Genomic DNA, 96,591 nt, shown 5'->3' with positions numbered 1-96,591 from the left:
GTACGCGGTCGTCCGCGACAGCGTCTACGGCCTGGAGTCCTGCCTCGACGCGTCGACGGTCTTCCGCTTCTGGGAGATCAGCAAGGGCTGACACGGCCCCCGCAGGCACGACGACGCCCCCGCAGACACGACGACGAAGGTGGCCGCCCCCGCGAGGGGACGGCCACCTTCGTCGTGCTGTGCGCGCTTCGTTCCGTACCGGCTACTGCGCGCCGGGGCGCACCAGACCGCTCTCGTACGCGTACACCGCCGCCTGCACCCGGTCGCGCAGCCCCAGCTTCGTGAGCACATGGCCCACGTGGGTCTTCACGGTCGTCTCGCTCACGAAGAGGTCCGCGGCGATCTCCGCGTTCGACAGGCCGCGCGCCACCAGCTTCAGAACCTCGACCTCGCGGTCCGTGAGCGTGTGCAGGGTGTCCGGCACCGGCTCGTCGCCGGACGGCAGGTGCGCGGAGTACTTGTCGAGGAGGCGGCGAGTGATGCTCGGCGCGAGCATCGCCTCGCCCGCGGCGACCACCCGGATCGCCTGCACCAGTTCGTTGGCCGGGGCGTCCTTCAGGAGGAAGCCGCTGGCGCCGGCGCGCAGCGCCTCCACCACGTACTCGTCGAGGTCGAAGGTGGTCAGCACCAGCACCTTCGCCGGACCGTCCCGGCCGGGACCGGTGATCTGCCGGGTCGCCTCGACCCCGTCCATCCGCGGCATGCGGATGTCCATCAGGACCACGTCGGGCTGCAGCGCCCGCACCTGGTCGAGAGCCTGCAGGCCGTCTCCGGCCTCGCCGACGACCGCGATGTCCTGCTCGGCCTCCAGAATCATCCGGAAGCCGGTGCGCAACAGCGGCTGGTCGTCGACCAGTAGGACGCGGATCGCCACGTAACTCTCCTTCGCTAGGCCGGGCCCATTCTGCCCTGTTCACCCCCGGCCGACTCGGGCGCCCTCACCGGAAGCGGATACGGCGGGGGAGTCCCGCCGAATTCCGGGCAGACCGCCCGGTGATCGCACCAACCGCACAATTTGGTCGGTCGCGGCCGCCAGTTCCCCGTCTCCGTCGCCAGCTCGATCGCCTCCCACAGCGCGAGCAGCTTGCGCTCGACGCGCTCCAGGTCGCTCACCACCGGGTCGTACGTGACGACGTCACCGCTGCCCAGATAGACGAGCTGGAGGCGGCGCGGCACGACACCCTTCAGCCGCCACACCACCAGCGCGTAGAACTTCATCTGGAACAGCGCGCCCTCCGCGTACTCCGGACGCGGGGCCTTGCCCGTCTTGTAGTCGACGATGCGGACCTCGCCCGAAGGGGCCACGTCCACCCGGTCGATGATGCCGCGCAGCTTCAGCCCCGAGTCCAGCTCGGCCTGCACGAACAGCTCCCGCTCGGCGGGCTCGAGCCGCGTCGGGTCCTCCAGCGTGAACCAGCGCTCCACCAGCCGCTCGGCGTCCGACAGCCAGCGCGCCATGCGCTCGCCCTCCGGATCGTCCGCGAACAACTCCGTCAGCTCGGGCTTCGTCTCCCGCAGCCGGTCCCACTGACCCGGGATGAGCGACTTCGCGCGCGGCGCGGTGCGCTCGCTCGCCGGGGCGTCGAAGAGGCGCTCCAGGACCGCGTGCACCAGGGTGCCGCGGGTCGCCGCCTCACTCGGCTTCTCCGGCAGCTTGTCGATCACCCGGAACCGGTACAGCAACGGGCACTGCATGAAATCGCCCGCGCGCGAGGGTGACAGAGACGCCGGGCGCACGGCCGCCACGGCGCCGTCGGTGCTGGTTTCCATGAGGACAGACCCTACGACCCGACACTGACAACAGCCGCATACCATCGACGACAGACCCTCTCGCCCTGCATGATCGTGCGGGTGACCGCGCCAGACCGGGGCGAGGGACGCTTCGAACGAGGGGACATCGTGGACGAAAGCGGCGGGAGCGGCAGGCCGCAGTCCGACGGCGCCGAAAGCCTGCGGCCGCGCGACGCGGACGGCTCCCCGGAGCCGGCCCGTCCGGTCGGCACGGCCGACGAACCGGCGCACCCCGCCGGCCCGGCCCGGGAGCCGGAGCGCCCGGCGGACGCGCCCGACGGGCGGGACCGCCCGGCAGGCCCGGCCGAAGGACCAACACGGCCGCGGCAAGACAGCACGGACACCACACCCCCGGCCGAGCCGCCGAAGGAGCAGCACCCCCCGGCCGGCACCTCCCTCACCAAGGCACCACAGGACGCCCAGGACGACCAGGGCGCGCGGAATGCCCAGGACACCCGGGACACCCGGGACACTCAGGGCGAAGAGCCCGCCGAGCCCCGGCGCACCGGCGCCCACGGAGGCTCCACGGGCAAGAGCGGTCCCGTACCGCCCAAGGCCCAGAAGGGACCCGGCGGCGGACTCCTCATGGGCAGGCCGTTCGGCGTGCCCGTCTACGTGGCACCCAGCTGGTTCCTCGTCGCCGCCCTGATCACCTGGGTCTTCGGCGACCAGCTCGACCGCGTCCTGCCCGAACTCGGCGGCGCCCGCTACCTGGTCTCCCTCTTCTTCGCGGTCGCCTTCTACGCCTCCGTACTCGTCCACGAACTCGCCCACACGGTCGCGGCCCTCCGCTTCAAGCTGCCTGTACGCCGCATCCAGCTGCAGTTCTTCGGCGGCGTCTCCGAGATCGAGAAGGAGTCCGAGACCCCCGGCCGCGAATTCGTCCTCGCCTTCGTCGGCCCGCTCCTCTCCCTCGTCCTCGCCGGTGTCTTCTACGCGGGGATGCAGGCCGTCGACCCCGGCACCGTCCCGGGCGTCCTGCTCGCGGGGCTGATGATCTCCAACCTCATCGTCGCCGCCTTCAACCTCCTCCCGGGCCTGCCCCTGGACGGCGGCCGGATGCTGCGCGCCGTCGTCTGGAAGATCACCGGCAAGCCCATGAGCGGCACCGTCGCCGCCGCGTGGGTGGGCCGCGCCCTCGCCATCTCCGTGCTCGTCGGGCTGCCGCTGCTCAACCAGTCCGGCGCCCTCGGCGGCGACGCCCAGGACATCGGCGGCATGGACACCGTCACCGACGCCCTGCTCGCCGCGATCCTCGCCGCGATCATCTGGACCGGCGCCGGAAACAGCCTGCGCATGGCCCGCCTGCGCCAGCACCTGCCCGAACTGCGCGCCCGCACCCTGACCCGGCGCGCCGTCCCCGTCGAGGGCGAGACTCCGCTCTCCGAAGCGCTGCGCAGGGCCAACGACGCCGGGGCCCGCGCCCTCGTCGTCGTCGACCCCGACGGCGACCCCATGGCCGTCGTCCGCGAGGCGGCCATCGTCTCCGTGCCCCAGCACCGCCGCCCCTGGGTCGACGTCGGCGGCCTCGCCCAGGACATCACCGAAGGCATGCGCATCTCCGCCGAGCTCGCGGGCGAAGAGCTCCTCGACACGCTCCGGGCCACCCCGGCCACCGAGTACCTCGTCGTCGAGGAGTCCGGCGAGATCTACGGAGTGCTGTCCGCCGCGGACGTGGAGCGCGCCTTCGTCAAGGCCATGGCCCGCCCCACCTAGGCATCCGCCGGCCACCGCCACCGTGGTCGGCGGCCCGCGCGGCTGCCGGTAGGCTGGTCACATGTCCGAACCGACCGGTGCCGCCCGCCGTCGCGGGCCCTTCAAGGTCGGGGACCAGGTCCAGCTCACCGACCCCAAGGGACGCCACTACACGTTCACGCTCGAGGCCGGGAAGAATTTCCACACCCACAAGGGTTCCTTCCCCCACGACGAGCTGATCGGCGCTCCCGAGGGCAGTGTTGTCCGAACCACGGGAAACGTCGCCTACCTGGCGCTGCGACCCCTGCTCCCCGACTACGTCCTGTCCATGCCCCGCGGCGCCGCCGTGGTCTACCCCAAGGACGCGGGGCAGATCCTGGCCTTCGCCGACATCTTCCCCGGCGCCCGCGTCGTGGAGGCAGGCGTAGGCTCCGGCTCCCTCAGCAGCTTCCTGCTGCGGGCCATCGGCGACCAGGGAATGCTGCACTCCTACGAGCGCCGCGAGGACTTCGCCGAGATCGCCCAGCAGAACGTGGAGCGCTACTTCGGTGGCCCCCACCCCGCCTGGCAGCTCACCGTCGGCGACCTCCAGGACAACCTCAGCGACACCGAGGTCGACCGCGTCATTCTGGACATGCTCGCCCCCTGGGAATGCCTGGAGGTGGTCTCCAAGGCGCTCGTCCCCGGTGGCATCCTGTGCTGCTACGTCGCCACGACCACCCAGCTCGCGAGGACCGTCGAGTCCATCCGTGAGATCGGGGGCTTCAACGAGCCGACCGCCTGGGAATCGATGATCCGCAACTGGCACGTCGAAGGCCTCGCCGTACGCCCGGACCACCGGATGATCGGCCACACCGGCTTCCTGCTCACCGCCCGCCGCCTCGCGGACGGCGTCGAGCCCCCCATGCGCCGCCGCCGCCCCGCCAAGGGCGCGTACGGCGAGGACTACACCGGCCCCAACGCCGACGGCGGCACCCCGCGCTGACCCGCGCCACGGACCCCGCCCAATGAGCAGGCGCCGCCGCCGAGTTCCCTGACCGACCAGGGAACTCGGCGGCGGCGCCGTTTCGTTGACAGGGCACCAGCCCCGTACCGCAAGAGCCGCGAGAACCACGCGAACCACCGGACCCCGGTGTTCCACCTCACTGTGACGTATGGCACGATGCTGGCCACCTCCCCACCGGCACGCCCTCACAGGAGACACTTCCTCGTGCAGCACCCCGCCGTCCCGGAACTGGCGCACACCACCGCCCGCCCCATCCACTGGCTGGCCACCGCGGCCGCGCTCGCCGCCGTCGTCGCGGGCTCCGCGGTCCTCCAGCCCGACGCCGCGACCGCCGCCCAGACCGGCACCCAGACCCACTCCCGAGCCGCCGCGGGCGCCCCCGCCCCGGCACCCGACCCCGCCGCCGTCGACTTCCCGATCGACTGCGGACCCGTCCGGTCCGAAGTGAAGAAGAAAGCCACCGGCGACCTCGACGGCGACGGAAGGCCCGAGACCGTGGCCGTCGTGCACTGCAGAGCAGGCTCGGGGACCCCGCCCGACGGGGTCTATGTGATCACCAGGTCCGGGGCCGGCACACCGCGCGTCGTCGCGACGCTCGTCGACCCCAAGGAACGGCAGAACGTGAGCGACTTCGCCGTGCGTGACGGCGCGATCACCGCGACCCTGCTCGGCTACTCCTCACCCGACGTGCCCCGCTGCTGCCCCGACAAGCAGGACAAGGCCAAGTGGCGATGGAAGGACGGCACGTTCGAACGAGACGCCCCCGCCCGGGCCCGCAGCGTCTGACCCGCCGCGCGGCCCGCGCTCGGGCGCTCAGGCCGCGTCGGGACCGTAGACCTCGACCCTGTCCGAAACGCGACGCACATGAATGCAGTCGCCCGGACACTCCTTCGCCGAGTCCACGACGTCCGTGAGGAGCGGCAGCGGCACGGGCGTTGTCGCCCCGGGAGCCTGCAGCAGCTCGTCGTCGCCGCTCTTCACATAAGCCAGACCATCGATGTCCAGCTCGAAGACCTCGGGCGCGTACTGCGCACAGATGCCGTCCCCGGTACAGAGGTCCTGGTCGATCCAGACCTCCAGATCGTGGCCCTCACTGCCGGTCTCGGCCTCGTGCCGCACGGTCATCTCTCCTGCCGGTCGCTGCGCCGGGTGCCCCGACATTGCAGCAAGTCGGGCCAGCCCTGACGGGTGTTGAACACTTCGACGATACAACCGCCCGCTTTCCGATGTTGTTGGGTGGGTATTCACCTGGCGAGAGGGAGAGCGCAAGGGTGAAGATCGGACACACCCCCATCGTCTTTGTGATCTAGGGGTTTCAATCGACACCCACCCAGGTAGGGTCTGGAAGCGTCCAGCTCCCCTTGGAGGAGGTGAGGACCGTGGCAGCCCACGACGACGACATCAACCGCGGCATCCGGCCGGGGCGAGGGTCTGAAGACCCCGCCGGTCAGGTTGCCTATCTCGAGCAGGAAATCGCCGTCCTGCGACGCAAGCTCGCCGACTCTCCGCGTCATACGAGGATTCTCGAAGAGCGGATCGTCGAGCTGCAGACCAACCTGGCCGGCGTGTCCGCGCAGAACGAGCGGCTCGCCAACACGCTCCGCGAGGCCCGCGACCAGATCGTGGCCCTCAAAGAGGAGGTCGACCGGCTCGCACAGCCACCGGCCGGCTTCGGAGTCTTCCTCGTGGCGAACGAGGACGGCACGGCGGACATCTTCACCGGGGGCCGCAAGCTCCGGGTGAACGTCAGCCCGAGCGTGGAGCTCAAAGAGCTCAGGCGCGGCCAGGAAGTGATGCTCAACGAAGCGCTCAACGTGGTCGAGGCCATGGAGTACGAGAGCGTCGGAGACATCGTCACCCTCAAGGAGATCCTCGAGGACGGCGAGCGCGCCCTGGTGGTCGGACACACCGACGAAGAGAGAGTGGTACGGCTCGCCGAACCCCTCCTCGACGTCACCATCAGGCCCGGCGACGCACTCCTGCTCGAACCACGCTCCGGCTACGTATACGAAGTGGTTCCCAAGAGTGAGGTCGAAGAGCTCGTCCTCGAAGAGGTCCCGGACATCGGCTACGAACAGATCGGCGGCCTGGGCAACCAGATCGAACTGATCCGTGACGCGGTCGAACTGCCCTACCTCTACCCGGACCTCTTCAGGGAGCACGAACTGCGGCCGCCCAAGGGCGTCCTGCTGTACGGGCCCCCCGGCTGCGGCAAGACGCTCATCGCGAAGGCCGTCGCCAACTCCCTCGCCAAGAAGGTCGCCGAGGTGACCGGACAGGCGGCGGGGAAGAGCTACTTCCTCAACATCAAGGGACCCGAACTCCTCAACAAGTACGTCGGCGAGACCGAGCGGCACATCCGCCTGGTCTTCCAGCGTGCCCGCGAGAAGGCGAGCGAGGGCACCCCCGTCATCGTCTTCTTCGACGAGATGGAGTCCCTCTTCCGCACCCGCGGATCCGGCGTCAGCTCGGACGTGGAGAACACCATCGTCCCCCAGCTGCTCGCCGAGATCGACGGCGTGGAAGGCCTGGAGAACGTCATCGTCATCGGCGCCTCCAACCGTGAGGACATGATCGACCCCGCGATCCTGCGGCCGGGACGACTCGACGTGAAGATCAAGATCGAGCGCCCGGACGCCCAGGCGGCGAAGGACATCTTCGCCAAGTACCTCACCGAGCGGCTCCCGCTGCACGCGGACGACCTCGCCGAACACAGCGCCGACCGGCGCAGCACCGTGGACGGCATGATCCAGTCCGTCGTCGAGCAGATGTACGCGGAGTCCGAGGAGAACCGCTTCCTCGAGGTGACGTACGCGAACGGGGACAAGGAAGTCCTGTACTTCAAGGACTTCAATTCCGGCGCCATGATCGAGAACATCGTGGGCCGCGCCAAGAAGATGGCCATCAAGGCCTTCCTCGAGGCGAACCAGAAGGGCCTCCGGGTCGCTCACCTCCTCCAGGCTTGCATCGACGAGTTCAAGGAGAACGAGGACCTGCCCAACACCACCAACCCGGACGACTGGGCCAGGATCTCCGGAAAGAAGGGCGAACGGATCGTGTACATCCGCACCCTTGTCACCGGAAAGCAGGGCGCGGACACCGGACGCTCCATCGACACGGTGGCCAACACCGGTCAATACCTGTAGAACACAGGGCGGCTGCGGGTGTCCTTCACGGGTACCCGCAGCCGTCTGTTTTTCAATGACAGCAATGATCTCCCCACCAGCGCAAAGGCGTTCTAGGCTCTTCGGTACCGCCGAGTCGCGCAGTGCGGGGACGGGCACCGCACACGCACCGGAGAACCAGCGGTACTTGAGCGCCGTTCCCGAAGGGGAGCGCCGCCGGGCAAGGAGGGCCGCATGACCGTACGGCGAGTAATGGGCATCGAGACGGAGTACGGCATCTCCGTCCCCGGCCATCCCAACGCCAATGCCATGCTCACCTCGTCCCAGATCGTCAACGCCTATGCCGCGGCGATGCACCGGGCGCGACGCGCCCGCTGGGACTTCGAGGAGGAGAACCCGCTGCGGGACGCGCGGGGTTTCGACCTCGCCCGCGAGGCTGCCGACTCCAGCCAGCTGACCGACGAGGACATCGGCCTCGCCAACGTCATCCTGACCAACGGCGCACGCCTGTACGTCGACCACGCGCACCCCGAGTACAGCTCCCCGGAGATCACCAACCCCCGGGACGCCGTCCTCTGGGACAAGGCCGGCGAACGCATCATGGCCGAGGCCGCCGACCGCGCGGCCCAGCTCCCCGGCGCTCAGCCGATCCACCTCTACAAGAACAACACCGACAACAAGGGCGCCTCGTACGGCACGCACGAGAACTACCTGATGAAGCGGGACACCCCCTTCTCCGACATCGTGCGGCACCTCACCCCGTTCTTCGTCTCCCGCCAGGTCGTCACCGGCGCCGGACGCGTCGGCATCGGCCAGGACGGCCACGAACACGGCTTCCAGCTCAGCCAGCGCGCCGACTATTTCGAGGTCGAGGTCGGCCTGGAGACCACGCTCAAGCGGCCCATCATCAACACCCGGGACGAGCCGCACTCCGACGCCGAGAAGTACCGCAGGCTGCACGTCATCATCGGCGACGCGAACCTCTCGGAGATCTCCACCTACCTGAAGCTCGGCACCACCTCGCTCGTCCTCGCGATGATCGAGGACGGCTTCATCGCGGTCGACCTCGCGGTGGACCAGCCGGTGCGCACGCTCCACCAGGTCTCGCACGACCCGACGCTCAAGCATCTCGTCACGCTCCGTAGCGGCCGCTCGCTCACCGCGGTGCAGCTCCAGATGGAGTACTTCGAGCTGGCCCGCAAGTACGTGGAGGAGCGGTACGGCTCCGACGCCGACGAGCAGACCAAGGACGTGCTGGCCCGCTGGGAGGACGTCCTCGGCCGCCTGGAGAGCGATCCGATGAGCCTCTCCGGAGAGCTCGACTGGGTCGCCAAGCGGGAGCTCATGGAGGGCTACCGCCGCCGCGACAGCCTCGACTGGGACGCCGCCAGGCTCCATCTGGTCGACCTTCAGTACGCCGACGTGCGCGCCGAGAAGGGCCTGTACAACCGGCTGGTGGCCCGGGGCAAGATGAAGCGGCTCCTCGACGAGACGGACGTCGTGCGGGCCACCACCAAGCCGCCCGAGGACACCCGCGCGTACTTCCGCGGCCGCTGCCTCGAGCAGTACGCGGACGACGTGGCCGCGGCGTCCTGGGACTCGGTCATCTTCGACCTCCCGGGCCGTGACTCTCTGCAACGGGTGCCCACGCTGGAGCCCCTGCGCGGCACGAGGAACCACGTGAAGGAACTCCTGGACCGCTGTCGCACGGCAGAGGATCTGGTTCGGGTGCTCTCCGGCGGCTGAAAGGTCATCGCCAGGGGAATCACGTAGGTGGGTCCCGCACGTTGCACCAACTGCGGGGCCGATGCCGGACCCGGAGCGTAGGGTCTGATCAAGAACGTCTAACCGAGCGAGCGGGGTGAGGTAGATGGCGACCAAGGACACCGGCGGCGGACAGCAGAAGGCGACGCGTCCCACCGAGGAGACCGAGGAGCAGACGCAGGACGCACAGGCTTCCGAGGACCTCAAGGAGCGTCAGGAGAAGCTGAGCGACGACGTGGACTCGGTTCTTGACGAGATCGACGATGTCCTCGAGGAGAACGCAGAGGATTTCGTGCGGTCCTTCGTGCAGAAGGGTGGGCAGTAAGCCCGCTTCGCCTTCGAATCAAAGGTTCGCAAGGGGTGCTGAGGGTCGAGCCGCTGAGGGGCGCCCGGGCCGCCTCAGCACCCCCGCGATCCTTGTGGATCACTGCCAAGGGACAGGTAAAGTCCGTGGCGTACTGTGCTTCAACTGCAATTCGGCCATCGGCAAGTTGGGAGACGATCCCGACGCTGTTCGTCGGGCTGCCGCCTACCTGGAAGGAACCTCGTGGAAGCCAATACTCGTGGCACAGGGCGTCTACCAGCTGCCTTCCTGACGCCCGGTTCGTCGTCCTTCATGGACTTCCTGTCCGAGCATCAGCCTGAGATTCTGCCCGGCAACCGCCAACTGCCGCCCACCCAGGGCGTCGTCGAGGCGCCGCACGGCACGACCATCGTGGCCGTGACGTTCCCCGGCGGCGTCGTCCTCGCCGGCGACCGGCGGGCGACGATGGGCAATGTGATCGCGCAGCGCGACATCGAGAAGGTGTTCCCGGCCGACGAGTACTCGGCGGTCGGCATCGCGGGTACGGCCGGTCTGGCCGTGGAGATGGTCAAGCTCTTCCAGCTGGAGCTGGAGCACTTCGAGAAGGTGGAGGGCGCCACGCTCTCCCTGGAGGGCAAGGCGAACCGCCTCTCCACGATGATCCGGGGCAATCTCGGCATGGCGATGCAGGGCCTCGCCGTGGTTCCGCTCTTCGCGGGGTACGACGTGGACCGCGAGAAGGGCCGCATCTTCTCGTACGACGTCACGGGCGGGCGTTCGGAGGAGCACGGCTTCGCGGCGACCGGTTCGGGTTCGGTCTTCGCGCGCGGGGCGATGAAGAAGCTCTACCACGACGGTCTGACGGAGGACCAGGCGACGACCCTGGTCATCCAGGCGTTGTACGACGCGGCCGACGACGACTCGGCGACCGGTGGCCCGGACATGGCCCGCCGGATCTTCCCCATCGTCACCGTCATCTCCGACGAGGGCTTCCGGCGACTGACGGACGACGAGTCCGCCGCGATCGCGCGCTCGATCCTGGAGAAGCGGCTGGAACAGCCTGATGGCCCCCGAGCCGCGTTGCTCTGATCGCTCCGAATTCGCCACTGACTGAAGTTTTTTGACAGAAAGGGACGGATCCGGTGTCGACGCCGTTCTATGTCTCACCCCAGCAGGCCATGGCCGACCGGGCGGAATACGCCCGGAAGGGCATCGCCCGGGGGCGCAGCCTTGTCGTGATGCAGTATGCCGACGGCATTGTGTTCGTCGGCGAGAACCCGTCCCGCGCGCTGCACAAGTTCAGCGAGATCTACGACCGGATCGGCTTCGCGGCCGCCGGCAAGTACAACGAGTACGAGAATCTGCGGATCGGCGGGGTCCGCTATGCCGACCTGCGGGGATACACCTACGACCGCGACGACGTGACGGCCCGTGGGCTCGCCAACGTCTACGCGCAGACTCTCGGCACGATCTTCTCCAGCAATGCCGAGAAGCCGTACGAGGTCGAGCTGGTCGTGGCCGAGGTCGGCACCACGCCGGACGGCGATCAGATCTATCGCCTGCCGCATGACGGATCGATCGTGGACGAGCACGGTTCGGTCGCGGTCGGAGGCAATGCGGAGCAGATCAGTACGTATCTCGATCAGCGTCATCAGGACGGCATGACGCTGGCAGAGGCGCTCAAGCTCGCGGTGCAGGCGCTGTCCCGCGACACGAACGGCAGCGAGCGGGAGATCCCCGCGGAGCGGCTGGAGGTGGCGGTCCTCGACCGGACGCGGCCCCAGCAGCGGAAGTTCAAGCGGATCGTGGGGCGCCAGCTGTCGCGGCTGCTCGACGAAGGCGGCGCGACGGACGCGGCCACGGACACGGAGCCGGATACGGACGCGGACGGCGGGGCCGCGCCGACGTCCGGCGGCGACGTCGAGTAGGAGTTCCAGAGTTCCGCTTCGGTGCGGTGAGCGCCCCGTGTCCCGGCCCGACGGCCGGGGCGCGGGGCGCTCCCGTGTGCCTGGGGTCAGCGGGCGGCGGGGCCCGTGGAGCCGCGGACGGTCAGCTGGACGGGGAGTGGCGTGGCGTCGGGTGAGCGGCCCGCCAGGACGGCGATCAGGGACTCCATGCCGCGCTCCCCGAAGCGTACGGCCGGCAGGCGGACGGTGGTCAGTTCCGGTTCCACGGCGGTCGCCAGGGTCAGGTCGTCGAAGCCGGTGACCGAGACGTCCTCGGGGATGCGCAGGCCGAGCCGCCGTGCCGCCTTGCAGGCGCCCGCGGAGAGGAAGTCGTCGTCGCAGACGACGGCGGTGGGGCGGGGGCCCGGGGTGGAGAGGGCGGCTTCGGCGACGGCGCGGGCGCCTTCGACGTCGAGGGGTGCGGCGACGCGGCGTACGGCGGTGTCCGTGCCGCGCAGGGCCCGGGCGAGGGCTTCGGCGCGTACGTCGAAGGTCCAGGAGTCGACGTCCGCCGCCAGGTGCAGGAAGTCGCGGTGGCCGAGGGCCAGGAGGTGTTCGGTCACCTGGCGCATGCCGTCGGCGAGGTCGAGGTTGACGGTGGCGGCGCCGAGGCTGCCGGCCGGGTCGCTGTCGAGCATCACGAGGGGCAGGTCGTCGCCGCGGATGGTGGCGAGGGCGTCGGAGGCCATGGAGGAGGCGAGTACGCCGTCCAGTGAGGCGCGGGCCGAGGCGAAGGGGTCGCGGGCGGGGCCGATGCCGTCGGGGGAGGGGTAGAGGACGACGCCGAAGCCGTGCCGGGCGGCGATGCGGGCGACTCCGGTGTAGACGTGGGCGAAGAACTCGTTGGTGAGTTCGGGGACGACGAGCAGGGCCGTCCTGGTCCTGCCGAGGCGCAGGTTGCGGGCGGCCAGGTTGGGGCGGTACCCGATCTCGCGTGCCGCCGTGCGGACGCGTTCGGCGGTCGGTTCGGCGACGCGGCCGCGCCACTTGTCGCCGAGGACGAGGGAGACGGTGGCCTGCGAGACCCCGGCGGCGCGTGCGACGTCGCGGCTCGTGGGGCGGGGGCCCACGTCGTCCTGGTGTGGCCCGGCCACGGTTACCTCCCTGATCGTGTCCGCGGTGGAAGACGCGGTGGACCCGCGGACGACGCTCATGGTACGTATGACGCTCGACGTTATACGTAAAACCTCGGGCGGTGTCGCCCGGTGGAGAGGCGGGGACATGGCGGGCGGATACGCGGAGATCCTGCGGACCAGATACGCGACGCGACTCCTTGCGGGGACGCTGGTGGGCAGGCTGCCGAACGCCACGGCGGCCATCGCCATCGTGCTGTTCATCCGGGCCGAGGGCGGGACGTACAGCCTGGCGGGCGGCCTCGCCGCGGTCTACGGCGTCGCGAACGCCGTGGGGCAGCCGCTCCTCGGGCGCCTCGTCGACCTGCACGGCCAGCCGCGCGTCCAGCTGCCCGCGGCGCTGCTGTCCGCCGTGGGCATGGCCGCCTTCGCCTTCACCGGCCCCGACCGGCTCGCGTCCGCCTATGGAGCGGTCGGGGTCGCCGGACTCTTCACGCCGCCCCTGGAGGGCGGCCTGCGCGCGCTGTGGCCGAGCGTTCTGGGCAAGGAGGAGCAGGTGCACACGGCGTACGCCATGGACGCCATCGCCCAGGAAGTCATGTTCACCGTCGGGCCGTTGCTCGTCACGGGCTGCGTCGCCCTCTGGTCGGAGCAGGCCGCGCTGCTCGTCGTCAACGCCGTCGGCGTGCTGGGGGCGCTCTCCGTGGTGGTGTCCCAGCCCTCGCGCGCGTGGCGCTCGGCGCCCCGGGAGGCGCACTGGCTCGGGGCCCTGCGCTCACCCGGACTCCTCGCGCTGCTCGGCGCGTTCCTCTTCATCGGCATGGCGCTGGGCTCGATCACCGTGGCAGGGGTGTCGTACGCGGACGGCCACGGGGGCGACGCGGTCTACGGCTGGCTGATGGCGGCGCTCGGTCTCGGCGCGCTCGTCGGCGGCTCCGTGTACGGGGCGCGGCAGTGGAGCGGCGTGCCGGAGCGGCGGCTGACGGTGCTCGTGGGGCTGCTCGCCCTCTGCTACGTGCCGTTGACGCTGACGCCCGGCGCGCTCGCGATGACGGGGCTCACCGCGGTCGCCGGTGTGTTCCTGGCGCCCGCGCTCGCGTGCGCGTTCATCATCGTGGACCGGCACGCTCCGCGCGGCACGGTCACGGAGGCGTTCTCGTGGCTGGTGACCACGTTCACGGTGGGCGCCTCGCTCGGGACCGCGGCCGCGGGTCCGGTCGTGGAGTGGGGCGGCACGGAGTGGGGTTTCGCGGTTCCCGGGCTCGCGGGCGCGGGGGCCCTGCTGGTTTTGCTGGCCACGGCGCGGGTACTGGTCGCGGGCGACGATTCCGGGGTCGTTGCGGGTTCATCGGAAAATGATCGAAACGGTGCCGTCGAACCCGGTTTCAGTGCCGGGCATCAGGCGTAATGTTCAGTCATGGACCGCCGCATTTTCGGGCTGGAGAACGAGTACGGCGTCACATGCACGTTCAGGGGACAGCGCCGCCTGTCGCCTGACGAGGTGGCGCGCTACCTCTTCCGCCGTGTCGTGTCATGGGGCCGCAGCAGCAACGTCTTTCTGCGGAACGGCGCCCGCCTCTATCTTGACGTGGGATCACATCCGGAATATGCGACACCCGAATGTGACAACGTGACCGAGCTGGTCACCCACGACAAAGCCGGCGAGCGCATTCTGGAAGGCCTGCTCGTCGACGCCGAACGCCGCCTGCACGAGGAGGGAATCGCGGGCGACGTCTACCTCTTCAAGAACAACACCGACTCGGCGGGAAACTCCTACGGGTGCCATGAGAACTATCTGGTGGCCCGTCACGGAGAGTTCTCCCGACTCGCGGACATTCTCATTCCGTTCCTCGTCACCCGTCAGCTGCTGTGCGGCGCGGGCAAGGTGCTGCAGACTCCGCGCGGCGCCGTGTACTGCGTCAGTCAGCGCGCGGAGCACATCTGGGAGGGGGTCTCCTCCGCGACGACCCGCTCCCGGCCGATCATCAACACCCGCGACGAACCGCATGCGGACGCCGAGCGGTACCGCAGGCTCCACGTCATCGTGGGTGACTCGAACATGTCCGAGACGACCATGCTCCTCAAGGTCGGCGCCACCGACCTCGTGCTGCGCATGATCGAGGCGGGCACCGTGATGCGCGACCTCACCCTGGAGAACCCGATCAGGGCCATCCGCGAGGTCAGCCACGACATCACGGGCCGCCGCAAGGTGCGCCTCGCCAGTGGCCGCGAGGCGTCGGCCCTCGAAGTGCAGCGCGAGTACTACGAGAAGGCGGTGGACTTCGTCGACCGCCGCGGCATCCGCACCGGCACCGTCGAGCAGGTCCTCGAACTGTGGGGCCGCACCCTCGACGCGATCGAGTCGGAGGACCTCGACCGGATCGGCACCGAGATCGACTGGGTCATGAAGTACAAGCTCATCGAGCGGTACCGGGCCAAGCACAACATGACCATGTCGCACCCGCGGGTCGCGCAGATAGACCTCGCGTACCACGACATCCACCGTCGGCGAGGGCTCTACTACCTCCTGGAGAAGAAGGGGCAAGCCGCCCGTATCTGCAACGACTTGAAGATCTTCGAGGGCAAGTCGGTGCCGCCGCAGACCACCCGGGCGCGGCTGCGCGGCGACTTCATCCGGCGGGCCCAGGAGCAGCGCCGGGACTTCACGGTCGACTGGGTCCACCTCAAGCTCAACGACCAGGCACAGCGCACGGTGTTGTGCAAGGACCCCTTCCGGTCCGTGGACGACCGGGTGGAGAAGCTCATCGCCGGCATGTGATCCGAGTGAATCGAGTGACGTTGCGGGAACGCAACGCGGGCGCCGCACGTTCCTCGTGCGGCGCCCTTCTCACGCCGTAGAGTTGCGCGCACGCCAACCCACAAGATCGACCGATACGAGGCCCCCACCGTGCGCCGACGCTCTCTCCTCCTTGCCGTCCCGGCCGGCCTGCTGACGCTGGCAGGCTGTGGCGACGACAAGGCCGACAAGGCCAAGCCCAGCGACAGCCCGACCAACTCCGCGTCGGCGCCGCCGACCGCGAAGATCGTGGACGGTCCGCTGCCCGAGATCACGAAGGGCACGAAGTTCGGCGAGAAGCCGACCGTCGCCAAGGGTTCGGGCAAGCCGTCCTCCGACCTCGCGGTCAAGACCCTGATCGAGGGCAAGGGCAAGGAGGTCGTCAAGGGCGACTACCTGCAGGCCAATTACCTCGGTCAGATCTGGGCGACGGGCAAGGTCTTCGACAACTCCTACGACCGCGGCAACCCCACGGTCTTCCCGATCGGCACCGGCCAGGTCATCCCGGGCTGGGACCAGGCCCTGGTCGGCAAGAAGCTGGACAGCCGCGTGGAGCTCGCCATCCCCCCGAAGATGGGGTACGGCAAGGAGGGCAACAAGCAGGCGGGCATCAAGGGCTCGGACACCCTCGTCTTCGTCGTCGACCTGGTGGGTACGTTCACAGCCAAGAGCTCGGCGAAGGGCAAGGAGGTGGCGCAGTCCAACAAGGACCTGCCGAAGGTCGGTACGAACACCGACGGCAAGGCCCCCTCCATCGACGTCCCCAAGTCCAAGGCGCCCAAGAAGCTCGTCGCGTCGTACATCCTCGAGGGCGACGGTGACGAGGTGAAGGAGACCGACAGCCTCCTGTGCCAGTACGAGGGCGTGCTCTGGGACGGCAAGGAGTTCGACTCCTCGTACAAGCGCAAGCAGCTCGCCTCGTTCCAGCTGGCGCAGGTCGTCAAGGGCTGGGCGCAGGGTCTGACCGGCAAGAAGGTCGGCAGCCGCGTCCTCATCGTCATCCCGCCGGAGCTGGGGTACGGCGATCAGCCCCCGCAGGGCAGCCCCATCAAGAAGGACTCCACGCTGGTCTTCACCGTGGACATCCTTGCGAAGATGTGACGCCTCGGAGATGCAAGACTGTCCGAGCTGACCTTTCGTATCAAAGCAGGAGCATTTTTCGTGAGCATCGACAAGCCCGAGGTCGACTTCCCGGTCGGCGAGCCGCCGGCCGAACTGCAGATCAAGGACATCTGGGAGGGTGACGGCCCGGTCGCCAAGGCGGGCGACTTCGTCAAGGTCCACTACGTGGGCGTCGCCTTCAGCTCCGGCGAGGAGTTCGACGCCAGCTGGAACCGCGGCAACCCGCTGGAGTTCCAGCTGGGCGCCGGCCAGGTCATCTCCGGCTGGGACCAGGGCGTGCAGGGCATGAAGGTCGGTGGCCGGCGCGAGCTGACCATCCCGGCCCACCTCGCGTACGGCGACCGCGGCGCCGGTGGCGGCCGCATCGCGCCGGGCGAGACGCTGATCTTCGTCTGCGACCTGGTCTCCGTCTGAGGACGTCCATGACCTGACGCGTCCACCGAGGGCTCATGCTTGTGCGGCATGGGCCCTCGGTCGTGTCCGGCACGGGCCCTCGGCTTTGCCACGACACCCCGGGGCGGTACGGTCATCGGTCGGAAGCATTGTGTGTTGTATGGCCGAGAAAGGGCGTCGATGGCCATTGCCAAGGCCGAGCGGCTGATGAATCTGGCGCTGTGCCTGCTCGGGACCCGGCGGCCGCTCAGCAAGCGCGAGCTGCGCGATTCCATCGAGGCTTACGTCGAGGCCTTCGGGCCGGGGGGCCGGGCGGCAGCGGGGCCGGGCGGCAGGGCCGCGGGCGCCGACGACTCCTTCAACCGGATGTTCGAGCGCGACAAGGACGATCTGCGCGAGCTCGGCCTGGTCATCGAGACCGTGGAGAACCTCGACGGCGAGGTCGGCTACCTGGCCCGCCGCGACAGCAACCGCCTGCCGCCCATCACGATAGACGCCGAGGAGGCCGCGGCCCTCGGCCTGGCCGCCAAGGTCTGGCAGCAGGCCCGCCTCGCGGGCGCCGCCAGCGGCGCCCTGCAGAAGCTGCGCGCCGCGGGGCTGCCCGAGGACGCCGACCCGTACGGGGCCCACAGTGCCCTGGAGCCGCGGATCCCCGCGCACGAGGCGGCCTTCGAGCCGCTGATGCTCGCCTGCCGCGACCGCCGCCCCATCGTCTTCGACTACCGCAAGGCGACCGCCGCCCGCCCCGAGGAGCGCCACGTCGAGCCCTGGGCGCTCGAGTGCTGGCGCGGCCACTGGTACCTCGCGGGCTGGGACCGCGACCGGGGCGCCGAGCGCGTCTTCAGGCTCTCGCGGATCACCGGCAAGGTGCGCGCCCGCGCGGGAAAGTACACCGCCGACGTCCCGGACGTCGTCACGGTCCGCGAGACCGTCGCGGGCTGGGCGGGGGAGATCGCCGACCGCACCGCCCTGATCCGGCTGCGCACCGGCGCCGGCTACCCGCTGCGGGCCAAGGCCGTCGCGCAGCGCGAACTGGGCGACGGGTGGGACGAGTTGGAGATTCCGTACGGCCACGGGCTCGATGCCTGGCTGGTGGAGTTCGGGCCCGACGTGGTGGTCCTGGAGCCCGCCGAGCTGCGGGCCGACGTCGTGGACCGGCTGCGCGCCGTGGCCAAGGGCTGAGGGGGAGCGGACAGAGCATGGCCTCGAACGCCATCGACCAGACGCGGCGGATGCTGTCGCTGGTGACCTATCTGCGCGAGCGCCCCGGCGCCCACGTCGAGGACGTCGCCCGCGCCTTCGGCATCACTCCCGACGAGCTGATCTCCGACCTCGACGTACTGCCGATGTGCGGGACCAGCTTCCGCGGCGGTGACCTCCTGGACATCGACACCGACGGCGACCGCATCTGGTGGCACAACCCCGACGACGTGGCGGCCCCGCTGCGCCTGGCCGCCGACGAGGCGACCGCGCTGCTCGTCGCCGCCCGTGCCGTGGCCACGCTGCCGGGCCTGCGCGAGAGCGACCGGCTCGCCCTGCTGCGCGCCACCGCGAAGCTGGAGACCGCGGCCGGCGAGGCGGCGGGCGCCAGCTCCCGCCTCTCGGTCACCTTCGAATCGGAGGGCGGCGTCTTCGCCGACGTCGACCGGGCCATCTCCGAGCGGCGCCGCCTCTGGATCCGCTACTACTCGCCCGCGCGCGACGAGGTCACCGAGCGCGAGATCGACCCCATCCGTCTGGTGAGCGTCGGCCACACCTACGTGGAGGCGTGGTGCCGCCGCTCCGAGGCGCGGCGCACCTTCCGCCTGGACCGGGTCGCCGAGATCAGGATCCTGGACGAGCCGTCCGCGCCGCCCGAGGTCGAACTGCGCGACCTCTCCGAAGGGCTCGTGCAGCCCGCCGCCGAGGACCCCGAGGTCGTCGTCGAGACCGGCCCCGGTGGCCGCTGGGTCGCTGAGTACTACCCCCACGACAGCGCCGAAGAGCTGCCCGACGGCGGCCTGCGGATCACGCTGCGCACCCCCGAGCCCGCCTCGCTGCGCCGTCTCGCGCTGCGGCTCGGCGGAGAGGGGCGGATCGTCTCCCCGGTCCAGCTCGCCGACAGCGCGCGGCAGGCGGCTCGCGAGGCCCTCGAGGCGTACGAGAGGGACTACGACAGTCAGGAGCAAGGGCGTTGAGCACACCGACCATGTCCGGATTGCCGGGAGTGCCGGCGCAGCGGCCCGCGCCGGTCTTCTTCACGGCGTCCTGCCCCGACTGCCGGGCCCGCTTCGAGCTCTCGGCGGGCGCGCTGCGCCTGGCGATCGGCGCCAGCGCGCGCACCACCTTCTACTCCTTCACCTGCCCCGAGTGCGGTGCCGCGGTGCGCAAGCCCGCGGGCGAGCGCATCGTCGAACTGCTCACCGGTGGCGGGGTGCGGACGCTGCGCCTGCACTCGACCGTCTAGGCTCGGCGCATGTTCTGGGCGATGCTCGCGATCGCGGCGGGCTTCTTGGGCCTCGCCGTCCTCGGCGTACTGGCGATCAAGGTCTTTGTGGAGGCGCAGCGCCTCGCACATCAAGTGACCGACACCACACGGAAGATCAACCGGGCGGCGGAGGACCTGGAGAGGGCCGCGGCCACCGTGGCCCGTGCGGGACGAGAGGCTCTTTAGCGTCCGCGACCTGTCAACTCCCGGAGGTGGACGGGTACGCTGCGAATGCGGCCCGGGATCGAGGCGGGGGCCGTACTCGGAGTATGCGCGGGGATTGCCGAGCGTTTACCCCGGGGGGTTACGATCGCTGACAGCGCGGGAGATCGGATGAATGTCCGGTCTGCCGGGCACCAGACTCCTGTCGCCTCGGTGAAGAAGGTATACAGCTATGGGTAGGCTCGGCCCCACCGAGATCGTCCTCATCCTCGTCGTCATCGTCCTGCTGTTCGGAGCCAAGAAGCTGCCGGACATGGCACGCTCGCTCGGCAAGTCGGCCCGCATCCTCAAGAGCGAGGCCAAGGCCATGAAGTCCGACAGCAAGGACGACGCCGCCGCTCCGGCCGACCCGCCGAGCGACCCGGCCGTCCAGAAGCGCACGATCCAGGCCGCCCCCGGCGATGTGACCAGCTCGCGCCCGGTCACCGAGCCGACCGACCGTACGACGCAGCGCTGATCCAAGGCCGGCGACGGTCGGCCTGCCGCACGAGATGAGGACGTGGGTTGCTCAAGTCTGCCCGCAAGAAGGAGAAGGACCCCGAGGGGCGGATGTCCCTCGCGGAGCACCTTCGCGAGCTCCGCAACCGGCTCGCCAAGGGGCTCCTCGCGATCACCATCGTGTCGATCGTGGCAGCGTTCTACAGCCAGGAGCTGATGGAGTTCCTGGCTGATCCCGTGCCGCGCTGCAAGCCCGGCATGGAGGTGACCGGCGGTCACTGCGCGAAGGTGACGTTCAACGACCTGCTGTCGCCCTTCACGACCACGGTGAAGGTCAGCCTCATGGTCGGCATCATCGTGTCCAGCCCGGTCTGGCTGTACCAGCTGTGGGCGTTCGTCGCGCCCGGTCTGCACAAGCACGAGCGGAAGTACACCTACTGGTTCGTCGGTGCCGCCGTGCCGCTCTTCTTCGCGGGAGCCTGGCTGGCCTACACGATCCTCCCGGTCAGCATGCGCGTCCTGCTCGGCATCACGCCGGACGGGGCCGAGAACCTGCTGCCGATGGACACGATCCTGGACTTCACCGTCCGGATGGTCCTCGTCTTCGGTGCGTCCTTCGAGCTTCCCCTGCTCCTGGTGATGCTCAACATGACCGGCATGGTGACCGGCCGCCGCATGATGACCTGGTGGCGCGGCGTGGTCATGGGCGTCTTCATCTTCGGCGCGGTGGCGACTCCGACCACCGACCCCGTCGGCATGATCGCTCTCGCGGGTCCGATCGTCGTCCTGTACTTCATCGCGGTCGGCTTCTCGCTCCTGAACGACAAGCGCCGTCGTCGCAACGACCCCGACGCCGAGCTCGACGACGACGAGGCGTCCGACATCGACCTCACGCCCGGCGCCGTCGACGACGTCGAACCGGTGCGTCCGCCCCGTGCGCTGCCCGAGCAGGCGGGCACCGGACGGACCGATCATCGCGTGAACGGTTTCGACGACGTCACCTGACCTTGTAGGGTCCGGCCGTGACCAGCGAGATCACCCTCTTCGTCAATCCCACCGCGGGCCGCGGCCGGGGCGCTCACGCAGCGCAGCCGGCCGCCTCCGCGTTGCGGGCCCGTGGCTTCTCCGTACGCACCGTCATCGGCGAGGACGCCCCGGACGCGCTGCGCCGGGCCCGCCAGGCCGTCGGCGCCGGAACCGGGGCGCTGATAGCCGTCGGCGGCGACGGCATGGCCAGCCTCGCGCTGCAGGCCGTCGCGGGGACCCGTACCCCGCTCGGCGTGATCGCGGTGGGGACCGGCAACGACTTCGCGCGGGCCCTGGGCCTGCCGGTGCGCGAGCCCGCCGCCGCCGGAGAGGTGGTGGCCGAGGCGCTCAAGGGGGAGCGCACGCGCGACGTCGACCTGGGGAAGGTCGGCGGGACGTGGTTCGGAACCGTGCTCGCCTCGGGCTTCGACTCGCGGGTCAACGACCGGGGCAACCGGATGCGGTGGCCCACGGGGCGCTTCAAGTACGACCTCGCGATGGTCGCCGAGCTCGCGGCCTTCGAGCCCATCCCGTACCGCGTCACGCTGGACGGCGGTGACGTCCACGAGGTCGAGGCCACGCTCGTCGCGGTCGGCAACGGAACCTCGTACGGCGGCGGGATGCGGATCTGCGCGGGGGCCGACATGAGCGACGGACTGTTCGACGTCACCGTGGTGGGGAACTGCAGCCGCACGACGCTGCTCAAGGTCTTCCCACGGGTCTACAGGGGCACGCACCTCGATCATCCGAAGGTCACCGTGCACCGCGCCGCGCGGGTCGAGCTGGCCGCGCCCGGCATCACCGGATACGCCGACGGGGAGCCGCTGGGCGCGCTGCCGCTGACCGCGCGGTGCGTGCCGGGGGCGGTGCGCGTACTGACGGCCTGAGGGCGCAGCCGTGCGCCCCCGGTCCAATAATGATCGTCCGTTGTCAGCGGTGGCCGGTAGTCTCGAAAGCACGATGACAGAGGACCTCTCACCGGCCGAGCGGTACGCGGCGGCGCGCAAGCGCGCTGTCGAGCAGGCCACCGCACTCGCGTCCTTCCGCGAGATGTACGAATTCGGCCTCGACCCCTTCCAGATCGAGGCCTGCCAGGCCCTTGAGGCAGGCAAGGGCGTGCTCGTGGCCGCCCCCACGGGCTCGGGCAAGACGATCGTCGGCGAGTTCGCCGTGCACCTGGCCCTCGGCCAGGGCAAGAAGTGTTTCTACACCACGCCCATCAAGGCGCTCTCCAACCAGAAGTACGCCGACCTCGCCAAGCGGTACGGCGCGGACAAGGTCGGCCTGCTCACCGGCGACAACAGTGTGAACAGCGATGCCCCGGTGGTCGTCATGACCACCGAGGTCCTGCGGAACATGCTGTACTCGGGCTCCCAGTCGCTGCTGAACCTCGGCTATGTGGTCATGGACGAGGTGCACTACCTCTCCGACCGCTTCCGCGGCGCCGTCTGGGAGGAAGTGATCATCCATCTGCAGGAGTCGGTCACGCTGGTGTCCCTCTCGGCCACCGTGTCGAACGCAGAGGAGTTCGGCGACTGGCTCGACACCGTCCGCGGCGACACCGAGGTGATCGTCTCCGAGCACCGGCCCGTGCCGCTCTTCCAGCACGTGCTCGCCGGGCGCCGGATGTACGACCTCTTCGAGGAGGGCGAGGGCCACAAGAAGGCGGTCAACCCCGACCTCACGCGCATGGCGCGGCTGGAGGCCAGCCGTTCGTACAACCCGCGCGACCGCCGCAAGGGCAAGATGGTCCGCGAGGCCGACCGCGAGCGGGAGCGCCGCCAGCGGTCGAGGATCTGGACGCCGGGCCGCCCCGAGGTCATCGAGCGCCTGGACGCCGAAGGGCTGCTCCCCGCCATCACGTTCATCTTCAGCCGCGCGGCCTGCGAGGCCGCCGTGCAGCAGTGTCTCTACGCGGGCCTGCGGCTGAACGACGACGCGGCGCGGATGACGGTCCGCGAGATCGTCGAGGAGCGCACGGCGTCGATCCCGGACGAGGACCTCCACGTCCTCGGTTACTACGAGTGGCTGGAGGGCCTGGAGCGTGGCATCGCGGCGCACCACGCGGGCATGCTGCCCACCTTCAAGGAGGTCGTCGAGGAGCTGTTCGTGCGCGGCCTCGTCAAGGCCGTGTTCGCCACCGAGACCCTCGCCCTGGGCATCAACATGCCCGCGCGCAGTGTGGTGTTGGAGAAGCTCGTCAAGTGGAACGGCGAGCAGCACGCCGACATCACCCCGGGCGAGTACACGCAGTTGACCGGCCGTGCCGGGCGCCGGGGCATCGATGTGGAGGGCCATGCGGTGGTCCTCTGGCAGCGCGCCATGAGCCCCGAGCACCTGGCCGGCCTGGCCGGTACGCGCACGTATCCGCTGCGCTCCAGCTTCAAACCGTCGTACAACATGGCGGTGAACCTGGTCGAGCAGTTCGGCCGGCACCGCTCGCGCGAGCTCCTGGAGACGTCCTTCGCGCAGTTCCAGGCCGACAAGTCGGTCGTCGGGATCTCCCGGCAGGTGCAGAAGAACGAGGAGGGCCTGGAGGGCTACAAGGACTCCATGACCTGCCACCTCGGCGACTTCGAGGAGTACGCGCGGCTGCGCCGCGATCTCAAGGACCGCGAGACCGAGCTGGCCAAGCAGGGCGCGGCCCAGCGCAGGGTCGCCGCCGCCGCGGCCCTGGAGAAGCTGAAGCCGGGCGACATCATCCACGTCCCGACGGGGAAGTTCGCGGGCCTGGCGCTCGTCCTGGACCCGGGCATTCCGGCCGGGCGGGCCAACGGCCATCGCGGTTTCGACCAGGTGGACGGGCCCCGGCCGCTCGTCCTCACCGCCGAACGGCAGGTCAAGCGGCTGGCGTCGATGGACTTCCCGGTGCCCGTCGAGGCCGTGGAGCGGATGCGCATCCCGAAGTCGTTCAACGCCCGCTCGCCGCAGTCGCGCCGTGATCTGGCGTCCGCGCTGCGCACCAAGGCCGGGCACATCGTGCCCGACCGGCAGCGCAAGGGGCGGGCGGCGGCCGCCGACGACCAGGAGATCGCACGGCTGCGCGCGGAGCTGCGCGCGCACCCCTGCCACGGCTGCGACGAGCGGGAGGACCACGCGCGCTGGGCCGAGCGGTACCACCGCCTCAAGCGCGACACCTCGCAGCTGGAGCGCCGCATCGAGGGGCGGACGAACACCATCGCCCGGACCTTCGACCGCATCGTCGCCCTGCTCACCGAGCTCGACTACCTGCGCGCCGACGAGGTCACCGAGCACGGCAAGCGGCTCGCCCGGTTGTACGGGGAGCTGGACCTGCTGGCCAGCGAGTGCCTGCGGGCCGGGGTGTGGGAAGGGCTGAGCCCGGCCGAACTGGCCGCCTGCGTGTCGGCGCTGGTCTACGAGGCGCGGGTCGGGGACGACGCCCTCGCACCCAAGCTGCCGTCCGGGGCCGCGAAGGCGGCGCTCGCCGAGATGGTGCGGATCTGGGGCCGTCTCGACGGCCTGGAGGAAGATTTCAAGATCAGCCAGACGGAGGGCGTCGGGCAGCGCGAGCCGGACCTCGGCTTCGCCTGGGCGGCGTACATGTGGGCCAACGACAAGGGCCTCGACGAGGTCCTGCGCGAGGCGGAGATGCCCGCCGGTGACTTCGTGCGCTGGTGCAAGCAGGTCATCGACGTGCTCGGGCAGATCGCCGCGGCGGCCCCGCGCGAGGGCAGCACGGTCGCGAAGAACGCCCGCAAGGCCGTCGACCAGCTGCTCCGGGGCGTCGTGGCGTACAGCTCGGTGGGCTGAGCCAGGGCCTCTGTCGCGCGCACGGGCGCGTTCCTCGACCAACTGGGTCGTGGGGCGCGCCCGTTCGGCGTTTTTCCGGGGGTTCGACGCATCACTCCATGTGTTCGAATGATCGCCGCGCGTGCAAAAGGGGAGAGTGTATGCCCGTCGGCCGGGGCTCTGCAGGGGGTTGCCGAATATGACACGGCGGTGATTTCGGCGGACTAAGCTCGCCCGAAGCGCGGCGAGTTGAACGAGTTGCGACAGATTCGCGCGCTTGTTCCCAAAACTTTCGATCGTTCGGTTTGTCACCCCCCGCACCTGTACCGACATCCCCCACAGACGTCATTTCCCCCAAGACGAGTGTTCAGAGGGCATACATGGTGAGTGTTCAATCGCCTCCCGGTGGCCGAGAAGTCCCTTACGCGCGTGTGTTGTTGCTGCCCGCCATGCTGATGGCGGCGGCGACCGGAGCCGCCGTCGCCTCGGTGACGGAACCCGCCAGGCCCGCCGTCGGCTGGTGCGGCGCCGTCGCGACCCTCATGGTCATCGCGGTCGGCGCCGAAGCGGTGCGCCGCGGCCGGACCATCCGGGGGCAGCGCGCGCAGCACGCACAGCGCCTCGCCCTCCTCGAGCGGCGCATCGCCGCCCACGACGACGACACCGCGCGCCTGGGCCGGGAGATCCTGCCCGCGGCGCTCTGGCGGCTGCGCCAGGGCGAAGCGCCCGTCGAAGTGATCCGCAACGTCGTGGACAAGGACGAGGCCTACAGCGAACTCCCCGCCTCGCAGCGTGAGTTGCTCCGCTCCGTCCTCGAAACCCTGGACCGCGAGGAAGCCATGCGCGAGTCCGCGCAGCGCGCCTTCGTCAACATCGCCCGGCGCGTCCAGTCGATCGTCCACCAACAGGCGGCGGAACTGCGCGACATGGAGGAGTTCCACGGGCGCAACCCCGAGGTCTTCGACGACCTGCTGCGCATCGACCACGGCACCGCCCTGATCGGCCGGCTCGCCGACTCCATCGCGGTGCTCGGCGGCGCCCGTCCCGGCCGCCAGTGGCCCAAGCCCGTACCGCTGTTCAGCGTGTTGCGCGGCGCGATGTCCCGCATCCTGGACTACCCGCGCGTGGAACTGCACTCGATCGCCAAGGTCGCGATCCACGGCACCTCCGTCGAGCCGCTCATCCACGCCTGCGCCGAACTCCTCGACAACGCCACCCGGTACTCGCCCCCGCAGACCAAGGTGCACGTCACCGCCGTCGAGGTGCAGACCGGCATCGCCGTCGAGATCGAGGACGGCGGCGTCAGCCTCAGCGAGGAGGCGCGGGCCCGCGCCGAGCGCATGCTGGAGCAGGCGCAGGCGGGCATCGACCTCAACGACCTCGGTGAGACGCCCCGGCTCGGCATGGCCGTCGTCGGCCGCCTCTCGCAGATGTACAACCTCCAGGTCTCCCTGCGGCAGTCCGCCTACGGCGGGGTCCGCGCGGTCCTCATCGTTCCGCGCGAGATGATCACCACCGAGCCCGCGCCCGGCCTCGCCCACGGCATCGGCGCCTCCGCCGTGCCGCGCGTGGACAACGGCGGCCGTCTCATCGAGGAACCCGCCCGCAACATCCGCCGCAAGAAGCCGCGTGTCGTCACCGCGGGTCCGCCCCTGCGCTCCCCGCTCACCGCGACCATGGAGGACGACGTCCCCGAGGTCACCGAGTGGACGCCGGGCGGCCTGCCGCAGCGCCGCAGCCGCGTCAAGATCTCCCTCAGCGAGCGGTACGCCCAGGAGGCGGAGGCCCAGCGGATCGCCGAGGCCCACGCCGCCGCGACCGCGTCGCCCCCGGTGCCCGCCCCGAAGCGGGAGGAGCCCGAACCGGGCCTGTGGATCGAGGCGTTCATGAAGGGCGTCAAGGGCGAGGACCCGGCGGGAAGCGATCCGGTGCCACCGCCCGGAGCTCCCGGCGTCCCCGGAGCTCCCGGATCCTTCGGTTCCCACACCTCCGCCGCATCCGCCGCGGAGGGGGCCGCCCCCGAGGAGCCCCACCCCCCACAGGGACCCACCCGCAACAGCCACGGCAGCGCCGACGAGAGGGACTGGCAGTGATCCAGCAACGCGCCAACTTCGACTGGATGCTGAAGGAGCTCGCCGACGGGGTACCACAGACCCGGCAGATCGTGGTGCTCTCCGCCGACGGCCTGCGCATCGCGCGCTACGGCGGCGACCCGGACGCGGCCGACCGCATCGCCGCGGCCTGCGCGGGACTGCAGAGCCTGGCCGCCGCCGTCGCCACCGAGATCCCGCACAGCGACGGCGGCATGAAGATGGTCATCATCGAGATCAACGGAGGCTACTTCTACCTGATGGCAGCGGGCGCGGGCGCCTATCTCGCCGTGCTCGCCGACGAGACCGTCGACGCGGGCCTCATCGGCACCCGCATGCGCGACCTCGTCGTACGCATCGGGGCGCATCTGACGAGCCCGCCCCGGCGCGACGGGCAGGCCGTATGACTCCTCCGCAAGACTCCCCCCGCGGTTCACAAGAGGGCGACGTCCCGCCCCAGCGCGGCGCGCCCCCCCAGCGGGAGCGCCGCAGCCCCGAGAACCCGGAGCGGCTCTACATCCTCACGGGCGAGGGCTCCGAGCGGGCACCGCTCGACCTCGTCACCCTGGTCGTCGCGCAGGGCGAGGCGTCTCCCACGGCCCAGCCGGAGCACTCGGCGGTCCTGCGGCTGTGCACGACGCCGCTCTCCGTCGCCGAGCTCTCCGCCTACATGGCGCTGCCGTTCAGCGTCGTGACGGTCGTCCTGACGGAGTTACTCACGGCCGAGCTCGTCCAGGCGCGCGCCCCCATCGTCCGCTCCGCGCTCCCCGACCGATCCCTCCTCGAAGCGGTGATGCATGGACTTCAAAAGCTCTGACACGATCACCGGCCCGCGCCGCGAGGACGTCCTGCCGCACACGGCCTCGGCCGCCGTGAAGGTCGTGATCGTGGGCGGGTTCGGTGTCGGCAAGACGACGATGGTCGGCTCGGTCAGCGAGATCCGCCCGCTGACCACCGAGGAGACGATGACCCAGGCGGGCATCGGGGTCGATGACAACTACGGCTCGGAGTCCAAGACGGCCACCACCGTGGCGATGGACTTCGGGCGGATCAGCATCTCCGATGAGCTCGTCCTCTACCTGTTCGGCACCCCAGGCCAGGAGCGCTTCTGGTTCCTGTGGAACGGCCTCTTCGAAGGCGCGCTCGGCGCGGTCGTCCTCATCGACACCCGCCGCCTGGAAGTCAGCTTCGACGTGATCGGCCGCCTGGAGGAGCGCGGCGTGCCGTTCGTCGTCGCCGTCAACGACTTCCCGGACGCGCCCCACCACCCCGTCGAGACCCTGCGCAGGGCCCTCGACCTGGAACCCGCGGTGCCGATCATGGCGTGCGACGCCCGCCGCAGGGAGTCCAGCCGGGACGTCCTCATGACCCTGATGCGCTACCTGCACTCCCTGACGGTGACGCGCGTCTGACCGCGCCCGTACCCCCGTATCCAGCAACCCGGAACCCCTCAGCGAATCCCGGAGCGACGACCGTGACGACTCCTCCCTCCCCTTCCCTGCCCGGCACCGAAGGACCCGCCGCCGCGCCTCCCGGCTGCCCCGCCCACGGCCTCGGCCCCGGTGGCCTGCGCCGCCTCTACGGCCCCGAGGCGGACACCGATCTGGCGGGCCTGTACGAGAAGCTGCGCTCCGAACACGGCGCGGTCGCGCCCGTACTGATCCACAACGACGTGCCGATCTGGGCGGTGCTCGGCCACAGCGAGAACCTGCACATGGTCCGCACCCCCTCCCAGTACACCCGCGACTCGCGCCGCTGGCGGGCCGTGCAGGACGGCAGCGCGGGCCTGGACCACCCGCTCGCGCCCGTCTTCACCTGGCAGCCGATGTGCAGCTTCGTCGAGGGCGACGAGCACCAGCGGCTGCGCGGCGCCGTCACCGGCGCCATGTCGGGCATCGACCACCGCGGCATCCGTCGCTACATCAACCGCTATACGAACCACCTCCTCAACGACATCTGTCAGGAGGGCCGCGCCGATCTCGTCAGCCAGTTCGCCGAGCACCTGCCGATGATGGTGATGTGCCACGTCCTCGGCATGCCGGAGGAGTACAACGAGCGGATGGTGCAGTCAGCCCGCGACATGATCAAGGGCACCGAGACCGCCATCGCCAGCAACGCGTACGTCATGGAGGTCCTGATGGGCCTCGTGGCGCGGCGGCGTGCCAACCCCGAGGAGGACTTCACCAGCAGCCTCATCGCGCACCCGGCGCAGCTCACCGACGACGAGGTGGGCGCGCACCTGCGCCTGGTCCTCATCGCCGCGTACGAGGCCACCGCCAACCTCATCGCCAACGTCCTGCGCATGGTCCTGACCGACCCGCGCTTCCGCGCACAGCTCAGCGGCGGCCAGATGACGGTTCCCGAAGCGGTCGAGCAGTCGCTGTGGGACGAACCGCCGTTCAGCGCGATGGTCGGCTACTTCGCCAAGCAGGACACCCAGCTCGGCGGTCAGCGGATCCGCGCGGGCGACGGTCTGATCCTGGGCATCGCGCCGGGCAACGTGGACCCGGTGGTGCGCCCCGACCTCGCCGCCAACATGCAGGGCAACCGCTCGCACCTGGCGTTCAGCGGCGGACCGCACGAGTGTCCCGGCCAGGACATCGGCCGCGCCATCGCGGACACCGGCGTCGACGCGCTCCTGATGCGCCTGCCGGACGTCGAACTCTCCGTGGACGAGCGGGAGTTGCGCTGGACGTCGTCGATCCTCTCGCGGCACCTGGTGGCGCTGCCCGTCAAGTTCGCGCCGCGCCCGCCGCAGGACGTCATGGCGCGTCCCTCGGCGCAGGTGCCGACGCCGCGCAGGGACTGGCAGGTCTCCTCCCCGCCGCCGCGCCGGCCGGAGCCCGCGGCCCCGGCCCCGCAGTCGTCGGCCGCCCCCGCGGCGCCCGAGGCCGTCGTCCGGCCCAAGGGGGTCTGGCAGCGCTTCCTCGTCTGGTGGCGCGGCTACTGACCGCTACCGCGCCCACGCGTCGTACGCGGCCCAGGCCGTCAGTGTCCTGCCGCTGACGAAGCGGTGGGCGACGCCCGTGACCGGATCCGTGAACTCCAGGACGCGCGCGAGGAGTTGCAGGGGCCGCCGGAAGTCGTCCGGCGCCACGGGTCCGGTCACCACCGGGTAGACCGGGTCGCCGAGGATCGGCAGCCCGAGCGCGTTCATGTGGACGCGGAGCTGGTGGGTGCGGCCGGTGTGCGGGGTGAGCCGGTAGCGCCCGAGCCCGCCCCGGTGCCCGACGAGTTCGATCCGGCTCTCGCTGTTCGGCTCGGCGCCCTCCACCTCGTACGCCGCGATGACCCCGCGGACCTTCTCGATGTGGCTGCGCACGGTCCGCGGGAGCGGTACGTCCGGGTCGTACGGGGCCACCGCCTCGTACTCCTTGTGTACGAGGCGGTCGCGGAACAGGGACTGGTACGCGCCGCGTTCCTCGGGCCGCACGGTGCACAGGAGCAGTCCGGCGGTCAGCCGGTCCAGGCGGTGCGCGGCGCCGAGCGACGGGATGCCGAGCTCCGTGCGCAGCCGGGCGAGGGCGGTCTGCGTCACGTGGCTGCCGCGCGGCATGGTCGCGAGGAAGTGCGGCTTGTCCACGACGACGATGTGCTCGTCGCGGTGGACGACGTCGAGGGCGAACGGCACGGTGACCTCCGCCGGGAGGTCACGGTGGAACCACACGAAGGCGCCGGGGACGTAGGCCGCGTCCGGCGCCACCGGCGCCCCGTCCTCGCCGACGATCCTGCCCTCGCGCAACATCGCGTCGATGGTTCCGGGCCCGGCCGCGAGCCGCTCCACCAGGTGGTCGCGCACGGTCGGCCACGCCCCGTCGAGGGGCAGCCTGACCCGGACGGGGTCGACGCCGTCGCGCTGGGGGAGCGGGGCGGGCGGGATGCGGGGCTTGCGTCTCATCAGGGGGTCAGCGTAAGGGGCGGCGCAGGTCACGGGGGCGCGGGGCGGCGGCGGAGTGTTCGCGGGCGGCGCGGGGCGGGCCGGTGTGCGGGGCGCGCGGGGGCCGGGCCCGCGGACTCGTGTGCGCCCCGGAAAACCACTGCCGCCGGCCGCGTTCCCGCTGGCACGATGCGCCCATGCCCTTCAAGATCTCTGACATCGTCGCGGCCGGTGCCCTCGCCCGCCGTGCGCAGCCGACGCTGCCCGCCCCCGGCGGCCTGGTCCTGCGCCCCTGGACCGCCGCCGACGCACCCGCCGTGTACGAAGCCTTCCAGGACCCGGTGATCCAACGCTGGCACGCGCGGGTGGCCGACTCCGAGAGCGAGGTCCGCGGCTGGATCGAGGGCTGGCGCGAGGCGTGGGGCGAGGAGCGCGACGCCTACTGGGCGATCGCCGACGCGGGCACCGACGCGGTGGTCGGCCGGGTCGCCCTGCGCTGCATGGTGCTCGGTGACGGCCAGGCCGAGATCGCGTACTGGACCATGCCGTCGTCGCGCGGCAAGGGCGTCGCCACGCGCGCGGTCATGGCGCTCTCGGAGTGGGCGTTCGACGAAGTCGGCCTGCACCGCCTTGAGTTGACCCACTCGACGGCGAACGAGCCGTCCTGCCGCGTCGCCCTGAAGGCCGGTTTCACGGCGGAGGGCACCAAGCGCAGCGCGCTGCTGCACGAGGACGGCTGGCACGACATGCACCTGCACGCCCGCATCAAGGGGGAGCGGGCGGCAGGGGATCCGGTCCCGGTGGTGTGAAGGCGCCGATTTGGGCGGGGGACGGCCGTGTGCACGCAGTGCGCCCCACGGCGGCGACATCCTCTGCGCCTCCGACGACCCGTGCGACCTCGACGTGCGGTTCTCCCGCAAGCCCTGACGCGCGGCGCCCGGCGGGCGTCAGGGCCCATGGCGTCAGGCCGCCTTCTCCTGCTCCGCCTCCACCTGCGCGTTCCACTCCCGCTTCGACGCCTGCCAGCCGTCCTCGTTGTGGCCGAGGCGCCAGTAGCCGGAGATGGAGAGCTGCTCACGCGGGATCTCGCGCTCCACGCGCAGATAGCGGCGCAGCTCCTTCACGAAGCCCGCCTCGCCGTGCACGAAGGCCTGGAGGGTGCCCGGGGGGAACTCCAGGGAGCGGACGGCCTCGGTGAGGAGTTCGCCGACCGGGCGGTCGCCGCGGTGGAGCCAGGTGATCTCCGCATCCGTGGCGATCTTCTGCTCTTCGTCCGGGCCCTCGACCTCGACGAAGATGTGCGCGACGGCGCCCCGGGGAAGTGCCTCGGCCGCCGCGGCGATGGCGGGCAGGGCGCTCTCGTCGCCCGCGAGCAGGTGCCAGTCGGCGTCCGCGCCCGGGGCGTACGCGCCGCCCGGACCCTGGAAGCGCACCGTGGCGCCCGCCTCGACGGTCCGTGCCCACGGTCCCGCGAGACCCTCGTCGCCGTGGATCACGAAGTCCAGGGCCAGCTCACGGGTCTCGGCGTCCCACCACCGCACCGTGTACGTGCGGGTCACCGGCCACTGCTCGCGCGGGAGCTCCTCGCGGATGCGCTGGAGGTCGAAGGGCTCCGGGTAGGTGACGCCCTCGGCGTCGAAGAGCAGCTTCACATAGTGATCGGTGCACCCGGCGGTGGTGAACTCGGCGAGGCCCTCGCCGCCGAGGACCACGCGCTGCATGTGCGGGGTCAGCCGCTCCGTGCGCACGACCCGTGCGACATGGGCCTTCGGTGCTTTGCGTGCCGGACGTTCTGCCATGGCGACGGCCTCCCCTGATCCACGATTGCTTAGGCTTGCCTAAGTTACACCTCAGGGGTGCAGGACGGCGAGCAGCCGTTGCAGCGAGCCCCCGAGGCCCCACTGGGCCGCCAGCTCGTCGAGGGTGGCCGGATCGCGGGGTTCGCGGGGCAGCGCGACGTCGACGTCGGGCAGGGGCACGTCGCCCGCCACCCGTACGACCTTCGGCGCCACCGCCACGTACGCGCGGGACTCGTCGAGCCGCTTGCGCTGCGAGGGGGTGAGCTTCGACTTCGGGTCGTCGACGGCGGCCATGATCCCGGCCAGGTCGCCGAAGGCGTCGAGCAGCTTGGCGGCCGTCTTCTCGCCGATGCCGGGCACGCCCGGCAGGCCGTCGCTCGGGTCGCCGCGCAGCAGCGCCAGGTCCACATAGCCCGGCCCGTCCACGCCGTACTTCTCGCGCAGCCACGCCTCGTCCGTCATCTGGAGCGTGCCGACGCCCTTCAGGGGATACAGGACGCGGATGCCGCGCTCGTCGTCGACCAGCTGATAGAGGTCCCGGTCGCCGGTGACGATGTCCACCGGGCCCGTGGCGCGGGCGGCGAAGGTGCCGATCACGTCGTCCGCCTCGTACGCCTCGACGCCCACGCGTGCGATGCCGAGCGCGTCGAGGACGGCCTCGATGATCGGCACCTGCGGCGAGAGCGTGTCCGGGATCTCCTCGGCGTCCGGGCCCGTCCTGGTCTCCTCGGCGACGCGGTGCGCCTTGTAGGAGGGGATGAGCTCGACGCGCCAGTGCGGGCGCCAGTCGGCGTCCATGCACGCGACCAGGTCGTCCGGGCGGTGGTCCAGGACGAGACGGGTGATGAAGTCGAGGAGCCCGCGCACGGCGTTGACCGGAGTGCCGTCCGGGGCCTTCATGGATTCCGGGACCCCGAAGTACGCCCGGAAGTAGAGGGAGGCCGTGTCGAGAAGCATGAGCCGTCGTGTTCGCTGAGTCACATCGGCATCATGCCGCACGGCACCGACCGTGCGAACGTGCTGCGCACGGCGCTTCGGCCGCGGGGCCCGCGGCGGGTGCGCGTTGCGCATGGTGACGAGGCCGGGACGATCACGCAACGGATGTGACCTGGGACACTCCTTGGTTTGGTTCGGGTAAGTGCGGGCAGGGGCGCACCCGGAGCCAACCCGGTCGAGGATTCAACTTTTCGAGCCGGTAAGCGGGCGGACCCCGCGCCGCTCCACGGCCCGCCGGCGGGGGAGGCGGGCCGTCTTGGTTCAACCCGAGAGGTGTATGTGTCCAGGCTGCAGGCCGAACACTTGTACAAAGTGTTCGGCAGACGACCCGATGACGCGGTGGAGAAACTCCGCCACGGAGCCGACCGAGAGGAGCTGCGCGCCGACGGCACCACCGCTGCCGTGATCGATGCCTCCTTCGAGGTCGAGCCGGGCCAGATCTTCGTCGTCATGGGTCTCTCCGGATCCGGCAAGTCCACGTTGCTGCGCATGCTCAACGGGCTGTCGGAGCCGACGGCCGGTCACGTGCGCTTCGACGGTCAGGACCTGACCGAGCTGAGCGCCCGCGAGATGCGGGAGGTGCGCTCCAAGAAGATCAGCATGGTCTTCCAGCACTTCGCGCTCTTCCCGCACCGCAGCGTCCTCGAGAACGCCGGTTACGGCCTCGAGGTGCAGGGCGTGCCGCGCGCCGAGCGCGAGAAGCGCGCCACCGAGGCGCTGGAGCTCGCGGGGCTCAAGGGCTGGGAGAAGTCCTGGCCCGACGAGCTGTCCGGCGGCATGCAGCAGCGCGTGGGCCTGGCCCGCGCGCTGGCCACGGACGCCGACATGCTCCTCATGGACGAGTCGTTCAGCGCGCTCGACCCGCTGATCCGCCGCGACATGCAGGATCAGCTCCTGGTGCTCCAGAAGCGGCTGAAGAAGACCATCGTCTTCATCACCCACGACCTCAACGAGGCCATGCGCCTGGGCGACCAGATCGCCGTCATGCGCGACGGCTGCATCGTCCAGATCGGCACCTCGCAGGACATCCTGGTCACCCCGGCCAACGATTACGTCGCCTCCTTCACGCAGGACGTCGACCGGTCCCGGGTGCTCACCGCGGGCGCGATCATGGCCGAGCCGGACGAGGACTTCGTGCGCGCCGACGCGCCCGCCACGGTCACCGAGGACGCGCCGATCATCGAGCTGTTCACCCCCTGCTCGACGAGCGAGGTGCCGGTCGCCGTGACCGACGCCGACGGCAAGCTCGTCGGTGTCGTGCCGCGGGCCAGGCTGCTCGCGGTGCTCGGCGAGTCGATGCACTCGGAACCGGCGGCGGAGCCGCAGGACGCGACCCCCGCCTCCGTACCCACGGTGGACGAGGACGGCAAGAACGTGGGCAAGGTGAGCAGCGGTGCCTAGGATTCCCTTCGGCGACTGGGTCAACGACGCGGTCGAATGGTCCAGGACGCACATGGACTGGCTGTTCTCGTTCATCAAGACCCTCTTCCAGAACATGTGGGACGGCGTCTACGACGTCCTCTCCGGGCCCGAGCCGCTGCTGATGGCGGGCATACTCGCCGTCGTCGCGTTCTGGCTGCGCGGGCTGCTCGGCGGTGTCCTCGCCTTCGTGGGCTTCGCGTTCATCGTGTCCCTGGAGCTGTGGGACAACGCGATGATGACGTTGTCCCTGGTGCTCGTCTCGACCTTCGTGGCGCTCGTGATCGCCGTGCCCGTGGGCATCTGGGCGGCGCGTTCCAAGACGGTCAGCGGCATAGTCCGGCCCGTCCTGGACTTCATGCAGACGCTGCCCGCGATGATCTACCTCATCCCGGCGCTGCTGTTCTTCCGGATGGGCGCCCCCGCGGGCATCGTCGCCACGATCGTCTTCGCGCTCGCCCCCGGCGTGCGCATGACCGAGCTCGGCATCCGGCAGGTCGACAAGGAACTGGTCGAGGCGGCCGACGCGTTCGGCACCACGCCCCGCAACACCCTCTTCCGCGTCCAGCTGCCCCTCGCGCTGCCGACGATCATGGCCGGCGTCAACCAGGTCATCATGCTCGGCCTCTCCATGGCGGCCCTGACCGGCATGGTCGGCACCCCGGGCCTCGGCGCCGACGTCAACGCGGCCATCGGCCAGCTCGACGTCGGTCTCGGCGCGGAGGCGGGCGTCTCCATCGTCATCCTCGCCATCTACCTGGACCGCGTCACCAGCGGCCTGGGCAGCCAGGTCTCGCCGCTCGGCCGCCGCGCGCTCGCCAAGCTGCGGGCCGCGCGCGGCCTGACCGTGTGGAACTACCGCCCCCGCCCGGTCGTGGCGATGGTCGGCGTCGTCGTCCTCGCGCTCGTCGCGGGCGGCATGGGCATCTTCGGCGGCACCAAGTCCGAGTCGGTGGCCGACAGCGAGAACGTCGGCCAGGGCAAGCAGATCAACATCGGCTACATCAACTGGGACGAGGGCATCGCCTCCACCTTCCTCTGGAAGGAGATCCTGGAGCAGCGCGGCTTCAAGGTGAACGCCAGCCTGCTGGACGCCGGTCCGCTGTACACGTCCGTCGCCCAGGGCGACGTCGACTTCCAGACCGACGCGTGGCTGCCGACGACGCACTCCACGTACTGGAAGAAGTACGGCGACAAGCTGGAGGACATCGGCGCCTGGTACGGCCCGACGTCGCTGGAGCTGACCGTCCCCTCGTACATGAAGGACGTCAACTCGCTCGCGGACCTCAAGGGCAAGGGCGGCACGTTCGGCGGCAAGATCGTCGGCATCGAGCCGAGCGCCGGCGAGATGCAGCTCCTGAAGAGCAAGGTCCTCAAGGCGTACGGCCTCGACAAGGAGTACAAGGTCGTCGACGGCTCCACCACGGCGATGCTGTCGGAGCTGAAGGCCGCGTACGCCAAGAAGGAGCCGATCGTCGTCCCGCTCTGGTCCCCGCACTGGGCGTACAACGACTTCGACCTGAAGAAGCTCAAGGACCCGAAGGGTGCCTGGGGCAAGGGCGACGGCGTGCACACCCTGGCGCGCAAGGGCTTCTCGAAGGAGAACCCCGAGGTCGGCAAGTGGCTGAAGAACTTCAAGATGGACGAGAAGCAGCTCACCAGCCTCGAAGCGGAGATCAACAAGGCCGGCAAGGGCAAGCAGCAGGACGCCGTCCGTGCCTGGCTGAAGAAGAACCCGAAGGTCGTCGACAAGCTGGCCCCGCTGCCCGAGAACTCGGGCGGCGAGGAGAAGAAGCGTCCGCTGAAGGCCGCCTACTTCGCCTGGGACGAGAACGTCGCCGTCACCAACCTGTGGAAGCGCGTCCTGGAGAAGCGCGGCTACAAGATGGAGCTGACGCCGGCGGACGTCGGCCCGGCCTACACCGGCCTCGCGCAGGGTGACATCGACCTGAACCTCGACGCCTGGCTGCCCACGGCGCAGAAGACGTACTGGGACAAGAACAAGGCCAGTCTCAAGGACCTCGGTTCCTGGTACAGCCCGACGTCCCTCGAGGTCGCCGTCCCGGACTACGTCAAGGACGTGAAGTCCCTGGAGGACCTCAAGGGCAAGGGCGACAAGTTCAAGGGCAAGATCATCGGCATCGAGCCGGGCACCGGCGTGATGCAGGCCCTCAAGGACAAGGTCCTGCCGGGGTACGGCCTGGAGGACGAGTACGAGATCGCCGCGGGCTCCACCCCCGCGATGCTCTCCGAGCTGAAGGCCGCGTACGCCAAGAAGGAGCCGATCGCGGTGCTGCTCTGGTCGCCGCACTGGGCGTACAGCGAGTACGGCCTCACCAAGCTGAAGGACCCCAAGGGCGGCTTCGGCAAGGGCAACACGATCCGCTCGCTCTCCAGCAAGGACTTCCCCCACCAGTACCCGCAGCTCACGAAGTGGCTCAAGAACTTCAAGATGAGCGAGAAGGAACTGGCCGGTCTGGAGAACGAGATCAACAAGGCGGGCAAGAACAACGAGCCCAAGGCCGTCGACGCCTGGCTGAAGAAGCACCCGGGCTTCGAGGAGAAGATGACCTCCGCGAAGTAGCTCCGCCGGTCAGCAGCATCCGAGGGGTGGGCCTCGCCTTGTGGCGAAGCCCACCCCTTCCGGCGTTCCCGCGGGGGCCGCGAGTCCCTAACCTCGACGTGGCCCCTCCTCGCCGCCCCTCGCCCCTCCTCGGACCTCCGGCTCGAACACCTGAACGTGAGACCGCACCCGTGACCGCAAGGCACCCCAGGACCGCGCTCCTCGTCGTGGCCCTCGCGACCGCCCTGGCCGCCGCCCTGCTCGTCGCGCAGCTCGCCCGGGCGGACGCCGTCCCCGCCTCCGCGGCCACCGCGCGCCTGGCCGCGCTCGCCGAGGACGTGACCACCGCCGACGGCCACCGCTACGACGCGCGGGACCACACCGGCCGCACCATGGACGCCGCGCAGATCGCGCAGGCCCAGGACGGCACGTACCTCGCCGTCTACCACACGCTCCTGGCCGACGGCCGCTTCCACGCCGCCGTCGCCACCTCCGCCGACCTGCGCCACTGGCACCGCCGCCACGACTTCGGGCCCGGCACCCACCAGGCCTCCCTCGCCCACGACGGCCGCGGCGGCTACGTCCTCGCCTACGAGAAGGACCCCCGCAACCACATCGCCGTACGCGCGTACGCGAACCCGGCCGCGCTGCTCGACGGGCGCGCCCGCCGCGCCTTCGACGCACCCCTGACCCTCTCGCACTGCGCCGAGGGCACCCCGAGCGTCACCGCCGTGCGCGGCGCCACGATCCACCTCACCGGCCACTACCGGGCAGGCTGCGACACCGACCGGCAGCTGCGCGCCACCCTCACCGGCTTCCGGCACTGGCACGCCGAGCCCGACCACCGCCTGGACCGCGCCGTGCAGAGCCGCGGCAACGGCGGCAACATAGGCGACCGGTCACCGGTCACGCTCGGCGGGCAGCGCGTGGTGCTCGTCGAGGGGCAGGGGCGGCCGGACGACTTCGGCAGCTGGGGCACCTACGCGTACGACCCCTCAAGTGGCCGCGCGGACCGCCTCGGCATCCGCACCCACGGCGGCAGCCGCGCCTTCGCCAACCCCTCCGCGACCCTGCTCACCGATCCGCGGGGCCAACCCGCCCTGCTCGTCAGCCTGTTCGTGCCGACCGAGGGTTCCGCCCCCGGGGAGTCAGGACAACTGCTCTACTGGCACAAGCTGTAGCGGGCGGTCGGGGCAACGGGGCAAAACCGTTTGGCGAACATGCGTAGGGTGCAGAGAACCCCTCAGGGTGGAGAGCGGGCCGATCCGCTGAAGGGAGCCGAGGCGATGGACGAGCACAAGGAGACCCTCCGGGTGGGCTCGGCCGTGCGGCGCCGCCGCCGGCAGCTGGAGCTCACCCTGGCCGTCGTCGCCGAGCGCAGCGGTCTCTCCGTGCCGTTCCTCAGCCAGATCGAGAACGAGCGCGCCCGGCCGAGCATGCGCTCCCTGCAGCGCGTCGCCGACGCCCTGTGCACCACCGACGTGGAGCTCCTCGCCGCCGCCGACCCGGCCCGCACCGTCGAGGTGGTGCGCGCCGACGACGCCACCGACCTGGACGGCTCCACCCCCGACGCACGCGTACGCGAACTGGCCCGCGGCCACCACCAGCTGCACGCCCTGGAGTTCATCGGGGACCACGACGAGGGCCGCGAATTCCAGCACCGCAACGACGAGTTGATGTACGTGGTCGAGGGCGCCGTGGAGATGGAGGCCGAGGGCCGGGCCTACCGCCTCGGACGCGGCGACACCCTCTTCCTCACGGGCGGGGTACGGCACCGCTGGCGGGCCACCGTGCCCGACACCCGGGTCCTGGTGGTCGCCGTGGGGGACCACATCGAGGCCGTGGACGACAGGGGGCGCTGACGTGCCGCTCGCCCGCGACCCGCTGCGGGTCGTCTCGCTGGTGCCCTCGCTGACCGAGGCGGTCGCCGTCACCGTGCCGGGCGCGCTGGTCGGGGCGACCGACTGGTGCAGCCACCCGGCGGACCTCGACGTGACCCGGGTGGGCGGCACGAAGAACCCCGACGTGCCCCGCATCGTCGCCCTCGCCCCCGACCTGGTCGTCGCCAACGAGGAGGAGAACCGCGCCGCCGACCTGGCGGCGCTGCGCGCGGCAGGCGTCGAGGTCCTGGTGACCGAGGTGCGGACGCTGCCGCAGGCCTTCCGGGAGCTGACGCGGGTCCTCGCGGCGTGCGGCGCGGGACGGCCCGGGTGGCTGACGGAGGCCGAGGCCGCGTGGCGGGAGCTGCCCGCGCCGAAGGACCGGCTGCGGGCGGCGGTCCCGGTCTGGCGGCGGCCCTGGATGGTCCTCGGCCGCTCCACGTTCGCGGGCGACCTCCTCGCCCGCCTGGGCGTCGACAACGCGTACGCCGCGCACGCCGAGCGGTATCCGCGGGTGCCGGTGGAGGAGCTGTGCGCGGCGGAGCTCGACCTGGTCGTGCTGCCGGACGAGCCGTACCGCTTCACGCGCGACGACGGCCCCGAGGCGTTCCCCGCCCACCTGCCCGCCGCCCTGGTCAGCGGCCGCCACCTCACCTGGTACGGCCCGTCGCTCGCCGAGGCCCCGGCCGTGCTCGGCGCGGCGCTGCGCGCGGCCCGGCCGCGGTGCTGACTCAGCGCAGGGCGATGAGCCCGGCGTCCGTCGGCCGGAAGCCGCAGGCGTCGAAGTAGAAGGGGCGCAGGTGCGCGTCGAAGTCGACGTGCAGCCACTCGCAGCCCGCCGCGCGGGCCCCGCGGACCGCGGCGGCCACGAGTCCGGCGCCGACCCCGGCTCCCTGCAGGTCGCGGGCGACCATCGTGTCCAGGACGAAGGCGTGCACCCCGCCGTCCCAGGCGACGTTGACGAAGCCGGCCAACCGGCCCGCGGAGCGGGCGCAGACCCAGCCGAGGCTGTGCCGGTGCACCTGGGCGTGCCATCCGACGGTCAGCGGGGCGTGCTCGAACGCCTCCGCGTGCAGCGCGTCGACGGCCCGGTCGTCGAAGTCACCGCGCCACTCGTAGGTGATCGTCATGGCCGCAGCGTAGAGGGCGCGGCGGGCGGACTCCACGGGGTATTCAGCGCCGGTACCGGGGCCGGTGCCGCCAGGAGCCTTCCGTCGACGACTCCGCGCAGGGTGTGGGCGAGCGCCACCGTCCAGGCGGTCACGAGGAAGAGGAAGAGGGCGACCGCGAGCCACTCGAACACCGCGAGCCCGGTGTGCTTGCCCAGGCCCTCGGCGCCCGTCACACAGGTGCCGACGGGGAAGGTGAACGCCCACCAGGTCATCGCGAAGCCCATGCCGCGGCGCCGGGCGCGCACCACCATGGCCGCGGCGAGCCCCAGCCACATCAGGGCGAAGCCCATGACGGGGACGCCGAAGAGCACGGCCAGGGCGAGGAAGCCCCGTTCGAGCGGGGCGTGCACGACGCCCGGGGCGAAGTCGGCGAACTTGTTGGCGGCGGTCGTCGACTGGCCGAGCGGGCCGAGGACCAGGAAGAGGGTGGGGGTGAGCGACAGCGGCAGGGGGCCCGCCGTCACCAGGCGGGCGAAGATCGCCGGCAGCATCACCAGGGTGGCGAGCAGGCTCAGGCCGAACATCGCGAAGCAGCCGTAGAGCATCGTCTGCTGGGCCTGGCCGGGGGGCAGATGGGGGATGAGCAGCGGGCCGACGGCCGCCGACACCATGGGGGCCACCACGGGCAGCAGCCACACGGGCGAGGCCTGGTCCGCGGCGATGCGGTGGCGGACCACCATCAGGTACGGGATGGCCACGGCGGCCACCAGGCCGATGGCCGTACCGACGGCGAACAGCACGGTGTCGAGCGCGACGGCGGCGCCCGTGCCGATCCAGTCCCCGCCCACGAGGAGCGTGCCGCCGCCGACCGCGAGCAGCGCCATCGAAAGGCATCCGTAGAACGGCGCCATCGCCGGGTCCAGGAGGTGCGTGCGAGCCTGGTCGCGATGGTGGACCCAGTGCGCGGCGCGGGCGGTGAGCAGGACGGCGAGCAGCACGAAGGACAGCGCCCACACGACGGTGCAGGCCGTGCGCAGGCCCGGGAATCCGTACGGCAGGGTCGCGCCGGCGTTGGCGACGATGGCGGTGCCCATGACGGAGGCGTACCAGTTCGGGCCGAGGTGGCGGACCGCGTCGAGGCGGGTGCCGGCGGTCGTGCGGGGGGCGCCCGCGGAGGCGGTGGGCTGAGCGGTGGTGACCATGGGTCCACCGTCGTACAGAGAGGGGGACCGCCACCAGGGAGCACGCTTCTATGGGGGCATAAGCTGACTTTATGAGCTCGTCCCCTGCGTCTCCCGCCACTCCCGCGTCCCCCGGATCTCCGGGCTCCGCCGCCTACCCCAGCGTCCCCGAGGCCTCGCTCGCCCACCGGGTGCCCGACCTCGGCGCGCTGCAACTTCTGCTCGCGGTGGCCCGGCTCGGCAGCCTCGGGCGGGCCGCCCGCGAGCTGGGCATCACGCAGCCCGCGGCGAGCAGCCGGGTGCGCGCCATGGAGCGGCAGCTCGGCGTCGCCCTCGTCGACCGGTCGCCGCGCGGCTCGCGCCTCACGGACGCGGGCGCCCTCGTCACCGACTGGGCGGGCCGCATCGTGGAGGCGGCCGAGGCCTTCGACGCGGGGGCGCAGGCGCTGCGGGACCGGCGGGACTCGCGGCTGCGGGTCGCGGCGAGCATGACGATCGCCGAGTACCTGCTGCCGGGCTGGCTGATCGCCCTGCGGACCCAGCGGCCGGACACGGCGGTGTCGCTCCTCGCGGGCAACTCGGCCGCCGTCGCCGCCCGTTTGCTGGCCGGTGAGGCGGACCTCGGCTTCGTCGAGGGGCTCACCGTGCCGGGCGGGCTCGACGAGGTGGTCGTCGCGTACGACCGGCTGGTCGTCGTGGCGGCGCCCGGCCACCCGTGGGCGCGGCGCAGGAAGCCGCTCGCGGCCACCGAGCTGGCGGCGACGCCGCTGATCCTGCGCGAGGAGGGCTCGGGCACCCGGCAGGTCCTCGAAGCGGCGCTCGGCGGGCTCGCCCGGCCGCTCATCGAGCTGTCGTCGACGACGGCGGTGAAGGCGTCGGCGGTCAGCGGAGCGGGGCCCTCGGTCCTCAGCGAACTCGCGGTGGGCGAGGAGCTGGCGGCCCGGCGCCTCGTGGAGATCCCGCTGGCGGACGTACGGCTGCGCAGGGAGCTGCGGGCGGTCTGGCCGACGGGGCATCGCCCGGCGGGGCCGGGGCGGGATCTGCTGGCGCTGACGCGGCGTACGTAGGAGCCGGAACGCGGATAAACAAAGTGTTCACAATGAGTCGTTGACAATGATCGGTGCGGCGCCCCATGCTGGGCGTATGGCATCGAACCCGGCATCGACTCCCGGCCGCGCCGCCGCCGCGGACCCCTTCACCCCGCCCCACCCCGACGAGGCGCGCTCCCACCGCGTCTACGCCTCGCTGACCCGCCTCGCCGAGCGGCACGCCGCCGACGACGAACAGCGCCGCAGGCAGGTCCACCCCACCGCGCTCGGTCCGCATGAGGCCGTCAGGCTGGTCTCGTTCCTGCTCAGCGGCGCCGCCAAGGCCGTCGAGGGCGAACCCGAGGTGGACCACGCCGACATCACCGCGGCGCTCACCCTGCTGCCCATGGCCCGAGGGGAGATGGACGAGCTGGAGACCGGACTCCTCCAGATGGCGCGGGGGCGCGGCATGACCTGGCCGGAGATCGCCTTCGGGCTCGGCCTCGGCACCCCGCAGGCGGCCCGGCAGCGGTACGAGCGGCTGGTGGCGCGGACGGCGGGCGAGGGGGAGTAGCGCGTCGTCCGCCGGGGGATGCGGCGGAGATCCTGGCGGAGGAAGCTGCCGGACATCCGGCGCGAAGGTGCTGTCGGACACCCGGCGCGAAGAAAAATGTCTGGCGTCGCCCACGGGCCCGCGCCCACCATGGGCGCATGAACGTGACCGCGCCCCCGGCGACCGGCGTCCGCACCCCGTGGTGGGCGCTTCCCGCGCACGTCCGCGCGGGTCTGGAGGGTGAGCTCGGCGCGGCCGTGGTCGAGGCGGTGACGCAGCGCGGCGGCTTCTCGCCCGGCGTGGCCGCCCGGGTGCGGCTCGCCGACGGCCGACGGGCGTTCGTCAAGGCCGTCAGCGCCGAGGCCAACCCGGGCAGCCCCCGCCTGCACCGCGCCGAGGCCCGCAACTCCGCCGCTCTGCCCGCCGCCGTCCCCGTCCCCCGGTTCCTGGCCTGCTACGACGACGGGACCTGGGTCGCCCTCGCCTTCGAGGACGTGGCAGGACGTCAGCCGCAAGTGCCCTGGCGCGGCGATGAGTTCGCCCGCGTTCTGCGAGCGGTGGACGGCCTCTCGCGGGTCCTCACGCCCGCGCCGGTGGCCGCCCCCACCGCTGTCGAGGCCGTCTCGGGCATCTTCCGGGGGTGGGAGCGGCTGATCGAGCAGGGCGCGGAGGCGGACGAGCGGATCGATCCGTGGATACGCCGCAATCTGCCCGCGCTCGCCGAACTCGCGGCGCCGTGGGCCGAGTTCGCGTCCGGCGACACGCTCGCCCACGGCGACCTGCGCGCCGACAACATGCTGCTCGCGGCCGACGGGGACCGAGTCGTCTTCGTCGACTGGCCGCACGCCCTGCGCGCCGCGCCCTGGTTCGACCTGCTCCTCATGCTGCCGTGCGTGCGGGCCCAGGGCGGCCCGGACCCGGAGGAGGTGTTCACCGCCCAGCGGGTGGGCGGCGCGGCCGACCCGCGGGGCGTGACCGCGACGCTGGCCGGTCTCGCCGGGTACTTCGTGCGGCAGTCGCTGCGGCCCGCACCGGCCGGGCTGCCGACCCTGCGCGCCTTTCAGGCGGCGCAGGGTGCGGCCGCCGTGGCGTGGCTCAGGACGCGGCTCGCGACGCGGCGCGGACCAGCGCTGCCATGACCCGCGTGTCCTCGCCCATCTCGGGATGCCACTGCACGCCGAGCGCCCAGGCGGGGCCGGGCAGTTCGACGGCCTCGACGGTGCCGTCCGTCGCGTACGCCGAGGGCACCAGGTCCCGGCCGAGGCGGTCCACCGCCTGGTGGTGGTAGGTCGGCACGTCCGTGCTCGCGTCCGGCACGATCGACTCGTAGAGCGTGCCGGGTACCGGCTTCACCGCGTGCGTGCCGAACACGCCCACCCGCTCCCGGTGTCCCTCCATGTGCTGGACCAGCGTCCCGCCGAGTGCCACGTTCATCAGCTGCATGCCGCGGCAGATGCCGAGCAGCGGTGTTGCGGACGCCAACGCGGCCTCGATCAGGGCGAGTTCCCAGGCGTCCCGCTCGCGCGCGGGCGGCCCGGTGTGCTCCTCCGGCTCCGCGCCGTACCGCGCGGGCTCGACGTCGGGGCCGCCCGCGACGACCACGCCGTCGAGCCGGTCGACGACAGAGCGCGCGTACCCGGGATCGTCCGGCGGCAGCATCGAGGCGAGACCGCCCGCCGCCTGGACGAGCCGGGGGTAGCCCGCGGGCAGGAGCGCCGCGGGCAGCTCCCACACGCCCCAGCTCGTACGGGACTCCAGATAGGTGCTGACCCCGATCAGTGGCCTGCCGCTCACCGCGTTCTCCCTCACCATGGTGTTCAGTTGCGTTCCAACTCTGCCTCGGCGGCCGCGAGCGCCGCGAACTCCTCCTCCGGCGCGCGCGCCACCAGGTGCTTGCGGCTGTAGAGGCCGAAGTAGCCGATGGCGACCACGTACACCCCGAGCGCGATCAGCGCCGCCGTCACGTCCACCAGGAACGTCGCGACCAGCGCGGCGCAGGCGAGGACCAGCGCCACGGACGAGGTGACGATGCCGCCGGGCGTGCGGTAGGGCCGCTCCAGGGTCGGCTCGCGGCGGCGCAGCACGATGTGTGAGAGCGACATCAGGGCGTACGAGATGGTCGCGCCGAAGACCGCGACGTTCAGCATGCGGGCGCCGTCGCCGGTCGCCGCGGCCAGGCCGAAGCCGATCGCACCCGGGACGAGCAGGCCCAGGTAGGGGGCCTTGCGGCTGCTGGTGAGCGAGAGGAAGCGGGGGAGGTAGCCGGCCCGGGAGAGCGCGAAGAGCTGGCGCGAGCCCGCGTAGATGAGCGAGAAGAAGGAGGCCACCAGGCCCGCTAGGCCCGCGTAGTTGATGACACGGCTGAGCCCCGTCGCCCCGCCGTCCGGCTGGAGGGCCTCGACCAGGGGGTTGCCCGCGCCCTGGATCGCGTTCGCGCCGCGCGCGCCCGCCGACGCGAAGAAGGTGAGGAGCGCGAGGGCGGCGAGGATGGCCATCGACCAGCGGATGGCGCGGGGCAGCGTGCGCGCCGGGTCCTTCGTCTCCTCGGCGGCCAGCGGCACGCCCTCGACCCCGAGGAAGAACCACATGCCGAACGGGAACGCGGCCCAGATGCCCAACAGCCCCATCGGCAGCCAGGAGTTGGCCCCGAACGCGCCGGTGTCCACCGGGATGTCGTTCAGCTTCGACGCGTCGAAGTCCAGGAGCGCGCCGACCGCGAAGACCAGCAGGGCCGCCACCGCGACGCCGGTCACCACGAAGCTGAAGCGCAGCGCCTCGCCGACGCCCCAGAGGTGGATGCCGATGAAGACGACGAAGCAGGCCAGGTAGACCGGCCAGCCCGAGGTGAGGCCGAACAGGCCGAGCGACTCCACGTAGTCGCCGATGAAGATGGAGATGGCGGCGGGCGCGAGGATGTACTCGATGAGGATCGCCGTGCCGGTCAGGAAGCCGCCCCAGGGGCCGAGCGCCCGGCGCGCGAAGCCGTAGCCGCCGCCCGCGGTGGGCAGTACGGAGGAGAGCTCGGCCAGCGAGAAGACCATGCACGCGTACATCACGCCCATCAGCGCCATGGCGATGGCGAGGCCGCCGAAGCCGCCCTCCGCGAGGCCGAAGTTCCAGCCGGAGTAGTCGCCGGAGACGACATAGGCGACGCCGAGTCCGGTGAGCAGGAGCCAGCCCGCGCTGCCCCTGCGGAGCGTTCTGCGCTCCAGATAGTCGTCCGCCGGTTCGGCGGGGCTCGGCTTGGTGGACTCCACGGTCATGGCACGGCTCCTATGTGGCGGCACATGGATCTGCTCGACTGCTGCGGGACACGCAATGGAACGGATCCATACCTTTGCCGTGCCGGGTGGGAGAAATCAAGCCCCCTGCGTTACCCGGCGGTTAACAGCGCCTCACGCGGCGAGGCCCGCGGCTCACGTCAGGAAGCCCCGCAGCAGGGCCGCCGTTCCCGCGCAGTGCTCGCGCATCATCTCCCGCGCGCCGTCCGCGTCCCCGTCGAGCACCGCCTCGACGAGCGCGGTGTGCTGGCGCTGCGAGTGCTCCAGGTTCCGCACCAGGAGCGGGATGCAGTCCAGGAGGTCGTTGACGGTCGCGCGGACCGCCGCGTACTGCGCGGTGAGCGAGGGCGACCCGCACAGCTCGGCGAGCGTGAGGTGGAGGAGCGTGTCCAGCCTGCGGTACTCCGCGAGGGGCGCGTCGTGGGTCCGGTCGAGCGCCGAGCGCAGCCGGTCCGCCTGCTCGCCGGTCAGGCCGTGGGCCGCGCAGAGCCCGGCCGCGCCGACCTCGAGGACCTCGCGGAAGCGCAGCGCGTCCTCGACGTCGACGTCCTTGATGCGGCGGCGCAGCTCGTCCTCGCCGGGCGCCTCGGGGCGCGGCCGTACGAAGGTGCCGCCGTACCGCCCGCGCCGCGACTCGACCAGGCCCTGGTCCTGCAACACCTTCAGGACCTCGCGCAGCGTGACCCGGCTGATGCCGAGGCGGTCGGCCAACTCCCGTTCCGACGGCAGGCGTTCGCCGCCGGGCACCAGGCCGAGGCGGACCACCTGGAGGATCTGCTCCAGGGCCTCCTCGAAGCCGTTGCCCGCCCGCACCGGCCGCAGGACCGGCGTCAGCCGGTCGTCCTCCGTTTCGGGCGGGACACCACCGGTGGTGCCCTCTTCCGTGTGCGACATGCCCGTACCCCCTTCCCAAGCAAAGGTTCTCCGCAATACCTTATGGCTCCCGGCTGACCCAAGGAGGCTTTTCCCGTGGCAGACCGCACACCCCCGCTCGCCGTCGAGGAGCTCACCGCCCTCGTGGCGAGCGGTGAGATCGACACTGTCGTCCTGGCCTTTCCCGACATGCAAGGGCGGCTCCAGGGCAAGCGGTTCGCCGCCCGCTTCTTCCTCGACGAGGTCCTGGAACACGGCACGGAGGGCTGCAACTACCTCCTCGCCGTCGACCCCGAGATGAACACCGTCGACGGCTACGCGATGTCCTCCTGGGACCGCGGCTACGGCGACTTCGCCATGCGCGCCGACCTCTCCACCCTGCGCCGGGTCCCCTGGAACGAGGGCACCGCGATGCTCATCGCGGACCTCGCCTGGAACGACTCCTCGCCGGTGGTCGCGGCCCCCCGCCAGATCCTGCGCCGCCAGCTGGACCGCCTCGCCGAGTTCGGCTTCACCGCGCACGTCGGCACGGAGCTCGAATTCATCGTCTTCAAGGACACCTACGAGCAGGCCTGGGACGCCGGGTACAAGGGCCTCACCCCGGCCAACCAGTACAACATCGACTACTCGGTCCTCGGCACCGGCCGCGTCGAGCCGCTCCTGCGCCGCATCCGCAACGACATGGCGGCCGCCGGGCTGACCGTCGAGTCGGCCAAGGGCGAGTGCAACCCCGGCCAGCACGAGATCGTGTTCAAGTACGACGAGGCCCTGGTCACCTGCGACCAGCACGCCATCTACAAGACCGGCGCCAAGGAGATCGCGTCCCAGGAAGGCGTCTCGCTCACCTTCATGGCGAAGTTCAACGAGCGCGAGGGCAACTCCTGCCACATCCACCTCTCGCTCCAGGACGCCGACGGCACCAACGTCATGGCGGGCTCTGCGGACGACCCGGGCGGCATGTCACCCGTCATGCGGCACTTCCTGGCCGGCCAGCTCGCGGCGCTGCGCGACTTCTCCCTGCTGTACGCGCCCAACATCAACTCCTACAAGCGGTTCCGGCCCGGCTCCTTCGCGCCGACCGCCGCCGCCTGGGGGTACGACAACCGCACCTGCGCACTCCGCGTCGTCGGCCACGGCCGCTCGCTCCGCTTCGAGAACCGGCTGCCGGGCGGCGACGTCAACCCGCATCTCGCGGTCGCGGGACTCGTCGCCGCGGGTCTGTACGGCATGGAACAGAAGCTCGAACTGCCCGAGGAGTGCACCGGCAACGCCTACAGCGGCGATTACGCGCACGTCCCCACCACGCTGCGGGAGGCCGCCGAGCTCTGGGAGAACAGCCCCATCGCCAAGGCCGCCTTCGGTGACGAGGTGGTCGCCCACTACCGCAACATGGCGCGGGTCGAGCTGGACGCCTTCGACTCCGCGGTGACCGACTGGGAGCTCCGCCGCTCCTTCGAACGCATGTGAGGCACCTTTGCTAGAGGTATTGAACCCGGCGACCGAAGAGGTCATCGCGACCGTCCCCGCCGCCACCGCGCAGGACGTCGACGCCGCCGTCACGCGCGCGGCCGCCGCACAGACCACGTGGGCCGCGGCTGCCCCCGCCGACCGTGCCCGCCTGCTGCGCCGCTTCGCGGCGGCCGTCGACGAACACCTCGAAGAACTGGCTCAGTTGGAGGTCCGGGAAGCCGGACACGTCATCGGCAACGCGCGCTGGGAGGCGGGCAACGTCCGCGACCTCCTCGACTTCGCGGCCGGGGGAGTGGAGCGGCTGAGCGGCCGGCAGATCCCGGTGCCGGGCGGCCTGAACGTCACGATCCTCGAACCCCTCGGTGTCGTCGGCGTCATCGCCCCCTGGAACTTCCCGATGCCGATCGCCGCCTGGGGCACCGCCCCCGCCCTCGCGGCCGGCAACGCGGTGCTCCTCAAGCCCGCCGAGACGACCCCGCTCACCGCGCTCCGCCTCGCCGAACTCGCCCTGGAGGCAGGCCTTCCCGAGGGACTCTTCCAGGTCCTGCCGGGCAGGGGCGACGTCGCGGGCGACGCGCTCGTCGAACACCCCGGCGTCGCCAAGATCGTGTTCACCGGCTCCACCCGCGTCGGCAAACAGATCATGGCCAAGTGCGCCGACCGCGTGAAGCGCGTGACCCTCGAACTCGGCGGCAAGAGCCCGAACATCGTCTTCGCGGACGCCGACGTGGAGGCCGCCGCCCTCGCCACCCCCATGTCGTACCTCGACAACTCCGGCCAGGACTGCTGCGCCCGCACCCGCATCCTGGTGCAGCGCTCCGTCTACGACCGCTTCCTCGAGATCGTCCGGCCCGCGATCGAGTCGGTCGTCGTCGGTGACCCGTCCGACGAGAAGACCCAGATGGGCCCACTGATCTCCCGTTCCCAGCTGGAGCGGGTGCGCTCGTACGTACCGGCAGGCGCCGGAATCCACGGCACCGCCCCCGAGGGCCCCGGCTTCTGGTTCCCTCCGACACTCCTCACCGACGCCGCCCCGACATCGCCGGTGGCGAGCGAGGAGGTCTTCGGGCCGGTCGCCGTCGTCCTGCCCTTCGACGACGAGGCCGAGGCGATCCGCCTCGCCAACGCGACCGAGTACGGCCTCTCCGGGTCCATCTGGACCCGGGACGTGGGGCGCGCCCTGCGCGTCTCCGGGGCGGTGGCCGCGGGCAACCTGTCCGTCAACTCGCACTCCAGCGTGCGCTATTGGACCCCCTTCGGGGGCTACAAGCAGTCCGGACTCGGCCGCGAGCTCGGCCCGGACGCGCTCGCCGCATTCACGGAAACCAAGAACGTCTTCATCAGCACGGAGGCCTGACCCATGCCGGACACGTCCGAGAACATCTGCCGCCGCCTCGTCGGCCGCACCGCCGTCATCACCGGCGCCGGCAGCGGCATCGGCCTCGCCACGGCGCGCCGGCTCGCCGCCGAGGGCGCCCACGTCGTCTGCGCAGACATCGACGAGAGGGCGGGCAAGGCCGCGGCCGACGAGGTCGGCGGGACCTTCGTCAAGGTCGACGTCACCGACGCCGAGCAGGTCGAGGCGCTCTTCAGGACCGCGTACGACACCTACGGCTCCGTCGACATCGCGTTCAACAACGCGGGCATCTCGCCGCCCGACGACGACTCGATCCTCGACACCGGCCTCGAGGCCTGGAAGCGCGTGCAGGAGGTCAACCTCACCTCCGTGTACCTGTGCTGCAAGGCGGCCATCCCCTACATGCGGCGCCAGGGCAAGGGCTCGATCATCAACACCGCCTCGTTCGTGGCGAAGATGGGCGCGGCCACGTCGCAGATCTCCTACACCGCGTCCAAGGGCGGCGTCCTCGCCATGTCCCGCGAACTCGGCGTGCAGTTCGCCCGCGAGGGCATCCGCGTCAACGCGCTCTGCCCCGGCCCGGTCAACACCCCGCTCCTCCAGGAGCTGTTCGCCAAGGACCCCGAGCGCGCCGCGCGCCGCCTCGTGCACATCCCGGCGGGCCGCTTCGCCGAGGCCGAGGAGATGGCGTCCGCGGTGGCCTTCCTCGCCAGCGACGACTCCTCGTTCGTGAACGCCACGGACTTCCTCGTCGACGGCGGACTCACAGGGGCGTACGTCACGCCCCTGTAGCCACGCCTCCGTAGTTCATCCTCCGGCCACCACCCCGTCAGCCGGGCGTCGCACGACGCCCGGCTGACCTGCGTAGACACGGGAGTGTGTACATGAACTTCAAGCGCCGCTGCACCGCCGCAGCCGCCGTGCTCGCCGTCGCGGGAACCGGTCTCCTCGGCGTCCAGGCCACCGCCCAAGCCACACAGCACGCGCAGGCCCGGCCGAAGGCCGCCACGTGCCCCACGCCGACGGTCTCCGAAGGCTGGTACGGCGCCAACAGGGCCAGGCTCCAGCGGATGGTGGACCAGTACGGCCGCTGCGGCGAGGGGCGGGGCACCAAGCCCGTCGCGACCTTCGACTGGGACAACACCGTCATCAAGAACGACATCGGCGACGCCACCATGTTCTGGCTGCTGCGCAACGGCAGGATACGAGTGCCCGAGCGCGGTGACTGGCACACCACGAGCCGCTATCTGACGGACCCGGCGGCCAAGGCCCTGGCGACGTCCTGCCCCGCCACCGGCACCACCCTGCCCACGCACCGGAACACCGCCTGCGCCGACGAGATCCTCTCCGTCTACGCCGAGGGCACCACCACCGCGGGCAAGGCGGCCTTCGACGGCTTCGACCACCGCCGCATGGAACCGCAGTACGCCTGGCTCGCCCAGCTCACCCGCGGCTGGACCACCCACCAGGTCAAGCGGTTCGCGGCCGCCGCCCGCAAGGAGAACCTCGCCGCCCCCGTCGGCACGGAGCAGCGGGTCGGCACCCACGAGGTCACCGGCTGGGTCCGCTACTACGACCAGCAGCGCGACCTGATCCGCACCCTCAAGAAGGCCGGCTTCGACGTCCACATCGTCTCCGCGTCGCCCGAGCCGGTCGCCGAGGTGTGGGCCGAGGCCGCGGGTATCGACGCCCGGCACACCCTCGGCATCCGCAACGTCACCGCACACGGCAGGCAGACCGCCCACCTCAAGGGCTGCGGCACCGTCCGGGACGGCGACGACTCGATGATCACGTACATCGACGGCAAGCGCTGCTGGATCAACAAGGAGATCCTCGGCGTGCGCGGCGCCGCGGCCGAGAAGGTCCAACCGGCCGCGAAGCGCCAGGTGTTCGCGGCCGGCGACTCCGACACGGACGTCTCCTTCCTGCGCGACGCCACCGGCCTGCGGCTCGTCCTGAACCGCAACAAGAACGAACTGATGTGCCGCGCCTACGAGGACGGCGACGGCCGCTGGCTGGTGAACCCCATGTTCATCGGACCCAAGGGCAAGAAGGCCGACCCCTACCCCTGCGCCACCACGGGCTACACGCGGCGCGACGGCACCCCGGCCCCGGTGCGCCGTACGGACGGCTCCGTGATCCCCGATCAGAGGGACACGGTGTACGGGGAGTCGGCACCGTCGTCAGCGCGATAGGACTGATGTACGGTCCACTCGCATGCGTAACAGAAACATTTTGGCGCTGACCCTGGCAGCGGCCGCCACCCTGGCGGCCGTGCCGGCAGCTCTCCCCGCGGCCGCCGCCACGCCCGCGAACCCCCGTACGGCCACTGGCCACTGCCCCCAGCTGTCCAAGAAGCTGACCTGGTACGGCGACAACCGCGCCCACCTGCAGCGGATGATCGACGAGCGCGGCAGCTGTTCCCACCCGCACCTCGGACACGGCCAGAAGCGCCCGGTCGCCGCCTTCGACTGGGACAACACCGTCACGAAGAACGACGTCACCGACGCGACCATCGCCTGGTCCCTGCGCCACGACAAGATCCTGCGCCCCAAGAGTTGGAAGTCCACCAGCAAGTGGATGACCGATGAGGCCCACCGCGCGCTCACCGAGGCCTGCGGCACGAAGGTCCCGGTCGGCAAGCCGCTGCGGACCTCCACGAACAAGGCCTGTGTGGACGAGATCTTCGAGGTCCGCGAGGACGGGAGGACGATGAGCGGCGCGGCCGCCTTCGCCGGGAAGTGGGACCACCGCCACACCGTCCCGCAGTACGCCTGGGTGCCGCAGATCTTCGCCGGGCACACCGTCCCCGAGCTGGAGTCGTACGCGGCGAAGGCCCGCAAGGAGGCGCTCGCCGCCCCGATCGGCGCCACGCAGACCGTCGGCACCCACGAGATCCCCGGCTACGTCCGCTACTACGACCAGCAGCGCGACCTGATCCGCACCCTCAAGAAGGCCGGCTTCGACGTCTACATCGTCTCGGCGGGCTCGGAGCCGGTCACCGAGGTCTGGTCGAAGAGCGTCGGCATCGACCGCGGGCACACGGTCGCCATCCGCTCCGTCCTGGACCGCAAGGGCCGCATCACCACCTGGAACCAGGGGTGCGGAGGTGTCCCCGTGAACAAGGGCGAGGCCATCCCGTACATCGACGGCAAGCGCTGCTGGATCAACCAGGAGATCTTCCGCATCAAGGGCAAGAAGGCCTGGGACAAGCAGGACCGGGCCCACCGCATCGCGCTCGGCGGCGGTGACGCCGACACCGACGTGACCTTCGTCGGCGACGCGACCGGCGCGCACCTCGTGCTCAACCGCAACAAGAACGAGGTCATGTGCCGTGCGTACGACGACGCGGACGGCCGTTGGATCGTGAACCCCATGTTCATCGAGCCGCTCAAGCAGAAGCCCGACCTCTACCCCTGCTCGACGAGCGCGTACAACGAGCACAACGGCGACAAGGGCCCCGTCCGGCGCGCGGACGGCTCCGTCGTCGCCGACCAGCGGGACTCGGTGTACTGATCTTCGCGGCACGTCCTAGAGTGCCGGGATGAGCATGACGACCCCTCCCGGCTGGTACCCGGACCCGTCGGCGCCGGCGGTCGAACGCTGGTGGGACGGGACCGCCTGGACCGAGCACCGGCGGACCCCCGAGCACACCCAAGTGCCGCAGGTCCGGCAGGGCTTCGGCCCGGCCGGTGACAGCACCGCCGTGATGGCCCCGGTCGCCCCCGGCGGCGGCCGGGGCAAGGCCGTCGCCCTGGCCGCCGCCGGGATCGTCCTCGTCGGCGCGATCGTCACCGGCGCCGTCGTCCTGACCAAGGACGACGGCGACCCGACGAGCGGTGTGGCGGCGCCGAGCGCGCCGGCCGACAGCAGCGCGGCGCCCACCGCGACGGAATCGGAGTCGGCGTCCCCGTCCTCCGACCCCGACCCGGACACCCTCGTCGACGACCTCAACGGCATCACGCTCCCCGTCCCCGAGGGGTGGGAGAAGAACGACGACTCCCTGGGCGGCGGCGCGACCGTCCAGACCCCGGACATCGTCGACTGCCCGGGCGACTCCGGGCTCTGCCGCGCGGGCACCGTCACGTCCAGCACGGTGACCGGCACGGACGAGACGGACCCCAAGGCGCTCGCCCGGGGCGACATCAAGGACGCGGCGGACGAGGCCTACGACCACGACAAGCTGGACAACGAGCCCTACGGGGGCATCACCGGCCACGAGAAGCTCGCCGAAGGGCAGGTGGCGGTCGCGGGCCGCACCGGCTACTACGTGCGCTGGCGCGTGCACACCGCCAAGGGCTCCGGCGGGTACGTTCAGTCGCTCGCGTTCAAGTCGAGCGTCGGATCGGAGTCGATGGTCATCGTCCGCTTCGCCGTCGGCGCGGGGGACGGCGACCCGAAGGTCGCCGTCATGGACGAGATCACCGACGGCATCCGCTCGGTCGACGACAGCGGGACGGGCGGCGGCGTCGGCGACGACGTCGGCGCGACCCCCTGAGCGACGGGGCGGCGGGGGCGGCGGTCCGAAGGGTCAGAGGAAGGTCTTGCCCTCGCCCCGGTACGTCGGGACGCTCCCCGTCACCCGGTCACCCTCGACCAGGTGCAGCGTCTCGAACCGCTCGCACAGCTCACCCGCCTTGGCGTGCCGGAACCACACCTTGTCGCCGATCAGCAGATCGTCGGCCGGAGGGCCGTGCAGCGGCGTCTGCACCTCGCCCGCACCTTCCTGCGGGTCGTAGCGCAGCCCCTCGGGAAGGTACGGCTCCGGCGAGCGGTCGGCGCCCGCGACGCCCGAGGCCGGATACCCGCCGCCGAGCACCGTCACCGTCCCCGCCCCGGGCCGCCGCACCACGGGCTGCGCGAAGAGCGCCGCCGGACGCCCGCTGAACGACGTGTAGTTGTCGAACAGCCGCGGCACGAAGAGTCCCGACCCCGCGGCGATCTCGGTGACCGCGCGCTCGGCCGCGGTGTGCTGCACGCTGCCGGTCCCCCCGCCGTTCACGAACTCCAGGTCGGGCGCGACCGCCCGCACCGCCGCGATCGTCCGCCCCCGGCGTGCCGCCAGCTCCCTGCGGGCGGCGGCCTGCATCATCCGGATCGCCCGCGAGCGCGCCGGGTGCCCCTCGACCGCGTCGCCCACGCCCGCGACGTGACCCTCGTACGCCATCACGCCCACGAGCCGGAAGCCGGGCCGCCGGACGACGGCGCGGGCCAGCGCGGCGACCTGCACGGGGGAGTGCAGCGGAGAGCGGAGCGCGCCCACGCGGACGCGCCCGGCAAGCACCCTGTATGACGTGTCCAACTCCAGGCAGACCCGCACCTCTTCGGTCCCGCCGTCCCTGGCCTCGTCGATCAGCCGCAGCTGCGCCGGGTCGTCGACCATCACGGTCACCGCGGCCGCGAGCTTCGGATCGGCGGCCAGCCGCGCGAAGGAGGCGCGGTCCGCCGAGGGGTAGGCGAGCAGCACGTCGTCGAAGCCGGACCGGGCGAGCCACAGCGACTCGGCGAGCGTGAACGACATGATCCCCGCGAAGCCGTCGCGGGCCAGGACCCGTTCGAGCAGGGCACGACAGCGCACGGACTTGCTCGCGACCCGGATCGGCTTGCCGGCGGCCCGCTGCACGAGATCGTCCGCGTTCGCGTCGAAGGCGTCCAGATCGACGATCGCGACGGGGGCGTCGAGGTGCGCGGTGGCCCGGTCGTAACGGGCCCGGTCTGCTGCGTTCCGCGACGCGTGACGCCTCGGTGAAGGGCGGTGGCCGGGAGTCGGGTGGGCTGTCATGGCCGAAGCCTGCCAGACACGATTACCGGAGGGTAGGGGGATGATCCGGGCAGATCGCCCGGGGGTGCGGACTGGGTTCCCGTAGGTCCGACGCCAGCCCGTAGAGTGACGCGCACGGAGCCCGACCGAGCGGCGTGCACAGAACCTCGCAGGCCTCGCGCTCCGGCCGGCCGGAGCGCGAGGAAACGGGGGAGCATGAGCACGGAGGCGCCTCGCAGCCCCATCCCCCCACGCCCCACCACGCCTCCTCCTCGCCCCACGTCCCCGCCGGCCCCCACGGTCCGGCCCCGCGCGGAACGTCCTGCCGCGGCCCGGCACTCGGAGGACCAGCCCTCCACGAACGAGCCCTCCGCAGATCAGACCTCCGCAGACCAGCCCTCGGCGGACCCGTCCGACGAGGCGGCCGAGCCGCCGCCCGCGCCGTCCGCTCGCTTCCCCGACGTCCGGCCACCGGTCGACCGGGACTGGGTGCTGGACAGCCCGCGGCCCGCCGCCCGCGACGACGAGGACCCCGACCAGGCGGCCCGCATCCAGGACCTGCTGGCCCCCTTCGAACAGGCCCGCGCCGCCGCCCCGCCGCCCCCGGCCTCCGCCCGCCTGCCCGACACCCCGCCTGCGGTGGCCGACGGCTCCGCGTCGCCCGAGGGGCGGACTCCGCCCGCGGCGGCCGCGCCCCGGACAACCGCCGCCCGCCGCGCCACCGGTGCCGTCGATCCGACGCCGGGACCCGGCACCGGGCGGCCCTTCGTGTCCTTCGCGCGGCCCGCGATGTACGACGACAGCACCTCCCGGCTGCGCCCCGTCGGCGCCTGGGCGCGCCCGCGCGCGGCCGCCGCCGCGGCCTGTGCCGTCCTCGGGCTCGGGCTCATCGGCGGCGCGGTGACCGGGAGTTGGCTGACGGGGGAGTCCGCCGCGGGCGGCGCGACGCGCAGCGCGTACACCGTCACCGGCGGGCTCTGGCACAGCGTCCCCGTCGACCGGCTCTTCCCGCCCGCGCTGAAGGGCGAGGGCGCGGGTCCCGGCGGCGCCGACCGTGCCTGGACCCGGATCGCCGTCGCCCCCGACAGCAACTGCAAGGACGCCTTCGACCCGCTGCTGAGGAAGGCGCTCGCCCCGGTCGGCTGTCTGCGGCTGCTGCGCGCCACGTACACCGACGCCACCCGCAGCCATGTCACCACCGTGGGCCTGCTGTTCACCAAGGCGGACGCCGACGGCATGCAGACGCTGCGGAACCGTTTCACGGAGGAGGGGCTCGACCGGCGCCCCGACCTCATGCCCCGGCCGTACGCGGCCAGGGGCACCGCGGCCGACGGCTTCGGCGACACCCAACGGGCCTCCTGGACCATGTCCGTGCTCCCGGACGCGCCCGTCGTCGCGTACGCCGTCTCCGGGTTCGCCGACGGCCGCGTCGTCACGGACCCCGAGCCCGCCACCGAGGCCATGGGCACCAACACCACGTCGGCGCCCGCCCAGTCCGGCCTCGGCCACGAGGCGAAGGGCATAGCCGACCGCGTCGAGCGGGGCCTGCGCAAGACCATCGCGGCCGCGGAGAAGGCGTCATGAACATCCGCAGGGCACTCGTCGCCGCCGTGGCCGCCGCCCTCGCGCTGGCCCCGGCCACCACCGCGTACGCCGACGACGGCATCCGCGCCCAGCAGTGGGCCCTCGACGCCATGCACACCAGCCAGGCCTGGCAGACCACCAAGGGCGAGGGCATCACCGTCGCCGTCCTGGACACCGGCATCGACGCCGAGCACCCCGACCTCGCGGGCAGCGTCCTCGACGGCACGGACATGGTCGGCTTCGGCGCGGGCCGCGGCGACCGCCCCTGGGCCCGGCACGGCACCGCCATGGCGGGGATCATCGCGGGGCACGGACACGGCGAGGGCCGCGCCGACGGCGTGCTCGGCATCGCGCCCGAGGCGAAGATCCTGCCGGTCCGCGTGATCCTCGAAGACGGCGACCCCGCCCGCAAGAAGGCCCGCAACACCCGCGGCAACGCCCTCGCCGACGGCATCCGCTGGGCCGCCGACCACGGCGCGGACGTCATCAACCTCTCCCTCGGCGACGACTCCAAGTCCGCCCACCCCGAACCGGCCGAGGACGCCGCCGTGCAGTACGCCCTGAAGAAGGGCGTCGCCGTCGTCGCCTCCGCGGGCAACGGCGGCGAGCGCGGCGACCACGTCTCCTACCCCGCCGCCTACCCCGGAGTGATCGCCGCGACGGCCGTCGACGAGAACGGCGCCCGCGCCTCCTTCTCCACCCGGCGCTGGTACGCCACCGTCGCGGCGCCCGGCGACGACATCGTCATCGCCGACCCGGACCACAAGTACTACGAGGGCTGGGGCACCAGCGCCGCCTCCGCCTTCGTCTCGGGCGCCGTCGCCCTCATCCGCGCCGCCCACCCGGCGCTCACGCCCGCCCAGATCAAGCAGCTCCTGGAGCGCACCGCCCGCGACGTCCCCTCCGGCGGCCGGGACGACTCCCGGGGCTTCGGCCTGATCGACCCCGCGGCCGCACTCGCCCGCGGCGGCAGGCTCAAGCCCGAGCAGCCCCGCACGGCGGCCCACGGCGCGAAGTACTTCGGCATGGGCCCGGACGCGGACCGGGGCGACGACGGCCCGGCGGGCTGGGTGGGCCCGGTCGCGGGCGGCCTCGGCATCGCGCTGCTCGCGGCGGCGGTCCACCTCTGGCGGACCAGGTCGGGAGACCCCCGGGCGCCCGGTCGGGACGCAGGACCCGCTCTGTAGGGTCGACACCGTGGCGAACATGGCGAACAAGAACATTCCCGACCCCGGCTTCTCCGACGACGACGGGACGGCCGACCCCCGGCTGACCGAGGCGCTCACCGCCTGGTCCGCGGACCGCACGGCCCACGGGCCCGTCCTCGAAGCCCTGGCCGGCGCCCGGCTCCTCGTCCCCGTCGTCGCCGTGCTCGGCGAGGTGGAGGAGGACGAGAACGGTCTTCGCCGCGAGAAGACGAGCGACATGGCGGTCCCCACGCTCAAGGCCGGCGACCGCAAGGCGCTGCCCGCCTTCACCTCCATCGAGGCCCTGGCCCTGTGGGACCCGGCGGCCCGCCCCGTGGCCGTACCGCTGCACCAGGCGCTGCAGGCCGCCGCCCACGAACAGGCCGACACCATCGTCCTCGACCTCGCGGGCCCCGTCCCCTACGAGCTCGGCCGCTCCGCCCTGCTCGCCCTCGCCGAGGGCCGCGCCAGCGCGGACCCGCTGGCCGACCCGGCCGTCACCGACGCGGTGCGCGCGGCCGTCGCCGCCGAGCCCGCCGTGCTCCGCGCCCACCTGGGCCCCGGCCAAGCGGACGGCACCCTCGCCCTGGTCCTCGACCCGGCCGCGGACCCCGCGGAGACCGCCCAGCGCGTGGCCCGGCGGATCGCCGCCGACGAAACGCTGAGGGCCCGCCTGGTGCGCGGCCTCGACCTGGCACTCCTGCCGGCCGAGGCGACGCCGCCGGGCGGGCCCCTCTACGTACGTACGGTGTGAGGGCTCAGCCGAAGACCGGGCCCGTGTACTTCTCGCCGGGCCCCTGACCCGGCTCGTCGGCCACCAGCGAGGCCTCGCGGAACGCCAGCTGCAGCGACTTCAGGCCGTCACGCAGCGGCGCCGCGTGGAACGAGCTGATCTCCGTGGCGCCGGCGTCCATGAGGCCGGCGAGGGAGTGGATCAGCTTGCGGGCCTCGTCGAGGTCCTTGTGGCCCTCGCCGCCGTCGGCGAGGCCGAGGTTCACGGCGGCGGCGCTCATCAGGTGGACCGCCACCGTGGTGATCACCTCGACCGCGGGGACGTCCGCGATGTCACGGGTCAGGGTGTCGAAGTCGGGGGAGTCACCGGCGGGGGACTCGGGGGCGGGGGTCGCGTCGCTCATGTCCCACACGATAAGCCGAGCGCCTGCGGGCCCGAGCCGCGGGAGCCGGTGCGCGCGCTGGTTCGCCCCACCCCCGCAGAGCTGCTAACCTTGTGTAACGACCGGCCGGATACCTGTGTGTCAACGCAAGGATCCGGCCCACAAGTGGAGGCTCCGATCTCCCACCTGGCCGCTCCCCGGAGCGGCGGGTCACCGGTCAGGCGGCCGAAGCCCCCGAGGCTTCTGGTCGCCCGATGTGCGCCCCGCGATCACCGCGGAGGTGCTCCGGTAGTACGTGGAGCCCCTTCTGTGATCGGTCGGGGCATTTTTTGTTGCCTCGCTCGGTTGGTCCAGTCAACAGACGTAACGCGGCTGTCCGCCAGACGGTCGCGTGGTGCTACCGAGGAGGATCCATCAGCGCCGAGCCCCGCATCAACGACCGGATTCGCGTTCCCGAGGTGCGACTTGTCGGTCCCAGCGGCGAGCAGGTCGGGATTGTTCCGCTTGCCAAGGCCCTGGAGCTTGCACAGGAGTACGACCTCGACCTGGTCGAGGTGGCCGCGACCGCGCGTCCGCCGGTCTGCAAGCTCATGGACTACGGGAAGTTCAAGTACGAGTCGGCCATGAAGGCCCGTGAGGCGCGCAAGAACCAGGCGCACACGGTCATCAAGGAGATGAAGCTCCGGCCGAAGATCGACCCGCACGACTATGACACCAAGAAGGGTCATGTCGTCCGGTTCCTCAAGCAGGGCGACAAGGTCAAGATCACGATCATGTTCCGTGGTCGTGAGCAGTCCCGCCCCGAGCTGGGCTTCCGGCTGCTGCAGCGTCTCGCTTCGGACGTCGAGGACCTCGGGTTCATCGAGTCGAACCCGAAGCAGGACGGCCGGAACATGATCATGGTTCTCGGTCCGCACAAGAAGAAGACCGAGGCGATGGCCGAGGCCCGTGAGGCCCAGGCGGCTCGCAAGGCGGACGCGAAGGCCAACCCGGGCCGCTCGCAGAACTCCGCCGAGGGAGAGGAGCTCGACGAAGCTCCCGCCGAGGCCCCGGCCGAGGCTCCTGCCGAGGCCTGATCCCCCGGACGCGAGTCCAGGGGATGCCAATCGACACATATGGCTCCCGGATGCCCGGTTCCACGACCGGGCATCGGAGTGCCACTGACGAGGAGAGAACGGCGCTATGCCGAAGAACAAGTCGCACAGCGGTGCCAGCAAGCGCTTCAAGGTCACCGGCTCCGGCAAGGTGCTCCGCGAGCGCGCCGGCAAGCGCCACCTGCTCGAGCACAAGTCGTCCCGTCTGACGCGTCGCCTCACCGGCAACGCCGAGATGGCCCCGGGCGACGCCAAGAAGATCAAGAAGCTTCTCGGCAAGTGAGCTCGGGTGCCGGACACGGCACCTGACCTCTGACCGGGACCCAATCGAAACCGGGCCGTGTGAGTCCAACCACGGCCCCGCTACAAGGAGTTAACAAGTGGCACGCGTCAAGCGGGCAGTAAACGCCCACAAGAAGCGTCGGGCGATTCTCGAAGCGGCCAGCGGCTACCGCGGCCAGCGCTCGCGCCTGTACCGCAAGGCCAAGGAGCAGGTCACCCACTCCCTGGTCTACAACTACAACGACCGCAAGAAGCGCAAGGGCGACTTCCGTCAGCTGTGGATCCAGCGCATCAACGCCGCTGCCCGCCAGAACGGCATGACGTACAACCGCCTCATCCAGGGTCTGAAGGCCGCCAACATCGAGGTGGACCGCAAGATCCTGGCGGAGCTCGCCGTCAACGACGAGAACGCGTTCGCCGCGCTCGTCGAGGTCGCGCAGAAGGCGCTGCCGTCGGACGTCAACGCGCCCAAGGCTGCCTGACGCTTCGCTGAGCTGAGCGTTGTTACGGACCCGCAGGCCCATGGGCCTGCGGGTCCGCTTGTGTTCGGATTCTCGTCTGCCGTCGTCCGTCCGCTGCCGCCCGCGGGCCGTCCTCGGCTGGTCGCGCAGTTCCCCGCGCCCCTGAAGGGCGCTTCCCCCGAGGTGAGTTGAATGGTTGCCGCTCCCGAGTTGATCTCCCCCAAGTCGCCCCGTGTCAGTGCCGCGCGGCGGCTGGCCAAGCGGAACTTCCGGGGGAAGGAGCGGCTGTTCCTCGCCGAGGGGCCGCAGGCCGTGCGGGAGGCCGCCGGGCACGGGGAGACGCTCGTCGAGCTGTTCGCCACCCTCGACGCCGCCGAGCGCCACGCCGACATCGTGGGGGAGGCCCGCGCCGCCGGGGCCCGCGTGCACCTCGCCGACGAGGACGTCATCGCCGACATCTCCACGACCGTCACCCCGCAGGGCCTCGTCGGGGTCTGCCGGTTCCTCGACGTGCCCTTCGAGGAGATCCTCGCCGGACGCCCGAAGCTCGTCGCCGTCCTCGCGCACGTCCGCGACCCCGGCAACGCCGGGACCGTGCTGCGCTGCGCGGACGCCGCGGGCGCCGACGCCGTGATCCTCACCGACGCCTCGGTGGACCTCTACAACCCCAAGTCGGTGCGCGCGTCGGTCGGCTCGCACTTCCATCTGCCCGTCGCCGTCGGGGTCCCCGTCGAGCAGGCCGTACAGGGGCTGAAGGACGCGGGCGTACGCATCCTCGCCGCGGACGGGGCCGGTGAGGACGACCTCGACACCGAACTCGACCGGGGCACCATGGGCACCCCCACCGCCTGGATCTTCGGCAACGAGGCCTGGGGGCTCCCGGAGGAGACCCGCGCACTCGCCGACGCGGTGGTGCGCGTTCCGATCCACGGCAGAGCCGAGAGCCTCAACCTCGCGACGGCCGCGGCCGTGTGCCTCTATGCGTCCGCCCGTGCACAGCGCGCCGGCAGTCCTCGCTGAGGGGGTCCGCTCCGTCACATCGAGCTAGTAGTGTGACGGCCTCGGGGGCGCAGGGAGGCACCCCCACCGACAGTCCGAGAGGTGGGGTACGGGGAATGAGCGTCGGCACGAGCAGAGCGCCGGGAGTACAGGACGTCGTCCGTGCTCGCGCGGACCGCGGCGGTCCCGGTGACCTCGGCGACCTCGGACTCGACCCCGACGAGCTGCCCGACGGGCTCGTCGTCGCCGACGAGTGCGGCCGGGTCATCTGCTTCAACGCGGCCGCGGCCCGGATCACCGCGGTCCCCGCGGCCGACGCCCTCGGCGCCCCCCTGGAGCGCGCGCTTCCGTTAGAGGACCTCGAAGGCCGCCGCTGGTGGCAGCTGACCGACCCCTACGGCGGCCTGGCCATCCGCATCGCCCAGCCCGAGCGCAACCTGCTGCTGCCCGGCGGCCGCGAGGTCCTCGTCTCCGCCCGTTACGTACGCACCTCCCGCACCGGGCCCGTCCGCCGCGTCGTCGTCTCCCTGCGCGACACCGAGGCCCGCCGCCGCACCGAGCGCAGCCACGCCGAGCTGATCGCCACGGTCGCCCACGAGCTCCGCTCGCCGCTCACCTCCGTCAAGGGCTTCACCGCGACGCTGCTCGCCAAGTGGGAGCGGTTCACCGACGACCAGAAGAAACTGATGCTGGAGACCGTCGACGCCGACGCGAACCGCGTCACCCGGCTGATCGCCGAGCTCCTCGACATCTCCCGCATCGACTCCGGACGCCTGGAGCTGCGCCGCCAGCCCGTCGACATAGGTGCCGCCGTCGGCCGGCACATCCAGGCCCACGTCGCCGCGGGGCAGGACGCGGACCGCTTCCTCGCCCGCGTCGAACAGCCGCTGCCCGATCTCTGGGCGGACCCCGACAAGATCGACCAGGTGCTCAGCAACCTGCTGGAAAATGCGGTGCGGCACGGCGAGGGAACGGTCACCATCGAGGTGGCCGCATCCTCCTCGCCGCGCGAGGGGGGCGGCGAGGAGACCGCCGTGACCGTGAGCGACGAAGGTCCCGGCATTCCGGAGGAGTCGATGGGCCGCGTCTTCACCCGCTTCTGGCGGGGCAGCAAGCGCGGCGGGACGGGACTGGGGCTGTACATCGTGAAGGGCATCGTGGAGGTCCACGGCGGGACGATCACCGTCGGCCGCGCACCCGGCGGCGGCGCCCAGTTCCGATTTACGTTGCCCGTGGGGGCCCCGGCGTATCTCCAGTAGGGCGCCGTGAGCAGCCCGCGGGCTCATTCGTTCACCGCACCCCCGTTAGACTCGGTCGTTGGCACTTTGTGTCCCCAATACTGGGACAGCTTGTCTCCGAGTCGTTGACGGGGACCCATCCGCCAGCCAATCGGAAGCACGGGAAGAGATGTCGGCACCGAACAAGTCGTACGACCCTGTTGAGGTCGAGGCACTGAAACCTGAAGAGATCGAGCGCATGCGGGACGAGGCGCTCGCCGCCTTCGCGGCCGCGGACTCCCTCGAGGCGCTCCAGGAGGCCAAGGTCGCGCACACCGGCGGCACCTCGCCCCTGGCGCTCGCCAACCGCGAGATCGGCGCGCTGCCCCCGCAGGCCAAGGCCGAGGCGGGCAAGCGCGTCGGCATGGCGCGCGGCGCCGTGAGCAAGGCCCTGGCCGCCCGCCAGACCGAGCTCGAGGCCGAGCGCGACGCCCGCGTCCTGGTCGAGGAGGCGGTGGACGTCACGCTGCCGTACGACCGCACGCCCGCCGGCGCCCGGCACCCGCTGACCACGATGATGGAGCGCGTCGCCGACGTCTTCGTCTCGATGGGCTACGAGGTCGCCGAGGGCCCCGAGGTCGAGGCGGAGTGGTTCAACTTCGACGCCCTGAACTTCACGCCCGACCACCCGGCCCGGCAGATGCAGGACACCTTCTTCGTCCAGGGCCCGGACGGTGGGTCCGGCGACGAGTCCGGTGTCGTGCTGCGGACGCACACCTCGCCCGTGCAGGCCCGCGCGCTCCTCGAGCGCCGCGAGCCGCCGGTCTACGTGGTCTGCCCCGGCCGCGTGTACCGCACGGACGAGCTCGACGCGACGCACACCCCGGTCTTCCACCAGATCGAGCTGCTCGCCGTCGACGAGGGCCTCACCATGGCCGACCTCAAGGGCACCCTGGACCACATGGTCCAGTCGCTCTTCGGCTCGGACATGAAGACCCGGCTGCGGCCGAACTACTTCCCGTTCACCGAGCCGTCCGCCGAGATGGACATGGTCTGCTACGTCTGCCGCGGCGAGTCCGTCGGCAACCCCGACCGCCCCTGCCGCACCTGCGGCAGCGAGGGCTGGATCGAGCTCGGCGGCTGCGGCATGGTCAACCCCAAGGTGCTCACGGCCTGTGGCGTCGACCCCCAGAAGTACAGCGGATTCGCCTTCGGGTTCGGCATCGAACGGATGCTGATGTTCCGCCACAACGTCGAAGACATGCGAGACATGGTCGAGGGTGACACCCGGTTCACCCGGCCGTTCGGGATGGAGATCTGATGCGGGTCCCGCTTTCCTGGCTGCGGGAGTACGTCGACCTCCCCGCCACCGAGACCGGCCGTGACGTGCAGGCCAAGCTGATCGAGGTCGGCCTCGAGGTCGAGACCGTCGAGCAGCTCGGCGCGGGCCTCAAGGGCCCGCTCGTCGTGGGCAAGGTCCTCACCATCGAGGAGCTGGAGGGCTTCAAGAAGCCCATCCGCTTCTGCACCGTCGACGTCGGCACCGCCAACGGCACCGGCGAGCCGCAGGAGATCGTCTGCGGCGCCCGGAACTTCCAGGTCGGCGACAAGGTCGTCGTGGTCCTGCCCGGCGCCGTCCTGCCCGGCGACTTCGCCATCGCCGCCCGCAAGACGTACGGCAAGACCTCGCACGGCATGATCTGCTCCGGCGACGAGCTCGGCATGGGCGACGACGGCAGCGGCGGCATCATCGTGCTCCCGCCCGAGCACGAGGTGGGAACCGACGCCATCGAGCTCCTGGAGCTGGTGGACGAGGTCCTCGACATCGCCGTCACGCCCGACCGCGGCTACGCGCTCTCGATGCGCGGCGTCGCCCGCGAGGCCGCCATCGCGTACGGCCTGCCGCTGCGCGACCCGGCGCTGCTCGACGTGCCCGCGCCGAACTCCTTCGGCTACCCGGTCAAGATCAGCGAGCCGCGCGGCTGCGACCGCTTCACCGCGCGCACCGTCACGGGCCTGCAGCCCGAGGCCCGCTCCCCGATCTGGCTGCAGCGCCGCCTGCAGAAGGTCGGCATGCGCCCGATCTCGCTCGCCGTCGACATCACGAACTACGTGATGATGGAGCTCGGCCAGCCCCTGCACGCGTACGACCGCTCCCGTGTCCAGGGCACGATCGGCGTGCGCCGGGCCGAGCAGGGCGAGAAGTTCACCACCCTCGACGGTGCCAAGCGCGTCCTGGACGCCGAGGACCTCGTCATCACCGACGACCGCGGCCCCATCGGCATCGCGGGCGTCATGGGCGGTGCCAACACCGAGATCGCCGACTCCGAGACGGACCCGGAGACCGGCGAGGTCCGCGGCACCCGCGAGGTGGTGATCGAGGCCGCGCACTTCGACGCGATCTCCATCGCCCGCACCGCGCGCCGCCACAAGCTGGCCTCCGAGGCGTCCAAGCGCTTCGAGCGCGGCGTCGACCCGCAGGCCGCGGCCGCCGCCGCGCAGCGCACCGTCGACCTGCTCGTGCTCCTCGCGGGCGGCAGCGCCGAGGCCGGCGTCACCGAAGTCATCGCCCCGACCGCGCCGCGCACGATCACCATGCCGGCCGACCACCCGGACCGGGTCGCCGGTGTCGCCTACGGCCGCGAGACCGTCGTGCGCCGCCTCCAGCAGGTCGGCTGCGACGTCTACGGCCAGGACGCCCTGACCGTCACCGTGCCGTCGTGGCGCCCCGACCTCGCCGAGCCGAACGACCTCGCCGAAGAGGTCATCCGCCTGGAGGGGTACGAGAACCTGCCCTCCACGCTGCCCAAGCCCCCGGCAGGCCGCGGCCTGACCGAGCGGCAGCGGCTGCACCGCCGCGTCGGCCGCGCGCTGGCCGGTGCCGGATACGTCGAGGCGCTCAGCTACCCCTTCATCGGCGAGGGTGTCCTCGACCAGCTGGGCCTGGCGGCGGACGACCCCGCCCGCCGCGTCGTGAAGCTGGTCAACCCCCTCTCCGACGAGGAGCCCGCACTCCGTACGACGCTGCTGCCGGGGCTGCTCGCCGCGCTGCGCCGCAACGACGGCCGGGGCTCGCACGACCAGGCCCTGTTCGAGACCGGCCTGGTCTTCCACCCGCGCGAGGAGCTCACGGTCGCGACGCGCCTGCCCGTCGACCGGCGCCCCACCGACGAGGAGATCGCGTCCCTGACCGACGCGCTGCCCGTCCAGCCCCGGCACGCCGCCGTCGTCCTCGCGGGCGCCCGCGAGCAGAGCGGCTGGTGGGGTAAGGGCCGCCCGGCGGACTGGGCCGACGCCGTCGAGTCGGCGCGGACCATCGCCCGGGAGGCAGGCGTCGAGCTCATCGTCGACCAGGGGCAGTACGGCCCGTGGCACCCCGGCCGCTGCGCCGAGCTCAAGGTCGTCGTCGACGGTGAGATCGTCACCGTCGGCCACGCGGGCGAGCTGCACCCGCGCGTCGTGAAGGCGCTCGGCGTGCCCGCGCGCACCTGCGCGATGGAGCTGGACCTGGACCGCCTCGAGTCGGCGCGCGAAGGAGCCGTCCGGGCGCCGCGCATCTCGACCTTCCCGGTCGCCACCCAGGACGTCGCCCTGGTGGTCGACACCGAGGTGCCGGCCGCCGTCGTCGAGTACTTCCTGCGCGGCGGCGCCGGTGAACTCCTGGAGTCCATCCGGCTGTTCGACGTCTTCGAGGGCGAGCAGGTCGGCGAGGGCAAGAAGTCCCTGGCGTACGCGCTGCGCTTCCGCGCCGCTGACCGCACGCTCACCGTCGACGAGGCCTCCGCGGCCCGTGACGCGGCCGTCGCCCTGGCGGCCGAGCGGACGGGTGCGGTGCTGCGCGGAGCGTAACCACCGCGCGTAGTCGGCAACAGGCGCACAAGAGGCGCATGGAGGGGCTCATCCGGACCACCGGATGAGCCCCTCACTCGTTCGGGTGACAAGGGGCGTCACCCTGGCCCGATCGGTCCATACGGTCGTAAGAATCGGTCCGGCCGTAGGGGTCGGCCGCTCGCTGGACAGGGCCGAGGGGGGCCGACAGCATGAGTCGTAGCAGAGCCGGGGCGCCCGGCAGGGGCCTGCTCCGGGCGGGCGCGCGGGACGGACGCCCCCGGCGCGTCGCCCGCATGCTGCCGCGCGCCCTGCCCCGGGTGCTGCGCAGAGTGCGCCCGGTCCGGAGCCGACGCGTGTTCTCGCTGGGGCTGCCCACCGTGTGGGGCGCCGTCGCCGTCACGTACAAGCTGGCCTGTCCGCTCGCCCAGCAGAACGGCATGGGGGCGCGGATCGTCAGCAGCGCCGTGTTCTTCGCCGTCGGGACCGGGCTCGTCCTCCATGTGCGCAGGGCGCTGCTGCGGGAGCTGCGGCAGATCCACGAGGTCGCGGGCGCCGCGCAGGACGTACTGCTGCGGCCGCTGCCGCCCCGCCTCGCAGGGCTCGCGCTCGCCGCCGAGCGGCTCTCCGCGTCGCGCGGCGCCTCCGTCGGGGGCGACCTGTACGAGGTGGCCGCCACCGACCACGGCGTCCGGGTCGTCATGGGCGACGTGCGCGGGCACGGCCTCGCCGCCATCGGGACCGTCGCCGCCGTCCTCGGCAGCTTCCGCGAGGCGGCCCACGAGGAGCCCGAACTGCCGCTGGTGCTGCGGAGGTTGGAGCGCGCCCTCGGGCGGCACCTGCGGGAGCGCTCGTACACCGAGCCGCCCGTCGGCGGCTCGGCGGCGCAGGAGGCCCCGCTCGCCGAGGAGTTCGTGACCGTCCTGCTCCTGGAGATCAGCGAGGACGGCGAGATCTCGGCGCTGAACTGCGGACACCCCTGGCCCCACCTCCTGAGCGGGCAGGCGCGGCCCCTGACGGACCGCGAGCCGCTGCCGCCCCTCGGCTCCTTCCCGCTGCCGGCCGAACTGCCCGTGCTGCACTGCGGTCCGCTGCTGCCCGGCGAGGCGCTCATCCTGCACACGGACGGCATGGAGGACGAGCGGAACGCCGCCGGGGCCTCCTTCCCGCTGCGCAGCGTCCTCACCGAGGCCGCCCGCACGCAGCCGGTCTCGCCGCAGGGCCTCGTTCGCGCGGTCCACGCCCGGCTCGTGCGCCACGCGGGCCGGTTGCCGTCCGACGACGCGGCGCTGCTCGTGCTGCGCAACGACCGGGCCAGGGTCCCCGCACAGCAGCCGGAGCCGGGGCGGCACGCCCGCACCATGAGCTGAGCCCCCCTCGTACGTAGAACAGGGGCGGCGGCATGCGCCATCCGCCCCGCCATGGAGTTGTCGGGCAGACGGCGGGACGAATGGCGCCGATGAGGGCCGCCGTACTGTACGAGGGGGAGCCGGCGGCCCGGCCGGCCTCCTTAACTGATGAGGCATCTCAGTCAAGCGATTCCACACCCCATGCGGCAGTGCGCACACCCCCCGGATCCGAGCACTCCGTTCACACCCCGTGTGAAGGGCCCTCCACTAATCTGAACAGCACCGAGCCACCGGAGGGCCTCCATGCAGCCCAACACCCTGCTCGACGCGATCCTCGACGAAGCGGGCATCTCCCACGCGGGACTCGCCGCACACGTGAACCAGGCGGGCAGATCCAGAGGACTCGCGTTGCGCTACGAACACACCGCCGTCTCCCGCTGGTTGAAGGGCCAGCGCCCGCGCGGTCAGGTCCCCGACCTGATCTGCGAAGTGCTCGCCGCCCGGCTGCAGCGGCCCGTCACGCTCGACGACATCGGCCTCGGCCTGCCCGGGGTCCCCGCCGCCCGGGCCGGCTCGGCGTCCTCCACGCTCTCCGGCTTCGTGGAGCGGGCCACCGCGCTGTGGCGCTCGGACGAACAGCAGCGCCCGCACCTGCTCGGCGCGCCCGCCGTCACCGGCACGCCCGCCGTGATGCCCGTCTGGGAGTGGGAGAATCCGCCCGAGGACGTCGACGTCTCCCGCGGTGGCCGGCACCCCGTCAGCACCGCCGACATCGAGATGATGCGCGCCGCCCGCGCCCACTACGAGCAGATGTACCGCAAGACCGGCGGCATCGCGACCCGCACCCGCATCGTCGGCTTCCTCAACGCCGAGGCCGCGCCGCTGCTGCGCGGCAGCTACACCGACGAGATGGGCCGCCAACTGCACCGCTCCACGGGCGGGTTGGTCGCCATCGCGGGCATCTGCGCGTACGACTCCGACGCGCATGGCCTCGCCCAGCGCTACTTCCACCAGGCGCTGCGGCTGGCCAAGGCGAGCGGCGACCAGGGGCTCGGCGCGTATGTGATCGCGCTGCTCGTCAACCAGTCCCTGTTCATGCGCGAGTACCGCCAGGCCGTGGCCTTCGCCGAGGCCGCGCTGCGCGCCGCCGGGCGCGACCTCACCCCGGCCCTCGCCTCCGACCTCTACGCGATGCAGGCCAAGGCGTACGCGCACCTGGGCGACGGCAGGAGCGCGCTCTCCTGCATCCGGCGTGCGGAGGTGGCGGCCGACCGGATCCTGCGCGGCCGCGAGCCGGACGAGACGGGCTATGTCCAGCCCGGCCTCGTCAACGTGCAAGTGGCGGAGGCGCTGCTCAGCCTGGGTGATCTGGCCAGCGCCCACGAGCACGCCGCGGCGGCCGTGGACACTCCGGCGCACGACCGGGGCCGGGTGCACCGCCTCGCCATGCTCAGTCAGATCGAGCTCCGCCAGGGCAACACCGACGAGGCGGTGGCCTCGGCGGTGAAAATGGCAGAACAGGCGCGGGGCATGGAGTCCCAGCGGCTGCGTGACCGGCTGCGCGCGGTGCGGGAGCACCTGGTCCGCAGCGACTGCGCGGGCACGGCCGAGGCGGCCGCACTGATCGACGGCGCGCTGCGCGTACCGCTGTGACGCGCTAGCGGCGCCGCCGCGCCGCCCTCGCATACGCACAGCTCCGAGCCGCACACACTCTGCTCCGACATTCGACCTGCTGCGATATTGCCATCTACTCGGCGGAAGGTGGCAGAACCGTGCAGTGGACGAAACAGAGCGAACAAACTGTGTACGGAAACCGTTGGTTCACGGTCAATCTCGCAGATGTCGAACTACCCGACGGCCGGCATCTCGATCACTTCCTGATACGGCTGCGGCCCGTCGCCGTGGCCACCGTCGTCAACGACGCCAACGAGGTGCTGCTGCTGTGGCGGCACCGTTTCATCACCGACAGCTGGGGGTGGGAACTCGCGGCCGGCGTCGTCGAGGACGGCGAGGACATCGCGTACGCGGCGGCACGCGAGATGGAGGAGGAGACCGGCTGGCGACCGGGCCCTTTGCGGCACCTCATGAGCGTCGAGCCGTCCAACGGGCTCACCGACGCCCGGCACCACATCTACTGGTCCGACGAGGGGACGTACATCGGCCACCCCGAGGACGACTTCGAGTCGGACCGCCGCGAGTGGGTACCGCTCAAGCTGGTCCCCGACATGGTGGCCCGCGGAGAGGTCCCGGCCGCCAACATGGCCGCGGCGCTCCTCCTCCTGCACCATCTGCGCCTCGGCCAGGACGCGCGCTAGCTAATGGCCGATGGCCTGCCAGACCGCTACGGCGATCGCCGCGACCGCCGCGAGAGCGACGATCGTGGGCAGCGGCCAGCGGGTGTTCTCCAGTGCGGCGACCCGGGCCTCCATGGTCTCCACGTTCTTGGCGGTCTGTTCGTCGTGCTGACTGAGTAACGCGAGCCGTCCGTCGACGCGGGCGAGGCCCACGTCCAAGCTGCGGCGTATCTCAGCGAGTTCTTCCGGGACCACGGCTATCTCGCCGTCGGTGGTCACGAGTCCGCTCCTCTCTGTAGTGGCGCGTCCCCCCTCCTTCCGCACGGAAAGTCAACCCGCGTGGTGGGCAGGGCGGGAGAGTGTGCGATGGGCATATGCGAGCCCCCTGCGCACACGGTGTGTGAACGCCGCGGGCCCGGCACTCGCAGGAGTGCCGGGCCCGTCGGTACGGAACGTGTTCGTACGGGGTGTGCGCCCGTCAGGCGCACGGTGCGTCAGGCGTACGTGTAGAAGCCCGAGCCGGACTTCCGGCCGAGGCGGCCCGCGTCCACCATCCGCTGGAGCAGCGGGGGAGCGGCGTACAGGGGCTCCTTGTACTCGGCGTACATGGAGTCGGCGACCGAGGCGACCGTGTCCAGGCCGATCAGGTCGGAGAGCTTGAGCGGACCCATCGGGTGGGCGCAGCCCATCTCCATGCCGTTGTCGATGTCCTCGCGGCTCGCGATGCCCGACTCGAACATCCGGATGGCGGAGAGCAGGTACGGGATGAGCAGCGCGTTGACCACGAAGCCCGAGCGGTCCTGGGCCCGGATCGCGTGCTTGCCGAGGATCTTCTCCACCACGGCCTGGGCGCGGCTGATGGTGCCCTCGGAGGTGGTCAGCGCGGGGATCAGCTCGACGAGCTGCTGCACCGGCGCCGGGTTGAAGAAGTGGATGCCGATGACCTGGTCCGGGCGCGAGGTCGCGACGGCCAGCTTCACCAGCGGGATGGAGGAGGTGTTGGAGGCGAGGATCGCGTCCTGCCGCGTCACCACCTGGTCGAGAACCTGGAAGATCTCGGTCTTGACCTGCTCGTTCTCCACCACGGCCTCGATGACCAGGTCACGGTCGGCGAACTCGCCGAGGTCGGTGGTGAAGCTGAGGCGGTCGAGCGTCGCGTCGCGTTCCTCGTCGGAGATCTTGCCGCGTTCCGCCGCCTTGGAGAGGGAGTTGTACAGCCGCGTACGGCCGATCTCCAGGGCCTCGCCGGTGGTCTCCGCGACCTTCACGTCCAGTCCGGAGCGGGCGCAGACCTCTGCGATTCCGGCGCCCATCTGGCCACAGCCCACCACTCCGACGCGTGCGATATCGGTCATGGAGTCGGTCACCTCGTGCCTTTCGCTGATCAACGGGGCCGGCAGGTCCCCCGTCCCCCGTATGGATGCGGTGCCTGCCTCGGCCGTGAACGTTACTCCGCAATGAAGGGTCCATGAGGGGCCGGGTCGGGCATGCTGTGCCCAACCGGCAAGGGGTGCCGGACGACTGCTAGCTCAGGGGGCCTGCAGATGAGGCGTATGTCACGTCGGGTTTTCTCGGTGGCGGCCGCGGCCACGGTCGCGGGCCTGGCGACGGCGGGTGACGCGGCCGCCGTCGGCCACCGGCGCCCGAAGAAGGACCGCGAGCTGCGCGGCATGTGGCTGGCGAGCGTCGTCAACCGCGACTGGCCGTCCAAGCCGGGGCTCCCGGCGGCGCAGCAGCGCGACGAGCTCCTCGCCCACCTGGACGCGGCCGTCCGCCGCAGACTCAACGCGGTGGTCTTCCAGGTGCGGCCCACGGCGGACGCGCTGTGGCCCTCGCCGTACGAGCCGTGGTCGGAGTACCTGACCGGCGTCCAGGGCAAGGACCCGGGCTGGGACCCGCTGGGCACCGCCGTGCGCGAGGCCCACCGCAGGGGTCTGGAGCTGCACGCGTGGTTCAACCCGTTCCGGATCGCCAACCACACGGACCCGTCCCGCCTGGTGGCCACCCACCCCGCGCGCGTGCACCCCGACTGGGTGGTGCCCTACGGCGGGAAGCTCTACTACAACCCGGGCCTGCCCGCGGTGCGGCGCTTCGTGCAGGACGCGATGCTCGACGCCGTGCGCCGCTACCCGATCGACGCGGTGCACTGGGACGACTACTTCTACCCCTATCCCGTCGCGGGCCAGGTCTTCGACGACGACGAGGCCTTCGAGCGGTACGGCGGCGGCTTCCCCGACCGGGCCTCCTGGCGGCGGGACAACATCGACCGGCTGGTGCGCGAGATGTCCGGCCGGGTGAAGAAGGCGCGGCCGCGCGCCCACTTCGGCGTCAGCCCCTTCGCGGTCTGGCGCAACATCGCGACGGACCCGACGGGCTCGGACACCCGGGCCGGGGTGCAGACCTACGACGACCTGTACGCGGACACGCGCGGCTGGGTGAAGAAGGGCTGGCTCGACTACATCGTTCCGCAGGTCTACTGGCATATCGGCTTCGCCGCCGCGGACTACGCCAAGCTGATCCCGTGGTGGAGCGACGTGGTGCGCGGCACGGACGTGCGCCTGTACATCGGCGAGGCCCTGTACAAGGCGGGCGACCCGGCGCAGCCCGCCCCCTGGCAGGACCCGGCGGAGCTCTCCCGCCACCTCACGTTCGCCGAGAACCACCCCGAGGTGCGCGGGCACGTCTTCTTCTCGGCGAAGGAGGTCGGCGTCGACAAGATCGGCGCGATGGCCCGGGTGGTCGCCGACCACTACCAGGATCGGGCGAAGCCGCCGCGCTGATCCGCCCCTAGGGGGCCGGGTCCTGGTGCCGTACGACGGTGTCGGGGCCCGGCGACATCAGAGTCTCGTGGCCGTCCTCGAAGCGGACGCGGTACGGCGGCCCGCCGTCCGGGCCCAGCACCTCGACGATCTGCGCGATCCGGTCGTGCTGCCCGACGATCCTGCCGTGCACCACCAGGTCGTCGCCTACGGTTGCACGCATCTCCAGTGCCCCCTCGTCCCGCTCAGCGGTCGCGATCTGTGGCCGCAAGTGTACGACGGGTCGCGGGAGTTGGGGCCCTGTCGGACGTGCGACCGGTCAGCCGCGGGCCCGTTGGGTGACCGCGATGCAGGCGAGGACGGCGACCGCGGTGAGCGGGGCCGCGACGGTGAGGTGCTCGCCGAGCAGGAACACCGACCAGACCAGCGTCAGGAGCGGCTGGGCCAGCTGGAGCTGGCTGGCCTTGGGGACGCCGATCGCCGCCATCCCCCGGTACCAGACGACCAGGCCGAGGAACTGCGAGCCGATCGCGGAGTACAGCAGGCCCGCCGTGCTGTGCCCGGTCAGGTGGAAGGACTCGTGGGGCAGGGCCGCGAGCGCGCCCACGACGTTGAGCGGCAGGCACAGGACGAGGGCCCAGCCGATCACCTGCCAGCCGGGCATCTCACGGGCCAGCCGGCCGCCCTCGGTGTAACCGGCCGCGCAGATCAGCAGGGCGCCGAAGAGGTAGAGGTCGGCGGTGGTCAGGGCGCCGCCGCTCTGCTGCACGGTGAACGCGATCACCGCGGCGGCCCCGGCGAGCGCCGCCGCCCAGAACGTGCGCGAGGGGCGCGCCCCGGTGCGCAGCACCGAGAGGACGGCGGTCGTCAGGGGGAGCAGGCCGACGACGACGGCCGCGTGCGCGGTGGTCGAGGTCTGCAGCGCGAGCGTGGTGAGCAGCGGGAAGCCGACGACCACCCCCGCACCCACCACCGCGAGCCCCGCCCAGTGCCTGCGGTGCGGGAGGGCGACGCGCAGGGCGAGCAGGGCGCTGCCCGCGACGAACGCGGCGAGCACGCCGCGCAGGGTCACGAAGCTCCAGGGGCCGATGCCTTCGAGGCCCCAGGCGGTGGAGGGGAAGGTGAGCGAGAAGGCGGTCACGCCGAGGGCGGCCAGCACGGTGCCGGCGCGGTGCGTGCCCGCGAGGGCGGGGGCAGGGGCGGGGGCCGGGTTCGAGGCCGGGGGCGCGGTCTCGGAGGTCGGGACCGCTATCCGGGTCGGGCGAGTAGCGCTATCCTGTGCTGTCATGCATGACAGTAGCAGTGTGGGTGAACTGGCGAAAAGTCTGCGGGCGGAGCTCGACCGCTACTCTCCGGGTGGAAAGCTGCCGTCGAGCCGGGCCCTGGTCGAGCGGTTCAGGGTGAGCCCGGTGACCGTGTCACGGGCCCTGGCGCAGCTGGCCGCCGAGGGGCTGGTCGTCACCCGCCCCGGCGCGGGCGTCTTCCGCGCCGAGGCGGCCGCGCCCGCCGAGCCCGTCGGCGACACCTCCTGGCAGGAGGTGACGCTGAGCGCCGACGCCGCCGCGGAGCTGGTGCCGCGCTCGGTCGACGCGTCCGGTGTCCTCGCCACCCTCGCCGCGCCGCCGCCGGGCATCATCGAGTTCAACGGCGGCTACCTCGACCCCGCTCTGCAGCCCGAGCGCGCGATGGCGGCGGCCCTCGCGCGGGCGGGGAGGCGGCCCGGGGCCTGGGGGCGTCCGCCGGTCGACGGTCTGCCCGAGCTGCGCGAGTGGTTCGCGCGGGGGATCGGCGGGGCGATCACGGCCGCCGAGGTGCTGATCACGGCGGGCGGCCAGAGCGCGCTCACGACCGCGCTGCGGGCGCTCGCCCCGCCCGGGGCGCCGGTCCTCGTCGAGTCCCCCACGTATCCGGGCATGCTGGCCATCGCCCGGGCGGCGGGGCTGCGCCCGGTGCCGGTGCCCGTGGACACCGACGGGGTGCGCCCGCAGCTCCTGGAGGCCGCCTTCGAGGCGACGGGCGCCCGGGTCTTCGTCTGCCAGCCGCTGTTCCAGAACCCGACCGGCGCGGTGCTGTCCGCCGAGCGCCGTCCGGAGGTCCTGCGGATCGCCCGCGCGGCGGGGGCGTTCGTCGTCGAGGACGACTTCGTGCGCCGCCTCGTCCACGAGGACGCGGGCCCGCTGCCGCGCCCGCTCTCCTCCGACGACCGCGACGGCGTCGTCGTCCACGTCTGCTCGCTCACCAAGGCCACCTCGCCCAGCTTCCGCGTCAGCGCGCTCGCGGCCCGCGGCCCGGTCCTGGAGCGGCTGCGCGCCATCCAGGTCGTCGACCACTTCTTCGTGCCGAGGCCGCTGCAGGAGGCGGCCCTGGAACTGGTCGGGTCCCCGGCCTGGCCCCGCCATCTGCGGGCGGTGGCAGGGGAGTTGAAGGAGCGCAGGGACACGATGACGGCGGCGCTGCGACTGCGCCTGCCGGAGCTGGCGGTGCCGCACGTCCCGGCGGGCGGCTACAACCTGTGGCTGCGGCTTCCCGACGGCGCGGACGAGTCCGCGTTCGCCTCCGCGGCCCTCCGCGCGGGGGTGGCCGTCGCCCCCGGCCGCCCGTACTTCGCGGCCGAACCCCCGGCGGGACACGTCCGCCTGAGCTTCGCGGCGGTCGCCGGAGTGGGGGAGATCACGGAGGGCGTACGGCGGCTGAGGGTGGCCTGCGACGAAGTGCTGGGGTGAGCGATCGCCGCGTCCTGCTTCTCGCGGGTGCCCGTCCCGCCAGGTGAAATCCGTTCGACGCCGTGCGGCGGCCGCTGCCAGGCTCGGGCCCATGAATGACAGTGCCACGCATGACAGCGCCACGTTTCCCGACGGCTACGAGATGTCCGCCGACCCGGCCCGCATCGACGCCGCCCGCGTCCACCACTGGCTCTCCACCGACGCGTACTGGGCGCTCGGGCGTACCCGCGAGAAGCAGGACGCGGCGATCGCCGGATCGCTCAACTTCGGTGTGTACGAAGCGAGTCCGGGCTCGGGGGAGCAGGTCGCGTACGCCCGGGTGGTGACCGACCGGGCCACCTTCGCGTGGCTCTGCGACGTGTACGTCGCCCCCGGAGCGCGCGGCAAGGGGCTCGGCACCGCGCTCGTCGGCGCGATCTGCGACCACCTGGAGCCGTACGGAGTGCGCCGGATGCTGCTCGCCACGGGCGACGCGCACGGCGTCTACGAAAAGCTCGGCTTCAAGGGGCTCGAAGCCCCGGAGAAGTGGATGGCGCGCGGCAACCAGTAGGGGCGCGGTCCGGCCGGTGGTACTCCGTGACGAGCAGCAGGTCCTTGGCCGGGCCGCCGACCCGCCACCGGGTGCGCCAGTGGTCCGCGTCGACCACTTCGAACTCGCCGCGGTAGAGGTCGCGCACGCAGGGGTGCTCCGTCGTCCAGCGGCCCGTGCGCAGGTCGAGGTCGTGGAAGAAGCGTCCGTCGGCGAACTCCACGCGTACGGTGCCCGCCGCCTCGCCGGGCAGGAAGCGCAGCGTGCGCTCGGCGGGGCGGGCGGCGCCGTGCCAGGTGAAGGTGCCGGACTCGTGGTGCAGGAGTCCGCCGGCCGCCGGGGCGGGCAGCGGCGAGAAGAGCGTCGTCCCGGTGAAGCGGCCCTCGGATCCGTCCGCGAGGTCGTACACCGTGCGCTCGACACGCCACTCCCCGGCGAGGTGCTCCAGGGCCCGGGGCACGGGATGTAGGGCCCGGGGCTCGGGCTGAGAGGACATACCCGCAGGTTACGCGGGTCTATCCGTTCACCACCGCCAGGCTGCGCTCGTCGTAGCGGGTGCCCGCGACGCCGTCCGCGGGCGCCGCCGCGTCGATCGCGGCGAGCTCGTCGGCGGACAGCTCGATCGCGACGGCCCCGACGTTCTCCGCCAGGTACTTCTCGCGCCGCGTGCCCGGGATCGGCACCACGTCGTCGCCCCGGTGCTGCACCCAGGCCAGCGCCAGCTGCCCGGCCGTGACGCCCTTCTCGGCGGCGAGCGCGTCCAGGGTCTCCACGATGGACAGGTTCTGCTCCAGGTTGCCGTCCGCGAAGCGGGGCTGGGTGCGGCGCAGGTCGTCCTGCGGGAGCCCGTCGAGCGAGGTGTAGCGGCCGGTGAGGAAGCCGCGCCCGAGCGGCGAGAACGGCACGATGCCGATGCCGAGTTCACGGCAGACCGGCGCGATCTCCGCCTCCAGGTCCCTGGTCCACAGCGACCACTCGCTCTGCAGCGCGGTGACGGGGTGCACGGCGTGCGCCCGCCGGACCGTGCCCGCACTGGCCTCGGAGAGTCCGAGGTGGCGCACCTTGCCGGCCGCGACCAGCTCGGCCATCGCGCCGAAGGTCTCCTCGATCGGTACGGTCCTGTCCACCCGGTGCAGGTAGTACAGGTCGATGTGGTCGACGCCCAGGCGGCGCAGCGAGGCGTCGCAGGCCTCGCGTACGTACGCCGCGTCGCCCCGGATGTGCGGGGGCTCGCCGAGCCGGTTGGCGAAGCCGAACTTCGTGGCGAGGACGGCCTGTTCACGGCGCGCGCCGTCCAGCGCGCGGCCGATGAGCCGCTCGTTGTGGCCGTCGCCGTAGAAGTCGGAGGTGTCGAGCAGGGTGACGCCGAGGTCGAGGGCGCGGTGGATCGTGGCGACCGACTGCGTGTCGTCCGACGTTCCGTAGCCGTGGCTCATCCCCATGCAGCCGAGGCCCTGCGCCGAGACGGTCAGTGCGCCGAGGCGGCGCGTGGGAAGGCTGGTCATGCTGGTACCTCCTGGGATGTTCCGGGCGATCCGGGCTCTTCCCCGTGATCGAGAACGACACTAGGAGTTGGAGAGGACTCCAGGTCAAGGCGTGATGCCGCGCCGACCGCGTGCGGGGTGCGCGTCGCCAGCAGCGTGCCGAGTGCCGCCACTGCGGCCAGGACCGTCAGCGTCGTGGGCAGCGCGGAGAGGAAGGCGTCGTCGGGGCCGTGCGGGCGGCCTCCCGCGGGGGAGGCGGACGCGGTCATCAGGGTCGTCGCCAGGGCGATGCCCAGCGCGGGGCCCACGTTCATCGCCGTCTGCTGGAGTCCGCCCGCCACCCCGGCGTCGGCCACCGGCGCATGGCGTACGACGACGGCCGTGGCCGCGACCATCACCGTCCCGAACCCCGCTCCCAGGAGGACGAACGCGCCTGCGGCCGCCACCGGACCCGACGTCTGGTCCAGCCGGGAGAGGGCCAGGACGCCGAGGGCGAGCACCGCCATGGCGCCGGTGATCGTCCGGCGCGGGCCCGCCCGGCGCAGCAGGACGGCCGAGAGCGGCGCGCCCACCACCATCATGACCGCGAGCGGCAGGGCGGTCAGCGCGCTGTGCAGCGGATCGAGCGCCAGCACGTCCTGCAGGAAGTACGTCGCGACGTAGAGTGCCCCGAACATCGACGCGGACGCCGCGACGAGCACGCCGAGCGCGGGGCCGACCGCGGCCGAGCGGAGCAGGCCGGGCGGCACCAGCGGCCCCGCCGTGCGCCGTTCGTGCCGGACGAACGCGCCGCCCGTGACCACCGCCACCAGCGAACCCGCCGCGGTGGCCGTCGTCCAGCCGCTCTCCGGAACGCCGACCAGCGTGTGGACGAGGCAGGCCAGCGCGACCGCGAGCAGCCCGGCACCGGACAGGTCGAGCGCGGGCGCCGCTCCCTCCCCGCGCGGGTCCGGCACGCGCACCACCAGCGCCAGTACGCCGATCGCGAGCGCGGGCACGACGCTGAGGAAGAACACGGAACGCCAGCCCAGATGGGTGGCGAGCGCCCCGCCCAGTACGGGGCCCGCGGCGGCCGCGAGCCCGATCGCGCTCGTCCGCAGCGCGATCGGCACGCCGAGCCGTTCGGGCGGGAACGCGGCCCGGAGCATGCCGAGCGTCGCGGGCTGCAGCAGCGCCCCGAAGACCCCTTGGGCGACGCGCAGCGCGATCACCGAGCCGACGTCCGGGGCGAGGCCGACGCCCGCGGAGGCGGCCGCGAAACCGAGCGTGCCGACGGCGAAGAGCCGCCGGTGCCCGTAGCGGTCGCCGAGCCGCCCGGCGAAGACGAGCAGGCTCGCCACGGCGATCAGATAACCGGTGCTGGTCCACTGCACCTGCGCGAACGAGGCGTCCAGATCGCGCCGCAGAGCGGGCTGGACGACGGTGAGCACGGTGCCGTCCAGCGCGACGACCATGGCCCCGACGACGCTGCAGGCGAGGGTGAGGTGGCGCGGGGCGGTACTCGGCCGGGTCACGTGCGCTCCGGTCCGAGGTGCGCCTCCAGCGCGGCGTCGAGCAGCGTCTCCACGTCGTCCGCGCCCGAGGCGAGAGGCAGGCTGCCCCAGCCCCACAGCTGCGCGATCCCGTGCAGGTTCGCCCACAGCGCGCCGGCGGCGACCCGCGCCCCCGTGCCGGACGCGGCGGGCCGGGCCTCGGCGACGAGAGCGACCAGGACGTCGAAGAGCGGCAGGCTGGTCTCCCGCAGCCCGAGCTGACCGCTCTCCAGGAGGTCGTGGCGGAACATCAGCTCGAACATGCCGCGGTGCGTCGCGGCGAACCCGAGGTAGGCGCGGCTCAGCGCCCTCAGCCGCGTACGCGCGTCCTGACCGGTTCCGTCCCCCGCGGCCCGTTCCGCCTGGGCGGCCAGCTCGGCGAAGCCGCGCCGGGCGATGGCGGACAGCAGCGCCACGTGCGTGGGGAAGTGGCGCCGGGGCGCTCCGTGCGAGACCCCGGCCCTGCGGGCGATCTCCCGCAGCGTCAGCGCCTGCACCCCCTGCGTCGCAAGGAGCTCCACCCCCACGTCCACGAGCCGCGCCCGCAGCCCGGCCTCCGGTTCGTCCCCGCTCACCGCTTCAGTCATAGACACTGTCTACTACATCGCGTAGACACTGTCTACGAAGATTGGGGGCCCGAGGGCCCTGTCCGGGACGGGGGAGGTAGGAGATATCTTGATGTCGAGCAATGTTGCAGACGCGGAGCGGAGCACCCGGTGACTGACTCGACCATCATCTACACCCACACTGACGAGGCCCCGGCCCTGGCGACCCATTCGTTCTTGCCGGTGATCCAGGCCTACGCCTCGACCGCCGGGGTCAGCGTGGAGACCCGTGACATCTCGCTCGCGGGGCGGATCATCGCGAGCTTCCCGGAGCGTCTGGAGGAGGGCCAGCGCATCAACGACGCCCTCGCCGAGCTCGGCGAGCTCGCCAAGACGCCCGGGGCGAACATCATCAAGCTGCCCAACATCTCGGCCTCGATCCCGCAGCTGAAGGCCGCGGTCGCCGAGCTGCAGGGCCAGGGCTACGCGCTCCCCGACTACCCGGACGACCCGAAGACCGACGAGGAGCGCGACATCCGCGCCCGCTACGACAAGGTCAAGGGCAGCGCCGTCAACCCGGTCCTGCGCGAGGGCAACTCCGACCGCCGCGCCCCCGCGTCGGTCAAGAACTACGCCAAGGCCCACCCGCACCGCATGGGCGCCTGGACGGCCGACTCGAAGACGAACGTCGCCACGATGGGCGAGAACGACTTCCGCTCCACCGAGAAGTCCGCGGTGATCGCCGAGGCCGGTTCGCTGCGCATCGAGCTCACCGGTGACGACGGCTCCACCACGGTCCTGCGCGAGTCCGTACCGGTCCTCGCGGGCGAGGTCGTCGACGCCTCCGTGATGCGCGTCGCCGCCCTGCGCGAGTTCCTCAAGGAGCAGGTCGCCCGCGCCAAGGCCGAGGGCATCCTCTTCTCCGTGCACCTCAAGGCCACGATGATGAAGGTCTCCGACCCGATCGTCTTCGGCCACGTGGTCCGCGCCTTCTTCCCGAAGACCTTCGCCGCCCACGGTGACGTCCTCGCGGCCGCCGGCCTGACCCCGAACGACGGTCTGGGCGGCATCTTCAAGGGCCTCGAGTCGCTCCCCGAGGGCGAGAAGATCAAGGCGTCCTTCGAGGCCGAGCTGGCCGAGGGCCCCGAGCTCGCCATGGTCGACTCCGACAAGGGCATCTCGAACCTGCACGTCCCGAGCGACGTCATCGTCGACGCCTCCATGCCGGCCATGATCCGCACCTCCGGCCACATGTGGGGCCCGGACGGCGGCGAGCACGACACCCTCGCGGTCCTGCCGGACAGCAGCTACTCCGGCGTCTACCAGGTCGTCCTCGACGACTGCCGCGCCAACGGCGCCTTCGACCCGTCGACGATGGGCTCGGTCCCGAACGTCGGCCTGATGGCGCAGAAGGCCGAGGAGTACGGCAGCCACGACAAGACCTTCGAGATCCCGACCACGGGCAACGTCCGGGTCCTCGACGGCGCCGGCAACGTCGTCCTGGAGCAGACCGTCGCCACCGGCGACATCTTCCGCATGTGCCAGACCAAGGACGCGCCGATCCAGGACTGGGTCAAGCTCGCCGTCACGCGCGCCCGCGCCACCGGCAACCCGGCCGTGTTCTGGCTCGACGAGAGCCGCGCCCACGACGCCGTGCTCATCGGCAAGGTCGAGCGCTACCTCGCCGACCACGACACCGACGGCCTGGACATCCGGGTCATGTCGCCGGTCGACGCCACCGCGTTCTCCCTGGAGCGCATCCGCCGCGGCGAGGACACCATCTCCGTCACCGGCAACGTCCTGCGCGACTACCTCACCGACCTGTTCCCGATCCTCGAGCTGGGCACCAGCGCCAAGATGCTGTCGGTCGTCCCGCTGATGAACGGCGGCGGCCTCTTCGAGACGGGCGCCGGCGGCTCCGCCCCGAAGCACGTCCAGCAGCTGGTCAAGGAGAACTACCTGCGCTGGGACAGCCTGGGCGAGTTCCTCGCCCTCGCGGTGAGCTTCGAGCACCTCGCCACCACTACGGGCAACGCCCGCGCGCAGATCCTCGCCGACACCCTGGACCGCGCCACGGCGACGTTCCTGGAGAACGACAAGTCGCCGAGCCGTCGCCTCGGTGGCATCGACAACCGCGGCAGCCACTTCTACCTCGGCCTGTACTGGGCCCAGGAGCTGGCCAAGCAGACCGACGACACGCAGCTCGCGGAGGCGTTCGCGGCCCTGGCCAAGACGCTGACCGAGCAGGAGCAGACCATCGTCGACGAGCTCGTCGCGGTGCAGGGCTCCCCGGCCGACATCGGCGGCTACTACCAGCCGGACGCCGCCAAGGCCTCCGCGGTCATGCGCCCGTCCGCGACGCTCAACCAGGCGCTCTCGATCCTGGGCTGACGCTTCCGGTACACAGCAGACAGAGGGGCCCCCGCCGATGTGGCGGGGGCCCCTCCGTCGTACGACGCCTACGCGTGCGGCGGCTACGGGCGCGGCGCTACGAGCGGCGCCGGGGCTTGCCGCGCTTGGCGGGCTTGGGCCGGGCGGCGGCGCCGCGCTGCGGCTTCCCGGCCGTCCTGCCCCCGGACCTGCTCCCCGACGCGCCCGCCGCGGGCTTCCGCTTCGGCTGGGCCGCCGCCTTGGCCTTGGCCTGGTCCTTGGCCTGGTCCTTCGCCGGGGTCCGGTCGCGGCCCCGCGAGCTGTTGACCGTCCGGCCGCGGACGATCCCGATGAAGTCCTCGACCAGGTCGGTGGTCTCGTCCTCCGGCCACGACAGGGCGACGCGCGACTCCGGGGCGTCCGTCACCGGGCGGTAGGTGAGGTCCTTGCGGTGGTGCAGGCGGGCGAGCGACTGCGGGACCACCAGGAGACCCACGCCCGCCGCGACGAGCTCGACGGCGTCCTCGGTCGTCGTGGGGCGCTCGTGCGCGGGCAGGCCGGGCCGCCGCTCCCACTCCAGCGTCTCGTCGAGCGGGTGGAACACGATGTCGTCGGCCAGGTCCTCGCAGGACACCTCCTCGACCGCGGCCACGACGTGGTCCTTGGGGGCCACGACGACAGTGGTCTCCGTGTAGAGGGGGATCGCGCTGAGGTCCGTACGGTCGAAGGGCAGCCGTACGAAACCGGCGTCGGCGCCGCCCGCGCGCAGCACGCCGGGCGCCTCGTCGGCGGAGACCGGGAGGAGGGTCAGGGGGACGTCGGGCAGCCGCTCGTTCCAGATCCGCACCCATTTGGCGGGCGTCACTCCGGGGACGTAGGCGAGCCGGAACGAAGGGGAGCTTTCCGAGCCTGTCACCTCGCCAGGCTACCCGGCGTGGTCAGGAGTAGCGCACATGCTCGATACCCTTGACCCATGACGTCGCACCAGACCACCCAGACCATGAAGCCCGCGACCGCGGCGAAGAAGCTGGGTGTGTACCTCGAGGCCACGCCCGCCGAGTTCCAGGAGGGCGTCGTCTCGCGCAGCGAGCTGAACGCGCTGCAGACCGACCCGCCCGAGTGGCTGCAGGAGCTGCGGCGCAACGGCCCGCACCCCCGCCCCGTCGTCGCGGCCAAGCTCGGTGTCTCCATCGCGGGCCTCGCCCGCGGCGGCATCACCGAGGCGCTGACCACGGAGCAGATCGACGCCCTGAAGGAGGAGCAGCCCGGCTGGCTGCGCCAGGAGCGCGCCACCCAGGCAGAGGTCCGCAAGGAGACCGTGCGCATCAAGGAGAAGCGCGCCGAGCAGGCGGAGCAGCGCGCGGCGCGCGGCGACGACCCCCGTTCCTGAGACGGGTCAGTCGCGCGTACGCAGCGTGCGGAAGAACCTGCGTACGTCGGCCACCAGCAGGTCGGGCTGCTCCATCGCCGCGAAGTGACCGCCCCGGTCGTACGTCGTCCACTGCACGATGTTGTTGGTGCGGTCCGCGATGTGGCGCAGCGGGATGAAGTTGTCGCGGGGGAAGTCGGCCAGCGCGGTCGGCGTCGGTGACGGCTCGGGCGGGTTGCCGGTATAGGCGGCCCGCGCCCGCTCGTAGTAGATCCGGGCGGACGAACCCGCCGTGCCGGTCAGCCAGTACAGCATCACGTTCGTGAGCATCCGGTCCCGGTCGACGGCGTCCTCCGGGCGGTCCCCGGAGTCGGTCCACTCCTTGAACTTCTCGACGATCCACGCCAGTTGACCCACGGGCGAGTCCGTCAGGCCGTACGCGAGGGTCTGCGGGCGGGTCGTCTGGATGTCGGCGTACCCCTGCCGGTCCCGGCTCCACGCCCGCATCCGCTCCCAGGAGGCCAGCGTCCGCTCGCGCTCCGGAGCGTCAAGCGCGGCGAGCTCCCGCTCGTCCGGCTCGTGGGTCTGTGCCGAGTTCGGCAGCAGGTTCAGATGGACGCCGATGACGTGCTCCGGCCGCAGCCTGCCGTGCTCGCGGGAGATTCCGGCACCCCAGTCGCCGCCCTGCACCCCGTACCGCTCGTAGCCGAGCCGTGCCATGAGTTCGGCCCAGGCGAGGGCGACCCGCCGGAACTCCCAGCCGGTCTCCCGGGTCGGCCCGGAGAGGCCGAAACCGGGAATGCCGGGGAGCACCAGGTGGAAGGCGTCGGCCGGATCGCCTCCGTGCGCCCGCGGGTCGGTGAGCGGGCCGACGACGTCGGCGAACTCGACGATCGAGCCGGGCCAGCCATGCGTCATGAGGAGCGGTGTCGCGTCCGGCTCGGGGGACCGGATGTGGGCGAAGTGGATGTGCGCCCCGTCGATCGTGGTCGTGAACTGCGGCCACTCGTTCAGCGCGGCTTCGGCGGCCCGCCAGTCGTACGTGTGCCGCCAGTGGTGCACGAGCTCCTTGAGGTAGTCGCGCGGAATGCCGTACGCCCAGCCGACTCCGGGCAGTTCGTCGGGCCAGCGCGTACGGTCGAGCCGGGCGTGGAGGTCGTCCAGATCCGCCTGGGGTATGTCGAGGCGGTAGGGCCGGAGGGTGCTGTCGTTCAAGGTCGTCATCGCTGCGCATGCTACGTCGGGCGCCCTCCGGCAGGGACCGGTTGCTTTCGTGCCGCAGAATGATCGCCTCCAATCCTGTCTCTCGCTGAATGGGCGTTGTGATGATTGACGTGATCGTGGTCGGTGGCGGACCGACCGGCTTGATGCTCGCCGGCGAACTGCGTCTGCACGGTGTCCACGTGGTCGTGCTGGAGAAGCTGACCGAGCAGACACAGGAGTCCCGCGGGCAGGGGCTGCACGTGCGCAGCGTCGAGCTGATGGACCAGCGCGGCCTCCTCGGCCGGTTCCTCGCGGTGAGCGAGAAGTTCCAGGCCGGCGGCTTCTTCGGCGGCATCATGAAGCCGTGGCCCGACCGGCTCGACACGGCGCACCCGTACGGGGTCGCCACCCCGCAGCCCCTCACCGAGCGGCTGCTCAACGAGCACGCCCTCGAAGTCGGCGCGGAGATCCGGCGCGGCTGCGAAGTGGTCGCGGTGTCCCAGGACGAGGACGCGGTGACGGTCGGCCTGGCGGACGGCACGCAGCTGCGTTCGCGCTACCTCGTCGGGTGCGACGGCGGGCGCAGCGTGGTGCGCAAGCAGCTCGGCGTCGACTTCCCCGGCGAACCCGCCACGGTCGAGACGCTCCTCGGCGAGGTGGCCCTGACCGAGGACCCGGCGACGATCGCCGCCGTCGTCGAGGAGGTCCGCAGGACCCAACTGCGGTTCGGGGCGACGCCGGTCGGGGAGGGGGTGTACCGCGTCGTCGTGCCCGCCGAGGGGGTGGCCGAGGACCGTACGACCGCGCCGGTCATCGAGGAGTTCGCGGCGCGGCTGAGGGCGGTCGCGGGCACCGACTTCGGCGCGCACTCGCCGCGCTGGCTGTCCCGCTTCGGCGACGCCACCCGACAGGCCGAGCGCTACCGGGTCGGCCGGGTGCTGCTCGCCGGAGACGCGGCGCACATCCACCCGCCGACCGGCGGCCAGGGTCTCAACCTCGGCCTCCAGGACGCGTTCAACCTCGGCTGGAAGCTGGCCGCCGCCGTCGACGGCTGGGCGCCGGACGGGCTCCTGGACAGCTACCACGCCGAACGGCACCCGGTGGGCGCCGCCGTACTGCAGAACACCCGCGCGCAGATCACGCTCCTCGGCGACGGCGCGGGCCCGACCGCGCTGCGCGAACTGTTCTCGAAACTCATGGACTTCGAGGAGGTCAACCGGTACGTGACCGGGATGGTCACCGCCGTGGACGTCCGGTACGACTTCGGCGAGGGCCACGAACTGCTCGGGCGACGGCTGCGCGACGTGCAGCTGGAGCGGAGCGGCCGCCTCTACGAGCTGACGCGCGCGGGCCGCGGCCTGCTCCTCGACCGGACGGGGCGGCTCTCGGTGGAGGGCTGGGCGGACCGGGTCGACCACGTCGTCGACGCCGGCGAGGAACTCGACGTCCCCGCGGTGCTGCTGCGCCCGGACGGGCACGTGGCATGGGCCGGTGAGGACCAGGGCGAGCTGCTCGCCCGGTTGCCCACGTGGTTCGGAGAGGCTGCGAGGTGAGGCCACCGGAGGCCGCGTGCGAGGCGCCACCGAATTTTCCGCCCCGGGTGCAACGTGGTGAGCACGACCTCGACCGTGGGTTTCCTCTCCACCGGGTGCATGCCCACGGGAATGCCGCGACCGGCCCTACAGAACTTCAGACGTCGTCCTCCGCGGCCCGTGTCATCCCGGCGAGCGCGGTCCGCACCGCCGCGTTGAAGCGGTCGGGGAGCTCCTGGTGCGGCATGTGACCGGCGCCGTCGAGCACGTCGAGCGTGGCGCCGGGGGTGAGGGCGGCGCAGGTGCGGGCCACCTCCACGGGGATCGCGGTGTCCAGCTCGCCGTGGACGTAGTGGACCGGCACCCGCAGTCCCGGCAGCAGGGGGCGCGGGTCGTAGCGGTGGGCGGTGGCCTGGTGTTCGTCGATGTGGACGCCGGATGCCAGGATCTGGCGGACGGTTCGGTCGACGAGGGCGGGCGCGGTGCCCGGCGCGAACCACGTGGGGACCCAGTCGGCGACCGTGCGGGCCCGGTCGCGGCGCAGGGCGGCGACGAGTTCCGCCTGGGCCCCCTTCGACGGCCAGTACCCGGGCGCTCCCACCGGAACGACGCCCGCGATCAGCTCGGGCCGCCGTACCCCCAGTTCGACGGCGAAGGTCCCGCCGATCGACGAGCCGACGACCACGGGCCGCTCCAGCCGCAGCGCCTCCATCAGCGCCACCAGGTCGTCGACCACGTCCGTGACGGTGTTGCCGCGGGCCGGGTGGGCCGACCGCCCGCAGCCCCGCCAGTCGACGGTGACCACCCTGTGGTCCCGGGCGAACTCGGGCACCTGGGCGTCCCAGGCCCGCCCACTGGTGCCCCACCCGTGCAGGAACAGCAGCGCGGGGCCGGTCCCCTCGTCCTCGTAGTGCAGGGTCGTGTCGTTGACGTCCAGGCTGGGCACGTTTCTCCTCGGCCTCGTGGGCCCGGTCGGGCCGCGCGGTGGGGTGAGGTCCTCAGCCAATCGCGGTCGCCTCCACCGACCAAGAGGCACGTCGCGCGTGCAGCGATCATGAAGGGTGATCGTGCTCTGCGTGTGACCGAGATTCTTAGTTGGCACTTCTCGGTCCGAGCTGTGCAGGTCAGGGCGGCTTGGAGAATTCTTGTTGGCACATCTTGAGCGAGATAGTTGGCACCTCAAACGGGTGCCGGTGCGGCGGGGCGGTCGGCCGCAGCGGCCTGTGCTCGGGTGATCTCGCGGGCCTGGGCGACGCGCCGCTTCTTTCCGGCCTTCTTCTTGGCCTGGCTGGGCCACTGGTCAACGGGGGTGACCGAGCCGAGGATCCCCAGCAGGTGCTCCAGGAGCTCGCTCTCGGAGTGGATCCTGATGTTGTTCGCCTTCACGTGCGCCAGAAGGTCGCCTGCGGTCTTGTCCGAGGAGGCGGGGATCTCGCCGTCGGGAGGCAGCCCTCGCCAGCGCAGGATGTGCCAGGTCTCATGGTCGGCGTCGTCCTGGAGGAACACCTGTCGGCGGTCCCTTCGGTCGCTGCGGACCACCCACCGCCAGGAAGTCCGGGATATGCCATGCCTGTCCGCCCGTATGCTCGAAGTCCAGCCGGAACGGCTGCGACAGCACCTCCGATGCCTTCAAGAAGTCCAGCGTGACGAGCAAGCGCATCTCTTCCAGCGACTCGAAGCCGTGTTGCCTGCCTGTTGAGGCCATCAACTCCAGGCCGGGGCGATGCCGTTGCTTCGCCCGCCATGTGAACCCCCGCATCGGACGTGATGACAGCACCGGCACGTGCGCCATGTCTCGGATTGGTCAACAGACTTCGCCAGCACCCACCCGCCATGACGAACTCCACCGACGAGGCCAGTCGTCATCGAGCCGTAGCCGATCCCGCTCGGTGACATCCCCGTCATACTCAATGGCCAACTGATCAAGGTGACTTGACTCCGATGGGATCACTGCCCTCGTTGCACCGCCCATCTATCCACGGCAGCACCCTCTGCCCGGCGATGGCGACCTTTCTTCGAAATTGACCACAATATGGCGTGGAGCATCGAAGATTTGCGAACCAATGTGCTTACGTTCTTCACTTGTCCGATCGCGAAATGATATAGAGCGGCGCCAGGGAGTGCCCTGCAGCCATCGCAAAGGGCCTTGATCCAGGTGCCGTGTTGGTCGCCGTGGAAGCGGGCGCGTCCGGGCTCACCACAGGCTTCGCAGGTCTTCCCCGCTTCGAGTTCCGCGGCTTCGGCGAGGCGGCCGGCAGTGTCGGGCCAGGTGTCGTCGAACTCGCCATCGTCGCACCGGTCCGCGACGTTCTCCTCACCAGTGCCTTTTTCGAAACTCGGCCCCTTCAGACCCTTCGACCCCTCGCAGGTCTCAGGCGGCAGGCCCGTGACCAGGTGGTTTCCCGGTCCGGTCCTGCCGCGCAAGAGGTGGGATCAGGGGCGGCTATCTGGCCGGGGATGGTTCAGCGCAGGGCTGCGGTGATGCGGGATCGCAGTTGAGAGTCGGTGATCTCGTCGGCATTGCGCCAGGCGGCCTCGGAGACCTCTTCGGTCTGCAAGTCGCCGATGTCTGCGGTAGTGCGGAACAGGAACCGGAAGTCGAAGTGCTGGTGGGCGGGCTCGCCCTTGGCGGGGCTGGCGTCGATGGGGTGGACATCGATGTGCAGCGGGACTTCGCTGTGCGGGGAGACCACGTGGGGCGGGATGCCGGTCTCCTCGGCCAGTTCACGGCCGGCGGCCTGCAGGAGCGTGTTGTCCGAAGCCTCCAGATGGCCCCCAGGCAGCAGCCACTTCTGGGTCGCGTTATGAAGAATGTGCAGGATGCGGCCGTCGGGGCCGACGAGGATCGCCCCGGCGGTGACGTGCCCGGGCAGCGTGGTGCGGTGGGTGAGGTCGTCGCCATCGTCCAGGAAGCCGAGGACGACGCCGAGTTCGCGCTTGTCGTCGGGATGTTGGTCGAGGTAGGCGGCGATGGTGGTGCGGATGTGGTCGGCTGTGATGGTCATGGTGATCACCTGTTGAAGTAGGAGAGCCAGGTCGCTGCGATGGCTTCGCGGTCGGGTGCGGGGACCTCATGGATACCGGGGGCGAGGTCTTCGCGGGTGAGCATCCTGATCGCGGCGAGGATCTCGGCCTGGACCAGGAAGATGAATGGCCCAACGCTGGCGCCGTGGATGAAGTTGACGGCGTTGCCGCCGTTCGCCAGATAGAAGTAGTGGCCGGTGGTCCGGTAGCGGGTGACGTGCTCGCCGACGATCGTGCGGGTGTAGACGTCGGGGAGTCCGGCGAGGTCGAGTTCGTCCTCGCTGCTGGTGACGGTGGCAACGTAGGCGCCATTGCGGAGATGCCCGAAGTCCTCGCCGCGCAGGGAGATCGCGCCGGTTGCGCAGAGGACCAGGCCGGCACCGGTCAGGGCGGTCTCGCGGTCGCGGGCGACGGTGAAGCCCTGGGAGAGGGCCTGGGTGCGGCGGACGGGGTCGATGTCGAAGACGGTGACCTGCACTCCCTTGGCCTGCAGGAGCCGGGCGATCGAACTGCCGAGCTTCCCGAAGCCGATCACGAGGGCGGGGCGGCCGTGGAGGATGTCCCCGCGGCCGCGCATGACGGCCTCAGTGGAGAAGACCACGGACTGTCCGACGAGGAAGTCCTCGGGGTCCTTCAAGGGAGAGCGGGCGACGGAGATGACGGGGCAGGGCAGTTTGTCGAGGTCCGCGTAGCGGCGGTGCCCGTTCTCGGTGTCCTCGATCACCCCGGCGATCCGTCCGGTGAACCGGCTGTGGACCTCGGCGAGGGTGGGGGCGAAGTAGCCACCGACGTCCAGCAGGCAGGCCGTCTCGCCTGCGGCCCGGGATTCGAGGTAGTCCAGGGCGTCATCGGGCTCGGTGAACATCTCGCGGGTGAGGATGTCGACGGGGACGGTCTGCTCGACCTCGCGCTTGGCGGCCGGGTGGATGGACTTCGGCTTGGGCAGCACCGCGGTGAGCCGGGTCATCGCGGCGACGGCCTGGACGAACGCGGGCCGCTCCGGCAGCAGGTGCGTGATCAGGAACGATGCGGTCTGCTCGTCCAGGGCGAACTGGGTGGCGATCCGGGCGAAGTAGGCGTCCAGGCGGGCGCGTTCGAAGGTTTCCATGGCAGTTCCCTCTCATCCGTTCGGTCCGGGGGCCGTGCGGAAAGTCCGGGGTTCAGCGGGTGCGGGCGCGTCCGAACAGCAGCCGCCCGGCCGCGAGGGCGGTATCCAGGTAGGCATCGAGCCGGGCGGCGTCGGCACTCTGCGGCAGTGGGTCCAGCCCGAGCAGGAGGACGGCGTCACCGTTGTGGGCGACCAGTTCGGTCCAGGCCCGGCGGGTGGGCAGCCGCAGCCGGCGAGAGGCGCCGGGGATGTGCACCAGCACCTGGTCGCCGACGATCTGCAGGCACCGCTCGATCTCCGGAACGACCTCCCGGGGGCCGGCCAGAGAGCCAAGGCTGTCCGACAGCCGCCGCATCCGGGTCTCGACAGTGTCGGGAGTGGCCAGGGCCGGGGTATGGGTGATCAGGATGTGCGCGACCTCGTGGCCGTCCGGCCCGGTGCCCGGCCAGGTCCAGGACGCGAGGGAGACCAGCAGTCGAAGTTCCGGATCTGGCGGGGTGAGGATGACGGTCATGACGCCGCCCCTCCCGCAGCCTTGAAGCAGGACCAGACGACCTTTCCGGACGGGGTGTGGTCCTGGACTCCCCAGCCGTCGGCGAGCACGCTCACCAGCGTCAGGCCGCGTCCGGAGGTGTCCGTGTCGGCGGCCTTGCGGGCCTTGGGGTGCTGGCGGCGGCTGTCGTGGACTTCCAGGCGTACGACTTCCTCGTCGGCATCGAGCTTGACCAGGAAGCCGTGGCCGTCGACGGCTGCGTGGACGAGGGCATTGGTGGCGAGCTCGGAGACACAAAGCCGGATGTCCTCGGCACGGCCCTCAAGGCCCCACTCGGCCAGGGCGTCCGTCGTGAACTGCCGTGCCTGGCCGATCGATTCGGGTCGGGGCTCGAAGAACCACTGGGTCGTTTCGGTCATCGTGGCCCTCACGACTCGGCGTCCAGGACGCGGGTGGATCCCGGACTGCGGCGACGGACCGAGCCGCCGCGGGAGACGGACGGGTGTGCGGGGCGGGGCCCGCGGACCAGCAGCAGCCGGGAGCCGGCCGCCTCGATCCGCCGGCCGCGTTCGGCAGCTATGGCCTTCGGCCCCAGGTGCGACATGGCCGGGGAGATCACTCCATAGACGTCCGGCAGGGCCAGCACGTCCAGCAGCCCGGTGAACGCCGCCGAGTCGGGTCCGGAACTCACGTCGCGGTCGGTGAACAGTCCGGACAGCTGCAGTTCGTGGTTGCGGCAGTACTCGGCAAGAGAGGCGGCCAGCGCCGCCTTCCGGGCGGCGGAGACCCGCACCAGTCGCAGAAAGCCGTAAACGACCGGGCCGTTGACCGGGCGATTCTCCGTGAGGGGTTCCATGCTGAAGACCGTCCAAAAGGCTCGACAAGAGGTGACGTCTTGAGCGTGGATGCTGGCCAACTCCCGGCCAATCACCGCCTGTTCTACTTGCGTTCCACTTTCGTCCCACCGACTGCACGCACCGTGCTTCGATGACTGGCGGAAGGGAGTGACGCGTGGCGACCGTGCACCACTGGACGGGCCTGGAGGCCAGGGCCCTGCGTCTCGCCCTGCGTCTGAGCGTGCGGGCCTTCGCTCAGCAGCTCGGCCTGGCGGTTGCGACCGTGTCCAAGTGGGAGTCCAAGCTCGCGGCCACCGAGCCCAGACCCGACACCCAGGCCATCCTCGACACCGCGCTCGGCCGTGCGGACGCCGCCGTTCACCTGCGCTTCGAGACACTCCTGTCCGAGACGTCCAACGCCGCGACCGCTGCCCGGCGCCGCGTCACCGCCTCAGGTCCCCGGGCCTGGGAGTACGAATCGTGGGCCGACGATCTGGACCGTGTCGTGGTCGCCCTGTCCCGGCAGAACTTCGCCTTCGCCGACAGCTTGCTCAGCCGGTGGCTCACGCGCTTCACGGCCCTTGAGCTCGACGACAAGGGCCTGTATCTCTTCGCCCGCTCGACGGCTTTGCTCGGCGACCTCAAGCGTGACCAGGGCGTCGTTCTCGGCCCGCTCTCCGCCCAGCACTCCTATGCCGGCGCCCGCTCCGTCTTCACCCAGCTCGACATTCCCCGCCGCGTCGCCCAGCTCGATCTGTCACTCGCGGTCGTGACCGAGATGTCCGGGAAGCTGGAGATCGCCGCCCGCAACTACGAGACCCTCGCCGTCGACGACCGGCTCTCCCGTCGCGACCGTGCCAGGGCCCGGCTGTGGGTGGGGACCGCGCTGAGCAAGGACGGCAACCACGACTATGCGACCCGCGTCATGCAGGCCGCGACCCGCGACTTCGAAGACCTCCAGGAACCCGACGACTGGTCGGTGGCCCATCAGAAACTCGCCCTCGCCCGCCGCGGCGCCGGCGACCTCACCCAGGCCCTGCACTTCATCGACATCGCCCGCAACAGCGGGACCACCGAATCACCGATGCAACGCGTGCGACTGGATACCGCTCATGGCCACATCCTGCTCTCCGACGCAGCGACCCGGGATGATGGACACCTCGTCCTCGACCAGGCCGCCAAGGTAGCCGCGCAGTACGGACTCGTGCACCAGCTGCGCAGTATCGAGGGCATCAAGGCCATGAGCGAGGGGCCGACCGGCCCCCGGCAACGGTGACCAGGGAGACAAGACGCGTGAGCGACAACCAGCAGGCCATCACCGAGGACCAGTGGCGCCAGGCCAAGCTGATCTGGGACTACCACCAGATGAACCACGAGCTGCGGCCCGTCGACGTGGCGATCGGGCTGGGCAGCCACGACCTCGGCGTCGCCGCCCACTCCGCCGAGCTGTATCAGGCCGGGCTCTTCAAGACCCTGGTGTTCACCGGCGGCAACAGCCCCACCACCGCCAAGGTCTTCCCGCGCGGCGAGGCCGTCCACTTCCGCGAGCACGCCATCGACCTCGGTGTCCCCGCCGAGGCGATCCTGCTGGAGCCCAACGCCGGGAACACCGGGCAGAACATCACCCTCTCGCGTGAGGTCCTCACCGGCGCCGGAATCCACCCGACCACGGTGCTGCTGGTGTCCAAGCCCTATATGGAGAGGCGATCGTTCGCGACCGCCCGCAAGCTGTGGCCCGACGTCGAGATCCTGTGCGCGTCGGAGCCGCTGGAGTTCGACGACTACTTGAAGTCCATCGGCGACGAGAAGCTCGTCCTGGACATGCTCGTCGGTGATCTCCAGCGGGTGATCGAGTATCCGAAGCTCGGGTTCGCCATCGAGCAGGAGGTCCCGGAGGACGTGCATGCCGCGTACGAATCCCTCATCGCCGACGGCTTCACCAGCCGCCTCATCATCTCGTGACCTGCCCGCCCCGGGCGGGCTGTGCGCGATTCATCAGCCCAATGTGTTCCCGAGACTGACGACGCTGGCCAAGCTGTTCGCGGCGGACTACTGGATCGTCTTGGACGACGTGCAGTTCACCCGCCGCGACTACCAGCACCGAGCCCGTCTCGCCGACCTCGACGACCCGGCCCGTCAGCAGTGGCTCACCATCCCCACCCACCTCCCCAATGGGCGGCCCACCCTCATCCGGGACGCCTGGATCGACGACCCTGCCTTGGCCTGCCGTCGAACCGCCGGGATGCTGCGGCAGCACTACGGCTCCAGCCCCCACTGGCCCGCCCTCGCGAAGGCCCTGGGCCCGGTGCTGGACGCCTTCACCACCGGCCGGACCGCGACGGTCGCCGAGATCTCCACTCGCGTCCTGCTGGACCTGCTCGGCTGGAAGGGCCAGATCCTCACCAGCAGCCAACTCCCGTCCCGGCCGGGCCGATCCGTCCGGCTCGCGGACCTCTCCGCCGCGACCGGCGCCCGCGCGTATCTGTGCGGGACCGGCGGCATGATCTATCTCGACCCCGCGCCCTTCGCCGCCCGGAACATCGCCGTGGCGCCGTTCCGGCCGCCGTTGATCAATATCTGCTCCTCCGGCTGCCAGCTCAGTGCCCTGTGGGCCCTTGCGGCTCTCGGCCCGGATGCCGTGGCCGACCGGCTCCAGGCCCTCGCCGCCGTCCACACCGTCCTACAGCCCGCCGCCTGACGCAGCCGTCCCCCTCCTCGAGGAGGGGGACGTACCACTGAACGTCCCCAGTCGCGTACGACTCCGTCCTGCACCATCGCGTACGGGATGCACCTAGGTCACATGCCTTCTTAGCTCCGGGCCGGGAGCCAAGGCAGGCCCGCACGCGGGTGCGGCGCCCAGGAGAACAGGCAGCCAGAGATTCCGCTTAGGGCCGTACGCGGAGTCGCAGAGACGTGTCGGCTTCCCGCGCGGTCGCCGCCAGCCCGGCGGCTAACGCGACGACGCTCTCGCCCATGTGACGAACACCACATCACCTCCGGCGCGTCCGAAGCGGCTGCTGGGCGTGGTGCGGGGCGGTCCGATGTGGAACCGTGCACCCCTCCTCACCAGGGCTTCGGCTGCTTTGCCCAGTCCGTGACTGTGGCGGAGCCCTGCCGGAGTGCCCTCCGTTGGGCGACGAGCGGCTGGCACGAATCGCCAGGGAAGGCTCCTCCCGCACTGAGCTCCTGCCGGGTGGGCAGCCGACACTCCGGCATCTGCTCACGGCCCCAGGCGCCAGGAGAGCACCAAGGAGAGTCCCTCCGAATGCCCTCGCCTCGGGGCCTTGGGCTGCACCTCGCCCAGTGGGACACTCCACCGCGGAACAGGCCAGCCGCACCTGGGATCAATCTCGTTGGGAATTCCGACGCCCAACTCTGCGCGTGTCTCGCCGTGCCGGCCCGCGCAACCGCGCATTCCTGTGTGGTGTTTCGAGGGCACGGTCATCGGCTTCGGGGGCGTCCCCGTTCGCTTCGGGAGCACGCTGCCGGGCTTCGAGGCCAGCCACTCTCGCGAG

Annotated in this window: 94 protein-coding genes and 1 pseudogene; 63 read left to right on the top strand and 32 right to left on the bottom strand. The window is 71.5% G+C overall.

The window, feature by feature from the left end:
- Positions 1-202: 202 nt before the first annotated feature.
- A complete protein-coding gene (locus ACZ69I_RS35815; RefSeq protein ID WP_030782872.1) occupies positions 203-874 on the bottom strand; it encodes a response regulator in 672 nt (223 codons plus the stop codon).
- Between the two features lie 14 nt (positions 875-888).
- Positions 889-1,770 carry a RecB family exonuclease gene (locus ACZ69I_RS35810; protein WP_467682091.1) on the bottom strand — a complete coding sequence of 294 codons (882 nt, stop codon included), beginning with the start codon at positions 1,768-1,770 and terminating at the stop codon, positions 889-891.
- Between the two features lie 129 nt (positions 1,771-1,899).
- Between ACZ69I_RS35810 and ACZ69I_RS35805 the strand changes: the two genes are divergently transcribed.
- From ACZ69I_RS35805 to ACZ69I_RS35795, 3 genes are all read left to right on the top strand, one after another.
- A complete protein-coding gene (locus ACZ69I_RS35805; protein ID WP_470836679.1) occupies positions 1,900-3,507 on the top strand; it encodes a site-2 protease family protein in 1,608 nt (535 codons plus the stop codon).
- Positions 3,508-3,568: 61 nt separating this feature from the next.
- Entirely contained in the window at positions 3,569-4,471 is a 903-nt protein-coding gene (locus ACZ69I_RS35800; RefSeq protein WP_467682093.1) for a tRNA (adenine-N1)-methyltransferase, read from the top strand.
- Between the two features lie 225 nt (positions 4,472-4,696).
- A complete protein-coding gene (locus tag ACZ69I_RS35795; protein WP_470836670.1) occupies positions 4,697-5,278 on the top strand; it encodes a hypothetical protein in 582 nt (193 codons plus the stop codon).
- A 27-nt stretch (positions 5,279-5,305) separates the two neighbouring features.
- On the opposite strand, the gene ACZ69I_RS35790 is transcribed toward ACZ69I_RS35795, so the two are convergent.
- Complete coding sequence (locus ACZ69I_RS35790; protein WP_355810294.1) at positions 5,306-5,617, bottom strand: ferredoxin; 312 nt, start codon at positions 5,615-5,617, stop codon at positions 5,306-5,308.
- Between the two features lie 254 nt (positions 5,618-5,871).
- Between ACZ69I_RS35790 and arc the strand changes: the two genes are divergently transcribed.
- The 6 genes and pseudogenes from arc (at position 5,872) to prcA (ending at position 11,613) form a co-directional block, all read left to right on the top strand.
- Positions 5,872-7,638, top strand: a complete 1,767-nt coding sequence (arc, locus tag ACZ69I_RS35785) for a proteasome ATPase (protein ID WP_470836668.1) — start codon at positions 5,872-5,874, stop codon at positions 7,636-7,638.
- A gap of 213 nt (positions 7,639-7,851) precedes the next feature.
- Entirely contained in the window at positions 7,852-9,363 is a 1,512-nt protein-coding gene (gene dop / locus ACZ69I_RS35780) for a depupylase/deamidase Dop (protein WP_470836666.1), read from the top strand.
- 124 nt (positions 9,364-9,487) lie between these two features.
- Positions 9,488-9,706 (top strand): ubiquitin-like protein Pup, encoded by a 219-nt coding sequence (locus tag ACZ69I_RS35775; RefSeq protein WP_150165888.1) that lies wholly within the window; start codon positions 9,488-9,490, stop codon positions 9,704-9,706.
- A gap of 73 nt (positions 9,707-9,779) precedes the next feature.
- A pseudogene (locus ACZ69I_RS35770) lies at positions 9,780-9,977 on the top strand (endonuclease VII domain-containing protein); the annotation flags it as partial.
- A complete protein-coding gene (gene prcB / locus ACZ69I_RS35765; RefSeq protein WP_467682101.1) occupies positions 9,929-10,774 on the top strand; it encodes a proteasome subunit beta in 846 nt (281 codons plus the stop codon). The pseudogene ACZ69I_RS35770 and the gene prcB, both read left to right, overlap by 49 nt.
- A 53-nt stretch (positions 10,775-10,827) precedes the next feature.
- Positions 10,828-11,613 carry a proteasome subunit alpha gene (prcA, locus tag ACZ69I_RS35760; protein ID WP_470836664.1) on the top strand — a complete coding sequence of 262 codons (786 nt, stop codon included), beginning with the start codon at positions 10,828-10,830 and terminating at the stop codon, positions 11,611-11,613.
- 86 nt (positions 11,614-11,699) lie between these two features.
- Here the strand turns inward: prcA and ACZ69I_RS35755 are convergent, their stop codons facing one another.
- Positions 11,700-12,725, bottom strand: coding sequence for a LacI family DNA-binding transcriptional regulator (locus ACZ69I_RS35755; RefSeq protein ID WP_470836662.1), 1,026 nt, complete (start codon positions 12,723-12,725; stop codon positions 11,700-11,702).
- A gap of 127 nt (positions 12,726-12,852) precedes the next feature.
- Here ACZ69I_RS35755 and ACZ69I_RS35750 point away from each other — a divergent pair, with 127 nt between their 5' ends.
- The 17 genes from ACZ69I_RS35750 to ACZ69I_RS35670 all read left to right on the top strand — a co-directional run bounded on the left by ACZ69I_RS35750 (position 12,853) and on the right by ACZ69I_RS35670 (position 29,959).
- Positions 12,853-14,112 (top strand): MFS transporter, encoded by a 1,260-nt coding sequence (locus ACZ69I_RS35750; RefSeq protein ID WP_470836660.1) that lies wholly within the window; start codon positions 12,853-12,855, stop codon positions 14,110-14,112.
- A gap of 9 nt (positions 14,113-14,121) precedes the next feature.
- On the top strand, positions 14,122-15,483 hold the full coding sequence (pafA, locus tag ACZ69I_RS35745; RefSeq protein WP_389720753.1) for a Pup--protein ligase: 1,362 nt from the start codon (positions 14,122-14,124) through the stop codon (positions 15,481-15,483).
- A gap of 129 nt (positions 15,484-15,612) precedes the next feature.
- A complete protein-coding gene (locus ACZ69I_RS35740) occupies positions 15,613-16,602 on the top strand; it encodes an FKBP-type peptidyl-prolyl cis-trans isomerase (RefSeq protein ID WP_467682109.1) in 990 nt (329 codons plus the stop codon).
- A gap of 60 nt (positions 16,603-16,662) precedes the next feature.
- The gene (locus ACZ69I_RS35735; RefSeq protein WP_467682111.1) at positions 16,663-17,037 is read left to right on the top strand and encodes an FKBP-type peptidyl-prolyl cis-trans isomerase; all 375 of its coding nucleotides are present in this window, start codon (positions 16,663-16,665) and stop codon (positions 17,035-17,037) included.
- A gap of 159 nt (positions 17,038-17,196) precedes the next feature.
- Positions 17,197-18,198, top strand: coding sequence for a helix-turn-helix transcriptional regulator (locus tag ACZ69I_RS35730; RefSeq protein ID WP_470836658.1), 1,002 nt, complete (start codon positions 17,197-17,199; stop codon positions 18,196-18,198).
- A gap of 17 nt (positions 18,199-18,215) precedes the next feature.
- A complete protein-coding gene (locus ACZ69I_RS35725; RefSeq protein ID WP_470836656.1) occupies positions 18,216-19,193 on the top strand; it encodes a helix-turn-helix transcriptional regulator in 978 nt (325 codons plus the stop codon).
- An 11-nt stretch (positions 19,194-19,204) separates the two neighbouring features.
- Entirely contained in the window at positions 19,205-19,462 is a 258-nt protein-coding gene (locus ACZ69I_RS35720; RefSeq protein ID WP_467682250.1) for a hypothetical protein, read from the top strand.
- 9 nt (positions 19,463-19,471) lie between these two features.
- Complete coding sequence (locus ACZ69I_RS35715) at positions 19,472-19,669, top strand: hypothetical protein (RefSeq protein WP_389720766.1); 198 nt, start codon at positions 19,472-19,474, stop codon at positions 19,667-19,669.
- A gap of 208 nt (positions 19,670-19,877) precedes the next feature.
- Positions 19,878-20,162, top strand: coding sequence for a Sec-independent protein translocase subunit TatA (gene tatA, locus ACZ69I_RS35710; RefSeq protein ID WP_467682117.1), 285 nt, complete (start codon positions 19,878-19,880; stop codon positions 20,160-20,162).
- Positions 20,163-20,254: 92 nt separating this feature from the next.
- Entirely contained in the window at positions 20,255-21,148 is an 894-nt protein-coding gene (tatC, locus tag ACZ69I_RS35705; RefSeq protein WP_470836676.1) for a twin-arginine translocase subunit TatC, read from the top strand.
- A 17-nt stretch (positions 21,149-21,165) separates the two neighbouring features.
- Positions 21,166-22,056 (top strand): diacylglycerol kinase, encoded by an 891-nt coding sequence (locus tag ACZ69I_RS35700; RefSeq protein WP_470836655.1) that lies wholly within the window; start codon positions 21,166-21,168, stop codon positions 22,054-22,056.
- Between the two features lie 73 nt (positions 22,057-22,129).
- Positions 22,130-24,940 carry a DEAD/DEAH box helicase gene (locus ACZ69I_RS35695; RefSeq protein WP_467682121.1) on the top strand — a complete coding sequence of 937 codons (2,811 nt, stop codon included), beginning with the start codon at positions 22,130-22,132 and terminating at the stop codon, positions 24,938-24,940.
- A 359-nt stretch (positions 24,941-25,299) separates the two neighbouring features.
- Positions 25,300-27,012, top strand: coding sequence for an ATP-binding protein (locus tag ACZ69I_RS35690; RefSeq protein ID WP_470836653.1), 1,713 nt, complete (start codon positions 25,300-25,302; stop codon positions 27,010-27,012).
- On the top strand, positions 27,009-27,416 hold the full coding sequence (locus ACZ69I_RS35685) for a roadblock/LC7 domain-containing protein (protein WP_055556816.1): 408 nt from the start codon (positions 27,009-27,011) through the stop codon (positions 27,414-27,416). Before ACZ69I_RS35690 ends, ACZ69I_RS35685 begins: the two co-directional genes overlap by 4 nt.
- A complete protein-coding gene (locus ACZ69I_RS35680; RefSeq protein WP_467682125.1) occupies positions 27,413-27,826 on the top strand; it encodes a DUF742 domain-containing protein in 414 nt (137 codons plus the stop codon). The genes ACZ69I_RS35685 and ACZ69I_RS35680 overlap by 4 nt, the downstream gene beginning before the upstream one ends.
- Positions 27,807-28,421 carry a GTP-binding protein gene (locus ACZ69I_RS35675; RefSeq protein ID WP_470836652.1) on the top strand — a complete coding sequence of 205 codons (615 nt, stop codon included), beginning with the start codon at positions 27,807-27,809 and terminating at the stop codon, positions 28,419-28,421. The genes ACZ69I_RS35680 and ACZ69I_RS35675 overlap by 20 nt, the downstream gene beginning before the upstream one ends.
- Positions 28,422-28,483: 62 nt before the next feature.
- The gene (locus ACZ69I_RS35670) at positions 28,484-29,959 is read left to right on the top strand and encodes a cytochrome P450 (protein WP_470836651.1); all 1,476 of its coding nucleotides are present in this window, start codon (positions 28,484-28,486) and stop codon (positions 29,957-29,959) included.
- A 3-nt stretch (positions 29,960-29,962) separates the two neighbouring features.
- On the opposite strand, the gene ACZ69I_RS35665 is transcribed toward ACZ69I_RS35670, so the two are convergent.
- Positions 29,963-30,907 (bottom strand): RluA family pseudouridine synthase, encoded by a 945-nt coding sequence (locus ACZ69I_RS35665; RefSeq protein ID WP_470836650.1) that lies wholly within the window; start codon positions 30,905-30,907, stop codon positions 29,963-29,965.
- Positions 30,908-31,083: 176 nt separating this feature from the next.
- Here ACZ69I_RS35665 and ACZ69I_RS35660 point away from each other — a divergent pair, with 176 nt between their 5' ends.
- Positions 31,084-31,695 (top strand): GNAT family N-acetyltransferase, encoded by a 612-nt coding sequence (locus tag ACZ69I_RS35660; protein WP_467682133.1) that lies wholly within the window; start codon positions 31,084-31,086, stop codon positions 31,693-31,695.
- A 153-nt stretch (positions 31,696-31,848) separates the two neighbouring features.
- Here ACZ69I_RS35660 and ACZ69I_RS35655 read toward each other — a convergent pair whose 3' ends face one another.
- Positions 31,849-32,685 carry a siderophore-interacting protein gene (locus ACZ69I_RS35655; protein ID WP_467682141.1) on the bottom strand — a complete coding sequence of 279 codons (837 nt, stop codon included), beginning with the start codon at positions 32,683-32,685 and terminating at the stop codon, positions 31,849-31,851.
- Positions 32,686-32,736: 51 nt separating this feature from the next.
- Positions 32,737-33,642, bottom strand: coding sequence for a 5'-3' exonuclease (locus ACZ69I_RS35650; RefSeq protein WP_467682143.1), 906 nt, complete (start codon positions 33,640-33,642; stop codon positions 32,737-32,739).
- 318 nt (positions 33,643-33,960) lie between these two features.
- On the opposite strand from ACZ69I_RS35650, the gene ACZ69I_RS35645 reads away from it, so the two are divergent.
- From ACZ69I_RS35645 to ACZ69I_RS35625, 5 genes are all read left to right on the top strand, one after another.
- Positions 33,961-35,082, top strand: coding sequence for a quaternary amine ABC transporter ATP-binding protein (locus tag ACZ69I_RS35645; protein ID WP_470836647.1), 1,122 nt, complete (start codon positions 33,961-33,963; stop codon positions 35,080-35,082).
- The gene (locus ACZ69I_RS35640; RefSeq protein WP_470836646.1) at positions 35,075-37,684 is read left to right on the top strand and encodes an ABC transporter permease/substrate binding protein; all 2,610 of its coding nucleotides are present in this window, start codon (positions 35,075-35,077) and stop codon (positions 37,682-37,684) included. The genes ACZ69I_RS35645 and ACZ69I_RS35640 overlap by 8 nt, the downstream gene beginning before the upstream one ends.
- Positions 37,685-37,854: 170 nt before the next feature.
- Positions 37,855-38,844 carry a hypothetical protein gene (locus tag ACZ69I_RS35635; protein ID WP_470836644.1) on the top strand — a complete coding sequence of 330 codons (990 nt, stop codon included), beginning with the start codon at positions 37,855-37,857 and terminating at the stop codon, positions 38,842-38,844.
- A 105-nt stretch (positions 38,845-38,949) separates the two neighbouring features.
- Positions 38,950-39,525 carry a helix-turn-helix domain-containing protein gene (locus ACZ69I_RS35630; RefSeq protein ID WP_470836643.1) on the top strand — a complete coding sequence of 192 codons (576 nt, stop codon included), beginning with the start codon at positions 38,950-38,952 and terminating at the stop codon, positions 39,523-39,525.
- A gap of 22 nt (positions 39,526-39,547) precedes the next feature.
- The gene (locus ACZ69I_RS35625; RefSeq protein WP_470836675.1) at positions 39,548-40,273 is read left to right on the top strand and encodes a helical backbone metal receptor; all 726 of its coding nucleotides are present in this window, start codon (positions 39,548-39,550) and stop codon (positions 40,271-40,273) included.
- Position 40,274: 1 nt separating this feature from the next.
- Here the strand turns inward: ACZ69I_RS35625 and ACZ69I_RS35620 are convergent, their stop codons facing one another.
- Together ACZ69I_RS35620 and ACZ69I_RS35615 are read right to left on the bottom strand one after the other, a co-directional pair.
- Positions 40,275-40,673, bottom strand: coding sequence for a GNAT family N-acetyltransferase (locus ACZ69I_RS35620; RefSeq protein ID WP_470836642.1), 399 nt, complete (start codon positions 40,671-40,673; stop codon positions 40,275-40,277).
- Complete coding sequence (locus ACZ69I_RS35615; RefSeq protein WP_470836640.1) at positions 40,670-41,857, bottom strand: TDT family transporter; 1,188 nt, start codon at positions 41,855-41,857, stop codon at positions 40,670-40,672. Before ACZ69I_RS35615 ends, ACZ69I_RS35620 begins: the two co-directional genes overlap by 4 nt.
- A 71-nt stretch (positions 41,858-41,928) precedes the next feature.
- Here ACZ69I_RS35615 and ACZ69I_RS35610 point away from each other — a divergent pair, with 71 nt between their 5' ends.
- The 3 genes from ACZ69I_RS35610 to ACZ69I_RS35600 all read left to right on the top strand — a co-directional run bounded on the left by ACZ69I_RS35610 (position 41,929) and on the right by ACZ69I_RS35600 (position 44,556).
- Positions 41,929-42,903: a LysR family transcriptional regulator gene (locus ACZ69I_RS35610; RefSeq protein ID WP_467682157.1), complete on the top strand. Its 975-nt coding sequence runs from the start codon at positions 41,929-41,931 to the stop codon at positions 42,901-42,903.
- Between the two features lie 76 nt (positions 42,904-42,979).
- Positions 42,980-43,438 (top strand): DNA-binding protein, encoded by a 459-nt coding sequence (locus ACZ69I_RS35605; RefSeq protein WP_470836639.1) that lies wholly within the window; start codon positions 42,980-42,982, stop codon positions 43,436-43,438.
- A 137-nt stretch (positions 43,439-43,575) separates the two neighbouring features.
- Entirely contained in the window at positions 43,576-44,556 is a 981-nt protein-coding gene (locus ACZ69I_RS35600; protein ID WP_470836637.1) for a phosphotransferase family protein, read from the top strand.
- On the opposite strand, the gene ACZ69I_RS35595 is transcribed toward ACZ69I_RS35600, so the two are convergent.
- The 3 genes from ACZ69I_RS35595 to ACZ69I_RS35585 all read right to left on the bottom strand — a co-directional run bounded on the left by ACZ69I_RS35595 (position 44,513) and on the right by ACZ69I_RS35585 (position 47,592).
- Complete coding sequence (locus tag ACZ69I_RS35595) at positions 44,513-45,229, bottom strand: gamma-glutamyl-gamma-aminobutyrate hydrolase family protein (RefSeq protein ID WP_470836636.1); 717 nt, start codon at positions 45,227-45,229, stop codon at positions 44,513-44,515. The two genes, ACZ69I_RS35600 and ACZ69I_RS35595, sit on opposite strands and share 44 nt — an antisense overlap.
- Before the next feature lie 5 nt (positions 45,230-45,234).
- Complete coding sequence (gene eat, locus ACZ69I_RS35590; protein ID WP_470836635.1) at positions 45,235-46,680, bottom strand: ethanolamine permease; 1,446 nt, start codon at positions 46,678-46,680, stop codon at positions 45,235-45,237.
- A 153-nt stretch (positions 46,681-46,833) separates the two neighbouring features.
- On the bottom strand, positions 46,834-47,592 hold the full coding sequence (locus ACZ69I_RS35585; protein ID WP_470836633.1) for a FadR/GntR family transcriptional regulator: 759 nt from the start codon (positions 47,590-47,592) through the stop codon (positions 46,834-46,836).
- Positions 47,593-47,667: 75 nt separating this feature from the next.
- On the opposite strand from ACZ69I_RS35585, the gene ACZ69I_RS35580 reads away from it, so the two are divergent.
- The 6 genes from ACZ69I_RS35580 to ACZ69I_RS35555 all read left to right on the top strand — a co-directional run bounded on the left by ACZ69I_RS35580 (position 47,668) and on the right by ACZ69I_RS35555 (position 54,896).
- Positions 47,668-49,038: a glutamine synthetase family protein gene (locus tag ACZ69I_RS35580; protein ID WP_467682169.1), complete on the top strand. Its 1,371-nt coding sequence runs from the start codon at positions 47,668-47,670 to the stop codon at positions 49,036-49,038.
- A gap of 7 nt (positions 49,039-49,045) precedes the next feature.
- Positions 49,046-50,398: an aldehyde dehydrogenase family protein gene (locus ACZ69I_RS35575; protein WP_470836632.1), complete on the top strand. Its 1,353-nt coding sequence runs from the start codon at positions 49,046-49,048 to the stop codon at positions 50,396-50,398.
- A 3-nt stretch (positions 50,399-50,401) separates the two neighbouring features.
- Positions 50,402-51,190: a 3-oxoacyl-ACP reductase gene (locus ACZ69I_RS35570; RefSeq protein WP_470836631.1), complete on the top strand. Its 789-nt coding sequence runs from the start codon at positions 50,402-50,404 to the stop codon at positions 51,188-51,190.
- Between the two features lie 92 nt (positions 51,191-51,282).
- The gene (locus ACZ69I_RS35565; protein ID WP_470836630.1) at positions 51,283-52,593 is read left to right on the top strand and encodes a haloacid dehalogenase-like hydrolase; all 1,311 of its coding nucleotides are present in this window, start codon (positions 51,283-51,285) and stop codon (positions 52,591-52,593) included.
- 22 nt (positions 52,594-52,615) lie between these two features.
- The gene (locus tag ACZ69I_RS35560) at positions 52,616-53,914 is read left to right on the top strand and encodes an HAD family hydrolase (protein WP_470836628.1); all 1,299 of its coding nucleotides are present in this window, start codon (positions 52,616-52,618) and stop codon (positions 53,912-53,914) included.
- Between the two features lie 28 nt (positions 53,915-53,942).
- A complete protein-coding gene (locus ACZ69I_RS35555; protein WP_470836627.1) occupies positions 53,943-54,896 on the top strand; it encodes a DUF2510 domain-containing protein in 954 nt (317 codons plus the stop codon).
- Positions 54,897-54,929: 33 nt separating this feature from the next.
- On the opposite strand, the gene ACZ69I_RS35550 is transcribed toward ACZ69I_RS35555, so the two are convergent.
- Positions 54,930-56,180, bottom strand: a complete 1,251-nt coding sequence (locus ACZ69I_RS35550) for an amino acid deaminase/aldolase (RefSeq protein ID WP_470836625.1) — start codon at positions 56,178-56,180, stop codon at positions 54,930-54,932.
- A gap of 195 nt (positions 56,181-56,375) precedes the next feature.
- Here ACZ69I_RS35550 and ACZ69I_RS35545 point away from each other — a divergent pair, with 195 nt between their 5' ends.
- From ACZ69I_RS35545 to ACZ69I_RS35535, 3 genes are read left to right on the top strand one after another with little or no spacing between them, the layout of a single operon-like run.
- Complete coding sequence (locus ACZ69I_RS35545; protein ID WP_470836624.1) at positions 56,376-57,743, top strand: hypothetical protein; 1,368 nt, start codon at positions 56,376-56,378, stop codon at positions 57,741-57,743.
- Complete coding sequence (gene mycP, locus ACZ69I_RS35540) at positions 57,740-58,930, top strand: type VII secretion-associated serine protease mycosin (protein WP_470836622.1); 1,191 nt, start codon at positions 57,740-57,742, stop codon at positions 58,928-58,930. Before ACZ69I_RS35545 ends, mycP begins: the two co-directional genes overlap by 4 nt.
- 19 nt (positions 58,931-58,949) lie before the next feature.
- On the top strand, positions 58,950-59,684 hold the full coding sequence (locus tag ACZ69I_RS35535; protein WP_467682187.1) for an SseB family protein: 735 nt from the start codon (positions 58,950-58,952) through the stop codon (positions 59,682-59,684).
- 4 nt (positions 59,685-59,688) lie between these two features.
- Here the strand turns inward: ACZ69I_RS35535 and ACZ69I_RS35530 are convergent, their stop codons facing one another.
- Positions 59,689-60,066, bottom strand: a complete 378-nt coding sequence (locus ACZ69I_RS35530; RefSeq protein WP_470836621.1) for a DUF1844 domain-containing protein — start codon at positions 60,064-60,066, stop codon at positions 59,689-59,691.
- 392 nt (positions 60,067-60,458) lie between these two features.
- On the opposite strand from ACZ69I_RS35530, the gene infC reads away from it, so the two are divergent.
- The 10 genes from infC (at position 60,459) to ACZ69I_RS35480 (ending at position 71,590) form a co-directional block, all read left to right on the top strand.
- Positions 60,459-61,121 (top strand): translation initiation factor IF-3, encoded by a 663-nt coding sequence (infC, locus tag ACZ69I_RS35525; RefSeq protein ID WP_268775508.1) that lies wholly within the window; start codon positions 60,459-60,461, stop codon positions 61,119-61,121.
- Positions 61,122-61,227: 106 nt separating this feature from the next.
- The gene (gene rpmI / locus ACZ69I_RS35520; protein WP_007829094.1) at positions 61,228-61,422 is read left to right on the top strand and encodes a 50S ribosomal protein L35; all 195 of its coding nucleotides are present in this window, start codon (positions 61,228-61,230) and stop codon (positions 61,420-61,422) included.
- Positions 61,423-61,519: 97 nt separating this feature from the next.
- Positions 61,520-61,903 carry a 50S ribosomal protein L20 gene (gene rplT / locus ACZ69I_RS35515; protein ID WP_389720851.1) on the top strand — a complete coding sequence of 128 codons (384 nt, stop codon included), beginning with the start codon at positions 61,520-61,522 and terminating at the stop codon, positions 61,901-61,903.
- Between the two features lie 171 nt (positions 61,904-62,074).
- Complete coding sequence (locus ACZ69I_RS35510; protein WP_470836619.1) at positions 62,075-62,902, top strand: TrmH family RNA methyltransferase; 828 nt, start codon at positions 62,075-62,077, stop codon at positions 62,900-62,902.
- A gap of 95 nt (positions 62,903-62,997) precedes the next feature.
- Positions 62,998-64,140, top strand: a complete 1,143-nt coding sequence (locus ACZ69I_RS35505) for a sensor histidine kinase (RefSeq protein ID WP_467682193.1) — start codon at positions 62,998-63,000, stop codon at positions 64,138-64,140.
- 148 nt (positions 64,141-64,288) lie between these two features.
- Entirely contained in the window at positions 64,289-65,419 is a 1,131-nt protein-coding gene (gene pheS, locus ACZ69I_RS35500) for a phenylalanine--tRNA ligase subunit alpha (RefSeq protein ID WP_470836618.1), read from the top strand.
- On the top strand, positions 65,419-67,947 hold the full coding sequence (gene pheT, locus ACZ69I_RS35495; protein WP_470836616.1) for a phenylalanine--tRNA ligase subunit beta: 2,529 nt from the start codon (positions 65,419-65,421) through the stop codon (positions 67,945-67,947). The genes pheS and pheT overlap by 1 nt, the downstream gene beginning before the upstream one ends.
- Before the next feature lie 275 nt (positions 67,948-68,222).
- Positions 68,223-69,296 carry a PP2C family protein-serine/threonine phosphatase gene (locus ACZ69I_RS35490; RefSeq protein ID WP_470836673.1) on the top strand — a complete coding sequence of 358 codons (1,074 nt, stop codon included), beginning with the start codon at positions 68,223-68,225 and terminating at the stop codon, positions 69,294-69,296.
- A 282-nt stretch (positions 69,297-69,578) separates the two neighbouring features.
- Positions 69,579-70,928: a transcriptional regulator gene (locus ACZ69I_RS35485; protein WP_467682199.1), complete on the top strand. Its 1,350-nt coding sequence runs from the start codon at positions 69,579-69,581 to the stop codon at positions 70,926-70,928.
- Positions 70,929-71,047: 119 nt separating this feature from the next.
- On the top strand, positions 71,048-71,590 hold the full coding sequence (locus ACZ69I_RS35480) for an NUDIX hydrolase (protein ID WP_055699051.1): 543 nt from the start codon (positions 71,048-71,050) through the stop codon (positions 71,588-71,590).
- Here the strand turns inward: ACZ69I_RS35480 and ACZ69I_RS35475 are convergent, their stop codons facing one another.
- Positions 71,591-71,848: a hypothetical protein gene (locus ACZ69I_RS35475; RefSeq protein ID WP_467682201.1), complete on the bottom strand. Its 258-nt coding sequence runs from the start codon at positions 71,846-71,848 to the stop codon at positions 71,591-71,593.
- 215 nt (positions 71,849-72,063) lie between these two features.
- Positions 72,064-72,924 carry a 3-hydroxybutyryl-CoA dehydrogenase gene (locus ACZ69I_RS35470; RefSeq protein WP_361733701.1) on the bottom strand — a complete coding sequence of 287 codons (861 nt, stop codon included), beginning with the start codon at positions 72,922-72,924 and terminating at the stop codon, positions 72,064-72,066.
- A 189-nt stretch (positions 72,925-73,113) separates the two neighbouring features.
- On the opposite strand from ACZ69I_RS35470, the gene ACZ69I_RS35465 reads away from it, so the two are divergent.
- On the top strand, positions 73,114-74,349 hold the full coding sequence (locus ACZ69I_RS35465; protein WP_470836613.1) for a glycoside hydrolase family 10-like protein: 1,236 nt from the start codon (positions 73,114-73,116) through the stop codon (positions 74,347-74,349).
- Positions 74,350-74,356: 7 nt separating this feature from the next.
- Here ACZ69I_RS35465 and ACZ69I_RS35460 read toward each other — a convergent pair whose 3' ends face one another.
- Together ACZ69I_RS35460 and ACZ69I_RS35455 are read right to left on the bottom strand one after the other, a co-directional pair.
- Complete coding sequence (locus tag ACZ69I_RS35460) at positions 74,357-74,551, bottom strand: DUF1918 domain-containing protein (RefSeq protein WP_389720867.1); 195 nt, start codon at positions 74,549-74,551, stop codon at positions 74,357-74,359.
- A gap of 96 nt (positions 74,552-74,647) precedes the next feature.
- Positions 74,648-75,616: a DMT family transporter gene (locus tag ACZ69I_RS35455; protein WP_470836611.1), complete on the bottom strand. Its 969-nt coding sequence runs from the start codon at positions 75,614-75,616 to the stop codon at positions 74,648-74,650.
- Between ACZ69I_RS35455 and ACZ69I_RS35450 the strand changes: the two genes are divergently transcribed.
- Both ACZ69I_RS35450 and ACZ69I_RS35445 read left to right on the top strand, forming a co-directional pair.
- A complete protein-coding gene (locus tag ACZ69I_RS35450; protein WP_470836610.1) occupies positions 75,615-77,051 on the top strand; it encodes an aminotransferase-like domain-containing protein in 1,437 nt (478 codons plus the stop codon). The genes ACZ69I_RS35455 and ACZ69I_RS35450 overlap by 2 nt on opposite strands.
- 91 nt (positions 77,052-77,142) lie before the next feature.
- Positions 77,143-77,601 carry a GNAT family N-acetyltransferase gene (locus ACZ69I_RS35445; RefSeq protein ID WP_470836609.1) on the top strand — a complete coding sequence of 153 codons (459 nt, stop codon included), beginning with the start codon at positions 77,143-77,145 and terminating at the stop codon, positions 77,599-77,601.
- Here the strand turns inward: ACZ69I_RS35445 and ACZ69I_RS35440 are convergent.
- Genes ACZ69I_RS35440 through ACZ69I_RS35425 form a run of 4 tightly spaced genes read right to left on the bottom strand, consistent with a single transcriptional unit; the run spans position 77,552 to position 81,183 of the window.
- Positions 77,552-78,076, bottom strand: coding sequence for a DUF6314 family protein (locus ACZ69I_RS35440; protein ID WP_470836608.1), 525 nt, complete (start codon positions 78,074-78,076; stop codon positions 77,552-77,554). The two genes, ACZ69I_RS35445 and ACZ69I_RS35440, sit on opposite strands and share 50 nt — an antisense overlap.
- Before the next feature lie 19 nt (positions 78,077-78,095).
- Entirely contained in the window at positions 78,096-79,085 is a 990-nt protein-coding gene (locus ACZ69I_RS35435) for an aldo/keto reductase (protein ID WP_467682213.1), read from the bottom strand.
- On the bottom strand, positions 79,082-80,518 hold the full coding sequence (locus ACZ69I_RS35430) for an MFS transporter (RefSeq protein ID WP_470836672.1): 1,437 nt from the start codon (positions 80,516-80,518) through the stop codon (positions 79,082-79,084). Before ACZ69I_RS35430 ends, ACZ69I_RS35435 begins: the two co-directional genes overlap by 4 nt.
- Positions 80,519-80,574: 56 nt before the next feature.
- Entirely contained in the window at positions 80,575-81,183 is a 609-nt protein-coding gene (locus ACZ69I_RS35425; RefSeq protein WP_470836606.1) for a TetR/AcrR family transcriptional regulator, read from the bottom strand.
- A 129-nt stretch (positions 81,184-81,312) separates the two neighbouring features.
- Between ACZ69I_RS35425 and ACZ69I_RS35420 the strand changes: the two genes are divergently transcribed.
- Positions 81,313-83,532, top strand: coding sequence for an NADP-dependent isocitrate dehydrogenase (locus tag ACZ69I_RS35420; RefSeq protein ID WP_470836605.1), 2,220 nt, complete (start codon positions 81,313-81,315; stop codon positions 83,530-83,532).
- 97 nt (positions 83,533-83,629) lie between these two features.
- Here ACZ69I_RS35420 and ACZ69I_RS35415 read toward each other — a convergent pair whose 3' ends face one another.
- Complete coding sequence (locus ACZ69I_RS35415; protein ID WP_470836603.1) at positions 83,630-84,427, bottom strand: LysR family substrate-binding domain-containing protein; 798 nt, start codon at positions 84,425-84,427, stop codon at positions 83,630-83,632.
- Positions 84,428-84,484: 57 nt separating this feature from the next.
- Here ACZ69I_RS35415 and ACZ69I_RS35410 point away from each other — a divergent pair, with 57 nt between their 5' ends.
- A complete protein-coding gene (locus tag ACZ69I_RS35410; protein WP_467682221.1) occupies positions 84,485-84,901 on the top strand; it encodes a DUF5997 family protein in 417 nt (138 codons plus the stop codon).
- Between the two features lie 6 nt (positions 84,902-84,907).
- On the opposite strand, the gene ACZ69I_RS35405 is transcribed toward ACZ69I_RS35410, so the two are convergent.
- The gene (locus ACZ69I_RS35405) at positions 84,908-86,104 is read right to left on the bottom strand and encodes an epoxide hydrolase family protein (RefSeq protein WP_467682223.1); all 1,197 of its coding nucleotides are present in this window, start codon (positions 86,102-86,104) and stop codon (positions 84,908-84,910) included.
- A gap of 101 nt (positions 86,105-86,205) precedes the next feature.
- Between ACZ69I_RS35405 and rox the strand changes: the two genes are divergently transcribed.
- On the top strand, positions 86,206-87,636 hold the full coding sequence (gene rox, locus ACZ69I_RS35400) for a rifampin monooxygenase (protein WP_470836601.1): 1,431 nt from the start codon (positions 86,206-86,208) through the stop codon (positions 87,634-87,636).
- A gap of 136 nt (positions 87,637-87,772) precedes the next feature.
- On the opposite strand, the gene ACZ69I_RS35395 is transcribed toward rox, so the two are convergent.
- The 8 genes from ACZ69I_RS35395 to ACZ69I_RS35360 form a co-directional block, all read right to left on the bottom strand.
- On the bottom strand, positions 87,773-88,561 hold the full coding sequence (locus tag ACZ69I_RS35395; RefSeq protein WP_470836599.1) for an alpha/beta fold hydrolase: 789 nt from the start codon (positions 88,559-88,561) through the stop codon (positions 87,773-87,775).
- Positions 88,562-88,794: 233 nt separating this feature from the next.
- On the bottom strand, positions 88,795-89,121 hold the full coding sequence (locus ACZ69I_RS35390; protein WP_470836597.1) for a hypothetical protein: 327 nt from the start codon (positions 89,119-89,121) through the stop codon (positions 88,795-88,797).
- Complete coding sequence (locus ACZ69I_RS35385; protein WP_467682232.1) at positions 89,093-89,407, bottom strand: hypothetical protein; 315 nt, start codon at positions 89,405-89,407, stop codon at positions 89,093-89,095. Before ACZ69I_RS35385 ends, ACZ69I_RS35390 begins: the two co-directional genes overlap by 29 nt.
- 670 nt (positions 89,408-90,077) lie before the next feature.
- Entirely contained in the window at positions 90,078-90,620 is a 543-nt protein-coding gene (locus tag ACZ69I_RS35380; RefSeq protein WP_467682234.1) for an NUDIX hydrolase, read from the bottom strand.
- Positions 90,621-90,625: 5 nt separating this feature from the next.
- Positions 90,626-91,747, bottom strand: coding sequence for an adenosylhomocysteinase (locus tag ACZ69I_RS35375; protein WP_467682236.1), 1,122 nt, complete (start codon positions 91,745-91,747; stop codon positions 90,626-90,628).
- 52 nt (positions 91,748-91,799) lie between these two features.
- Positions 91,800-92,261 carry a hypothetical protein gene (locus tag ACZ69I_RS35370; protein WP_470836595.1) on the bottom strand — a complete coding sequence of 154 codons (462 nt, stop codon included), beginning with the start codon at positions 92,259-92,261 and terminating at the stop codon, positions 91,800-91,802.
- A complete protein-coding gene (locus ACZ69I_RS35365) occupies positions 92,258-92,659 on the bottom strand; it encodes an ATP-binding protein (protein ID WP_467682240.1) in 402 nt (133 codons plus the stop codon). The genes ACZ69I_RS35370 and ACZ69I_RS35365 overlap by 4 nt, the downstream gene beginning before the upstream one ends.
- 8 nt (positions 92,660-92,667) lie before the next feature.
- Positions 92,668-93,096: a hypothetical protein gene (locus ACZ69I_RS35360; RefSeq protein ID WP_362948580.1), complete on the bottom strand. Its 429-nt coding sequence runs from the start codon at positions 93,094-93,096 to the stop codon at positions 92,668-92,670.
- A 155-nt stretch (positions 93,097-93,251) separates the two neighbouring features.
- Between ACZ69I_RS35360 and ACZ69I_RS35355 the strand changes: the two genes are divergently transcribed.
- Genes ACZ69I_RS35355 through ACZ69I_RS35345 form a run of 3 tightly spaced genes read left to right on the top strand, consistent with a single transcriptional unit; the run spans position 93,252 to position 95,774 of the window.
- On the top strand, positions 93,252-94,352 hold the full coding sequence (locus ACZ69I_RS35355; protein WP_364807325.1) for a hypothetical protein: 1,101 nt from the start codon (positions 93,252-93,254) through the stop codon (positions 94,350-94,352).
- Positions 94,353-94,369: 17 nt separating this feature from the next.
- Entirely contained in the window at positions 94,370-95,038 is a 669-nt protein-coding gene (locus ACZ69I_RS35350; protein WP_467682244.1) for a YdcF family protein, read from the top strand.
- 43 nt (positions 95,039-95,081) lie between these two features.
- Entirely contained in the window at positions 95,082-95,774 is a 693-nt protein-coding gene (locus ACZ69I_RS35345) for a WbqC family protein (protein ID WP_470836593.1), read from the top strand.
- Positions 95,775-96,591 lie beyond the last annotated feature (817 nt).

Source organism: Streptomyces sp. NPDC036815 (genome assembly GCF_055609205.1).
Note: the sequence above shows the minus strand (reverse complement) of the source record. Positions and strands in the feature narration are given on the sequence as shown.

What these genes read in the sequence shown, in the direction of transcription:
- ACZ69I_RS35810 (WP_467682091.1), bottom strand. Translation starts at nt 1,770, where the DNA reads ATGGAAACCAGCACCGACGGCGCCGTGGCGGCCGTGCGCCCGGCGTCT.
- ACZ69I_RS35800 (WP_467682093.1), top strand. Translation starts at nt 3,569, where the DNA reads ATGTCCGAACCGACCGGTGCCGCCCGCCGTCGCGGGCCCTTCAAGGTC.
- ACZ69I_RS35790 (WP_355810294.1), bottom strand. Translation starts at nt 5,617, where the DNA reads ATGACCGTGCGGCACGAGGCCGAGACCGGCAGTGAGGGCCACGATCTG.
- dop (WP_470836666.1), top strand. Translation starts at nt 7,852, where the DNA reads ATGACCGTACGGCGAGTAATGGGCATCGAGACGGAGTACGGCATCTCC.
- ACZ69I_RS35775 (WP_150165888.1), top strand. Translation starts at nt 9,488, where the DNA reads ATGGCGACCAAGGACACCGGCGGCGGACAGCAGAAGGCGACGCGTCCC.
- ACZ69I_RS35750 (WP_470836660.1), top strand. Translation starts at nt 12,853, where the DNA reads ATGGCGGGCGGATACGCGGAGATCCTGCGGACCAGATACGCGACGCGA.
- pafA (WP_389720753.1), top strand. Translation starts at nt 14,122, where the DNA reads ATGGACCGCCGCATTTTCGGGCTGGAGAACGAGTACGGCGTCACATGC.
- ACZ69I_RS35730 (WP_470836658.1), top strand. Translation starts at nt 17,197, where the DNA reads ATGGCCATTGCCAAGGCCGAGCGGCTGATGAATCTGGCGCTGTGCCTG.
- ACZ69I_RS35725 (WP_470836656.1), top strand. Translation starts at nt 18,216, where the DNA reads ATGGCCTCGAACGCCATCGACCAGACGCGGCGGATGCTGTCGCTGGTG.
- ACZ69I_RS35720 (WP_467682250.1), top strand. Translation starts at nt 19,205, where the DNA reads ATGTCCGGATTGCCGGGAGTGCCGGCGCAGCGGCCCGCGCCGGTCTTC.
- ACZ69I_RS35715 (WP_389720766.1), top strand. Translation starts at nt 19,472, where the DNA reads ATGTTCTGGGCGATGCTCGCGATCGCGGCGGGCTTCTTGGGCCTCGCC.
- tatA (WP_467682117.1), top strand. Translation starts at nt 19,878, where the DNA reads ATGGGTAGGCTCGGCCCCACCGAGATCGTCCTCATCCTCGTCGTCATC.
- tatC (WP_470836676.1), top strand. Translation starts at nt 20,255, where the DNA reads ATGTCCCTCGCGGAGCACCTTCGCGAGCTCCGCAACCGGCTCGCCAAG.
- ACZ69I_RS35695 (WP_467682121.1), top strand. Translation starts at nt 22,130, where the DNA reads ATGACAGAGGACCTCTCACCGGCCGAGCGGTACGCGGCGGCGCGCAAG.
- ACZ69I_RS35690 (WP_470836653.1), top strand. Translation starts at nt 25,300, where the DNA reads ATGGTGAGTGTTCAATCGCCTCCCGGTGGCCGAGAAGTCCCTTACGCG.
- ACZ69I_RS35680 (WP_467682125.1), top strand. Translation starts at nt 27,413, where the DNA reads ATGACTCCTCCGCAAGACTCCCCCCGCGGTTCACAAGAGGGCGACGTC.
- ACZ69I_RS35675 (WP_470836652.1), top strand. Translation starts at nt 27,807, where the DNA reads ATGGACTTCAAAAGCTCTGACACGATCACCGGCCCGCGCCGCGAGGAC.
- ACZ69I_RS35665 (WP_470836650.1), bottom strand. Translation starts at nt 30,907, where the DNA reads ATGAGACGCAAGCCCCGCATCCCGCCCGCCCCGCTCCCCCAGCGCGAC.
- ACZ69I_RS35660 (WP_467682133.1), top strand. Translation starts at nt 31,084, where the DNA reads ATGCCCTTCAAGATCTCTGACATCGTCGCGGCCGGTGCCCTCGCCCGC.
- ACZ69I_RS35655 (WP_467682141.1), bottom strand. Translation starts at nt 32,685, where the DNA reads ATGGCAGAACGTCCGGCACGCAAAGCACCGAAGGCCCATGTCGCACGG.
- ACZ69I_RS35650 (WP_467682143.1), bottom strand. Translation starts at nt 33,642, where the DNA reads ATGCTTCTCGACACGGCCTCCCTCTACTTCCGGGCGTACTTCGGGGTC.
- ACZ69I_RS35630 (WP_470836643.1), top strand. Translation starts at nt 38,950, where the DNA reads ATGGACGAGCACAAGGAGACCCTCCGGGTGGGCTCGGCCGTGCGGCGC.
- ACZ69I_RS35620 (WP_470836642.1), bottom strand. Translation starts at nt 40,673, where the DNA reads ATGACGATCACCTACGAGTGGCGCGGTGACTTCGACGACCGGGCCGTC.
- ACZ69I_RS35615 (WP_470836640.1), bottom strand. Translation starts at nt 41,857, where the DNA reads ATGGTCACCACCGCTCAGCCCACCGCCTCCGCGGGCGCCCCCCGCACG.
- ACZ69I_RS35610 (WP_467682157.1), top strand. Translation starts at nt 41,929, where the DNA reads ATGAGCTCGTCCCCTGCGTCTCCCGCCACTCCCGCGTCCCCCGGATCT.
- ACZ69I_RS35605 (WP_470836639.1), top strand. Translation starts at nt 42,980, where the DNA reads ATGGCATCGAACCCGGCATCGACTCCCGGCCGCGCCGCCGCCGCGGAC.
- ACZ69I_RS35600 (WP_470836637.1), top strand. Translation starts at nt 43,576, where the DNA reads ATGAACGTGACCGCGCCCCCGGCGACCGGCGTCCGCACCCCGTGGTGG.
- ACZ69I_RS35595 (WP_470836636.1), bottom strand. Translation starts at nt 45,229, where the DNA reads ATGGTGAGGGAGAACGCGGTGAGCGGCAGGCCACTGATCGGGGTCAGC.
- eat (WP_470836635.1), bottom strand. Translation starts at nt 46,680, where the DNA reads ATGACCGTGGAGTCCACCAAGCCGAGCCCCGCCGAACCGGCGGACGAC.
- ACZ69I_RS35585 (WP_470836633.1), bottom strand. Translation starts at nt 47,592, where the DNA reads ATGTCGCACACGGAAGAGGGCACCACCGGTGGTGTCCCGCCCGAAACG.
- ACZ69I_RS35570 (WP_470836631.1), top strand. Translation starts at nt 50,402, where the DNA reads ATGCCGGACACGTCCGAGAACATCTGCCGCCGCCTCGTCGGCCGCACC.
- ACZ69I_RS35565 (WP_470836630.1), top strand. Translation starts at nt 51,283, where the DNA reads ATGAACTTCAAGCGCCGCTGCACCGCCGCAGCCGCCGTGCTCGCCGTC.
- ACZ69I_RS35560 (WP_470836628.1), top strand. Translation starts at nt 52,616, where the DNA reads ATGCGTAACAGAAACATTTTGGCGCTGACCCTGGCAGCGGCCGCCACC.
- ACZ69I_RS35555 (WP_470836627.1), top strand. Translation starts at nt 53,943, where the DNA reads ATGAGCATGACGACCCCTCCCGGCTGGTACCCGGACCCGTCGGCGCCG.
- ACZ69I_RS35550 (WP_470836625.1), bottom strand. Translation starts at nt 56,180, where the DNA reads ATGACAGCCCACCCGACTCCCGGCCACCGCCCTTCACCGAGGCGTCAC.
- ACZ69I_RS35545 (WP_470836624.1), top strand. Translation starts at nt 56,376, where the DNA reads ATGAGCACGGAGGCGCCTCGCAGCCCCATCCCCCCACGCCCCACCACG.
- mycP (WP_470836622.1), top strand. Translation starts at nt 57,740, where the DNA reads ATGAACATCCGCAGGGCACTCGTCGCCGCCGTGGCCGCCGCCCTCGCG.
- ACZ69I_RS35535 (WP_467682187.1), top strand. Translation starts at nt 58,950, where the DNA reads ATGGCGAACAAGAACATTCCCGACCCCGGCTTCTCCGACGACGACGGG.
- ACZ69I_RS35530 (WP_470836621.1), bottom strand. Translation starts at nt 60,066, where the DNA reads ATGAGCGACGCGACCCCCGCCCCCGAGTCCCCCGCCGGTGACTCCCCC.
- rpmI (WP_007829094.1), top strand. Translation starts at nt 61,228, where the DNA reads ATGCCGAAGAACAAGTCGCACAGCGGTGCCAGCAAGCGCTTCAAGGTC.
- ACZ69I_RS35510 (WP_470836619.1), top strand. Translation starts at nt 62,075, where the DNA reads ATGGTTGCCGCTCCCGAGTTGATCTCCCCCAAGTCGCCCCGTGTCAGT.
- ACZ69I_RS35505 (WP_467682193.1), top strand. Translation starts at nt 62,998, where the DNA reads ATGAGCGTCGGCACGAGCAGAGCGCCGGGAGTACAGGACGTCGTCCGT.
- pheS (WP_470836618.1), top strand. Translation starts at nt 64,289, where the DNA reads ATGTCGGCACCGAACAAGTCGTACGACCCTGTTGAGGTCGAGGCACTG.
- pheT (WP_470836616.1), top strand. Translation starts at nt 65,419, where the DNA reads ATGCGGGTCCCGCTTTCCTGGCTGCGGGAGTACGTCGACCTCCCCGCC.
- ACZ69I_RS35490 (WP_470836673.1), top strand. Translation starts at nt 68,223, where the DNA reads ATGCTGCCGCGCGCCCTGCCCCGGGTGCTGCGCAGAGTGCGCCCGGTC.
- ACZ69I_RS35485 (WP_467682199.1), top strand. Translation starts at nt 69,579, where the DNA reads ATGCAGCCCAACACCCTGCTCGACGCGATCCTCGACGAAGCGGGCATC.
- ACZ69I_RS35470 (WP_361733701.1), bottom strand. Translation starts at nt 72,924, where the DNA reads ATGACCGATATCGCACGCGTCGGAGTGGTGGGCTGTGGCCAGATGGGC.
- ACZ69I_RS35465 (WP_470836613.1), top strand. Translation starts at nt 73,114, where the DNA reads ATGAGGCGTATGTCACGTCGGGTTTTCTCGGTGGCGGCCGCGGCCACG.
- ACZ69I_RS35460 (WP_389720867.1), bottom strand. Translation starts at nt 74,551, where the DNA reads ATGCGTGCAACCGTAGGCGACGACCTGGTGGTGCACGGCAGGATCGTC.
- ACZ69I_RS35450 (WP_470836610.1), top strand. Translation starts at nt 75,615, where the DNA reads ATGCATGACAGTAGCAGTGTGGGTGAACTGGCGAAAAGTCTGCGGGCG.
- ACZ69I_RS35455 (WP_470836611.1), bottom strand. Translation starts at nt 75,616, where the DNA reads ATGACAGCACAGGATAGCGCTACTCGCCCGACCCGGATAGCGGTCCCG.
- ACZ69I_RS35445 (WP_470836609.1), top strand. Translation starts at nt 77,143, where the DNA reads ATGAATGACAGTGCCACGCATGACAGCGCCACGTTTCCCGACGGCTAC.
- ACZ69I_RS35440 (WP_470836608.1), bottom strand. Translation starts at nt 78,076, where the DNA reads ATGTCCTCTCAGCCCGAGCCCCGGGCCCTACATCCCGTGCCCCGGGCC.
- ACZ69I_RS35435 (WP_467682213.1), bottom strand. Translation starts at nt 79,085, where the DNA reads ATGACCAGCCTTCCCACGCGCCGCCTCGGCGCACTGACCGTCTCGGCG.
- ACZ69I_RS35430 (WP_470836672.1), bottom strand. Translation starts at nt 80,518, where the DNA reads ATGGTCGTCGCGCTGGACGGCACCGTGCTCACCGTCGTCCAGCCCGCT.
- ACZ69I_RS35425 (WP_470836606.1), bottom strand. Translation starts at nt 81,183, where the DNA reads ATGACTGAAGCGGTGAGCGGGGACGAACCGGAGGCCGGGCTGCGGGCG.
- ACZ69I_RS35410 (WP_467682221.1), top strand. Translation starts at nt 84,485, where the DNA reads ATGACGTCGCACCAGACCACCCAGACCATGAAGCCCGCGACCGCGGCG.
- ACZ69I_RS35405 (WP_467682223.1), bottom strand. Translation starts at nt 86,104, where the DNA reads ATGACGACCTTGAACGACAGCACCCTCCGGCCCTACCGCCTCGACATA.
- rox (WP_470836601.1), top strand. Translation starts at nt 86,206, where the DNA reads ATGATTGACGTGATCGTGGTCGGTGGCGGACCGACCGGCTTGATGCTC.
- ACZ69I_RS35385 (WP_467682232.1), bottom strand. Translation starts at nt 89,407, where the DNA reads ATGGCGCACGTGCCGGTGCTGTCATCACGTCCGATGCGGGGGTTCACA.
- ACZ69I_RS35380 (WP_467682234.1), bottom strand. Translation starts at nt 90,620, where the DNA reads ATGACCATCACAGCCGACCACATCCGCACCACCATCGCCGCCTACCTC.
- ACZ69I_RS35375 (WP_467682236.1), bottom strand. Translation starts at nt 91,747, where the DNA reads ATGGAAACCTTCGAACGCGCCCGCCTGGACGCCTACTTCGCCCGGATC.
- ACZ69I_RS35370 (WP_470836595.1), bottom strand. Translation starts at nt 92,261, where the DNA reads ATGACCGTCATCCTCACCCCGCCAGATCCGGAACTTCGACTGCTGGTC.
- ACZ69I_RS35365 (WP_467682240.1), bottom strand. Translation starts at nt 92,659, where the DNA reads ATGACCGAAACGACCCAGTGGTTCTTCGAGCCCCGACCCGAATCGATC.
- ACZ69I_RS35360 (WP_362948580.1), bottom strand. Translation starts at nt 93,096, where the DNA reads ATGGAACCCCTCACGGAGAATCGCCCGGTCAACGGCCCGGTCGTTTAC.